The sequence below is a fragment of the Nocardia sp. CY15 genome (genome assembly GCF_009829295.1).
Classification (GTDB): Bacteria; Actinomycetota; Actinomycetes; order Mycobacteriales; family Mycobacteriaceae; genus Nocardia; species Nocardia sputi.
In genome coordinates this window covers 1-86309 of sequence record NZ_VUOT01000018.1, presented here as the reverse complement: position 1 = coordinate 86309, position 86309 = coordinate 1, and the positions used below count along the sequence as shown (strand labels likewise).

The following is an 86309-nucleotide window of genomic DNA, read 5'->3' as shown; positions in this document are numbered from 1 at the left end:
AGCGTTGGCCCGGCGCCTGGTCGACGTGCTGTGGGCACTGCTGCGCGACAACCGCCCCTTCGACACCCAGCCCCCGAGCATCAACGGAATCCGAGCTGCGGCTTGACATGGTCATTGAGATTCCTTCTGCGGGAACTGCCCGAGGGTGATCCAGCCGCCGCCTTGTTCCCACACGGTGATCGGCCCGAACTCGCCCAAGCCGTGGTCGATGTCCTTCAACCACTTGTCGAACCAGATCCGCTGCAACACGTCCAGCCGCGGCGGCGCGCCGGGAACACCGGTCCCCGCACCGGGATTCGCGTGATAGGTGTCGCCGACGATCAGTTGTTTCTTGCCCGCGGGCAGCGGAATCGCGTTGTAGAGCTTGGTCGCGCTGTTGGCGAAGATGTCGTGCCAGCCGCCGTAGACGAAGGTGGGCACCGTGATGCGTTCCGGATGTCCCTGGATGCCGCGCCGGAAGTAACTGTCGGCGTCCAGCGCGTCGGCCAGCGCGGGCGGCACGTGATCGAGCGAAGGGGTGAGCAGCGCCTGGGCCAGCAGGTCGACATTGCTGGCCGGGTCGGACATCCGTTCGTGCAGCCACTGCCAGTCGAACGTGCCGTTCAGCATCGACCGCACGTCGGGAATCAGCTTCAACTGGTTGACGGTGCTGAGCCACATCGGAAGGAACGTCGTCCCCACACCGCCGCCCGGGGCGACGACGTCGCGCATGAGATCGCTGCCCGGTTCCACGGGAAAGATCGCCTTCAGCGGCGCGGGGGCGTTCTCGGCGGCACGGAGCTGGTTGATTCCGGAGTACGAGCCGCCGCTCATCCCGATCCGGCCGTTCGACCACGGCTGCGCGGCAGCCCATTCGATCACCTCACGGGTGTCGAGCTGTTCCCGCTCGCCGAGGGTGTCCCACTCCCCCTGGGAGAAACCGGTACCGCGCACGTCGACGACAACCTGGGTGTATCCGGCACGGATCAGGTTGCGATCGAGACCGAGCACGGTCTGCACGGTGCCGCCGTCGACCGCGTGCAGCAGGTCACCGAAACCACTGACCGGCGTCCGGGACAGGTTCACCCGGTTCACCAGCCGCAGCGTCAGCGGCTGTAATCCGGGCACGGCGAGCGCCGTATCGATCAGATTGGTCATGAGCTTGGTGTACGGCGTGAGGTTCACGATGGTCGGCAGCGGCTGCTGCTCCACCACGCCTGCCTGCTTCACCGGCCGGTAGACGTTGGCCTTCAGCACGACACCGTCGCTCACCCGGATCGGGACGTCCCAGTCGATGTGCACGTCGGCATACGGCTGGGGACCGTCGTGCAACGCGGTCCACCGCACCCGGTGCGCGTCCACCGACGGCTCCGCCACCGCGGGCGCCGTCGCGAGACCCACGGTCGCCAGCACCACGGCCGTGGCCGCCATCCGGACCGCCCTGATCAACGTTCGTCCCACGACACGCCGCGATGCCATCTCGCTCCCTCGACCGGTATCCGGCTCACAGACCGGCCATCGATTGCCCGACTTGGCGCCGAACTTAGCAATCTGCTGGCAAATCTTGTGGGAGGTGCGGTCGGGCCGGTTTGTCGCGGGCGGACAGCGGGTGAACGCCGCCCAGGCGCGGGCGATGCGGATTATGGTGAGGCGCATGACGCCGCTGCAGCGCTACATCGCGGAGGAGATCGCGGCCGATCACGCCGACGGCATACTCACCCGGCGGGAGGCACTGCGAAGGCTGGGGCTGCTCGGGCTGGGCGGCACCACCGCGGCCGCCCTACTGGCCGCCTGCGCGAACAGCGACAACGGAAGCTCCGAGCGGGCGCCGTCCCCTTCGTCCCCTACGCCGCCACCCGGTGCCGCCTCCGCACTCCCCGCCACCCCCGTCACGTTCACCGGCGCCGGCGGGACGTCGTTGCAAGCCGCCTGGGCACCCGCTCCGCAACCACGGGGCGGTGTGCTCGTCGTCCACGAGAACAAAGGTCTCACCGACCACATCCGTTCGGTGGCAGGCAGATTCGCGGGCGCCGGATACTCCGCGCTCGCGATCGACCTCCTCTCCGCGCGCGGCGGCACGGCCGCGTTCACCGATCCGGCCGCGGCCACCGCCGAACTCGGACGTATTCCACCCGAACAGCTCGTCGCCGATTTGCGCGCCGGGCTCGACGAACTCCAGCGCCGGGTCGAGGGTAAGAAGCTCGGCGCCACCGGTTTCTGTTTCGGCGGTGGCCTGACCTGGTTGCTCCTGGCCTCCGGCCCGTCACCGCTGGCCGCGGCGACGCCCTTCTACGGGCCTTTCCCGGACAATGGTGATCTGTCCGCGTCGAAGGCGGCGGTGCTCGGGGTGTACGCGGCGTCCGACGCTCGGGTGAACGCCTCCAGGCCCGCCGCCGAAGCGGCACTGGCCCGCTCGGGCAACCCGAACCAGATCTTCACCGCACCCGACGCCGAGCACGCCTTCTTCAACGACACCGGCCAGCGGTACGACGCCACAGCGGCCACCAAGGCGTGGCGTCGCGTATTGGACTGGTACGGAACGTATCTGGGCTGATGTCGACTGCGGGCCGCTTCCTCGGGATCCGAGCGCCTCTGCGAGGCGCGGGTTCCGGCCGTCGATCGCGATGGGCCGCGCGAGGGCAGCGCATGACCGGAGGCCCCATGGCGAGGGCGGACTCGCAGGCGCCGCGAGCGCGTGCGGTGATCGCCGTGCTCCTGGTGACGGCGGTGGCGGCATGTGGCGAAGAGAACCCGGCCGGACCGAGCAGCCCGCCGCCCGCGAGTGCAGGCACCATCGCACCGAGCGACCCGGCGGGGTGGCCCGACCTCGGTGCCGCCGAGGAAGTCGCGACCGACATCGATGTTCCGTGGGGCCTGGCCTTCCTGCCCGACGGCGCCGCGCTGGTCTCCGAGCGGGACTCCGGACGGATACTGCGCGTCGCCGCGGGCCGTGCGCCGGAGCAGGTGTATCAAGTGCCAGATGTCGCGGCACGCGGCGAAGGCGGACTACTGGGACTCGCCGTCGCGCCGGATTACGCGGAAAATCCCTACGTATACGCCTATTTCACCACCGAGACGGACAACCGCATCGTGCGGTTCCGGCTCGACGGCCGGCCGGAGGTGCTGATCGCCGGAATCGCCGAGGCGGGAAACCACAACGGTGGGCGGATCGCGTTCGGACCGGACGGCATGCTGTACGCCGGGACCGGCGACGCCGGGCAAGCCGGACGATCGCAGGATCCGGCAAGCCCGAACGGGAAGATCCTCCGCTTGACTCCCGAAGGCCGCCCCGCTCCGGGCAATCCGTCTACCGGCTCGCCGGTCTACAGTCTCGGCCACCGCAACGTGCAAGGACTGGCATGGGACCGGGACGGCCGATTGTTCGCGGCGGAGTTCGGCCAGAACCGGTTCGACGAGATCAATCTGATCGAGCCCGGCCGCAACTACGGCTGGCCCGACGTCGAGGGCTCGGGCGGCGCCGACCGGGGCTTCACCGATCCGCTGGTGACCTGGACCACCGCCGAATCCTCCCCCTCGGGCATCGCCATCGCCGGGGACACCTTGTACGCCGCCGCGTTGCGGGGCGAGCGGCTGTGGACCGTGCCGCTCACGGAAGGTCGCACGGGTGGCCCTCGAGCCGAACTCCGTGACCGTTACGGCCGGTTGCGCACCGTGGCGGTCGCACCGGACGGCGCGTTGTGGCTCACCACCTCCAACACCGACGGCCGGGGCGACCCCGCGGACGGTGACGATCGCGTCCTGCGTTTCCCGGCCCGGTGAGCCACCGAGGGAATCGGCACCGAGGTCGGTCGGCCGCACTGCCGTAGCGCCTCGGATGCTGGTGCTGTGACGAGCGTTACCGGTCATTTCTATTGTGCACAACAAAATTGCTCACTACGTTATTGCTCATGACCGATCACCTCACCCTCGACAAGCAGCTGTGCTTCCCGCTCTACGCGGCGTCCCGGGCGATGACGGCGGTCTACCGCCCGAAGCTGGAACGGCTCGGGCTCACCTATCCGCAGTACCTGGTGATGCTGGCGCTGTGGGAACGCGACGAACGCAGCGTCGGCGATGTCTGCCACGCGCTCGACCTGGATTCCGGCACGCTCTCCCCGCTGCTCAAGCGGCTGGAGGCGGCGGGACTGGTCGAGCGGCGGCGGTCGGCCGCCGACGAGCGACGCGTCGACATCCGGCTCACCGAGCGCGGGCGCGCGCTGCGGACCGAGGCGGGCGACATCCCGGCCCAGATGGCCGAGGCCAGTGGCCTGTCGATGGACGACGTCGTCGCGTTGCGCGACATCCTGCACCGACTGACCGACGCGCTGAAGTCACAAGTGAACGAAGGAGACTAGACATGCAGATCCTCTACACCGCCGAGGCCCTGGCCACCGGGGACGGCCGCAACGGCCACGCACGCAGCACCGACGGCAAGATCGATGTCGGCCTGTCGGCTCCCAAGGAAATGGGCGGCAGCGGCGAGGGCACCAACCCCGAGCAGCTGTTCGCGGCGGGCTACGCGGCGTGCTTCCATTCCGCGCTGCGCCTGGTCGGCAAGCAGGCGCAGGCGAACATCGATGACTCGGCGGTCGGCGCGAAGGTCGGCATCGGCACGAACGGCGCCGGCGGCTTCGGCTTGGCGGTTACGCTGGAGGTCTCGCTCCCCCATCTGTCCCGGGAGGACGCGCAGGCGCTCGCCGACAAGGCACACCAGGTGTGCCCGTATTCCAACGCGACCCGCGGCAACATCGACGTCCAGGTCCTTGTCGCCGACGACTGATCGAGAAGGAGCGGATATGCGTGCCGTAGTCATCGAACGATTCGGCGAACCGAAGGACGTGCTGACCACCGCCGAACGCCCGGTACCCGAACCCGGGCCTGGCGAGGTGCGGCTCGCGCTGATCCTGTCGCCGATCCACAATCACGACCTGGCCATCGTGCGCGGCGTGTACGGCTACCGGCCCGAGTTGCCCGCCGTCCCGGGCAGCGAGGCGGTCGCGCGCGTCGACGCGGTGGGCCCCGGGGTCACCCACATGTCGGTCGGCCGGCGAGTGACGGTCTCCGGTGCGCAGAACGTGTGGGCCGAGTACTTCGTCGTCCCGGCTCGTCAGGTCGTTCCACTGCCGGACACGGTGCCCGACGAGACCGCGGCGCAGCTGCTGGCCATGCCGCTGAGCGCGCTGATGCTGATCGAGGATCTCGGTCTGCGTTCCGGCGAGTGGCTGGCGATCAATGCCGCCAATGGCGCGGTCGGCAGGCTCGTCAACGTCTTCGCGCGGCAACGCGGTCTGCGCGTCTTGAATCTGGTTCGCGGCCCAGGCTCGGCCGCGGCGCTGCGTGAACTCGGCTACGAGCCGGTGCTCGACACCGAGAGCGAGGGCTGGCGCGACCAAGTGGAAGCGGCGACGTCGGGCGCTCCGATCCTCCGGGCGGTCGATCAGGTGGGCGGGCGCGCGGCAGCCGATGAAGTGGCGTTGCTCGCACCCGGCGGCCAGCTGATCTCCTTCGGCGCGCTGTCGGGTCAGCCGCTCGCACTCGATCCGGGCCGTCTCATCTTCGGTCAGACCGTGGTCAAGGGCTTCTGGGGCGCCAAGCGGATCGAGGAGATCGACCCCGAGCACCGCGGACAGCTCATCAGCGAATTGGTCGACCTCGCGGCCCGCGGCGTGCTGCGGCTGGACGTCGAAGGCGCGTATCCGCTGGAGGCCGCGGCGGACGCCGCGATCGCCACCGAGACGCCGGGCCGCGCCGCCAAGATCGCGCTGCGCGCTCAGCCCGCCTGATCGGCGTCGAGCACAGCCATCGCGGCATTGTGCCCGGGGATGCCGCTGACGCCGCCGCCGCGGATCGCCCCCGCACCGCACAGGAACACATTGCGGTGGCCGGTCGCGACGCCCCACCGGGCGGCGGGGTCGGCCGGGTCGGCGTCCTCCGGGAAATAGGGGAAGGCCAGATCCCGGTGGAAGATGTGTCCACCGGGCAGGCCGACCTCGCGCTCGAGTTCGATCGGCGTCTTCGCCTCGAAGCAGGGCGCGCCGTCGGCATCCGTCGCCAAGCAGTCCGCGATCGGCTCGGCCAGCACCGAATCCAATTGCGCCAGCGTGGCTTCCACGATCTGGTTCTTCGCCGCCTCGTGATCGGCGGCGAAGAGCTTCCCGCGAGCGTGCAGCCCGAACAGCGTGAGGGTGTGCGCGCCACCCGCGGCCAGTTCGGGCGCCAGGATCGTCGGGTCGGTCAAGGTATGGCAATAGATTTCGGCGGGCGGCGCGGACGGGATACGGCCGATCGCGGCCTCGCCGTAGGCACGGTCGAGCTGAGCGTAGGACTCGCCGATGTGAAAGGTCCCGGCGAATGCCGCGCGCGGATCGACCTCGGCGTCGCACAGCCGCGGAAGACGGCGCAGCAGCATGTTCATCTTCAGCTGCGCGCCTTCGGGTTTCGGCGGCAGTGTGTCACCGAGCAGTCCGGCGAGTGTGTACGGCGCGACGTTCGCCAGCACGTGACGCGCGCCGACCTTTCCGTCCGGATAGCCGACCTCCGCTGTGCGGCCGTCGGTTTCGATGCTCGTCACTTCGCAGCCGGTGACGATCTCCGCGCCTGCCGCACGCGCGGCCTCGGCCAGCGCGTCGGTCAGCGCGCCCATGCCGCCGACCGGCACGTCCCAGTCGCCGGTTCCCCCACCGATCACGTGATAGAGGAAGCAGCGGTTCTGCCGCAGCGACGGATCGTGGGCATGGGTGAATGTGCCGATCAACGCGTCGGTGAGCACCACCCCGCGCACGACGTCGTCGTCGAAGGTCGACTCGATCGTCTCGCCCAGCGGCCGCTCGAACAGCGCCTCCCAGGTGGCCGCGTCGTCCACGATGTGCCGCAGCGCCTCCTTGGACGGAAGCGGCCGGGTCAGCGTCGGGAAGACCCGCCGGGCCAACTGCCCCGTGGACTCGTAGAACCGCCGCCACGCGGCGAACTCTCGATCCGACCCGGTCAGCCGGGCGAAACTCGCCGCCGTCCGCGCCTGCGCCGACGAGACCAGCAGACCCCCGTCACCGACCGGCGTGTAGGACGAGACCGACCGCCGCCGCGTCTCGAACCGCAAGCCCAGATCCTGGACGATCGCCCGGGGCAGCAGACTCACCAGATACGAATACCGTGACAGCCGCGCGTCGACGCCCGCGAACACCCGCGCCGACACCGCGGCGCCACCCGTGTGCGCCTGCCGTTCCAGCACAAGCACCGACCGCCCGGCCCGTGCCGAGTACGCGGCGGCCACCAAACCGTTGTGCCCGCCGCCGACGATCACGACATCGTAGAAGGAGCGCGTCGGCGTCATCCGTTCTCGATAGCACGAATCGGCGCCGGACGACAGCATCCCGGCCGACGACAATAGGAAGCGGGAGCGCTCCGCGAAGACGAAGCCGCTCAGGTGCCGGCGGCGAGCAGGGCCGCAGCGGCGGCGCGAGGCTGCCGGCCGACACCCGCCGTGCCGTGCATCGCCGCCACGACTGTCGCCCCCTCCACCAGCATGAGCAATTGACGACCCAGGACGTCCGGATTCTCCGCTCCGGCACGGGCGGCGATACCGGCGAAGAGGTCGAGATAGCGATGCAGGTGCCGCGCGGTGATCGCCCGCACCTCGCCGTCATAGTGCTGGGCTGCCGCGTTCACCATCGCACAGCCGCGAAAGGCGGGTTGTGCGTACCACTCCTCCAGCACGTCGAAGACCGCGACCAACTGCCCGGCGGGATCGTCACCGGCCGACTCCACGGCCCTCACCAGCCGCGCGCCCACCCTTTCACTGCGCACCTCGAGCACCGCTCGAACCAGCCCGTCTTTGGTGCCGAAGTGCCGATACAAGGTCTCCTTGGACACCCCGAGCCGCGCACACAGTCCGGCCACCCCGATCTCGTCGATGCCACGCGTTGGTTTCGGAGGAAGAACGGCGGTGGTATCTGGACGTGGTCGACACCGGTGACGCCGTCCGGCCGCTGCCCTTCTTCGACCCACGAGCCACGGCGCACCCGCTCGCGTCGGTTCTCCAACCGCTCACGCTCACCGGGGATCTCGCCCATATCCGGCGCAAGGTTTACGTCTACGCCACCGGGTGGGAAACCCCCTCGCCGTTCACCGCCACCTATCAGCGATTGCGGTACGACGCCGGGTGGACGACCCATGCGCTCGACAGCGGGCACAACCTGATGCGAGACGCTCCCGAAGATCTGCTGCGGATACTGCTCGACGTCGCCCGACCGCGCTGAGCCCGGCCGCCCGGAACGCCGAAGACCCCGCCCGGCGGTGATCGGACGGGGTCGGGTGTCCCCCAACGAACGTTTCGTCGGGTCGCCAATATCTACTTCGCCGGGACACAGCCGACGGCCGCGCCGCCCGATGCCGCCGACCAGGGTGCCGATGGTGGCGCCGACGGTGATGGCGCTGGGTCATGCGGGAACAGCCGGGTAGTACTCGGTCCTCCACGGCGCCAGAGCCGCACCGCAAATTCACCATTCCGCGCCCAAGGCAGGGCGTTCACCATCTGCGTGGCGCGCACCGGCGACTGCATCACGATGTTCGCGTTCACGGCGGCCGGCAGCTGCTGATCGCGCTGCTGGCTTCGTGCACGGTCGCGATGTACGCCTTCCCGTTCCAGAAGCTGCTGTACCTACGTGCTGACGATGGGCGTCTGCGCGTCCTCCGGCGGGATTTCCACGCGAATCATCGGCATTCCGGCGAATATCGAGCACTGTCCGATCGGTCTCGCCACAATGCCGCTGCGACCCACAGTCGACTCGTCCCCGATATCCAAGAGTCGAACATGGCCGCATCCACCACGAAGCCCCGGATCAAAGGACCTCGAAAACGCGATAGGCGATGCCGCCCTCGACTGGATATCCCGAGCCCACGCACACGAGGTCGTTGACCCACAGATAATCTCGCGCACCGGTTTCGAACACCGGCGTGGTGCGGAAGTAATAGCGCTCCGGATCGACGAGATGCCGCGTGGCCGGATTCCCGATCTCGGCCCGCACTTCCTCCGGCATGGCCCACCGCCCGCCATAGGTCATCTGCAGCAGGGCGCCGTCGTCGGTCCGCAGGGTGAGCCGGACATCGAGCATCATGCTCCCGTCTTGCCGGAACAGCGCCCAATCACCCCCGCCCGGTTCCACCGCGCCGCGCAGCTTCTGCCCCTCGAACGACCCACCGGCCGCTCCGAACAGCACCCGCCCGTTCCCGATGGGCAGGGGCGGCGCCAGATCCACCACGACATCGAACAGTGGCCGGGTCTCGATTCCGGCGACGTCCTTGACCCGTGCGTCCACGATTCATCTCCCTCCGAACAGCTTCCGCCGTACCGCGTCGGTGGAGACGCCCGACTGGGCGCACAGCTCCGCCAAATCGATGTGGAAGTACTCTTCCGCGATCAGCCGGTCCGCGAACGCGAAGCGGAGGAACACCGGCAGCTCGGCCCGCCGGCCGTTCGGCTCGACTCCGAACCGGTTGTGCGCCATGGTCATTCGCGCCGTGCCCCAGCACACCAGCGTCTCTCCGTCCGCCGCGCGTCCGCCCAGTTCGATGTCATAGTCCGGGAACGAGGCGAAGAAGGTTTGCAGTGCGACCTCGTTGTCCCTCAGTCCGCGCGCCACCGTCCCGAAGGCGGGCGCCTCCAAGATCATCTCCGGATGCATGAGGCGCAATGCCGCCGGCACGTCCTGTCGACTCTTGACCATGGCGAGCTCTGTCGCCAGGGCCATCATCCCGACACTATCCATAATGAAACCATACGGTCGACCGCATTTTTTGTCTAGACCGTCGGTCATCGGTTGTCCAGCGCTCGGCTCCGGCGCGACACAACAGGTGCCGCCGTGGCGAGCTTCGACATGCGGCGCCGGGCCGAGGCGCTAGGTCACCTAGTCGCTGACCTCGACCACACCGTTCTCGTATTCGGGCATGTGCCTGACCTTTTCGATCCACCCGACCGGCAACGGTTCGGTGAAATGCCAGGGCACCCGCAATCCGGTGAACTCGCCGGGCCAAGCCGCGCCGGTGATCTTGCCGTGCGTGCGAATCTCGACCAACCGAGCGAGCGCGCCGTCCACGGCCTTCTCGCTGATTTTGCTGTCGAGCAGGGCCGCGCGCAGCCGATCGAGATCGACCGCTCTCACCTGTGCCATGACCTCCTCGCTCAATTCGACGTCGAGGAATTGTTTGACGAAGCCGGAGCGAATACCGATCCGTGGATCCGGCGACTCGGGAAACGACAGCTGATGGTCGATGGCAACGATCTCGCCGTGCCGCCCGGTGCGGTAGTTTCCGAGATGGCGGTCGGTGTTGCCGATGACGTAATCCAGCACCGCCATCTGTTCGCATTGCACCCGCGGATACCCGGTGATCAGGTGGCGCAGCCCGGCTTTGATTTCGAGCGTGGCCCGTTGTTCCGGAGACAGATCCTCGACCAGCGTGACCGGGTGCGCCGGGCCGGAGTGCACCCAGATCTGGTTCGAGCCGAGGCCATACGGGCCGTCGGCGACCGTTGTGGGCGGGACCCGACCGAATCCGAGAGCTTCGTCGACGCGGTAGGCGGCCTGCTCGCGGTAGGCGAGGTGTCCTGCCCCGAAGGGAATGCCGTACCGCAACGGTATGGGGGCATTCCCGTCCGACATGTCTTCCAGGTATCCCGGCTTGTACACCGAAAAACCTCCGCCGGGAGACCTGGCGCGGTACGTCCAGCCGATGCCTTTGCCCAATCGTACGAGCGGGTCGCTCACCCTGCGCATTGCCAACTCGGCCGCGCTCGGCTCGAATCGGACGTACCCGCGCTGATCGAGGTGCTGGAAGGATTCGACGATATCCGCCAAGGGCCGGACGAATCCCCATCGGTATCCTTCGGCCACACCGCCGCACAACTCTCGGCACGCCTCGACCGATCTGGATCGCAGTGTGTCGATCAGGCCGCGAAACTGATTGCCCATCTCACCTTTCGTCGACCCGTGGTACCCACGGCTGCCCGCCGAGTGCACGGCCCGCACGATCGTTCCCGATGGTAATCGGCTCTGTCGATGTCGCGTGTGAACGCTTCGATAGCGGGTCTTGCCGCGATCAGACCGGAGGGGGGACACCCCGAGCTGACTGCGCACCCGCGCCCGCAGCATCAGGTATTCCGCCCAGCGATGCCGTGTCGATCCCGGCAGCCGCTCCACGATCCGGCCGGCGGAGATCGCCTGACCGCGCCGGAACTCGCGGGTCACCGCTCGGTAGGCGGTTCTACCAGTGATATCCCTCGACTTCGGTGCGCCAAGAGGCTTCGCGAACAACGAGATCGCCACCGAAGATGTCGTCGATGATCAACGCCGTGATGTCGGCTGTGTGCGCGGCTAGGTCAGTGTTGTTCCGCCGCATCGGGTTTGCGGCGCTCGCCGATCAGACTGCCGCCGAGCAGTATCCGCAGTGCTGCGTTGATCATCCAAAGTGTGAAGAAGATCACTCCGATCACCGCTGCGCTGGCGGTGGCCGAGGCCAAGGCGCCGGTTATCGCGCCCACGGCCTGTTCAGGGCCTAGCCGAAGTAGCGGTGGAACCACGCCGTCAAGTCGGCTTCGCTCTTGGGCCCCTCGTCCGGATGATCGGCGCGCAGCGTGCAGAAATGCCCCGCGATCGCGAACTTGTGGTGCACCACGAACAGACAACTGGGTCCGAGTGCGGGATCGGTGTTCGGGTAGCAGAAGAAGCGGCCGAGGACGTCGCCGTCCTGCCGCCACACGTCGTCGCCCGGTTCGCCGCTACCGCACACATGACCCGAGAACTGTGCGCGATTGGCCTCGTACAGGTAGGTCGCGGATTCCTGGTCGGGTAAGCCGTAGAACTCCGCGGACGGAAACCCGGCCTTCGTACCGCAGGCCAGCACCGCGTCCGCCGGACCGGGCGGCGGATCGGCGTGGCGGCAGTTGGCCGGACCGAAATCACCGGCCAGATGGTTGAGCACCGCACGGTCGGCCTGCGTGTAGTAGTCCGGATCCCGGCCCGTACCGGGGGTACGGAAGCCGAAGCCGCTGCGCGCGGCCACATAGTCGCGGTATTGCTGCTCGGCGGGCTCCCAGAGGTACAGCGCCGCCGCCAACGCCTGCTCGTCCGTGATCAGCAGTGCGGGCCGCGGCGCGGCGGGATCGTCCACCTTGCTGAGAAAACACGACTTGCGGCCGACTTCCGCGCCGTCGCGCAGCATGGGTCCGTCCTGCCCCGGCGGATCTCCGGGACAGTTGTGTCCTTGCAGGCTTGCCAGCAACGCCGAGGTGTAGCCGCGCAGTTGGTCGACATCGCCGAATCGCAGGAACCGCGCCGCGGGATCGCTCGCCGCGGGATTCGCGGCACAGAACACGACCGCGACGGTGGGCGGATCGGCGTCCTCGTGCACGCAGTTGGCGCGTTTGTAGCCCGACGGGCCGACCAGCGACAGCAGTTCGACGTCCGGGCCGTTCGGGGCGCTCGCGTCGGGAACGGCGGTGCCGGTGTCCGGCCGGGTCAGCTCCCAGCCGAGGACGCCGAGGGTGGCGGCGAGCAGGACGACGCACAGCAGGGCGAACACCCGGAGCACTCGGCGGCGGCGTGATCGCCGCCCGTCGTGCTCGCGACCCGGCGGCGTTCCGGTCGCCGCCGCACCCGCGACGGGCGAAGGACTCCCGTCCCCCGGTTCGGTCGGCCGTTCCGGAGAATGGCCGGGGCCTGCGGCCTCCACTGTCGCCGCCTGGGCGGCCGCCCCGAGTTCACCCGCCGTGCCGTACCGCGCCTGCGGGTCTTTGGCCATGCCGCGCGCGACCACCGCGTCCAACCGGATGGGGAGATCGGGGCGACGGGAGTGCGGCCGGGGCGGCGGCTCGAACAGGTGCGCCGAGACGATCTGCGCCTCGGTGTCCTTCGGGTACGGCCGCGAACCGGTCAGGCACTCGTACAGCACGCAGGTGAGGGCGTAGATATCGGCGGCGGGGGTGACCGCGCGGGAGTGGAAGCGCTCCGGCGCCATGTAGTGGAACGATCCGATCGCCGAGCCGTCGCCGGTGAGACTTTCGCCGGTGGCCGACTGGGCGATCCCGAAGTCGACCAGATAGGCGAACCCGTCGGGGGTGAGCAGGATGTTGTCCGGCTTGATGTCGCGGTGCACCAAGCCGTCGGCGTGCGCGGCGTCCAGTGCCGCCGCCACCTGCCGGACCATCGCGACCGTCCGCTCCGGCTCCAGCGGCCCCTGCTCGTTCAGCAGCGCGCGGAGGCTGGCGCCGCCGACCAGCCGCATGTCGATGAACAGCCGGCCGTCGATCTCGCCGTAGTCGTGGATCGGGATGATGTGCGGTTCCTGCAGCCGCGCCGCGACATGCGATTCGCGCCGGAACCGCTCCCGGAACACCGGGTCGTCGTGCAGGCGTTCGGGCAGCACCTTCAAGGCGATGGTGCGGTCCTTGACCGTGTCGTATGCCTCGAACACTTCCCCCATGCCGCCACGACCGATCAAACGATCCAGGCGATACGGCCCGAATCGCGAACCCACCTCGAGCGTCTGACCTCGCGTCGTCATCTCGTCGTCCTCCGTGACGGGGACCCGGAGGGTGTCCGGCGCGGACCGAGCCGAACGCCTTCCCGGGGCCATGGCCCGGGTTCTTGCGCTCAACTGTAGAGCGCCGCGGACCCGTTCGGCAGGCATATGGCGCAGCGGTGCCGCCGCCTGGCCCGAGGCGCACGCACCTTACCCGGCGCTGTCCGGTCGCATGGCTTTGAGAAAGATTTCGACGAGGGCGTCGGCGTATTCGGTGGTGAGCGGGCCGGAGCGGAGCAGCCAGCGTTGGTAAAGGGGCGCGTACAGCAGTTCGAGTGCCAGGTCGAGGTCGGCGCCGGCGGCGAGTTGCCCGGCTCGTTGCGCGCTGCGCAGCCGGTGCTTCTTGGCCTCGTCCAGGGGTCCGGCCAGTTTGGCGCGGTATTGGGCGGCCAGGGCGGGGTCGTTGATGATCTCGGTGTTGAGCGCGCGGATCGGGCCCTCGAAGGCAGGGTCGGCGAACTCGGCCACCGTCGCCCGCATTACCACTTTGAGGTCGGCTTCCAGGTCGCCGGTGTCGGGCAGCGCCATGCTCTGCTCCGGGCCGCCTTCGCTGAGCGCCAGGAAGGCGTCCAGGACCACCGCGCCCTTGGAGGGCCACCAGCGGTAGATCGTCTGTTTGCCCACACCGGCCTTGGCCGCGATGGCCTCGATGGAGAGCTTGGCGTATCCCATCTCGGAGACCAACTCTCGGGTCGCGGTGAGGATGGCCTGCCGGGAACGCTCGCTGCGACGGGCGGGATCGGGCTGTTTGACCATGCCCGGATACTAACACGAATGCAAGACGAGACGGACCGTCTTGACAGCGGACCACTCGAGACGTACCGTCTTGTCTCGTCACAACAGACCAAGCAAGAGGAGGTGGAGCCCATGGCCCGGGTGTGGTTCATCACGGGTGCGTCACGAGGACTGGGCCGGGCGTTCGCGGAGGCGGCACTGCGGGCGGGCGACCAGGTGGTCGGGGCCGCGCGTAACGTCGAGCCCCTCGCCGAACTCGCCCGGCGATATCCCGACGACCTGGTACCGCTGCCGGTCGACGTCACCGACCGCGCAGCCGTGTTCGCGGCCGCGGAGCAGGCGTTCGCGGCCTTCGGCAGGCTCGACATCGTGGTCAACAACGCGGGCGCCATGCTCCTGGGCATGGTGGAGGAGGCGACCGAGGCGCAGATCAGAGCTCATTTCGACGTCAACCTGTTCGGCGCGATCTGGGTGACCCAGGCCGTGCTGCCCTACCTGCGCGCGCAGGGCGGCGGGCGCATCCTGCAGGTCACGACGATGGGCACCGGCGGCGGTTTTCCGATGGTCGGCCTGTACGCAGCCGGCAAGTCGGCGCTCGACTCGGTGAGCGAAGCCGTGGCGATGGAGGCCGAGCAGTTCGGCGTCGAACTCACCATCGTCCAGATGGGCGGCTACGACACCGGCTTGTTCACCACGGGCACCACGATGACGACACCCGACCCGCACTACCAGGAGCTGCGCGAGAAGCTGACCGAGATGTGGGGCGACGACGCCGGCCCCGCACCGGATACTGCCGCCCCCGTGATCATGGAACTGGTCGACTTGCCGGACCCGCCGCGGCGTCTCATCGTCGGCGCCGGATCCTTCGACATGGTCCAGCAGGACCTTCAGGCGCGTGTGGCGCAATATCGCGCCTGGGAGCATCTGAGCCGCAAAGCGCCCGGCTGACGTTCGCACCGAGACGAATGCTCATACGCGCCAATCGGTCTGCCGCAACGTCCCGCTGCGGCCGCCCATGGCGAGATCACGGCTTGCCGACGGCATGGGTCTCGCACGCTGAGCGACATCCGACCCAGGGTGGGGGACCCTCACCCCTGGGGTTCCTATTTGCCAAACATTTGCTCTTCGATGATTGGAGTACCAACCCCCAATCGCTCGATCGAGGAAGAACGGCTCTATGTCAATCGCTCTCGACCACGTACTTCGCACCCGAACAGCTAGGCACACGCGCGAGCAGGCAACTTCGTCGGCGCCGCCGACGACCATACCCGTCATCGAAGCAATCGCGACCGGTGCGCCCAACCAAGTCCTCGACCAATCCGTCGCAGCGGACTGGATAGCTGAGCAATTCACCGATCCGGAGCAGCGAACTCGGATCAGACGCATCTTCCGCAAGACCATGATCGACACCCGGCGATTCGCGGTCGACCCGCTGGATCCTCGACATCATGCGCCCAACGGCGAACCGGCGACGATCCAGGATCGCATGAATCTGTTCTACCGCCACGCCGTTCCACTGGCGGTCGATGTGGCGCGGCGCGCGCTCGACGGTGTCGACCCGGCCGACCTCGGACTGGTCGTGTTCGCCACGAGCACCGGCGTCATGGCGCCCGGCGTCGACGTCGCGGTCGTCGAAGACCTCGGACTGCCCCGGTCGGTCGCTCGCCTGGTGGTCAACTTCATGGGCTGCGCGGCCGCGATGAACGGAATTCGCGCCGCCTCGGATTTCGTCCGGGCCAACCCGGACCAGAAGGCGATGGTCCTGTGCATCGAGCTCAACTCGGTGGACGCCGTCCCCGTCGAAGACGTCAGCGACGCGGTGGGGCACAGCCTGTTCGGAGATGGCTGCGGCGCGGTCGTCGTCGGGGCGGACCGAGGCACACGGCAGGCCGCGGCCGGGACGATCGTCATCCGGGACAACTTCACCCACCTGTTCGAGGGCACCGAAGACGGCATCGCGGTCGGCGTCAACCACGACGCCATCACGTGCGAGCTGTCGGAGAACGTACCCCAGTACATCTACAACGGCGTCGCTCCCGTCGTCGAGGAGGTTCTGCGCCGCAATGGATTGCGACAGCCGGACATCGATGAGTGGGCGATCCACCCCGGGGGGCCGAAGATCTTGCTCGAATCCGCTCGATCGCTCGGCCTCCCGCCGGAAGCCTCGTCGCCGAGCTGGGATGTTCTCGCCGAGTACGGAAACATGTCGAGCGTCTCACTGATCTTCGTGCTCGAACGGATCGCCGGTCAGGCCGGGGCGAACAAACCGACCTCGACAGGCGTCGCGTTCTCGTTCGCGCCCGGAGTCACGATCGAGGGGATCGTCTTCGACGTCGTTCGCCGGTGATCATGCCGACTCTCGGCCATCCGGCCCACTCGCGCGTCCTACCTCGGGACAACGGCCGTTCCCGCGAACAGGCTGCCGCGCCTCCCTCATCCACGCAGCCGTTTCCAAGCGATGATCGTGATCGCGGTCATCGCCGCGAAGGCGATCCAGTAGGGCCCGGTCAGTCCGAACCACCGGGCCAGGAAGCCGCCGAGCAGCGTGCCGAGGGCGACGCCCGCGACATCGAGCAACCTGTGCACGCTCGCCACCCGCCCTTGCAGACGATCCGGGACCGCCCGCTGCTTGACGGTCGAGACCACCACGCCCCAGATCGTCGCGTGAATGCTGAACACCGCGAGGGTCACTCCGACCACCCATGCGCTGGCTGTGAGCGCCAGGACTAGGTGGGTGGACGTCTCCATCACCAGACCGAACCGCAACAGTGCGAGCGCGCCGAACCGCCGCTGGAGCCGGGCCGCGAACGCCGAGCCGACCAGCGCCCCCGCGGCATGGGTGGTGAGAAGGATCCCGAATCCGGCGTCCCCCACCCCGAGTCGGATCTTCGCGTATAGCACGAAGGTGGCGAAAGCCGCGCAGAACGGAATCTGCATGACCCCCATCGTCACGATCAAGTCGCGCAGCGTCCTGTGCCGCCGGATCCAGGTGATCCCCTCGCGGATGTCACGGAACAACCCCCCGGATTCGCTCGACGGCGCCGAGTACGGACGCATGCCCGCCACGATCAACGCTGCCAGCAGGAAGGTCGCCGCATTCACCCCGAACGGGGCAGCGGCGGACAACGCGAACAACCAGGCCCCTACCGGTTTGGCCACCCACATATTGATCACCGAGAAGGTCAGTCCGAGTCGGGCGTTCGCGTCGGGCAGCAGCTCGGAGGGAACGATGGCGGGCAGCCGTCCGGCGGCCGCGGTATCGGCGAGAGTCTCGCCGACACCCAAGAGGAACAGAACGCAGTACAACAACCCGATCGAAACCGTGTCCGTGGCGATGGCCACGGCCAGCGCGCCCACGACGAGGGCACGCAGGACATCGACGACGACGATCATCCGCTGACGGTTCAGCCGGTCGGATATCGCGCCACTGAACAGAGAGAAAAGTAGCCAGGGCAGTTGCTGTGCCAGTCCGGCACCGGCGATCAGCACCGGATCGGTGGTCAGCGAAGCGGTGAGCAACGGGCCCGCGACCATGCCGAAGCCGTCGCCGAGATTGGAGACCGCGCTGGCGGTCCAGAGCTTGGTGAAGTCCGCGCCGAGGCGCGCGGACATGAGGGCACGCAAAGGATAGCTCCTTGTGAAGGGCCGGAAAGGGTCCGTATGCCGCTTCGGAGCGTGGTGTCAGTACAGACCTACGCCGAAGCGAGGACCTTGGCCATACACATGAGAACCTCCTTTGCCGCCGCCGAGCATAGGTCGAACCGCCGACGAGATCCATCCATTTGCCCGGGTCACTCCTGCGGTGCGCCAGGATCACAACCCTGTTCGGAGACAATTCTTTCCGAGCAATAGACGACGCCGCTGGGCGATACCGGCAAGCCGAGCACCGAACCGGCGTACCGAGCGCCGTCAGCTCTGCGCGCGTGTGCGGGGACGGCGGTGCAGGGCGAGCTGGATCTCCAGCAGCAGGCGATCGGCGGGGTCGTCGAGATCCATGCCGAGAATGTCCTCGACGCGACGAAGCCGGTAGCGCAACGTGTTCGGATGCACGCGCAGCGCCGCGGCGGCGTTGCGCACGTCGCCGTGTTCGCGCAGATAGGTCTCGACGCTGTCGCGCAGGTTCGCGGAATGCTTGCGGTCGTAGTCGAACAGGGCCCGCAGCCGTGGATCGCGCAGTTCCGCCCGCGACCCGACCAGATCGAGCACCTCACCCAGCAGCACCGCGGTCCGCGCTTCGGCGAGGGTGGTCACCCGGCTCCTGGACGATGTCGCGACCGTGCTGTCGAGGACTCGATCGACCTCGGCGCGTGCCTCGGCCACCCGGCCGAGATCCGGGACGGGGCAGGCGATCGCGGCCAGCAACGACAGCGAGCGCTGAGCTTCGAACTGCTCGAGCAACTGCCGTGTCCAGGCCGCCACAGCCTGCGCGGACCGATAGCCGGGCAGCAGCACGTAGACGCGATCACCGATCGTGGCGGTCACCGAGTCACCGCGAAAAGAGCTGGCGTGCAGACGCAGAACGGTGCCCAGGACGACCGGCTCGGTGACCGCCTGCTCGGCGGCCACCGGCACGAACCCGATCACCGCCGCCGGACCACTCGACGGCAGATTCAGCGCGTGCGCCACCGCCGCCGCGTCGACCGCCGCACCACCCGCACCGAACAACCGCCGGATCAGCAGCGCCTCGGCGGTGGGTGCGTCGAGGCTGCGGGAGATCAGGCGTCCCGCGATGGCCGCCGCGCCGCGCAGGATGTCCGCCGCGTCCGGTTCGAACGGACGATCGCCCTGCTGCAGCCAGATCGCGCCCAGCACCCGCGGCGCGCGGGCATCCGCGTCCGCGGGTCGGCGAATGCCGATCACCAGCCTGCGCTTGATGTTCAGCTCGTCGTGTGCGGGCACATCGACGACCTCGTCGGTGTCGCGCAGACGATCGAACACGCCCCATTGCCGCAGCAGGGTCAGATACTCCCGTGGCCCCTCCCGATTGAGGATCGATCGCACACGCAACTGATCTGCGGTCTCGTCGGACGCCGAGTACGCGAGCACATGCGACTGCGGGTCCTCGATCGACACCATCCCGCCCGCGTTGCGCGCGATCATCTGCGCCAGCCCGAAGAGGTCGACGTCCGCGGCGACCTCGTCACCATCCCCGGCCACGTTCCCGTCCTTCGGCCAACTCGACAACGCGTTTGTCCCATCTTTGTCCGACTGACTCATTCTCCGGGCAGTTTTCCGGTGTTGACTTCCCCTTACCGGAAAATCGTCGAATCTGGAGGTCATATGGATGGCGTCGTATCCCCGCCCCCGCCGGTCAACGAACCGGTGGGCAGCTTCGCGCCCGGCACGGCGGAACGCGAACGCCTGCGGGTGAAGCTGGCCGAACTCACCGCGACGCCGACCGACGTCGCGCACGTCATCGGCGGTGTGCACCGGCACGCTGACGGCGAGCGGATCGAGGTGGTGCAGCCGCACCGGCACGCCGCCGTCCTCGGCACCCTCACCACGGCCGGGGCGGGCGAGGTCCGCGACGCGATCGCGGCGGCGACCGCCGCGGCCCCGGACTGGCGGGCGCTGCCGTTCCCCGAGCGGGCCGCGATCTTCCTGCGGGCGGCGGACCTGCTGGCCGGTCCGTGGCGGGAAACCATCACGGCCGCAACGATGCTGGGCCAGTCCAAAACCGCCTACCAGGCCGAGATCGACACCCCGTGCGAGCTGGTCGACTTCTGGCGGTTCAACGTGCATTTCGCCCGGCGGATTCTGGCGGATCAGCCGATCTCGACGCCCGGAGTGTGGAATCGGGTGGATTACCGGCCACTCGAGGGCTTCGTCTACGCCATTACGCCGTTCAACTTCTCCGCCATCGCGGGCAACCTGCCCACCGCGCCCGCGCTGATGGGGAACACCGTCGTGTGGAAGCCCGCCATCACCCAGTCGGTGGCGGCGTACTGGACGATGAAGCTGCTCGAGGCGGCGGGGTTGCCGCCCGGCGTGATCAACATGGTGCACGGTCGGGGACCCGAGGTATCGGAGGTCGCGCTGGCCGATCACCGGCTCGCGGGCATCCATTTCACCGGCTCCACGGTGACCTTCCGGCACCTGTGGCGCACCGTCGCGGCGAATTTGGACCACTACGATTCCTATCCCCGCCTGGTCGGCGAGACCGGCGGCAAGGATTTCGTCGTGGCACACAGCTCCGCCGATCCCGAGGTGCTGAGCACCGCGCTGATCCGCGGCGCGTTCGACTACCAAGGCCAGAAGTGCTCGGCCGCCTCGCGGGCGTTCATCCCGCGATCGGTGTGGGATCGGATGGGCCGCGATTTCGTCGACCGGGTGGCCGCGCTCAGCTACGGCGACGTCACCGACTTCAGCCACTTCGGCGGAGCGCTCATCGATCAGCGCGCCTTCGTCAAGAACGCGGCCGCTCTCGCACGCGCCAAGGCGACCCCCGGCCTGACCATCGCCACGGGCGGTCACGCCGACGACAGCGTCGGCTACTTCGTCGAGCCCACCGTCCTGCTCGGCGACGACCCCTCCGACGAGGCCTTCCGCACCGAGTACTTCGGCCCGATCCTGGCCGTGCACGTCTACGACGATTCGGCCGCCGGATCCTTCGAGTCCACGCTCGACCTGGTCGACCGCGGCTCGCCCTACGGCCTGACCGGCGCGATCGTCGCCGAGGATCGGGCGGCGATCGGCGCCGCCGCCGACCGGTTGCGCTTCGCGGCCGGCAACTTCTACATCAACGACAAACCCACCGGGGCGGTCGTCGGCCAGCAGCCTTTCGGCGGGTCGCGCGCGTCCGGCACCAACGACAAGGCAGGCTCGGCACAGAACCTCCTGCGCTGGACCTCCGCTCGCACGATCAAGGAGACGTTCGTCCCCGCGACCGACCACCGCTACCCGCACCAGGAGTTGTGATGGCCTTCTCCGGACTGCTGCGGCCCGCCGTCCTGGCGGCCTCCCGTTCCTCGCGCGTGGAGCGCGCGATCACCCGCATGCCGGCCACCAAGAAGCTGGTCGACCGTTTCATCGCGGGCGAGACCGAGCGCGACGCGGTGACTGCGACGTCGGCACTGCTGGGCTCCGGCCGATTCGTGACGATCGATTACCTCGGCGAGGACACCACCGATCTCGACCGCGCACGCGGAACCGTCGCGCACTACCTGCGGCTGCTGTCGGCGCTGGCGGAGCTGCGGGCCGGGAACGAGACGTCGGTACCTCGACTGGAGGTGTCGCTCAAGTTGTCGGCGCTGGGGCAGGCGCTTCCGCAGAACGGGTACGCCATCGCCCGCGAGTACGCCTACGAGATCTGCACGGCGGCCAAGGCCGCCGGAGTCTGGGTGACCGTGGACGCCGAAGATCACACCACCACCGATTCGACACTGGCGATCGTGCGCGAGCTACGCCTGGACTTTCCGTGGCTGGGCACAGTCTTGCAGGCCTATCTCAAACGCACCGAGGAGGATTGCCGGGCCTTCGCCGGGCCCGGATCACGGATCCGCTTGTGCAAGGGCGCCTATCGTGAACCCGCCTCGGTCGCCTTTCAGAGCCGATCCGCGGTGGACGAGTCCTATTTGCGTTGCCTGCGGGTCCTGATGGAGGGCAAAGGCTACCCCATGATAGCCACGCACGACCCGGCGCTGATCGATGCGGCACTGAGCTGCGTACGCGAGAACGACCGGAAATCCGGCGATTTCGAGTTCCAGATGCTGCACGGCATCCGCGACGCCGAGCAGCGGCGCCTGGTCGCGGCGGGCCATTCGCTGCGCGTCTACGTTCCCTACGGAGACCAGTGGTACGGCTACTTCATGCGGCGGCTGGCCGAGCGCCCGGCCAACATCGCGTTCTTCCTGCGTTCCTTCGGCCGCGACCGCTGAGCCGCAGCAAGCACTGAACTTTATTTGTTCAGCTGACGGACCACTACGTCCCTGTGGTCGTATTAGCTGAGCATGCGATTCTGCGTTACCGCCTCGTCACGTAGCGCAGTGGACGAAAGGATGTCCATGTCCCTTGCGCACCTACGCAGCCAGATGACGCGCCGGAAACCACTCGGCGAGATCGAGGAGGAAGGCGCACCCGCCGACGAGCAGCTGTCGCGGTCGCTCGGATTGTGGCAGCTCACCGCGATCGGCGTGGGCGGCATCATCGGCGCGGGCATCTTCACCCTGGCGGGCGCGGTGGCGCACTCCGTCACCGGTCCTTCGGTGCTGATCTCGTTCCTCATCGCGGGTGTGGCCAGTGGCGCCGCCGCGCTGTGTTACGCCGAGTTCGCCGGGATGGTGCCCAAGGCCGGGTCCGCCTACACCTACGGGTACGTGTCGCTCGGCGAGATCGCCGGCTGGTTCATCGGCTGGGATCTGCTCTTGGAGTACATCGCGGTCGCGGCGGTGGTGGCCATCGGCGTGTCCGGCTACTTCAAATTCCTGCTGGAGCAGGTCGACATCACGTTGCCGGATTGGATGATGGGCGCCTCGGGCACCGGCGAAGGCCATGTCGTCGACGTGTTCGCCGTCCTGTTCTGTCTCGGCACGGCCTGGCTGCTCTCGCGCGGCATCCGCAGTGTCGGCCGGTTCGAGACCGTCGCCGTCGGCATCAAGGTCGCTCTCGTCGTGCTGATCGTCGTGCTCGGTGTGTTCCATATCGACAGCTCGAACTACACCCCCTACTTCCCGTTCGGCGCGGGCGCGGTGTGGACGGGCGCGGCCACCGTCTTCTTCGCCGTGTTCGGCTACGACGCGATGAGCACCGCGGCCGAGGAGTCCACCGACGGCAAGAAGCACCTTCCGAAGGCGATCATCTATTCACTGGCCATCGCCATGGTGCTCTACGTACTGGCCACCCTGGTGCTGACCGGCATGCAGAACTACACCGAGATCAGCCCGACCAGCGGGTTCTCCACGGCGTTCGAGTCGGTCGGGCAGCCGGGCGTCGCGAATATCATCGCGGTCGGCGCGATCGTCGGCATCGTCACCGTGGTGCTCACCTTCATGCTGGGCGTCACCCGCGTCTGGTTCGCCATGAGCCGCGACGGGCTGTTGCCGGAATGGTTCGCCAAGACCCATCCGGTACGGAAGGTGCCCACCCGGGTGACGTGGATCGTCGGCATCGGTTCGGCGCTGATGGCCGGGTTGCTGGACATCACCGTGGTCGCCGAACTCACCAATATCGGCATCCTGATGGCGTTCATCGTGGTGTCCGTCGCCGTGATCGTGCTGCGGCGCACCCGCCCCGACGAGCCGCGGGAGTTCCGGCTGCCGTTCATGCCGGTCGTGCCGCTGATCGGCATAGGCTTCTCGCTGTACCTGATCTGGTCGCTGCCGTGGGAGACCTGGGCGCGTTTCGCGATCTGGCTGGTCGCCGGGCTGATCGTCTACTTCGCCTACTCGCGTACCCACTCCAAGCTGGAGCGCTCCGGTTCCGCCACGACGGCGGGCCCGGCGACCTGATCTGCCCGTCGAACCGAACAGACTCGCCGGGCGGTATTCGTTGCGGAACGGTCGCTCCACCGCATACGGTCGGGAATGTCGGCTTCGGCGTCCCGGGAAGGAGCGGTAGCGGATGGATCTGCAGGAGATCGTTTCCTCGGGTGTGCTCGAACAGCGCGAGCTTCTGGCGCAAGGTGCGCTCTCCACGGAGCAACTCGTCGAGGCGACGCTCGACCAGATCGACGCCGCGGCAGATCTCAACGCTTTCACCCACGTCCTGCGCGAGCAGGCGATGGCCGAGGCCGTCGAGCGGGACCGTGAGCGGGCGGCGGGCGGCGCGGTCGGTCCCTTGCACGGGGTCCCGGTCGCGGTGAAGGACGAATTCGACGTCGCGGGTGTGGTGACCACCTTCGGCACCCGGGCGAATTCGGTTCCGGCGGTGTCGGACGCCGAGGCGGTGCGCAGGCTTCGCGCGGCCGGGGCGATCATCGTCGGCAAGACCGCCATGCCGGAATTCGGGCAGTGGCCGTTCACCGAGTCCAGTACCTTCGGTGTGGCCCGCAACCCGTGGGATCCCAGCCGCTCCCCCGGCGGATCGAGCGGCGGCTCGGCCGCCGCGGTGGCGGGCGGGCTGGTGCCCGCCGCACTCGGTGGTGACGGCGGCGGATCGATCCGGATTCCCGCGGCGTGCTGCGGCTTGTTCGGTCTCAAACCGCAACGCGGGCGCGTGCCGATCGCCCCGAACGAGCACCTGTGGTGGGCGCTGGGTGTCGCCGGGCCGCTCACCCGCGGCGTACTGGACTCCGCCGTCGTCTACGACGTCATCCGCGGCAGCACTCCCACCGACCGGTTCCGGGCGCCGGATCCGGCGATCTCCTTCGAAGCGGCGGCGCGCGAACCGGCCCGGCCGTTGCGCATCGGCTACAGCACCAAGTCCCCCACCCCTCTGGTGAAACTCGATCCGCAGCACGTGCGCGCCGTCCGCGACACCGCGAAGCTGCTCGCCGAGCTGGGCCATACGGTGGCGGAGATCGACCCGAGCTACCCGGATTCCACGCACGCCTTCTTCCCGCAGTTCTTCGGCGGCGTGCGCGCCGAACTGGCCGAGGTGGATCACCCGGAACTGCTCGAACGCCGCACCAGGCAGACGGTCATGTTCGGGGCCTGGGCACGCAGGCCGGTGGTCGAATGGGCGATCCGGCGAGGAGAGGTGCTGGCGCGCAAGGTGGATCGGATCTTCACCGAATGCGATCTGTTGCTGACGCCCACCATCGCGATCCGCCCGCCGCTGGTCGGCGTGCTCGACGGAGCGAACACCGTGCGAGCTCAGCTCGCCTCGGTTCCGATGGTCGCCTACACCGCGCTCTGGAACGTCACCGGGCACCCCGCGGCGTCCCTGCCCGCCGGCGTCGGCGACGACGGGCTTCCCCTGGCGGTTCAGCTGATCGGCCCCACCAACGGCGAGACGGCGATTCTGCCGATCGCCGCGCAACTCGAGCAAGCGCGTCCGCACCCCCGTCCGGTGAGCCGCTCCGCCCGATAGCCGAAGAAGCTTCACGCGGACGCGCGGCCTGGCGAATGGGATTCGGTAACGTCGGCCTATGGCCAAACCCGACTCGACGTCGACCGTCGCGATAGACGACATCGACCGGATCCTGCTCGACCAGCTGGCCCGGGACGGACGCATGACGAACAACGCGCTCGCCGCCGCCGCGGGCATCGCGCCCTCGACATGTCTGGGCCGGGTGCGATCGCTGGTGCAGCGCGGCGTGATCCGCGGGTTCCACGCCGACATCGATCCGGCGGCCCTCGGCCGCAGCCTGCAAGCCATGATCGCGGTGCGCCTGCGCGCGACCGCGCGCAGGCAACTGGCCGAGTTCGGCGCGCGTATGTCGGAACTGGACGAAGTGCTCAACGTGTACTTCATCGCGGGCGCCGACGACTACCTCGTACACGTCGCCACCGCGAACACCGACGAGTTGCGCGCTTTCGTGTTGGATCATCTCAGCGCCCACCCCGCGGTCGCCTCGACCGAGACGATCCTCATCTTCGAGCACATGCGTCCGCGGTCCGGGAACGCCTGACCGACCGTCCTGGGCAGGACCTAAGCGGCGAGAGTCCGGGCGGCGTACCCGTGTGCTTGCGCCACCGTCTCCGACAACAGCGCGCCGCGGTGGGTGCTCAATCCCGCGGCCAGCCCGGAATCCGCCTCGACCGCGCCGCGCCATCCCCGCTCGGCGAGCGAGATCACGTGCGGCAGTGTCGCATTGGTGAGGGCGACGGTGGAGGTGTTGGGTACGGCGCCGGGCATGTTGGCCACGCAATAGAACAGCGAGTCGTGCACCTGATAGGTCGGCTCGGCGTGCGTGGTCGGCCGCGAGTCGGCGAAGCAGCCGCCCTGGTCGATCGCGATATCGACCAGCACGGAGCCCGGTTTCATCTGCGCCACGAGATCACCGGGCACCAGGGTCGGCGCTTTGGCGCCCGGCACCAGTACCGCGCCGATCACCAGGTCCGCCTCGCGGACCGCGGTCTGCACCTCGAGCGTGTTGGACATGACGGTGCGGACCCGGCCCGCGTAGCGCGCATCGATCTCGCGCAGCCTTGCGATGTTCAGATCCAGGACGGTGACATCGGCGCGCATACCGTGTGCCACCGCGATCGCGTTGCCACCCGCGACGCCCGCGCCGAGCACGGTGACCTTCGCGGGCCTGGTACCCGGCACCCCGCCCATCAGGACACCGCGTCCGCCCACGCTGCGCATCAGGTGATAGGCCCCAGCCTGCGCCGCCAACCGCCCCGCGACCTCGCTCATCGGCGCGAGCAGCGGCAGCGTGCCGTCGGGGGCGGTCACCGTCTCGTAGGCGATCGCGGTGATACCCGCCGACAGCAACGCGTCGGTGCACTCCTTGGACGCGGCCAGGTGCAGGTAAGTGAACAGCACCTGACCGGCCCGCATGCGGCCGTACTCCGCGGCCACGGGCTCCTTGACCTTCAGCACCAGATCGGCGGTATCCCACACTTCGTCGGCGGTCTCGAGCACGTGTGCGCCCGCCACGGTGTACGCGTCGTCAGGGAAGGCCGAACCGCGTCCGGCGCCCGCCTCGAGATACACCTCGTGGCCACGCGAGACGAGTTCGTGCACGCCGGCCGGCGTGCATGCCACCCGGTACTCGTGGTTCTTGATCTCGCGGGGGATTCCGATTCTCACCTGCACTCCTGTCATCGAGGGACGGCCATTCGACGAACCGCTCCAGTGAGTATGAATTTTATTCTGGCTTAGTGCTATATTTCTGAATATAATTCTCAATATTACGAATCTATCATTCGAATCCACCGATACAGCGGTCCCCGCCGCCGCTTTCTCCGCAACATCTTCGACGCCGAGTCCCGCGTGACACCTGTGGCCGACCGTGTCCGGTGTGCACCAACTGCGACTACGAGGCCGGTGATGACGACACCGATCCGGCACAGCGCCCACGACCCGAACACTCTGTCCGGTGGCGCGGCGTCGCGGCGGCGATGTTCGCGATCGCCCGAGGCGGAAACGAATTCACGCCGCTGCTGCTCCTCGCCGCCGCCGGATCGCTGCTGCTCGCGTTCGGGTCCGCGTCGGTACCGCTGATATCGGCGGGACGGGTGCTGTGTGGCTCGGCCCTCGGATCGGCGATGGCGGTCGGCGGCAGCTGGCTCAGGCGCCGTGGCCGAACACCTTGGCGGACCTGATCAACGTGGGGCTGTGCCTGATCGCGGCCGTGTGGGTCACCCAGGCACCGGAAACCGTTACCCCGCAGAGGAATCCGGGTCGGCTTCGCGATGATCTACGAATTCCGGCTGCGGAACACCGGCGCTTTCGCACCGTCGCGATACCGGCCGCGCTGTGGCTGTTCGCCTCCGGCGCGACCGGCGTACGCGGTGCTGCCCGTGCTGATGGCGCCGCGGGTCGATGCGGCGCCGATCGCGTTCTCCGCTCTGGTGTGCGTCGTCAACCTCGGCTGCGGATTCGCGATCCAGTCCGCCGCGCGCCGGATCGACCGGCCCGGCACCGCGCGGGCGGCCGTGGTGGCGCTGAGCGCGGTGACCGGCGTTGCTTTCGTTCCTGCACAATGCCTTCGGCCTCGGCTATCCGGCGATGTTCGGCGTCGGCGCGCTCGCGGCGGCCGGATGTCTCGGTCTGGCGCTGCGCGACTACCGAGCCCGGCCGGCGCCGATCGTGGGAGAGGGTCTCATTTCTTCGGCGTCAGCAGGACGAGCGGAATCTCCCTGGTGGTCTTCGTCTGATAGTCGGCGTAGGTCGGCTGCGCGGAGGTGATCCGGGGCCATAGCTGCGCCCGTTCCTCGGCGGTGGCCACTCTGGCCGTCATCGGCACCTTGGGTCCGCTCTGCACGGACACGACGACGTCCGGCTTGTCGCGCAGGTTCAGAAACCACGCCGGGTGCACGGGGTCGCCGCCCCGCGAGGCGACGATGACGTAGGTGTCGCCGTCGACGATCGGCGCGGTGAGCATGACCGCGTGCGGGCGACCGGATTTGCGGCCGGTGGTCGTCAGCTCCAGCGACGGCATGCCGGCGAACTCGTTGCCCAGCTTCCCGAAGCTGAGCTTCAGCAGGGCGCGATGCGCCGTATTCATGGCCTTCAACGCGAAATTCGAGGGCATGCGATCCTCACGGTCAGCTCGACAGGTGGCACGGCACGACGCCTCCGCTGGAGGCCCCGGCGAATCGGACTGTACCCGAAACGGCGGTCCCCCCTCAGCGCGCGGACCACCCCGACCAGCGGGCCACATCGATGGCTATCACCGGCCCCGGTGGCGGCTGTCGCTCGTATTGGGGATAGCGCTCGGACAAACGGCGGATCGCCGCTTCCGATTCGGCGGCCTCCGCGATGCGGGCATCCCCGTCGGCGCGTGCCCACCACAGCTGGGCCCAGTCCTCGTCGTAGCGGTCGACGAGCACGGTGACCGCCGGGTTCGCCGCGATATTCGCCAGCCGGCGCAGCGCGGTGGTCGTCTTCGGCTTGGCGTCGACGCTGGTGTAGATCACCTCGCCCGCCACGACGAACACGATGGGGACCAGGTGCGGGCGCAGCTGCGCCGAAACGGTTGCCAACCGCGCGACCGGACCGGTCGCGAATCGCCTGCGCGCCTCCTGTGAACTCAGCCGCACACCCACCTCCTCGAAGTCGTCACACCGGCGAATCGGGTATCGGGTCCGTTCCATCCCCTATGCAACCGGACATTTGCCGTGAAATCACGGCGATCGACAACTCCCACGCTACGGTCGAGGGAATGTTTGACCCGTGAACTGGCGAAATCACCAGAAGGTGGAGGCGGTCGTGGACATCGATATAACTGCCCGGGTGAATCTAGCGTTCGAGATGTGGGAGCGGGCGCACGGGCGACCACTGGCCGACGATACGGTCGAGACGTGGGTGACCGCGGCCGGGTACGACCTGGAGCCGGGGCAGCTGGCGAAGGTTCGGCGCGGACAGCTCACCGCACTCCCGGAGCAGGCTCGGGCCGGTCTGGCCCACGTGTTCGGGCTCGACCCCAATTACTTCGTCTTCGATCCGGGCCCCGATCGGGCCGACGACGCCGAAGTGATCGCCCACCTGGACAATTCGGCGCTGCGCCGCCTCGGCCAAGCCGTGAACGGCGTGTCGCTGCGCACGCTGTTGTACCTGGAGTCCGTCGCCGAAGTACTCCGCGAGGCCGACGGCCTGCCTCCGTGCGAGCAAACCGCGCAACTCTGATCGATCACGTCAGCGGATCGGCTTCGGCCCCGGCTCGACGGCCCGTGGGCCGGCCACACCGCTGATCCCACGGCGGGACCCATCCGCCTTCCCGCACACCTTGCCCGGCGCGCCACGCCGCGGCCGCCGCGCCGAACAGCACATCGCCGTGGCCGACACAGATCGTCTCCACTTCCAGTCCGGCCAGCCGGGCAACGGCGTCCTCCACGGCCGCGCTGTCGGCGTTGAAGACGCCGGGCATGGTGACGCCTCCGACATTCGCCAAGGTGTCGCCGGTGAACAGCAGACGATGTCGCGCCAGGTGCAGGGCGATACTGCCTGCCGTGTGCCCGGGCACGGCGATCACCTCAGCGCCCCCGCCGAAGGCGATGCGATCGGCGTCGTCGAGTTCGCGGTCCACCGGTGACGGAGGTGGCGGGGAGAACGGCGGCAGCGCCTCGGCGATGGGGATCTCCCACTCCCGCAGCACCGGCGGCGGAGCCACCCGAGAACCACGGACGACGCCTGCGTCCGCGCGATGCACCAGCACCTGCGCACCCCAGTCGCGGATCGCCGCGGCGGCGCCGATGTGGTCGGCGTGCGCGTGCGTGATCACCAGCCGGCGCACCTGCTCGCGCTCGAATCCCAGTTCCGCGAGTCCACGCCCGATCTCCTCGGCCGAACCCGGAGGGCCGCTGTCGATCAGGCTCACTTCGGCGTCGTCGTTCCACACGAAGACGTTGAGATCATTCACTTCGGGGAACTGGAGCGCATGCAGCTGGGGGCTGATCTGGAGGATTCTCATCCGAACGACGGTAGAGACCGCGCGCCCGGCGCGCCCGGCGATTCTGCCGCAGGCAGACGAGCTCCGGCGACGTGGACCCGCCCGGCACGGATCGCTTCCGCCAGACGCGACACCGCAACGGAACGCGATAATCGACATTTCAAGCACCGCCGGAAATGCGGTGTCCGGCAAACGCCGGCTATCAATAGTGAATTCTAGGCAAACCGCCATCGAACAATTCTCCAGCCGAACGAGCTGGCGCGGAGCCTTTGTGGGTCGGCGCAGTGACTTCCGAGCATCTGCGCGGCATGCGAAACATTCGGCCGAGCGCGTTCGTATCCGTTTCACTTCGAGTGGCGCCACACCGGCCGGGCGGCTATGCTCGGCCCGCGAGATTCGAAATTGCTTGTCGGTCTGCGTATTTGGGGTGAGGTAGGCACGCAGTAGGGGGTCAGGGATGCCATTTCCCCGCGGTGAGCGCGAGTGCGGAAGTACGGAACTTGTCAGAGTCGTTGGATGTGCCGGCGAGTGAGCCCGGCGAAAGCGCTGTACGGCGCTCGAAAACGCCGTACGCGACATTGTCGGCCTGTGTTATAGCCGGCGCGGCCGTCGTCACGACGGCGGTGTACTACGCACCCGACGAATTCCGCATTTCACTCGCTGCGGGCGGCGCCGTCGCCGCGATCGCCCTGTGCGCCGCGGTGACGGCGGCGGTCCACTTCCACCGGGAAGCCCGGCACGCCCGGCGAGAGGCCGACCGAGCCCTCGCCGACCGCGCGTTCGCCGCCGCCGAGGCGCAAGCCGAGGTCACCGCCGCGAACCAGGCGGTCGCCGAGCACACAGCGCGCGCGAAGAGCAGCGAGAGCCGTCGCGCCGCGGCCATGGCGGCCTTCGCCGGGGCCGCGGGCCGCATGCAGGCGATGACCACCGGCATGCTGGCGGAGCTGCGCGAGATGGAGCATCGGCACGGCGATCCCACCGTGCTCGCCGACCTGCTGCAACTGGATCACCGCACTGCCCAGGCGGGCAGGCTGGCCGACAGCATCGCCGTGCTCAGCGGCGCGCGATCCGGCCGCAGGTGGGCCAAACCGATTGCCATGGAATCGATTCTGCGCGGCGCGATGGGACGCGTCGCCGGTTATCAGCGGGTGCGGTTGCGCGCGATCGCCGATATCGCGATCTCCGGTCACGCAGCGGAAGGCGTCATGCACGCGCTGGCGGAGCTGCTCGACAACGCTTGCAACTTCTCCCCGCCTACCACCGAGGTGCACGTCTACGCCGCCGAGGTCCCCGCGGGCGTCATCATCACCATCGAGGACAGCGGGTTGGTGATGAGCGCCTCGGCCCTGCGCCGCGCCGAGGCGGCGGTGTCGGCCACCGGACCGGACGCACGCGGCTCCGGCGTCGACCTGTCCTCGCTGACCGGGACCCGGCTCGGCCTCGCCGTGGTGGGCCATCTGGCGCGCAAGCACGGACTCACCGTCTCCTACCGGCCGTCGGCCATCGGCGGCACCGCCGTGGTCGTGGTGATCCCGCGAGATCTCACCACTCGCTCGCAACGGCCCCAGCCGTCCACCACCACCGGCACGCTGCCGGTCGCACGGGAGCGGGCCCGCACCAGCGCGCCGCCGGAACACTCGGACGCCGATCCGGAGTTCGTTCGCAGCGCCGCGCATCCACCCGCCCGGCCCGCTCCCGCCGTCGCGAGCCCGGCGCTGCCCAAGCGACGCCGAGGCAGCACGCTGGCCGCCGTCCACCCGGACGGGCTCGCGGCGCCGGAACCTGCCACGCCGGCTCCGCTCCCGGCCGGGCCGGACTCGCTCGGTGCGTTCCAGCGCGCGGTGACCAAGCGCGCGACCGACAGCGCCGCCGCCACTTCCCCCGCACCCTCCGTGGAGAACCAACCATGACAACCTCCGAGACCGCGCACCCGAGCTGGCTGTTGGAACAGCTGCTCACCCGCACCCCGCGCACCAGGCACGCCCTACTGCTGTCGAGCGACGGGCTGAAGATCTGCCACACGCCCGAACTCACCGTGGACAGGGCCGACCAGCTCGCCGCCATCGCGGCGGGCATCCAGAGCCTCTCGCACGGCGCTTCGGTGGAATTCGGCGACGGCCGGGCGGGAGTACGCCAGTCGATGACCGAGTTCTACGGCGGCATCCTGTTCGTCGTCGAAGCCGGGCTCGGCGCGCACATCGCGGTCGTCGCCGCCGAGGACGCGGACGCGGGGCTGGTCGGCCACAACATGCGGGAACTGGTGGAACAGCTCGGCGAACACTTGGCAGCCACGCCGCGCTTCCCCGGAGCGGGCGTGCCGTGACCAGGCCGGGCCGGGACGACGACCCCGATCGGCTCTACACGCTGACCGGGGGGCGGAGCCAGCCGGACTCCGACACCTTCGACCTGGTCACCTTGGTGGTCAGCGAGTGCGCACCGGCGCCGGGCATGCAGTCCGAGCACGTGGCGATCCTCGACATGTGCCACGCCCCGACCTCCGTCGTCGAGATCGCCGCCCAGCTGCGCATTCCGGTCGGCATCGTCACCATCCTGCTGTCGGACCTGCTGCACGCGGGCAAGATCACCGTACGACCGCCGCAGGCCGGCCGGCCCGGCGAGCCATGGCATTCCCTGCCCGACACCACCACGCTCGAGAAGGTGCTCGTTGGACTTCGCAAACTCTGATCCGCGCCCCGCCCGCGCGGACGCACCGCTGCATCGGGCGACCAGGCGGGGACTGAAGATCGTCATCGTCGGCGGTTTCGGCGTCGGCAAGACGACGATGGTCCGCGCGGTGAGCGAGATCCGGCCCCTCGACACCGAGGCGATCATGACCGACGAGGGGCTGGACATCGACGACCCCAGCGGCGCGCCGGACAAATCGACGACGACCGTCGCCTTCGACTTCGGACGGATCACCATCGATGACGAGCACGTGCTGTACCTGTTCGGCGCACCGGGGCAGCAACGGTTCCGGTTCCTCTGGAATCGGCTGTTCACCGGCGCGCTCGGCGCGATCGTGCTGGTCGACCCGCACCGGATAGCGGATTCCTGGTACGCCGTCGACCGGCTGGAACACCAGAAGACGCCGTTCATCGTCGCCTGCAACGACTTCGGCGGCGGACATCGTCCCGACGAGGTCCGCGACGCGCTCGACCTCGATCCGCATGTGCCGGTGATCGACTGCGACGCCCGTTCTCGGGAGTCCGGCAAGGGCGTACTCATCACCCTCGTCGAGCACCTCTACGCCACCGCCCCGCCCCCGGCCGCCCCGCGCCCCTTGTTCCCGACTCCGGAGGCCGCGTCATGACCACGCCCGCGCCGAGTTCCACCGGCAACTGCCCCGTCCACGCCGCCCCGGTCCCGTTGAGCGGGCCACGTTTCCACACCGACCCGCACCAGCTCTATCACGAGATGCGCCGCGAGCACGGACCGGTGGTCGCCGTCGAGTTGCCCGGCGGCGTCCCCGCGTGGCTGGTCATCGGCTACCGCGAACTGCACCAGGTGACCAGCGATCCGGAGTTGTTCCCCCGCGATGTCGGCCGGTGGAACCAGTGGCCGAACATCCCGCCGGACTGGCCGCTGCTGCCGATGGTCGGGCAGCCGATGCCGTCGATCTATTTCACCGCGGGCGCGGAGCACCGCAGGCACGTGGCGATGGTGGAGCCCGCGCTGGAGAGCGTCGACACCTTCGAATTGCGGCGCACCTGCGAGGACCTGGCCGACCGCCTGATCGACGCGTTCTGTGGCCGGGGCGAAGCGGAACTGGTCGCCGATTTCGCCGAGCCGCTGCCGGTGCTGGCCCTGGCGCGGATCCTCGGTTTCCCCGACGAGGACGGACCGCGGCTGGCCTGGACGATGAAGACGCTCGCCGACGGCGGGGCCGACGCCCAGGCCGCGCATCAGCAGTTCGCCGAGCACATACAGCGCCTGCTCGCGACCAAGCAGGCCGCGCCGGGCGCCGACCTCGTGTCCTGGATGCTGGCCCATCCCGGCCCGTTCACCGATCAGGAATACGTCTTGGACCTGATGGCGGTCACCGCCGCGGGGTATCTGCCCACGGCCGACTGGATCGGGAACTCGGTGCGGCTGATGCTCACCGACGACAGGTTCGCCGCCGCGCTCGGCGGCGGGCGCCACAGTGTGGGACAGGCGATGAACGAAGTGCTGTGGGAGGACACGCCGACCCAGATCCTGGCCGGGCGCTGGGCCGCCCGCGACACCCGGCTGGGTGACAAGGTCATCCGAGCCGGGGACATGCTGCTGCTCGGGTTGGCCGCGGCCAACGCCGATCCCCATGTGCGCCAGCATGTCCGCGACGGCGCCGAACCGGCGCACGCAGGCAACAGCGCGCATTTCGCGTTCGGCTACGGCGAATACCGCTGCCCCTTTCCCGCGCAAGAGATCGCCGAGGTCATCGCGCGCACCGGCATCGAGGTCCTGCTCGACCGGCTGCCCGACCTCGACCTGGCGGTGCCCGCCCAGAACCTGGTCCGGCGGCCCTCGGCCTTCCTGCGCGGCATGACATCCCTCCCCGTCCGTTTCACACCCGTTCGTACCGTCGGAGGTGCCCCGTGAGCAGAGAATGCCCATATGCCGCAACCCTTGCCATCGATCCGATGGTCGGTGACCTGGCCGCAGAGACCAGCCTGCTGCGCGCCGCGGGCCCGCTCGCCCGGATCGAACTGCTCGGCGTACCCGCCTGGACCGTCACTCAGCACGCGCTGGCCAGGCAACTGCTCGTCGACACCAGGCTGGTCAAGGACATCGGCGCCTGGTCGCTGTGGCGGTCCGGCGTGGTGACCAGGCAGTGGCCGCTGATCGGCATGATCGACGCGGGCCGTTCCATGTTCACCGTCGACGGCGCCGAACACCGCAGACTGCGGATCAAGACCACCCAGGCGTTGACCAAACGCAGGCTGGACGCGCTACGCCCGGCGATCGACCGCATGACCGCCGAACTGCTTGACGACCTCGCCGAGGCCGGACGCGACGGCGCGGTGGACCTCAAGACGGTGTTCGCCTATCCGCTGCCGATGCGGGTCATCAGTGAGCTGATGGGCGTGGATCGGGCCGACCATCCGATGCTGCTCAGCTGGTACGAAGCGTTCTTCTCCCTGCTGACGCCGCAGGGTGAGCGGCTGCGGGTGATCGACGAGCTGGACGCCTACTTCACCGAACTGGTGCGCAAGAAGGCCGCCGATCCGACCGACGACCTGACCAGCGCTTTCCTCGTCGGCGGCGAGACCGAGCCGCTGACCGAGGAAGAGGTGGTCGGCAACCTGAAAGCGCTGGTGGCCGCCGGGCACGAAACGACGATCGGGCTCATCCTCAACGCGGTGCGCGCCCTGCTGGGACGCCCGGAACAGTTGAGCGCCGTTCGCGCGGGCGATCTGACGTGGGATGCCGCGGTGGAGGAAACCCTGCGCTGGGACAGCCCGGTGACCCATCTGCTGATGCGGTTCGCGACCGAGGACATCGTCGTCGGCGACACCGTCATCGAGAAGGGCGAGGGAGTCGTCATGTCCTACCGCGCGATCGGGCGGGACCTCGCCGTGCACGGCCCGGACGCCGACGAGTTCGACGTCGCCCGCCCCACGGCGAACCGGCACTTGGCATTCGGTTACGGCCCGCACATCTGCCCGGGTGCGGCGCTGGCCCGCTTGGAAGCGGGAATCGCGCTGCCCGCCTTGTTCGCCCGCTTCCCCGGCCTGCGCTTCGCCGTGCCGGTCGAGGAGATCCGCAATCTGCCGGTGCTCACCCAGAACGACCTCGAAGCGTTCCCGGTGTATATCGGGAACTGATCCGAAGCGCCGATTGTTACCGTGGCTATGGCCAGCGAAACCTCGGCGGAGCTGCACCGGCGTGCCCAGCTCCGCGACTTCCTCCGCACCCGTAGAGCCCGGCTGACGCCGCAGGACGTCGGCCTGTCGGCGGTAGGCCGTCGCCGGACGCCCGGCCTGCGGCGGGAGGAGGTCGCGATGCTCGCCGGCGTGGGCGTGTCCTGGTACACGTGGCTGGAGCAGGGACGCGACATCACGGTGTCGGCGGAGGTACTCGACGCGATCGGCGCGGCACTGCGCCTGTCCGGGCCGGAGCGCAGGCATCTGTATCTGCTCGCCGGCCTCAACCCGCCGCCGTCCGGCCGCACGCGCGACACCGAGGTCACCCCGCAGCTGCGTGGGCTGATCGAGGCGTGGGGCTCGCGACCCGCGGTGCTGCGTGACCGCTGCTGGAATCTGCTCACGGTCAACGACGCGGCGCGAGCCGTCTTCGGATTCACCGACGCCGACCACAACTGCTTGATCTCGTTCTTCACCAACGCCAGGTATCGCGGAATGCACGTGGAGTGGGCCGCGATCGCGCCCGCGGTCGTTGCCGCGTTCCGTGCCGACGCGGCGCATGCCCCCGGTGACCCGGAGTTCGGCCGGGTGGTCGGCGAACTCACCGCCGCGAGCCCCGAGTTCGCCCGGTTGTGGGCCCGCCACGACGTGGACGCCGCCGTCCAAGCCGTGAAGGCGGTGCGCCATCCGGAGGCCGGTGACCTGCTGTTCGACACGACCACCCTCGCGGTGGCCGACCACCCGGACTGGTTCCTGGTGCTCTACAACCCGCAACCGGGCACCGAGACCGCGCAGCGAGTCGAAGGGCTGACGCGGATCGGACTCGCCGTCTCGGCATGAGGCATAACCTGGTGGTGCCACACCTAGGTCAACTGGACACTGTTCGGCCCGTGCTCGCTTCGGCACGCTGATTCCCATGACGCACAACATCTCCCGATTCGACGGCAAGGTCGCACTCATCACCGGCGGTTCGAGCGGCATGGGACTGGCCACCGCACGACGGCTGCTCGCCGAAGGCGCGCAGGTGGTCATCACCGGCCGGGACAAGACTCGGCTGGACGCCGCGCTCGAAGAGTTGAACGGCGACGACCGTGTGATCGCGATCCGGGCCGACGTGGGGCGTTTGGCCGACCTCGACGCGCTCACCGCCGCCATCGGCGACCGGCACGGATGCTTGGACGTGGTATTCGCCAACGCGGGGGTCGCGTCGTTCGGGCCGAGCGGCGAGATCACCGAGGACGAGTTCGATCGCGTCGTGGACATCAACTTCAAAGGCGTTTTCTTCACCATCCAGAAGGCCCTGCCGCTGTTGCCCGAGCACGCGGCGATCGTCATCAACGCGTCGTGGACGCTGCACCGCGGTCTGCCCGGCGGCTCCTTGTACGCGGCCACCAAAGCGGCCGTGCACAACCTGGCCCGCACCTTCGCGGCAGAGTTGGGGCCGCGCGGAATCCGGGTCAATTCCGTGAGCCCCGGCTACATCGAGACGCCCATGTTCCATGACAACGTCGGCCCCGAAGCGCACACCGCCGTGCTCGCCGAGGTCGCGGCCCGCCGGTTGGGCACCGCCGAGGATGTCGCCGACGCCGTGGCATTCCTCGCCTCCGCCGAGGCGTCCTACGTCAACGGGCAGGACCTGATCATCGACGGCGGCTTGGTCGCGGCCGTCTCCCGTGAGCTGATCTGACCGGCCGGTGGGCGGCGGCTGGAAATCCGGTCGACGCCCCGTTCGGGCCGCTCAGTACAGTGGGCCGGTGATTCGCACAGCCGCGCTGGCCCATGTCCGGGATCGTCGCCTGTTGCAGGCGCGCTCGGTCGGCAAGGAAGTCTTCTACATGGCCGGCGGCAAGATCGACCCCGGTGAGACGCCCGAGGCGGCGTTGCGCCGCGAGGTGCGCGAAGAACTCGGTGTGGGCGTCGTCTCCTTCGATGAACTCGGAGTGTTCCAGGCCGAGGCGTATGGGCACTCCCCCGGCACCCGGCTGCACATGACCTGCTTCACCGCGGAACTCGACGGCGAACCGCGACCGACGAGCGAGATCGCCGAGCTGCGCTACTTCACCGTCAGCGAGTACGCCGCGATGGACCACGTGGCCCCCGGCTCGATGCTGGTCTTCCGCAGACTCCACGAACTCGGCGCGGTCGACTGGTAGCCCACCGGGATACCGCCCCGTGACGGCGAGCAGCGCCTACCCCTCAGGCCGAGTCCTGCCCGGCCCGAGGTGGCGTACTTCCAGCAGCGCGAGCGGCGCGCCGAAGCAGGCACCATGCGGGGGGTGAGCGCTCCGAAGCTCGCACCGGCGACCGACGCGATCGAATACCGGCCAGCTTCTGCGGCTAGCCGCTGGCCGCCCGCGAGGTCAGCCGCGAGCCGTCCAGCGTCACCGACCGGATGAAGTTCACCTTCAGCTCCAGCGTCGTATACGCCACGCCATCACCGAGTTTCGTGAAGACGGCGCTGCCCATCGCCGTATCCATCAAGGTGGACAGCACACCGCCGTGCACGGTGAACATCGCGTTGATGGTGGCCGGGTTGGGGTCGAGGTAGTACCGGGTGTAACCGTCGCCCGCCGTCTCCGTGGCGAATCCGCCACTTCTCGCATACGGGACGACCGCGCCGGCACCAGCGCAATCACCTCATGCCGCGATGTCGAACAAGGTCAGCTCCCGTGGTTGTCGTGCGGCGGCGGCGCGCAGTTCGGCGCTTTCCCGGACCGCGCAGGTCGGCCCGATGCCTCGAGCCACCGATTCCGGTGACAGCAGCCAGCCGCGGCAACGGCGGCAATGCGCGACAAGTCTCACGGTGGGGGCTTCGCCGGTCTCAGCCATGTCTTCTCCTCCGGCCGGGCAGATCTGTCGACAGCCTGACATAAGGGACCGACATCGAATCGAGAGTCGGGGGTGGTCAACAGGTCCGCGGCTCCAGCACCCGCCGCCGTACGGAGTGCGCCGGTACGAACGCCGGGCGAGGCGGGCCCAGAGGGCCCTCGAAGGAAAAGTCGCGGATAAAACGGACAAAACGGAGCGGGGATTCGTTGCGAAGCTGCGGTAGCTCGAGGATTACTGAATAGGCCGGGCTACGACATCGTCGGCGGCGCACTCTGTTTCAGCTCACATCACCGCCGGAGGGCAGGCCCATGCCTACTATCACGTCGCTTTCACCGGCTTCGGGGCCCGCGTCCGGAGGTAACAGCGTACTGATCACCGGCGCCGGATTCAGCGGTGTCGGCCCCTTGACGGTGTATTTCGGCACGGCCGCAACGACATTCACCATCGAATCCGATACCCGGATCAGGGCTGTCGCCCCACCCGGAGCCGGGACGGTGCACGTGACGGTCTCCGCGATGCTGAACGGCACGAGCAACCCACTGCCCTACACCTATGTGGCGGTTCCGTCTCTGGCCTCGATCAGTCCGGCCCAGGGGCCGACCGGGACCACGGTCACCCTCAACGGATCGCGTCTGTCCGCAGTGACCGGGGTGAATTTCGGTGGCGCCTCCGCCGGCTCGTTCACGATCGTCTCGCCGACCCAGATCACCGCGACTGTTCCGCCGGGGACGGGCATCGTCCCGGTGACCGTCACATCGCCGGTCGGCACGAGCAATCCACTGCCCTAAACCTATACCCCGACTTCGCCTACCATCACCTCGCTCTCGCCGGCTTTCGGACCGGCCTCCGGCGGCAACAGCGTGGTGATCACCGGCACGGGGTTCACCGGTCCCGCCACGGTGCGATTCGGCTCGACCACGACGACGTTCACCATCGATTCCCCGACGCGGATCACGGCGATCGCTCCACCCGGGACGGGCACGGTACAGGTCACCGTTACCACCACGGGCGGTACCAGCAACGGCTTCACCTACGCCTATCTCGCCGTGCCGTCACTGTTCTCGGTCAGCCCCCACTCCGGCCCGGCGGCGGGCGGTAACACCGTCGTCCTCACCGGTACGGGGTTCGCCGGAACCACGGCAGTGAAATTCGGTGCGACCGCGGCGAACTCGTTCACCGTCATCTCCGGCACCCGAATCACGGCCGTGGCGCCGGCCGGAACCGGCACGGTTGCCGTCACCGTCACCAACCCGAACGGCACCAGCAACGGGGTCCCCTACACCTTCGTCGCCGCACCCGCACTCGCCACGGTGGCACCGGATTCCGGTCCTGAGACCGGCGGCAACACCGTCGTCCTCGAGGGCACCGCCCTCACCGGCACCACCGCCGTCCGCTTCGGTGGCGCACCGACGGCCTCCTTCACCGTGATCTCCCCGACCCGGATCAGCGCTGTCGCCCCAACGGGCTCCGGCACGGTCGACATCACCGTCACCACCGCCGGTGGCACCAGCAACCCCGTGACCTACACCTACATCCCGGCACCGGCACTCGCCACAGTGGCACCGGATTCCGGTCCCGAGACCGGCGGCAACACCGTCGTCCTGGAAGGCAACCGATTCACCGGCGCAACCGCCGTCCGTTTCGGCGCGACCCCCGCCGCCTCCTTCACCGTGGTCTCCGCTACCCGGGTCACCGCCGTCGCGCCCGCCGGAACCGGCACAGTCGACCTCACGGTCACCACCGCCGGTGGCACCAGCAATGCCCTGACCTACAGCTACGTCCCGGCACCGGCACTCGCCACAGTGGCACCGGACTCCGGTCCGGAGACCGGCGGCAACACCGTCGTGCTCACCGGCACCGACCTCACCGGGGCCATCGGCGTCCGCTTCGGCGACACACCGGCGGTCGCTTTCGTGGTGGATTCGGACACCCGCATCAGCGCTGTCGCCCCAACGGGCACCGGCACAGTCGACATCACCGTCACCACCGCCGGTGGCGCCACCAACCCGGTGACCTACACCTACGTCCCGGCACCGGCACTGGCCACCGTCGTCCCGGCCTCGGGACCGGAAGCCGGAGGCAACACCGTCACCCTGACCGGGACGAACCTCGCCGACGCCGACGCGGTGCTCTTCGATGGCACACCCGCGAGCTCGTTCACCGTGGTCTCCGACACCGAGATCACCGCCGTGGCGCCCGCCGGGACCGCCGGGCCGGTCGTCGTCACGGTCATCGCCACGGGTGGCACCAGCAACGGCGTCCTCTATACCTTTGTCGCCGCACCGACTCTCGTCTCGGTCGTCCCGGGCTCCGGTCCGGAGAGCGGCGGCAACACCGTCGTTCTGGAAGGCACCGACTTCACCGGCACGACCACGGTCCGCTTCGGCGACACACCGGCGGTCGGCTTTCGTGGTGGATTCGGACACCCGGATCAGCGTTACCGCGCCCGCGGGCACCGGGACCGTCGACGTCACCGTCACCACCGCGGGCGGTACCGGCAACGCGATGGTCTACCGCTATGTTCCGGCGCCCGCGCTCGCCTCGATCGTTCCCGGCTTCGGCCCGGAAACGGGCGGCAACACCGTCATCCTGACCGGCACCCACCTCACCGAAACCACCGCCGTGCGTTTCGGCGCGAATACCGCGATCGCTTTTACGGTCGTCTCCGACACCGAGATCGCCGCCGAGGTGCCCGCGGGGACCGGTTCCGTCGGTGTCACCGTCACCTCCGCGGGTGGCACCAGCGACTCGGTGACCTACACCTACGTCGCGGCCCCGGCACTGGTCTCCATGGAGCCGGGCTCCGGACCCGAGACCGGCGGCAACACCGTCACCCTCACCGGCACCGGCCTCACCGGCACCACCGCCGTCACCTTCGACGGAACACCGGCGCCGACCTTCACCGTGGTCTCGGATGCCCAGATCACCGCCGTCGCGCCCGCCGGATCCAGCACGGTGGATGCCGTCGTGACCACGGCTGGTGGCACCAGCAACCAACTGACCTACACCTATCTCCCCACACCGGCACTGGCCTCGATAGAGCCGGGCTCCGGACCCGAGACCGGCGGCGACACCGTCACCCTCACCGGCACCGGATTCACCAGCGCCACCGCGGTGAACTTCGGCCTCACCCCGGCGACACAGTTCACGGTGGTCTCCGACACGCGGAAAACCGTGATCGCGCCACCGAGGACCGGCGCGGCGGCGGTCACCGTCACCACCACCGGAGGGGACAGCAACGGCATCGTCTACACCTACGTCCCCGCACCCACCCTCGCCTCCATCCATCCCACCGTCGGACCCACAACCGACGGCAACACCGTCACCCTCACCGGCACCGGACTCACCGGCGCCACCGCGGTCACCTTCGGCGCCACACCCGCCCCTTCGTTCACCCTCGTATCGGATACCGAGATCACCGCCGTCGCCCCCGCGGGCACCGGCACTACCTCGGTCACCGTCACCGCCATCGGCGGCACCAGCAACGGCATCGTCTACACCTACGTCCCCGCACCCACCCTCACCTCCATCCATCCCACCGCCGGACCCACAACCGGCGGCAACACCGTCACCCTCACCGGCACGGACCTCACGGCAACCACGGCGGTGCGTTTCGGTGGCGTGCCTGCGGCGTTCAGGGTCATCTCCGGCAGCGAGATCAGCGCCATCGCTCCCCCCGGGGCCGGGACGATAGGCGTCGCCGTCACCACGGCGGGTGGCATGAGCAACCCCGTCCCCTATGCCTACGTCGCGGCGCCGTCCCTCGCATCGGCGATGCCGGATTCGGGTGCGACCACCGGTGGCAACACCGTCGTCCTCACCGGCACGGGGTTCACCGGTGCTACCACGGTCGACTTCGGTGCGACCGCCGCGGTCTCCTTCGTGGTGGTCTCGGATTCCGAGATCAGGGCCGTGGCGCCTGCCGGGGCGACCGGGAATTTCACCGTCACCGTCACCGCGCCCGGCGGGACGAGCAACGGCTTCTCCTACTCCTACGTCCCTGCGCCGGTCGTCGCCTCAGCCGTCCCCAGCTCCGGGCCGGCAACGGGAGGCAACACCCTCCCGCTCGTCGGCAACGGATTCACCGGCGCGACCGCCGTCCGTTTCGGCGCGACCCCGGCATCGTCCTACACCGTGGTCTCCGACACCCAGATCACCGCTGTAGCGCCAGCCGGTGCCGCGGGACCGGTCGCGGTCACCGTCGCCACCGCAGGCGGCACGAGCAACGGCGTCACCTACACCTACGTCGCCGCGCCCACTCTCACTTCGGTCGTCCCGGCTTCGGGGCCCACCACCGGCGGCAACACCGTCGTCCTCACCGGCACCGGCCTCTCCGGCGCTACGGGGGTGCGCTTCGGCGCGAGTGCCGCTGTCTCCGTCACCGTGGTCTCGGGTTCGCAGCTCAACGCCGTTGTGCCTGCGGGTACGGCGGGACCGGTCGCGGTCACCGTCGCCACCGCGGGCGGCACGAGCAACGGCGACACCTACACCTACGTCACCGCGCCCACTCTCACTTCGGTCGTCCCCCCTTCGGGTCCGGCCGCGGGCGCAGACACCGTCATCCTTACCGGCGCGGGCTTCACCACGGCGACCGCCGTCCGCTTCGGAACCACTCCCGCGATCTCCTTCACCGTGATCTCCGACACCCGGATCGCGGCCGTAACCCCTGCTCGCCCCGCCGGGCCGGTGGCTGTCACCGTCACCGGCCCGGGCGGCACCAGTAACGGCGCCGTTTACACCTATCTCTCCGCACCGGCGATCGTGGCGATCCATCCCGACCAGGGGCCTGCCGCCGGGGGCACCACCGTCGTCCTCACCGGCACGGGATTCACCGGCGCGACGGCGGTACGTTTCGGCACGACGGCTTCGCCGTCGCTCACCGTCCTGTCCGACACGCTGGTCCGTGCCACGGTGCCCGCCGGGCTGGGCGTCGTCACCGTCACGGTCACGGCCCCCGGCGGCATCAGCAACGGCGTCCCCTACACCTATCTCGTCGGCTAGTCCCTTGTCAGCCGGACCCCGGCGGCTTCGTCACGCTTCGGCGCCGTTGCGCGCGGTGTCCGGCTCACGACGAGCGTGCTCCGCCACCCAGACGCCGAGGCCGATCGCCCCGGCAACCGGCCACGACACCAGCCCGCCGATCGCGGCCGCGCCGAGGCCGCCGAAGTAGAGCAACGACTCCCGATCCGGCACGCTTTTGCGCACCGCCGTGGTCGCCGAGGAAACACCGGTCGCCACGGTGCGCGGACCGGGCGGAAGCGGGACTCGCGCCATCCGCATGCCGAGCGTGGGAACCGGGACACGCACTGCGGCGCGCCTGGCGGCCGCGGTGTCCGATCGGGTCGGCGATCGGGTTTCGGTGTCCGGCACCGAACGTGCCTTCTCGGGTGACTCGGGGCCGGATTCGCGGACCTTCTGAGTTGCTGTCTTGGACATACCGCTCCTTCCTTCGTCCTGAACCTCGTCGCTGTTCTGCGATCCGGCCGAGCCGCAACCGCGAACAGTGTGAGCCGACGGACCGAACGGGCGTCGTCGGACCCGTTCGCGGCCGACGGCCACGCACGCGGGGGATCGAACCCTCGCCGACCGGCCCGTCGACGCGGCTGAGGGTCTGGAACCCACGCGCGCGCTTGGCAATGGCTATCAGATTGCTGCGCACCATAATACCCAGCTGAAACCGGCAGGGCTCGAAGTTCTACAGCATCTCTATTTGCCTTTCTGGTCCATTCTGGTCTCACTTCGATAGTTCGCTGGTAATTTGCCGACAGACAGAAGACTTCAGCCGGCTGATCGACGAATGCGGCGAACTACCCCTGGAGGTCAAGGTCGTGACTCGTCCATTTCTTCGTGTTCCGGGCAGGAGACGCATCGGTTCGGCCCGCGCCCTCGGTGCGCTCGGCGGTATGGCACTCACGCTGCTGCTGGCGACGACGGCAACCGCGGAACCGGTGTATCCGCTGCCCGATCCAGACCCGTTCTACGCCGCCCCTGCCAATGTGGGGGCGCACCGACCAGGTGACGTGCTCGACGTGCGGCCCTTGCCGCCGCTGGCTTCCTTCCCCGGCGCCACCGTCAGGCTGGTCGAGTTCCGTTCCACCAATTCGCGGGGCGCGCCGATCGCGGCTACCACCACGATCGTCACCCCCGCCTTCCAGCAACCCGGCATGCCGCTGCTTTCCTACCAGCACTTCATCAATTCACTCGGCACCAACTGCGCGGTATCGCGCCTGCTCTACGCGAACGATTTCAATCTGTCGATGGCGACGCCGATGTTGAACGTGTTGCTGCAGCAGGGCTGGAGTCTGGCGCTGCCGGACCATCTCGGACCGCACTTCGCACTCGGAGCCGGGCGTTTGGGCGGCCAGATCACCCTGGACGGCATCCGTGCGGCGAAACAGCTGCCCGAACTAGCCGTTCAGCAGAGCCCGGTGGCGCTGGCGGGCTACTCCGGCGGCGGTCTCGCGACGGCCTGGGCGGCCGCGCTGCAACCGTCCTACGCTCCGGACCTGAAGCTGGCGGGCGCGGCCATCGGCGCCGCCCCGCTGAACCTGGTGGCGATGGCGGAGGGGCTCGGCCTCAACCCGCACCCGGCCTTCGGCTTGGCCATGGCGGCGGCGATCGGCCTGGAGCGGGAGTACCCGGACCGGGTGCCGATGAGCTCGAATCTCAACGAGCGCGGCCGCGCGCTGCGTGACGCCATGGCCAACAGCTGCACCAACGAAATCCTCGCCATCGGCGCAGGCGGCAGCGCACGCGAGTTCGTCGAGAACACCGCGATTTTCGAACAGCCCGGCGCTTGGTCGGTGGCGGAGGAGAACAGCGTGGAGCTCTACAACGGTGCTCCCCAAACGCCGATATTCGAATGGCATTCGCCGACCGACCACCTGATTCCGCTTCATGCCATCGACAACACCGCCCGCCGCTGGTGCGCGGCCGGGGTGCCATTCCAGATGCTGCACGTGCCCGCCTTCGATCACCTGTCCGCGGCCGCCGTGGGCGCCCCCGCGGTGGCGGCGTGGCTCGGAGGCCGTGTTCGTGGAGAGCCCGCCCCTTCCAACTGTTGACGATGCGAGCCCCGCTGCGACCGCGCAGGTGGTGCGCTCCGGACCGCCGGAAGCCATCAGGGCCGGATTGCGTCGAGATCTGCGGGGTAAGCCGTGATTACAGGAGGTGATGACATGCCGAAGGCTTGGACGGACAAGCAGGAACGTCAATACGAGCACATCAAGGATTCGGCGAAAGACCGGGGCGCGAGCACCGGTCGCGCGAAGGAGATGGCCGCTCGCACGGTCAACAAGAATCGTGCCCAGTCCGGGCAGTCCAAGACCGCGAGCAAGACCTCGACCGACGACAAGTCTCCGCAGCAACGCGGAGGGCAGCGTTCGCACAGCGGTGCACAGGGTCCGACGCGGGATCAGCTGTACAACGAGGCCAAGAAGCGCAATGTCGAAGGCCGCTCGAAGATGACGAAGAAGGAACTGGCGCACGCGCTCGGACGGGATTGAGCCCCACGCGCCGTCGAGGATCGAGAAGCGAGAGGAGTGAAAATGGCCGAGCAGCAGGAAACCGGCACCGTCACCGGCACCAGGGACAAGGATTACAACCTGATCTGGTTCGTCGAGGCGTCGCTGGAGAACGCGTTGCGTCTGGACACGTTCATCCGGGACGCGGAGCGGGACGGAGACACCGAACTGGTGGAGTTCTTCCGCAAGGCGCAAGCCGACAGCCGCAAAGGCGGTCGGCTGGGTAAAGAGCTTCTGGCCCAGCGTCTGGCCAAATCCGATATCTGACGATAGACAACCACCGACGGCGGAGGGTGCAGCCCATGGGGCCACCCTCCCCGCGTGTTTCTCCACGTCGTTACGCCGGTCCGCTGCGCAACGCGCCATGTCCTGCCAGTTCGCGGACCGGGCACGCTGTTTGCCGTTCCCCGCCGACCCGCCGCTCGGATGATTCGCCGCCGGGATGCTGGGTACCTCGCTCACGAATCTCGCCGCCGAGCCAAGGAGCAGACATGCGCGTCGTTGTGGTCGGTGCCACCGGAAACGTCGGGACCAGCGTGCTGGAGACGCTGTCGGGCGAGGCAGCGGTCAGCTCGATCGTCGGGATCGCGCGGCGCGTGCCGGGCAAGCTGCGCGACGGCGTCGAATGGGTCCGCGCGGACGTGCGGACCGACGACCTGGAATCCCACTTCCACGGGGCCGACGTCGTGGTGCATCTGGCCTGGTTGTTCCAGCCCACTCATCAGCCCTTGGTCACGTGGCGCGCGAATGTCGGCGGCACCGAACGCGTGCTGCGCGCCGTGGCCGCGGCACAGGTCCCCGCTCTGATCTACGCCTCGTCCGTCGGCGCCTACTCCCCGTGTCACGACGACGAGCCGGTGCCGGAGAGTTGGCCGACCGACGGATGGCCACCGGCCGCGTACACGCGTGAGAAGGCTTACGTCGAAAGACTTCTGGATCGGTTCGAGGCCGAGAACCCGGACCGCCGGGTGGTTCGCATGCGCCCGGGATTCATCTTCCGACGGGAGACCGCCAGCCAGCAACGGCGCCTGTTCGCTGGTCCGCTGCTGCCGAATCGCCTGATCCGGCCCGGACTGCCGCCGGTCCTGCCGATTCCGCGGGGGCTGCGATTCCAGGCGGTACACAGTGACGATGCCGGCCGCGCCTACACGCTCGCGATCACCACCGACGCCCGTGGACCGTTCAACCTGGCCGCGGAACCGGTGATCGACCGCGACCGGTTGGCCGAGTTGTTCGATGCGCGTGTGGTGACCGTGCCGCCCGCGCTGGTGCGCGCGGCGCTGGCGGTGGGATGGCACGCCAGGGCGCTGCCCGCGGCGCCGGACCTGTTCGACGCGGTGATGCGGCTGCCGCTGCTGGATACCGGCCGCGCGCGGGCAGAGCTGGGTTGGACGCCGCGGTTCACGGCCGTCGACACCCTCCGGCAGTTGCTCGCCGGGTTGCGCGCGGGCGCAGGAGAGGACACTCCGCCCCTGGCTCGCGACGCGGGTGGCCCCTGGCGATGGCGCGAGTTCACCTCCGGGGTCGGTGGTCGAGAGCTGGGCGTCGGCTGAGGTCCGGTCGGCGTCCGGAATTCCGCTCGCCGCCGAAGCCGCGGATCGGCCCACCGAGGCTGTTTTCCCCTATGCGCGGATGGCGACGGTTCGAATGGACCACGCGCTCGGAGAGGAAGCGTCGGGCCCGGACGTGGTGAGACGTCACGGACCCGACTACCGCTGAGACACCGGGGAATCGGGCAACCCGACCCCGTTCTCCGGCACATCCGCCCCTTCCGACCGGGCGGCATCCTCCGTTGCCGAGCGAATGGCGGTGAACGGGTTACTTCGCCGGGTAGGGCGCGTTGATCGTGGTGAAGTACTGGATCGCCGCGCCGATGGCCACCGGTGCGGTGACCAGGATCTGGCCCGCGACGGTACCCAGCGCGCCGACCGCGGCGACGCCGACGAGGCAGCCCACAGCCGCGGCCGGGATGAACGGACCGAACAAACCGGCGATGGTGCCCGCGGCGATGGTCGCGCCCGCGATGCCGCCGAGGACACAACCGACGGCCGCGCCGCCGATGCCGCCGACCAGAGTGCCGATGGTGGCGCCCATGCTGATGGTGCTGGTCATACGGGACCAAGCGGCCTGCTCACGGTCGTACTCGGTCTTCCACGGCGCCTTGTCCTCGAACGGCAGCGCGACCGGCTCGTAGACCGCACGGTCCAGCGACAGGTCCGGCGTGAGTGTCGCGGTGCGGCCGGAGATCTCGGCGATGATCGGGAACTCGAACTCGTCGAGGGTGAACGTCAGCGGCGTGCCCGCGACGGTGACGCCGTCTCGGGACTTGACTTTCAGCGTCGCATCCTCGACAACCAATGCGCCCGAGTCGATTTCGATGATCGAGGCCGTGTCGGTGGCGTGCGCGGTGAAGGAGATGGACCGGTCGTCACCCGGGTCGGCGTGCGCGGTGGCCGTCACGGCGGTCAGGGCGGCGAGCGCGGGCACGGCAAGTGTCCTCAGCAACATGGGGGTTTCCTCATCGTGAAATCGGTCGGGCTGAAGTGCCCAACTCGACCATTATTGATAATGATTGTCGTTATCAACAACTTCTTCACGGCAGTTGTTGCAGCACAGACCTTTCACCCTTTTCGACCAGCGACCGCCCTTGCGCACTTAGTGGAAATGGTTATCATTATTTGCTGCTCGACACTTGGAGGGTTTGTGGGACATCTGCTGAGGGTGGAGACCTGGGCCGGCTCGATGAGCACGCTGCTTCCGGCCGGAATACGCGACGGAGGACATACGAGACGGTCACCGTGCGCGGCCACGCCACCGTGGTCGGCGTGACCGACAAGCGGCTCACCGGAGTGCCCGCGTTAAACGAGGCAGGCTCATGTTCCCGGCCGCGCTGAACGCCGACGAGCAGGCAGCGGTCAGCGCGGTGGCCCGTGCCGCGATCGCGGCGCTCGGCCTCGACGACACCGTCGCGCCGGACTGGACCGTGCCGTCGCGACGCGCCGCGGACGTGGTGAGCCGATGATCACGGTGGACGACGTAGCCTTCTCCTATGACGGTCGGATCGTGCTCGACGGCGTCGGGCTGGTCGCCGAGCCCGGCACGACCGTCGGCTTGATCGGTCCCAACGGGTCGGGCAAATCCACACTGTTGCGCCTGCTCTACCGTGCGCTGCGGCCGCGGTCGGGTGTGGTGGCCATCAACGGCACTCCCGTCGAGGCGCTGCGCGGGCGCGAGCTGGCGGCGCGCCTGGCCGTGGTAGCCCAGGAGTCGCCCGCCGAGACGCCCATCACCGTCGCCGAGACCGTGCTGCTCGGCCGCGCTCCGTGGGCCGGTGCGCTGCAGGGTTACTCGCGTGCCGACCGGATCGCCGCCGCTACGGCGCTTGCTCGCGTCGGCGCCCGTCACCTGGCCGATCGCCCCTACACCGCGCTTTCCGGCGGGGAGCGCCAACGGGTCCTCATCGCACGCGCGCTGGCGCAGCAGGCCGACCACCTGCTGCTCGACGAACCGACGAATCATCTCGACATCGGCTACCAGCACGAATTACTCGGTCTGATCCGCGATCTGACGACCACGACCACGCTGGTGGTGCTGCACGACCTGAATCTTGCCGCCCGCTACTGCGACCGCTTGGTGCTGCTGCACCAAGGCCGGGTGGCCGCCGCGGGGCCGGTCGAGGAAGTGCTCACGCCCGGCATCCTCGAACCCGTCTACGGCGTCTCGGTCCACATGTCGGCCGCGTTCGGCGCGATTCAACTGCTGTTCGGCCCGCGCGAGGTGGCATCGCCCGCCGAGGCGCTCGATACCGGGAAGGCTGCCGTCCGATGACAACGACCCGGTCGCACACCGAGGACGCCGACGATCTGGAATACGCGCGACACCGCGCGACGACCCTGCTGTGGCTCGGCGGGCTCGGCGCCACGCTGGCAGTGGCGCTGATCGTGGCCACCGGGTTGGGCCCGGTGTGGGTGCCGCCCGGCACCGTCGCGCGCATCGTCGGCCACCACACCTTCGGGACGCCCGTGGTCGCGGACTGGACACCGGCCCAGGATTCCATCGTCTGGCTGGTGCGCGTGCCGCGCGTGCTGCTCGGCGCGATGGTCGGCGCGGCGCTGGCCGTCGCGGGCGCGGTGCTGCAAACCATGGTGCGCAACGTGCTCGCCGACCCGCACATCCTCGGCGTCACCTCCGGCGCGTCGACCGGCGCGGCGGTGTCACTGCTGTTCGGCGTCACCGCGGCCACCGCGGGCGCGCTGGCGGCCAGCGCGTTCGCCGGTGCGCTGGCCGCGACGGTCCTGCTGTTCGCCATCGCCAGGATCAACGGGCAGATGACCTCGCTGCGGCTGCTGCTGGGCGGGGTCACCATCGGTTACCTGTTCTCCGCGGCCACCAGTTTCCTGATCTTCGCCTCCGACAATCAGGAAGGCGCCCGGACCGTGCTGTTCTGGCTGCTCGGTTCGCTGAGTTCGGCAGGCTGGTCGTCGGTGACCACCACGGCGCTGGTCACCGTAGCCGCGGTCGGTTCCTTGCTGCTGCTGGCCACGCGGTTGGACGTGCTCGCCGCAGGTGACGACACCGCCCGCGCGCTGGGCCAATCGCCGGTGCGGCTCCGGATGCTCGCGCTGGGCATCGTCGCGCTCGCCATCGGCGCGGTCGTCGCGGTCGCGGGCGCGATCGGCTTCGTCGGCCTGATCGTGCCGCATGTCGCCCGCCTCTGCGGCGGCGGCACGCATCGCAGGCTGATCCCGCTCTCGGCGGTGCTGGGCGCCCTGTTCCTGGTCGTCGCGGACGTCGCGGCCCGCGTCGTCTTCGCGCCCCGCGAGCTGCCGCTGGGCATCGTCACCGCCGTCGTCGGCGCGCCGCTGCTGCTGATGCTGATCCGCCGGTTCCGGCAGTCACCCGCCTGAAACCGAGCCCGTACGGAAGGAACATCGATCATCGTGTCCATTGGTCTCACCCGGGCCGCCCGGCTCGCGCCGTTACCCGTCGCGCTGCTCGCCGCGGCGCTGCTCACCGGCTGCGGCAGCCCCGCTCCCGCCCCCGTCCAAGCGTCGGAGGGCTTTCCGATGACGATCTCGAGCTGTGGCCGCGACGTGGCCTTCACCGCCGCGCCCCGGCGCGTGGTGACGGTCGGCTCCGTCGCGGCACCACTCATCGCGGCCGCGGGCGCCGCCGACCGCATCGTCACCCGCACCTTCGAAACCGCGCCGTTTCCCGGCCGGTACGCCGACGCGCTGAAGGACGTCGAAGTCACCGCTCCCACCGGCGAACTCGCGCGCGAGGAGATCATCAACCGCACGCCCGATCTGGTGGTGAGTTTCGAGGGCGCCGCGGTCACGCCCGATGATCTGGCACGGGTGAACATCCCGCTGCTGGTGAGCCGCGGCTACTGCCGCGATGCCGCGGGAAGCTTCGACGACATCTTCGCCGACATCGAGTTGTACGGCCGGTTGTTCGGCACGTCCGCGGCGGCGAACGCCGAGGTCGCCGCTCTGCGGCAGCGAGTGGCCGCGATCGCCGACCGCCACCGCGCCGATCAGGTGACCCGGCCCGCCGCGGCGCTGATCATCTCGCGTGACGGCGCCGAGCTGAGCGCCTACGGCAGCACGAGCACCGTCGCCACCCAGATGGGAATCCTCCGCCTCGACAACGTGTTCGGCGACCTCGCCGAACGCAACGTCGAAGTCAACACCGAAACGCTGATCCAGCGCGATCCCGAGGTGATCATCCTGCTCACCCAAGGCGCCCAGACCCCAGAATCGGCGCGCGAGGCGCTGCGCGGCCGCCCCGAACTGGCGGAGCTGCGCGCGATCCGCGCCAACCGGATCGTCGCCGTCCCGTTCGGCTACACCGGCCCGGGACCGGTCGCCGTCGAGGGCCTGGAAGTACTGGATCGTGAAATCGGAGCGCAACGGTGAGCGCGCCCGCGGCCACCGGTTACCGACTGCGCGTGGCCTGCCCCGAGGATATTCCCGGCGCCCGCAGCGTCATGCTCGACACCTTCTACGAGGTGTTCGGCATCGGTTATCTGCCCGAGCACCATCACGATGTGATCGACCCGGAAACGGCGTATCTGCGCCACCCGCTCAACCGGCTCTGGGTCGCCGAGCACGAAGGCCGCGTCGTCGCCACCACCGCGATCCGCGCCCAGGGTCCGCGTCATCCACCACACCCCCAGTGGCTGGCCGAACAATTCCCCGACCAGAGCACCGCGCAGCTGTTCCGGGTCTACGTTCGCCCTGAGCACCACCGGCGTGGTCTGGCCACACAATTGGTCGGCGCGGCGATCGACTACGTCTCCGCAGCACCGGAATTCGAGCGGCTGTATCTGCACACCGACGCCAGGACTCCCGGAGCCTTGGACTTCTGGCTCACTTTCGGCGAGATCATCCACGACGCCCGCGGGCCCGGTCCCGGGTTCCAGACCGTTCACCTGGAGATCCCGCTGACTCGCACGTAACGCTGTGCCACAGTTGGGCGCATGACGACCCGCGCCCAACTACGCAAGGCCGCGCTGGCGCTGCCCGAGACCGTCGAACAGAGCACCCGATCCGGTGTGGTCGCGTTCGCCGTGCGCGACAAACAGTTCGCGGCGGTAGGCGAGGACGGGCGAGCCCAGCTTCATCTGTCCGGACCGGACGCCGACGAAGTCCTGTCGGCGCACCCGACCGCCGAGCGGCTGACCCGTGGCGCCGTGCCGATCGGCGTCCGCATCTCGCTGTCGGATATCAACGGCCAGCAGCTCAACCACTGGGTGCGGCGCGCCTGGCTCGCGCGAGCGCCGAAACGGCTCGCGGCACAGGTGTCCGCCGGGGACGACGTGGACGCCGTCGTGAGCGACTTGCCCATGGCCATCGGCAGACCGGCCCGCCAAGCGCTGGTCGCCGCCGGGATCACCACGCTCGCGCAGGTCGCCGCGTCTACGCAGACGCAACTGCTGGCGCTGCACGGCGTCGGCCCGAAAGCCGTTCGCCTGCTGCGCGAAGCGCTCGAAACGACCGGACGTTCGCTCGAGGAGTGAACCGCTATGCGCGGACCGTGGTCAGCACCTGCTCGATGCGGGCGCGCAACGACCGGCCCGCCGCGTGCAAGGGTTCGGTGGAGCGCAGAGTGCGGCTGAGGACGAAAGCGCCCTCGAGGGCGGTGAGGACGGCGAGGATGAGGTCGCGCGCATCCGTGACCGGCAGGCCACGCCGGACGAAATAGTCGGCGCCCTCCTCGATCCACGTGGCGATGACCTCGGCCGCGACTTCGCGCAGCGCGGGTTCGCTGTCGGCGACCTCCCCCGCGACGGTGCCGACCGGGCACATGTTGATCCAACCGGTCTGCTCGATCTGCTCGGCGGCGGCCGCGAAAGCGGCGGGCACCGCTTCGCGCAGGTCGTCATGGGGATCGAGCAGCAGGGGCAGCAACTGGATGTACGCGGCTCCGGACACGCGCAGCGCGGCGGCGGCGATCTGGGGTTTGCCGCCCGGGAAGTGGTGATAGAGGGAGCCCATCGGGGCTTCGGCGGCGACAGTGATCTGTTTGACGCTGGTTCCCGCGTAGCCCTGGGTGCGCATCAGCTCGGCCGTCACGGTCACGAGGCGTTCCCGGGTGCTGGTTGACATCTTCTCGGTCACCATTCCAGACTAGAGCAAATACTCTAGAGCGATCGCTCGAATGGAGGCGGACATGCCTGTCGTCGAACTCCCCGCGGGCCGGGTGCACTATGTCGAGCGCGGTGACGGACCTCCGGTCGTCCTGCTACACGGCCTGCTGATGAACCACACGCTGTGGGACGACGTACTCGACGCCCTTCCCAGCGGCTTCCGCTATGTGCTGCCGGACCTGCCGCTCGGCGCCCATCCTCTCCCGCTGCGCCCCGATGTCGACCTGAGCCTGCGCGGCTTGAATCGGCTGGTCGCCGATTTCCTCGAAGCCTTGGACCTGCGCGAGGTGACGCTCGTGCACAGCGATTGGGGCGGAGCGCTGTTCCTCACCGCCTACGGGCTCGACCGACGCGTCGGCAGGCTGATCGTGCTGCCGTGCGAGGCATTCGACAATTTCCCACCCGGTTTGCCGGGCAAGATGGCCACCGTCGCCACCTATCTCCCCGGTGGGATCTCGCTGGCGCTACGGCAATTGCGTGTGCCGTGGCTGCGCCGCTCGCCGCTGCTGTTCGGCTGGATGGCGCGGCGCCCGCTGCCCGACGCGCTGGTGCGCGGCTGGACCGAGCCGGGGTTGCGGGACGCCCGGATCCGGCGGGACCTGCTGGCCTATACCAAGTCGGGCTTCCGCAAACCGGAGTTGATCGCGAATACCGGAGCGCTGCGCGACTTCCAGGGGGACGCGCTGATCCTGTGGTCGTCGGCGGGCAAGGTGATGCCCCGCGAGCACGGACGCAGGCTCGCCGAACTCATCCCGAAGGCGAAGCTGGTCGAAATCGACGACGCCTACGTCCTTTCCATGCTCGACCAGCCCGCGGCGGTCGCCGAGGCGATGACGGCGTTCCTGGTCCAGAGCCACCGCGCACCGGAGCCGAACACGCGCTAGACGCGCAGGCGCTCAGGCGTCCACGGTCACCAGTTCAGGTGCGGCCACGGGGGTCTGCGCAGCCTCGGACGGTTGCTCGGTCATGCGGCGACGCGTCCGGTGGTACGCCCACTGCAAAAGGCCGAGTCCGACGAGCCCGGCCGCGGTGGTCGCGATCCCGATCCGGCTGCCGGGCGGACTCCAGTCCACAATCAATTCCGCGCCCGAGGTGCCCGCCGGGATGTCGACCGCGAGGAACACGCCGCCGATCGTGCCCGCCGCCAGCTCGCGCCCGTTCAGGGTGACGCGGTGGCCCGGCCAGGCGAGCCGGGAGAACACGACGCGCCCGCCGCTCGCGGAGCTGACCACGGAACGGATGGTGATGTCGTCGAGCGCGTTCTTCGTCTCGGCGGCCACCCCCGCGGTGTGGGCGATCGGCCCGTTGCGGGTGGACACGGGCCCGGCGGCGCGCTCCAGCACCCAGATGTGGCGCTCGTGGCCCGGGTAGTCCGCCCACCGCCAGCCCGGGGGCGCGGGACGGTCGCGGGCGTCCGGGTATTGCGTGCGATGCAGGACCACCCGGTCGACCTTCATCAAGTCGACGATGCTCGCCCCCGTGACGGTTTCGGTCGCGAAGGCGCGGCGGAACGCGTCCGGGCAGGTGCTGCCGTCCCAGGCCATGCACAGCATGCCGGCGAAGGCGGCGTGCCCGATCGGCGTATAGGCGTTGACGTAGTCGAGGCCGAGCGCCTTCGCGTAGTTGCCGATGGCCAGCGAACCGTAGGCGCCGGCCAGGTTCCGGTCTCGCGGGTGGACGGCGGCGCGGTCGGCCAGTTGCAAGGTGAGGCCGTCGAAGTCGGGGAACGCGGCGCGCATCGCCGAGCGCCGTTCCGGGAAGTTGTAGGACATCGGCGTGCTCGGCGCACCGGCCACCTGCGCGTAGGCGATGGGGAACATGGCGAGGACGGCCAGTGCGCACGCCGCAGCCGCGCCGCGATGGCGCACCACCCACAGGGCGGCCGCGCCCAGCGCGCCCACCGCGAGCGCCCCCGCCACATGCCGCAGCACCAGTTCCGGAGCGGCCGAGACCGACCGCACGAACAACAGGCCGATCAGTACGGCGGCGGCTGTGGCGCGTCGGCGCGAGGCGGCGAAGGTGCCGTGGCGGCTCAGCAAGACGCAGACCAGCACGAGCAGCACGATGGCGAGCATCGGCAGCACGCGGGCCGGCCAGCGCAGCGGACCGATGGCGCCGGGGCCCGCCGTCCACATCAGCACCGCGACCGCCAAGAAGACCGGTCCGCTGAGGTCCCTGGCGGCGGAGCGCGCCGCACGCCAGCCGATGAACGCCAGCGCCGGGATGAGGAACCACGCGATGTAGACCATGGGCAGCGGCTGGACGTGCCCCCACCAGGCGGTGAACGCGGGCGTGGTGCTCGGCAGGCTCGCGTTCAGCGACTCCGACCACGGCACCGTCAGAAACGGGTCGTTGTGGATCTGCACGCTGCCGCGCCAGGTCACCTGCGAGGACAGGATGCCGGACAGATTCGCGATCGCCGCGGTGAGCGCCGCGCACCCCGCCGCGAGGCAGAGCCGGACCGTCGGCGCCCAACGGCGTTGATACACCACCTCACCGGCCGCGACCGCGGCGATGATCAGCGCCGATTGCACCGCGGTGAACGCGTATTGAACCGTGAGCGTCAGGTACAGGAAGACGAATACCGGCAGCGGTCCACTCCGGCCGCGGGCATACTGCACCGCCGACGCCCAGGCGTGCACCATCCAGGCGGTCGCCACGTGCGGGGTGAACCAGCTGGCCTGGTCGAAGAACAGGAACCAGCCGCTCAGCGGGAACGCGACGCCCGCGACAGCGGCCCACCGGGGGCGAGCGCCGTAGGCGAGGCAGATGCGGAACACGCCGAGCGCGGCGATGATCGAGAAGACCAGCTTCACCGCGGTCGCGTAGGCGGCGAGATCGTCCATCGAGGGCGCGAGGAGATAGACCAGCAGCTGCGGCGGATTGAACAGCGCCGCCTCTTCCAGGGTGTAGTTGCCCGCCATCCACTCGTGCGGGACGAGCGCGGGAAAGCGGCCGTCGCGCAGCAACTCGCCGAGCATCACCCACATGGGGGCGTACTGCGCCTCGGTGTCGTCGGTGTAGTAATGCCTGGCGTCGGCCAGCAGCACCGACACATACCCGGCGATCACACCGACGATGGTGGCCGCGCCCCAGACGTAACGTTCTTTTCGGGGCCCGGTTGCCGCGGCAGTACTCACAAGGCGCGGAGTGTAGCCGCAAGGAGTAAACGAGTCACGACCTGTTCGCGTGATATGTCCGGATTCTCGGCGGCTGCGGTCTTCGATCGACTCCTGCGATTCACGCCCCGTCCGGCACGCCCAGGACTTCCCTGCCGATCACACCGGCGATCACCTCGGTCGAATACGCCATGAGCTGGCCCGCCTGGGCATCGCGCAAGTGGCGCTGGATCGGGGACCGCTTGAGATACCCGGAGGCGCCGCCGACCCGGACGCCCAGTTGCGCCACCTCGACCGCGACCTTGTTCGCCAGGTATTTCGCCCGGGCGAGGTTGTCGAAGAACGACGCGATCCCGTTGTCGGCCTGCCACAACGCCTGTTCATAGAGCGTGTGCGCCGCCGCGAGCCGGGTCTGGACGTCCGCGACGTCGTATTGCACCCACTGCTGGTGCGCCAAGGGCTTACCCAGTATCTCCCTGGCCCGAGCGTGCTCGACCAGCGCGTCCAGCGCCGCATCGGCGATACCCAGCGAGATCGCGGGCAGACCGGCGGGGATCACCGCGAAATCTTCGGGCCGAGGCCCCCGCCCTCGGTAATCGGCGCGCAACAGGGTGTTGTCGAACGCCAGCAGCTGACTGCGGGTAGCGCGTAAGCCGAGAGTGTCCCAGATCGGGATGACCGACACCGTCTCGTCGGGGACCACGCCGAAGAAGGCGGGCTCCCCCGCCACGAGCGCGTTGACCAGCAGATAATCGGCGATCTCGCTTCCCGACACGAACCGCTTCGCCCCGCTGAGCGACCATCCGCCCTCGGTCGGCATGGCGACCTGCTGTGGTTGGAGGAAACGGTTGCCGCTGGCGGGTTCGGACAGCGCGTTCGCGAAGCGCTTGCCCGCACGGAACTCCTCGGCGAAGAACGAACCCAATGTCTCCCGGGTGAATTCGGCCAGGGCGACACCGGCCCCCGCGTGCATCGTCCAGATCGTCGCGGTGGACGGATCGGCCTTGGCGAGAATCCGGATCAGGCGGCCGAGCCCCGAGTAGCTCAACCCCGCGCCGCCTGCCGATTCGGGTAGGACCGCCTGATTCACTCCCGCCGTGTGCAACGCGTCGAGATGCGCGACGGCGATCTCGGCGCGCTCGTCGTAATCCGCTGCCTCGGCGGCGAATCCGATCGCCAGGTCCGAGACCCGATCGAGCAGTTCCCGTTCGTCGTCTCGGATCGGAAGGAAGAAATGGGCACTCGTCACGAATCGCTCTCTGGTCGGGAGGAAATCGGCGGGCACGACCGCCGGACGGCTCACCCGAGAATAGGCAGACGCTTGCCTTGACGTCGACGAGAAGGTTTAGCGTTGCGGTGACCTGGGCGAAGGAGGACGGATGCGCATCGGCGAATTGGCGCGGCGGGCCGGCACGAGCACGCGCGCCCTGCGCTACTACGAAGAGCACGGTTTGGTGCGGCCACGCCGCGCGGCCAATGGGTACCGGTTCTACGACGACACCGAGTTGCTCATCGTGGGGAAGATCCGCGAACTGCTCGGCGCCGGCTTCGACCTCGACGACGTCCGTCCCTTCGTGGCCTGCCTGCGGGCAGGTCACGGCTCCGCGGACGTCTGCCCGGATTCGGTGTCCACCTTGCGGCGCAAGCTGGCCGAGGTCGATTCCTACCTGGACCGCCTGGAGGACGTGCGCAGACAGTTGCGCGGCCGCCTGGCCGCGGCGTGCGAGTTCGACCGGGTGCGGGAGCAGCGGTGAAGTTCGCGGTCAGCTACAGCACGCCGATCTTCGGCGTCGACCCCGACCGGCTTATCGGCTACGCACAGCACGCCGAGCGCTGCGGATTCGAGGCCATTTACCTGCCCGAGCACATCGCCCTGTATCCGGGCGCGACCGTCGGGCCGATGGAGATCACGCCGTCGGTGCCGTTCGCCGATCCGCTCGACGCGCTGAGTTTCGTGGCCGCGGCGACGGACCGGATCCTGCTCGGCACCGCGGTGCTGCTGCTGCCCTATCACCATCCGGTGGTGCTCGCCAAACGCCTGGCGACGATCGATGTGCTGTCCAAGGGCCGGATGCGCCTGCTCACGGTGGGACTGGGCAGCCTGCCCGGTGAGGCGCGAGCGATGGGCGTGGATTTCGCCACCCGCGGCCGTCGCGCCGACGAGGCCATCGACGTGCTGCGACTGCTGTGGTCCGGCGACGCGAACGGCGTTAGCTTCGACGGTGAGTTCTTCCGATTCGAGAACCTGTGCAGTTACCCGAAGCCCGCTGGGGGCGAGCCCTTGCCGATCCATGTCGGTGGATCGAGCCGGGCAGCCGCCCGCCGCGCCGGAGCGCGCGGCGACGGATACTTCCCGGGCGGCATGCTCGGACCGGCCGAACGCGCCCGCCAGCTCCAGGAGGTCCGCGCGGCGGCCGACGCGGAGGGGCGCGGCGCTCACGCGTTCGAGTACACGCGCTGGGGATCGATCGACATGCCGGCCGAACGAGTCGAAGGCCTCGCCGAGCAGGGCGTTACGCGCGTAGTGGTGAGCGCGAGTACGGGCGACCCGGCAATCGCGCGCGACGAGCTGTCCACCTTCGCCGAACGCTTCGGCCTTGCGAACACGCCGCGCTGACAGCCGGATCGCGACGTGACCACCTCAGACAGTATGCCCGGCAACCAGATCCGCGACCGAGTGATAATGCAATGTCTCCGCCGCGTGGCGCAGCACGGCGCCGTCCTCGGGTTCCAGTAGCACTCCGACGTGATCGCCGAAGTCGTACCGCTCGCGGATGTGGGCGCTGAACCAGCAGGGCACCGTGCTGAGCACGGGAATGCCGCCGGGGCCGGAGTGCCAGCCGCAATGCATGAACTTGTCGATGTCGTCGCCGGTCTCACCGCCGAAAAGCCGGGCAAGCGAGCGCTGTTCGCTGCCCAGCAAATGCACCGCGAGCCGGTCGGCCCGCTGGGCGACCCGATAGGTGTGGTTCTTCTTGGACAGGCCGATCAGGAACCGGCGCGGCTCGATGCTGACCTGCGTCGCGAAACCGACCAGGCAGCCCGCGCGCCGGCCTTCGGCCTGCACTGTGACCAGCAGCACGGGGTAGTCCGCCGCCGCGACCACCGCGTCGAACACTGCGGTCCGGTCTTCGGTAGCCATCGGTCCTCCCAGCGTGATGCGACGTTCTCCGGATGCCCGCGCGATCGTCGCGCAAACATGCCGGGCCGAGCGGCGCAAACCTTCGACCGCGGCGGCAGATTCGTCTGAGACGCCGACGCCGACAAGGGTGGGTCGCCCGTGCGACGGCTGCGTAGACCAGCTTTCCGATCTACATCCCGTGGATGATAGTCCACCACAACGGCTTCCGCGCCGACACTGAAAATGCAGAGTGGCGATCGCCACATTGCGAGCCACCTGCGTTCACGTCCACACAGCGGCGTCGATCACGCGCCCCCGGTGCACGCGCCCCCGCCCGCGACCGGGGGCGCGTTCCTGCTCCTAGTCCACCGGTGCCAGGTACACGGGAAGCCTGGCATGTCCGTTGGAGATGAAGCTGGACACTGCGCCGAGTTCGGCGGGGCTCGCCGCCAGACGCAGCTTCGGGAAGCGCTGGAAGAGGGCAGGCAGGGCGATCTCGGCTTCCAGCCGGGCCAGCGGCGCGCCCAAGCAGTGATGCGCCCCGTAGCCGAAAGCCAGATGCTCCTTGGTCGGTCGCCGCACGTCGAACTCGTCGGCGGTGGCGCCGTGCAATTTCGGATCGCGGTTGGCCCCGGCGTAGGAGGCGAGAATCGGGTCGCCCTTGGCGATGCGCCGGCCGCCGATCTCGATGTCGTCGACGGCGAAGCGCAGCGGCAGGTGCGCCACCGGCGCCTCGTAGCGCAGCGCCTCTTCGATCAGATCGCTCCAAGCCGCACGCCCCTCGGTCACCTCCGCCCACTGCTCTTGATGGGTCAGCAGCGCGAAAACGGCTTGATCGAGCAGGTTCACCGTGGTCTCGTGCCCGGCGCTGATGACGAGCAGCAACGTGTCGATCAGCTCCTGATCGGTCAGCTGCGAGCCGTCCTCCTCGTCGCGATGCGCGATCAGCAGGCTGGTCATGTCATCACCGGGCGTCTCGCGCCGGTAGGCGACGAGTTCACCGAGGATCCGGTACATCTCCAGGTAATTCGTCTGTGACGCCTCGGGTCCGAGCGAAGTGTCGAAGATCCCGTCGACGCAGGTGCGCAAACCGGCGTTCAGGGATTCCGGTACGCCCATCAGCGCGCTGATGACCTGGATCGGCAGCGGGTAGGCGAAACGCTCCCTGAGGTCGACCGCCTCGCCCGCCGGGATCGCGGCGAGCTCGGCCAACAGGTCCGCGGTGATCTGCTCGATCAACGGGCGCATCGCCTGGGTACGGCGGTGGGTGAACGCGGGGGCGACCAGCTTGCGCAGCCTGCGGTGATCGGCGCCGTACGCGGTGAACATGTTGTTCACGGCGACCCACAGGAACAGCGGCCAATCCTGGGGTATCTCCCCGTTGATGAACGCGGGCCAGTGCTGCCTGGCGTCTTTCGACACCCTCGGGTCGGCCAGCAACTGCTTGAGCACCGCGGTGTCGGTGACCGACCATGCCCGCACGCCGCCCGGCAATTCGACGAGGGCCACCGGCCCGCGCTCCCGGATTCGTGCGGACTCGCCCTGGATGTCGGCGCCGGCCGGGTCGAGGACTAGGGGTTGTGTGTCCATCGGGACTCCTCAGAAAACAGTCAATGGAGGGGATTTGGGAAACACGACGGGTAGGGACACCAGGGCGCGATGGAATGGACCGGGCCGCCAGCTCAATTGGCCGGGCTCGACCGCCAGCTTCAATTCGGGCAGTGCGTCGAGGATCTGATCGATGGCGTCCTGGGCCAGCAGATACGCGGCCGACCGTGCGGGGCACGCGTGCGGCCCCACGCTCCACGCCAGGTGCGCACGGCTGTCGATACGTTGACCGACGCCGATCGCGGGATCGTTGTTGCAGCCCGCCATACTGATCAGGACCGGCTGGTGCGCGGGCAGCCAGACGCCGTCGATGAGGATCGGCTGCTTCGGATAGCTGACGCAGTAGTTGGCCATCGGGGGGTCGTTGAACAACACCTCGTCCAGGGCATCGCGCGTCGAGAGGCTGCCGCCGAGAAAGTCTCCCGCGAAGCGTTCGTCGGTGAGCATCAGCAGCAGCGTGTTGACGATGAGGTTCTGCTGTGGCTCGATGCCCGCGCCGTAGAGCGTCGCCAACTGGTGGATCATCTCCACGTCGTCCAGGCCCGCGGAGTGCCGCAGCAACCTGGAGGAGATGTCGTCGCCCGGTTCCTTCCGCTTCAACTGCACCAGTTCGAACAGCGCGTCGGTGAGCATCGCGTTGCCCTTGTCGGCGTTGACGCCCTCGAAGATGGCGGCCATACCGGTCGCGACCTGCTGTCCGATGTCCGGCGGGCAGCCGATCATCGCGTTGAGCACCGCAAAGCTGAGTGGAAACGCGTACTGGCTGATCATGTCCGCCGCGCCGTCCTCGCAGAACGCGTTGATCAGCGGAATGGCGATCTGCTCGATGGTTCCGTGCAGCGCGTGCAGATCGATCCCGGCGACGGCGGCGACGTTGGCCCGGCGATAGCGCAGATGTTCCAGGCCCGCGCTGCGCAGCGCGTTCGGCCGCCATTCCAGCATCGGCAAGACCGGGCACTCACCTGGAATGTCCTTCTGCCAGGTGCGGGGATCCGCCGGGAAGTGATCGGGATCGTTGAGGATGCGCAGCGCGGTGTGGTAGCCGATCACCAAAGTGGCGGGCACATTCGGCGATAACTCGACCGGAACGAGCGGACCGTACATGCGGCGCATTTCGCGGTAGGCCTTGTGCGGGTCCTGCGCGTATTCCTCCGAATACAGCGAATAGCGAGGACCGTCGGTGTCGATCGGCGAGCTGTGTCGAACGGGGCACCCGTTCGCAGCGGCGGACGGCGGGAAGTGTGGCGTGGTCAAAAGACAGAGCTCCAGAGAACAAGCAGTCGACGAACGCGTTCGCCGCGCACGTGCGCGCGCGACGCGGTGGGTCGACTCGATGCGTGGTTATCGGCGACAGGCCGGCGCGCACCCTCGTCGGCATGTGCGCAGGCGGCCTCTGAGCGGCTGCCTCCCTTCTGAATCGCGATCCCGCGTTCCTACCATCGCCGGACGGCTCGCGGCTAGGCCGGTTCGCTCCCCTGCTGGTCCGGGAAGACAGGCAATGGAGGGGATTCGGGGAAGACAATCGGCAGCGCGGTGAGCGAACGGTGAAACGGGCCCGGCCGCCAGGCCAGTTCTTCGGCGGGAACGGCCAGCCGCATCTCGGGCAACGCGTCGAGCAGCTGATCAATCGCGTCCTGGGCGATCAGATAGGCCACCGATCGGGCCGGGCAGGCATGCGGCCCGACGCTCCATGCGAGATGAGACCGGTTGTCGGTGTATACGCCCGTGTTGATCGCGGGATCGTTGTTGCATCCGGCCATGCTGATGACCACCGGCTGGTGCGCCGGTAGCCAGACACCGTCGATCAGGATCGGCTGACGTGGAAACGTGACGCAATAGTTCGACAGCGGCGGATCGGTGAACAACACCTCGTCCAACGCGTCCCGCGTCGACAGGCTGCCACCGATGATGCCGCCGGCGAACCGCTGGTCGGTGAGCATCAGCCGCAGGGTGTTGATGATCAGGTTCTGCTGCGGCTCGATGCCCGCGCCGTAGAGCATCAGCACCTGCTGGACCATCTCCGTGTCGTCGAAATCGACGGGGTGCTGCAATATGCGGGAGACGATGTCGTCGCCGGGCTGGGATCGTTTCAGCGCCACCAGTTCCGACATCGCGTCATTGAACATCGCGTTGCCCTGCTCGGCATCCACGCCCTCGAACATCGCGGCCAGTCCCATCGCCGCCCGCTGTCCGATGTCGGGTGGGCAACCGAGCATGGCGTTGATCACCGCGAACGACAGCGGGAACGCGTACTGCGCGATCAGGTCGGCCGAGCCGTCGCCGCAGAAGCTGTTGATCAGCGGAACGGCGATCCGCTCCACCGTGGCCTGCAGTGCGAATTGGTCGATCTCATCGATGCCCGCGACCGTGGCCTGCCGGTAACGGGTGTGCTCCGGGCCGGAGTTGCGGATCGCCGCCGGACGCCATTCCAGCAGCGGCAAGACCGGGCAGTCGCTGGGGACGTTCTTCTGCCAGGTCCGCGAATCGGCCGGGAAATGGTCGGGATCGTTCAGGATGCGCAAGGCGGTGTGGTAACCGATCACCAGCGTGGCCGGCACGCCGGGCGCCAGTTCCACCGGCACCAGCGAACCGTACCGGCGGCGCATCTCTCGATAGACACTATGGGGATCCGCGGCGAATTCATCCGAGTACAGCGCGACCCGGGGACCATCGGGGCCGACCGGTGAGCCGTGCCGGACGGGGCAGCCGCCCGACGACAGCGCGGACGATGACGAGGACTGTGGGGTGGTCAAAACGTGACTCCAAAGACGGAACGTTCGACGAGCAGGGTAGGCGCATGACACGTGCCCAGCCGGAGGCCGGGTCGTCGTGCGGACGTGGCTGGATCCGACTCTACGCCGTAATCCACTGGGGCACAGCATATCTCGTGCGCGAAATCGAGGCGATCGGGTGTCGGCGGACACCCTCTCCACCCGCGGCGGAACACCGCGTATCCGCGAGGGATACGCGGGTGATCGAGTCCTGCACGGGACGAACGAACTCCGCTGCCGACAGGTGTGATCGCAAAGCCCGTACGGGCCGGACTACTCCGCAGCCTCCAGGAACACCGGCAGCTCGGAGTGACCGTTGGAGATGAAGCTGGGCACGGGGCGCAGCTCGGACGGGTCGGCCGCCAGGCGCATGTCCGGGAAGCGACGGAAGAGCGCCGGGAGGGCGATCTCCGCTTCCAGCCGGGCCAGCGGCGCGCCCAGGCAGTGGTGCGCTCCGTAGCCGAAAGCCAAATGCTCCTTGACCGACCGACGCACGTCGAACTCGCCCGCGGTGGCGCCGTGCACCTTCGGATCGCGGTTGGCCGCCACGTAGGAGGCCAGGATCGCCTCACCCTTGGGAATCCGGACGCCCGCGATGTCGATGTCCTCGACGGCGTAGCGCAGCGGCAGGTGCGCGACCGGCGCCTCGAAGCGCAGCGACTCCTCCACCACATCCGACCAGGGGGTCCGGCCCTCCACCACGTCGGCTCGCTGATCCGGGCGAGTGAGCAACGCGTAGATGGCCTGATCGAGCAGGTTCACCGTCGTCTCGTGCCCGGCGTTGATGACCAGCATCAGCGTGTCGACGAGTTCCTTCTCGGCCAGCCGCGAGCCGTCCTCCTCGTCCCGGCTGGCGATCAGCACGCTCGTGATGTCGTCGCCGGGCGTCTCCCGACGGTATGCCACGAGTTCGCTGATCAGCCGGAACATCTCGAGATAGTTGGCCTGGGCCGCCTCCGGCCCGAACGAGGTGTCGAAGAACCCGTCGACGCATTTCCGCACGCCGGGGCCCAGATGTTCGGGCACACCCATCAGTTCGGTGATGACCTGGATGGGCACCGGGTAGGCGTAGCCCTCACGCAGGTCGACCGCCGTGCCACGCGGGGTCGCCGCGAGGCGGTCGAGCAGCTCGGCGGTGATTGCTTCGATGCGCGGTCGAAGCGCCACGGTGCGACGGTGCGTGAACGCGGGCGCGACCAGCTTGCGCAGCCGCCGATGTTCGGCGCCGTAGGCGGTGAACATATTGTCGACCGCCACCCAGGGGTGCAGCGGCCACTCCTCGGTGATCTCGCCGTTCATGAACGCCGCCCAGTGCTGCCGGGGATCCTTCGACACGCGGGGGTCGGCCAGCAGGCTCTTCAGCACGACGGCATCGGTGATGGACCACGCGGGCACCCCGCCGGGCAGTTCCACCAGGGCCACCGGCCCACGCTCGCGCAGCCGCGCAGCCTCGCCTTGGATATCGGAACCGGTCAGGTCCAAGACAATCGGCTCTTGCGACATCGGACGCTCTCCTTACACCAGGTTCAACGGAGGGGACTTGGGGAAGACGACCGGCAGGGCCGCCAACGCCCGGTGGAAAGGGCCGGGACGCCAGACCACTTCGTCCGCGGGTATGGCCAGCCGCATTTCGGGGAGAGCGTCGAGGAGCTGGTCGATGGCTTCTTGGACGACCACGGACGCCACCGACTTCGCGGGGCAGGCGTGCGGTCCGACCGCCCACGCCAGATGCGAGCGGTTGCCTGCGCGGTCACCGCCGCGGATGGCCGGGTCGTTGTTGCAGGCGGCGAGACTCACCAGCACCGGCTGGTGCGCGGGCAACCAGGTGTTGTCGACCAGGATGGGTTGCCGCGGATAGGTGATGCAGAAGTTCGCCATCGGCGGGTCGTTGAACAGCACCTCGTCCAGCGCGTCGCGCGTCGACAGGCTGCCGCCCAGAACGTCACCGCCGAAACGGTCGTCGGTGAGCATCAACAGCAGCGTGTTGGTGATCAGGTTCTGCTGTGGCTCGATCCCCGCACCGTAGAGGCTGATCAGGTTCGAGAGCATTTCCTCGTCGTCGAGCTTGGCCGGGTGATGGGCCAACCGGGACGTGACGTCGTCGCCGGGCTCCGCGCGGCGCTGGTGGATCAGCTCCATCAATGCCTCGGAGAGCATCTGCATGCCCTTGGCCGCCTCGACGGTGTCGAACAGCATGGCCATACCGGTCGCGACCCGCTGCCCCAGTTCGGTGGAGCAGCCGACGATCCGGTTGAGCACCTCGAAGACGAGCGGGAACGCGTACTGCGTCACCAGATCGGCGGAGCCCTTCGCGCAGAAGGTGTTGATCAGCGGAATGGCGATACGCTCGACCATCGAGTGCACCTCGTGCAGGTCGATGGCGTCGATGCTGGCGGTGTAAGCGCCCCGGTAGCGGGCATGCGCGGCGCCGCTGTTGCGGAGGGCGTTCGGGTACCACTCCATCATCGGCCGGATGGGCGAGTCCTCGGGAATGTTCTTCTGCCAGATGCGGGGATCGGCGGGAAAGTGCTCAGGATCGTTCAGGATCCGCAGGGCTTCCTGGTATCCGATCACCAGGGTGGCGGGGACTCCGGGCGACAATTCGATCGGGACCAGCGAACCGTGGCGCCTGCGCATCTCCCGGTAGACCCCGTGCGGGTCGGCCGCGAATCCCTCCGCGTACAGCGGGATCCGGGGGCCGTCGGTGTCGATCGGCGATCCGTGCGCGACCGGGCAGGCGCCACTGGATAGGTGCGCGGGGTAGGTCGAGGACTGCGGCGTGGTCAAATGCGCGACTCCAAACGGTGGAACAAGAATTCGACTAGCGTGATCAGTGAGCGCAGGCAAGTGCCCCGGTCACGCGCGTCCAGCGTCGTCAGCGGTGTGCCGGGTTCCAGATCGAGGGCATCGCGCACCTCGTCGAGCGGGTAGGGGCGCGCTCCTTCGAACTGGTTGACTGCCACCGAATACGGGACGCCGCGCTCCTCGAGCACCGACAGCACCTCGTCGGACTTCTCGATGCGACGGGTGTCGACAAGCACGAGCGCGCCGAGCGCACCGCGAGCCAGCTCCTCCCACAAAGGGACGAAACGCTGCTGCCCCGGCGTGCCGAACAGGTAGAGGGCGAGTTTGGGACTGAGCGTGATGCGGCCGAAGTCCATCGCGACCGTGGTCTGCGACTTGCCGGGCAGCCCGGCCATATCGTCCACGCCGACGCTGGCCTCGGTGATGGTCTCCTCGGTGCGCAGCGGCTTGATCTCCGAGACGCTGCTCACGAACGTGGTCTTGCCGACACCGAAGTTGCCGGCCACCAGCAGTTTCACCGAGCGGGTCACGGTCTCCGGCACGTAGTCGACGGCGCGATCAGACGGCGAGAGCACGGAGCCCATTGAGTACCTCCTCCAGCAGAGCGATCTCCGGCAGGGACTCGGCCGGGGTGGGGGTGACCAGGTGCCCGCCGTCCATCAGATCGGACGTGACGATCTTGACGACGGACGGCGGCAGGTCGAGGTACGCCGCGATCTCGGCGATCGACAGCGCACCCCGACGGCTGCACAGGGCCATGACCCGGCGCGCATCGGGCGACGCGCCGGGGAGTGGATCTTTGGCGGTCAGGACCAAAGTGACCAGGTCCAGCTCGCGAGTGGGACGCGTACGCCCTCCGGTGCGCACATAAGCCCGGACGAGGTCCGGGTCGCGCCGCGGCTTGCTCATGACGGCACCTCGCGCTTGCTCGGCTCCGTGATGCCCAGCGGCGCAGTACCTTTGACTCGCTCGCTGCGCTCGATCATGGCATTTCGCTGCCGTCTACGCGCCTGCGCGGCTGGCTGCCGAGCTCGCGCCCGACCCGGCCTGCGAGCTCGTTCATCCGGTGTGCGACGAGGCCCACATCGATGTCGTTGGTGGTCGCGACGCCCAGTAGCGCGCCCTCCCCCGCCGCGGTGATGAGGATCATGCCCTGGTCGTACTCGGTCATGTTCTGCCGCACGCCGTTGGTGGAGTCGCCGCAGAACTCACCGAGCGCCTTGCCGAGTGAGCGCAGGCCGGAGGCCGCCGCGGAGAAGCGTTCCGCCTCGTCGCGAGCGATCCCCGCGGAGTGCGCGATCCGCAGGCCGTCGTCGGACAGCAACACCGCGAACCGCACACCCGGGATACTGAGATCTTCGAGTAGCCAGCCCAGTTTGTTGCTGCTGTCGGTCACGGGTGTGGCCATCAGGATGTCATCCCTTCCGTGTCATCAGATGCGGCGGCGCGGCCGCTCTTGGAGCCGGTATGCCAAGCTGCGGCGACCTCGGGGCGAGCCAGCCCCGGTTCGGTGCGCGGCCCCACCGGGGCTAGCGCGACCGTCCTGCGTCGCCGCTTGGGTAACCCCCCGCTGGTGATCTCGCTCACCGTCAGCGAATGCTCGTCGTCGCCGGGCTGCTCGCTCGGCGCGGCGGGCGCGGGAACCGTTGCCGGCTCCGGTTTTGCCTCGGTCACGGGCGCGACCTCCTGGACGTTCTGCGGTGTGACCAGCAGCGACTCCGGGATGTAGACCATCGCGCGCATGCCGCCGTAGACGTTCGGGCCATCGATGTAGACGGTGAAACCGTAGCGGCGGGCCAGCGCGGCGATACCCGGGAAGCCGACCTTCGGCGAAGGGCCGAGCTGGTGGATGTCGACGGGCCGCTCGTGCGCGAGCACTTGGCGAGCCTCCTCCATCTGCTCGGCGTTCATCCGCACGCCCGCGTCATCGATGATGACGGTGTCGCCGTGATGGCCCTCCTGGAAGTTGACGTCCACGTAGGAAGTCGGCGGGGAGTACCGCAACGCGTTGTCCAGCAGGGTCGCCAGCGTGTGCACGAGCGGTTCCACCGCGCGGCTGATCACGACGCGGTCGAGCTGGTTGGGTCGCACCCGCAGGTATTCGCGGACGCGGCCGATGGCGCCGCCGACCACGTCGGTCAGCGTCTGAGCGGGCCAGCGACGGCCGGGCAGGCCACCGCAGACGATCACGTAGGACTGCGCCTGGCGGATCATCTGCTGCACGGTGTGGTCGATACGGGTGAGCGTTTCGTACACCTGGTCGTCGCGATGCTCACGCAGCGCGGCGCTCACCACCTGGCTGACGTCCGCGCCGAGGCTGACCACGGAGGTGCCGAAGGAACGGACGGCGGCGCTGGTCGCCTGGCGCGACGCCGAGGCCACCTCGTTGCGCGCGGCCTCTTCGGCGGCCTTGATCGCCTGCTGCGCTTCGTTGTTGGTCAGGTCCCTGGTCTCCGAGCGGATGAGGCTCAGATCGTCGGCGTACCGCTCGGAGATCCACCGCAGGATCTGCGCGAGCCGCGAATTCTCCATGCCCGCCTGGACTTCGACCGGGGGAACCTGCGACTCGAACCGGCGGATCGATTCGGCCACCGCGGGTAGCGTGGTGGCGGCGAACCGCTCGAGCGTGTCCTCTGTCGCGCGCTGTTCCCTGGTCAGGGCCTCGACCTTGGCTCGCTGAGCCTTGGCATACTGCACTGCGTACAACGCCCCCGCTACGGCGATCACCAAAGCGGCGGCGAGGATCCATGAAAGCACCACGGCGATATCTTGATTCATCAGTTCTTTCGTCGTTGACTGGTCTCGAGGAATCGGCCCACTGCCATCCTGCTTCGCTCGCCTTCCCTCGCCTGCCGACCATGAACGGACCGGTCGGTGGGGTCCGCGTCGGAGTACCGGAAACCCCGCGGCGGCACCGGCACTCGCCGAGAGTGCCTACCGCACAGTGCCCGCAGGACAGGCGATTACATGTCAATCGCCGACCGCCCGGATCGTATCCGAACGGTAACCAGAACCCGACCATTCGCACATTAGCAGCATTCCGGAGAAGTCTCTGCCGATCCCACCGACACTTTCGGTTTCCCGGAGCTGGGACGATACGTGCCGCCGATCGCGACATTGCTGCGCAATACTGTTGGGCTGCCATACAAGCCGTACCCCGTTTGCGCTGCATACGGAACCGCAGGTCAGGTGGACTTCGGCGGAGGCGGGCCACCGCTGTCGACGGCGGCGGCTCCCGGCGGCCGGAACCGCCCAGTGGAATGGACGCTCACTGACACATCAACAAAAGTATTGCCGGGCTCTGGAATTCGACTACGAAGGGTTGTGTTCACCTCGGGGCCGAGCGTCCGCGCCCTCACAACGGGGCGGACCAGCGGTACCGGATACCATGCGCCCATGGCAAAGCTGAAGGTCTCGGTCGACGTCCCGATCTCGCCGGAGGAGGCCTGGGCGCACACCTCCGACCTCGCCGAACTCGACAAATGGCTGACCATGCACGAAGCCTGGCGCGGCGAGGTGCCCACCGAGCTGACCGTCGGCACCCAACTGGTCGGCATCGCCTCGGTGAAGGGGCTGCGCAATCGGGTCACCTGGACGGTTCGGGCCGCCGAGCCGCCGAGCCGCCTGCATCTGACCGGCGCGGGCAAGGGCGGCACCAAGCTGGGCCTGCAACTGCTCGTCGCCCCGAAGGGCTCGGGCTCGGAGGTCACCGTCGACATCGAACTCGGCGGCGCGCCGCTGTTCGGCCCGATCGGCGCCGGGGTGGCCCGGGCGGTCAAGGGCGATATCGAACGCTCCCTCGACCGCTTCATCGCACTTTACGGCTGACCCCGGCCGTCATCCGCCCAAGGCATCGAAGACTTCTTCGGCCCGGTCGCGGGTGCGATACATCTGCCACGCCGTCTCGGCCAGCTCGTCCGGATCGAGGGTGTGACCTTCCGGGCTGCCGAAACGCGCCGGGTCGGCCGTGACCATGGTGTGGATGTCGCCGCGTTCGACGAGTCCGCCGATGGTGAGGGTGCCCACGTAGACGTTGCGTCCCGTCAGCGCCGCGTTGAGGGTGAGGGCGTAGTTGCGCAGCGCGGCGGTCGCGAGGGCGAGGTGGCCGAGCATGGGCATGGGGCGGACGCTGGACAAGCCGCCGGCGAAGAACAGAGCGCCGTTCCCGCGATCGAGCATGCCGGGCAGCATTTCAGCCACCACGTCCACCGCGGGCCACACCCACTCGAAGGCCGTTCGCGCCGTGGCGGAATCGATGTCGGTGATCGGCACGGGCTGCTGCGTCGGCCCCGGCCCGTAGTAGACCGATCCGATCGGACCTTCGCGGCGGATGTCGCCGAGTACCGCGGCGAGCCGCGAGCGGTCGGTGACATCGGCGACGTGGGCGGTGGCGTCGATGCCGCGCGCCGCCAGGTCCGCGAGGTATCCGGCGTGCCGCGCATCGCTGCGCGAGATCAGCGCCACGCGGAACCCTTCCCGGCCGAAGCGGCGGGCCATCGACATCCCGAGGCCGGGGCCGACGCCGACGATCACCGCTGTTCCATGGTCCGACATGTTCTCTCCTTAATCTGAGGCCCCCCTCGATTTCTCACCGTAGCATGAAATCGAGGGCGCCCTCAGATTTTGTAGGATGGCAGCGTGACCAAACCGCTGCGCCGGGACGCCGCCCGCAACCGGGAGAAGTTGTTGCGGGAGGCGGCCGACGTTTTCACCGAGCAGGGCCTCGAGGGTTCCCTGGAGGAGATCGCGCGGCGCGCGGGCGTCAGCATCGGGACGCTGTACAACCATTTCCCGACCCGCGACACCCTGATCGAGGCCCTCCTGCCGCCGCGACTGGCGGCGGTGGACGAGATCGCCGCCCGCGCTGCGGCCGAGCCGGACGCGTGGACGGCGTTCACCGGGTTCGTCGAAGACCTGCTCGGCAGGCTGACCGGCGATCGCGGGCTGCTCGAGGCGTTCACCGGAGACCATCCCGCGGCCGCTCGGCTGGCGGAGGCGTGCCATCGCGGAATGTCGCATCTGTCGACGGTTCTCGCACGCGTCCGGGAAGCAGGCGAGCTGCGCGCCGACGCGACCGACGAAGACGTCGTCAACTTGTTGTGGGCGCTGTCGCTGCTCGGGGAGACCACAGGCTCGCCGTCGTGGCGACGCGCTGCGGAGATCGTGTTCGACGGCCTCCGAAGCCGACGGTGAACACGCTCGGCGGTCCGGCTATGCCCGCTCGATGCCATGGTCCCGGGATCGCCTGGCAGAAGGGCGATCCCGGGACACCTACAGCTACGCGTGGACCACGGTCACCGCGTCGGCCGCCTCCGGGTTCTTCGGCTTGGTGCGCGGCAGGAAGAACGCCGGGACCAAGGTCAGCACGATCAACACCAGCGCCACCACATAGGTCTGGCTGAACGCATGCGCGGCCTGCTGCAGGCCGGTTTCCACTGTGCCCGGCGGAAGCTGGCTCGCCAGCGCCGGATCGAAGTTCGCCGCGATCGCCGGACGGGCGAGCGGCTCGTTGTTCAGCAGGTTCGTCAGCACCACCGACATGGTGGCCGTGCCGATGGAGCCCGCGGTCTGGTTGACGATGTTCATCAGGGTCGACCCCCGGGCCACCTGCTGGTGGGTCAGCGTCTGGATCGCCGCGGTCATGATCGGCATCATCGTGCAGCCCATGCCGAGGCCCATGACGAACAGGGCGCCGATCATGGGGAGATACGAGCTGTCCGCGTCGAGCTGGACGAAGTAGGCCGTCCCGATCGAGATCAGCGCGATACCGATGAGCACGATCTTGCCGGGGCCGATCTTGTCCACGAAACGGCCCGCGACCGGCATGCTGAGCATCGCGCCGATGCCCTGCGGCGCGAGCAGCAGACCCGCCTGCAGCGCCGACTCACCGCGCACCTGCTGCAAGTAGGTCGGCAGCAGCAGGCCCGCCCCGAAGAACGCGACGGCGAACAGCACCATCGTGAGCACCGCGAAGGTGAGCGCGCGGTTGCCGAACAGGTGCAAATCGATCAGCGGGTGCTCGGTGCGCAGCGCGTGGAACACGAACGCCGTCATCAGCAGCACGCCGATAGCGGCCGGGATCAGCACTTTCCCCGCGATCACCGTCCCCTCCTCCGGGATGGAGGAGACGCCGAACAGGAACAGCGCGAGGCCGGGCGAGGCCAGCAGCATGCCGATGAAGTCGAACGACTCCGACGGCTCCGGCTTGTCACCCGGCAGCACGACGACCGCGAGCACCAGGGCGACCACGCCGATCGGCAGGTTGATCAGGAAGATCCAGTGCCAGCTGAAGTTCTCGATCAGCCAACCGCCCAGGATCGGGCCGCCGATCGGGCCGAGCAGCATCGGCACGCCGAGTACCGCCATCACCCGGCCGACCCGATGCGGGCCCGAGGCGTGGGTCATGATCGTCATGCCCAGCGGCATCAGCATGCCGCCGCCGAGACCCTGGATCACGCGGAACGCGATCAGCGACTCGATGTTCCACGCCGTGCTGCACAGCAGCGAGCCGAGCACGAAGAAGACGAGGGCCATGATGTAGAGCCGCTTGGTGCCGAAGCGGTCGGCCGCCCACCCGGTCAGCGGGATCACGGTGGCCAGCGCGAGTGTGTAGCCGGTCATCGTCCACGCCGCGATGGCGTAGCTGGTGTCGAACTCCCGCTGGAAGGTCGGGATCGCGACGCTGACGACGGTGATGTCGAGAATCGACATGATCGCGCCGAGCACGACGACGCCCGCGATCTTGAAGACGGCCGCGTCGAGTTTGTCGGTCGTCGGGTCGGGCCCAGCCGCCTGGGTATCCGGAGGTTGTGTCACCGCTTGAGCGTGGCATCTCCGGGGCCACAACACCAGTCGATGGCGGTTCCTTGTGCCGAGAATTCGGCGAGCGCGGTCAACGCGGCCCGCGTCGCGCCCTCGCTCGCAGGTAGCAGAGGCAATCGGACCGCAGGGCTCGGTATGCGACCCTGCGCCGCGAGCACCGCTTTGATCACCGCGGGATTGGGTTCGGCGAACAGCGCGGCCGACAGCGTCGCGAGCCGGTGGCCCAGCGATCGAGCCGCGTCGAGCGGACCGGTGCGCCACGCGCCGACCAGCGCGGCGAACGACGAGGTGTGCACGGCTGCCGAAGCCGCGATCGCGCCGTCCGCGCCGAGGGCCAGCATCGGTGCGGCGAACAGGTCGTCACCGGCCAGCACCGCGAAGTCCGCGGGCCGGGCGCTCATGAACGCAATGGTGACGTCATCGATGGCCCCGACCGCGTGCTTCACCCCGATGACCCCGGGTATTTCGGCGAGCGCGAGCAAGGTGTCGAACCCGAGGGACAGGCCGGTCCGGTACGGGATGTGGTAGACGACCAGCGGCACGGGACCGGCTGCGGCGAGTTCGCGAAAATGCGCGAGCACCCCCGCCTCGGACGGACGCGTGTAGTACGGGACCACGGTGAGCGCCGCGGTGCAGTGGGGGTCGAGGCCGGCGAGCGCTTCGACGGAAGCCGCCGTCGAGTTCGATCCCACTCCCACGATCAGCGGCGCGTCGCGTTCCCGGCAGACGCGCCCGCAGACGGCGACCACCTGCGCGCGTTCCGCGGCCGTCAGGGTCGCGGGTTCACCGGTGGTGCCGAGCGCGACTATGCCGGTCGCGCCGTCGTCGAGGACCTCGCGGGCGAGCCGCTCCAGCGCGTCGGCGGCCAGCGCGCCGTCGGCGGAGAACGGCGTGACCAAGGGGACGAAGAGACCTGCGAGCGTCATAGGGACAAGCCTGAACGGACCGAACCATCAGATCCAGTTCACATTTCTGTCGCAGACCATAAGGTGAACTGATGCTTGATGTCCGCAAGCTGAGCTTGCTGCGCGAACTGGCGCGTCGCGAAACCATCGCCGCGGTCGCGGAAGCCCTCGCTTACACCCCCTCGGCGGTCTCCCAGCAACTCACCGCGCTGGAACGGGAGGCCGGTGTGCCGTTGCTGGCGCGAACCGGGCGGCGCGTCCGGCTCACCCCGGCGGCCGTGGTTCTCGTCCAGCACACCGAGCGAATCCTCGCGGTGCTCGAGCAGGCCACCGCCGATCTGGCCGCGACTCGCGCCGAACTGACCGGGACGCTGCGCATCGGCGCGTTCCCCACCGCCGTGCGGACCATCCTCTCTCCCGCGCTCGTCACGCTGAGCAGCGCGCATCCCAGACTGGAACTGCGGGTCACCGAACTGGATCCGGCGCTGGCGCCCGACGCGCTGCGTGCGGGGACACTGGATGTCGCGCTGATCCAGGAGTACGACTACGTGCCGGTTTCCGCCGATCCGGCCCTGCACAGCGAGCCGCTGTTCGAGGAGATCGTCTACCTCGCGGCACGTTCCACCGACTCGCTGTCGGCGCACCGTGAAAGCCCCTGGATCGCGAGCACTCCCGGCACGCTGTGCCACACGATGACCGTACGCGCCTGCGAAGCGGCCGGCTTCACACCCAGGATCCGGCACCACGCCGACGACTTCGGCACGGTCCTCGCGCTCGTGGCCGCGAGTCAGGGCGTCGCCTTGGTGCCGGAATTCGGCACCCGGGAATGTCCCGCGGGCGTCGTACTCGGCGCCCTGCCGACGCGACGGCGCACGCATCTGGCCTATCGCCGCGGCGCGGGCGATCATCCCGCGGTGCGCGCCGCACTAGCGGCGCTGCGCGAATCGGCGGGACGCTCCCCCGGCCGCTGAACCACTCAGCGCAACCGGTATCGACTGGTGGGCACCACATCCAGGTTCCGGTCGCCGCCGAAAGTCGCGACGCTGGCCATCAGGCGGTCGACTCGGCGGGCCAGCTCCGCCGCGTCGCCGCCGCTGCCATAGAAGGCGTGCGGATCGGTGAGGGCCTCGATCGGGAACAGCTCCTCCACGATCCCGGCGATCTCCGGCGCACCGGCCGTGGCGGGCCCCGTCACCAGATTCTGCACGTAGCCGAACGTCGCCTGGGTCTCGATGGCGATCGCGGTGTGATGGTTACGCCAGCGATCCAGCCATTCGGTGTGTGACAGGTCATCCGGTTCGCGCAGGAAAGCGATGTTCGACAATCCCGGCGCCCGCTCGTGTAATGCGGTGACCGGCGGCGGAATCGGCGTCGCCTCCTCGACGTGCCAGCCGGCTACCCGCTCCGCCACGGCGCCGAGCGCCCGCTCGGCCGCCTCCGGCTGCGGTGTTCCCGCCCACCAGACGCTGACGACGGCCTGCACCGGCGCGTCGAACGTCGTGATCCGCAGCATCGCCATCTCGACCGCCGCGTCCGAGATGTTCGCCTGCACCGCGCCTGCACCGGACAGGCGAGACACCGGATCGGCGGTCAGCAGGTCGCCAACGCCCCACAGCGCATAGATCGTCTTCATCGGCGGGCCACTTTCTAGAACATGTTTCAGTCGCTGTGCGAGCCTAGCCGACCACGGCGGTTGGTCGCGGCGGCTCGGGGTAAACGAACCTCAGTCTTCTGAAGGTGGTGATCCGTGCGGACCATATCAACCGACATCCCCGCCCGGCTGGACCGCTTGACGTGGTCGAAGTGGCACTGGATGGTCGTGATCGGGCTGGGATCGGTCTGGATCCTCGACGGGCTCGAGGTGACCGTCGTCGGCAGTGTGGCCAGTAGATTGTCGGAACCGGACAGTGGCCTGAACATCACGGCCGCACAGGTTTCCGGCCTCGCCGCGGCCCTGTACGTCGCGGGCGCCGGCTCCGGCGCGCTCTTCTTCGGTTGGCTGACCGACCGATTCGGCCGGAAGAAGCTGTTCCTGATCACCCTCGCGGTGTACCTTTTCGCGACCGCGATGACAGCCCTGTCGTTCTCGATGTGGTGGTTCGTCTTCTTCCGCTTCCTCACCGGTTTCGGCATCGGCGGCGAATACGCGGCGATCAATTCCGCCGTCGACGAGTTGATCCCGAAGAAATACCGCGGACGCATCGACATCGTCATCAACGGCACCTACTGGCTCGGTGCCGTCGGCGGCGCGTTGCTGTCCATCATCGCGCTCAACACCGATCTGTTCCCGCCGAATGTGGGCTGGCGGTTGACCTTCGCGCTCGGCGCCGTGTTCGGTCTGGTCATCCTGCTGGTGCGCAGGCATGTCCCGGAGAGCCCCCGCTGGATGTTCATCCACGGACGCGAGGACCGAGCCGAACAAACCGTCGCCGCGATCGAGGAGGAGGTCCGGGCCGACACCGGCACGGCGCTCGCGGATGTCTCCGATCAACAGATCCGGATCAAGCAGCGGCGCACCATCTCCTTCCGGGAGATCGCGGCAGTGATGGTGCGGCACTATCCACGGCGCAGTGTCCTCGGGTTGTCGCTGTTCATCGGGCAGGCATTCCTCTACAACGCCATCACGTTCAACTACGCGCTCATCCTGTCCAGATCGTTCGGCATTCCGGACGATCGGGTCGGCTACTACTTCGCGGTCCTCTGTTTCGGCAACTTCCTCGGTCCGCTGCTGCTGGGCAAGCTGTTCGACACGATCGGGCGCAAGCCGATGATCGCGGGCAGCTACCTCGGATCGGCGGTGCTGTTGCTGGGCACCGCATGGCTTTTCGCGGGCGGCCACCTGACCGCGACGACCCTCACCGCCTGCTGGACCGCCGTGCTGTTCGTCGCCTCGTGCGGCGCCAGCGCCGCCTACTTGACCGTCAGCGAGATCTTCCCGATGGAGACTCGCGCCATGGCCATCGCCTTCTTCTATGCGATCGGGACCGTCGCGGGCGGCGTCGCGGGACCGTTGGTGTTCGCCGAATTGTCCTCCGACGGAGACCTCGGGAAGACCGCCTTGGCGTTCACCATCGGCGCGCTCGCCATGTTCGCGGCGGGTTTGGTCGAACTGGCCTACGGCGTACGGGCGGAAGGGCGGTCGCTCGAGGAGCTGGCCGAGCCGCTGAGCGCTATGCGGGAGCCGGACGCGGCGCAGGCCGCTCAGCCGCCGCCGAGGGGGTAGGGACGACACCGCGCCGTGTCCTCGGCGCTCGCCCGGCCGCAGCCGTAGATCATCACGGGTTCGGCGTTGGTCGAGGGATCCCAGATCTGCTCCACGCTGAGCATGCCCACCCACTTGTCGTGCGCCACCCGGCCGGCGTGGGCGCCCTGACTGACCGAGAAGTCCAGCACGCCACTGCTGGACTCGATCACCGGATGCCGGGGCAGGTCACGCAGGGCGGCCCACACCGCGGCCGCGCTGATCGGGATCGGCTCGGTCCAGACCCCGGACACGGCCGGGGCCAGTGCTTGTACTGCCCGTACGAACAACCCGACCGCGTCGTAGGCCAACGCGACCCGCTCCCCCAGCGGATGCAGCTGGACACGCTCGCCTAGCGGCTTGTCCGCCTCGGCGCAGGCGTTCCAGCTCGGGATGTCCGGGTCCACGGTGGTGGCGAGGTGGTAGAACTCGACCCGGCTGCGGAATCCCTGGCCTTTGTTCCGGCAGGTCACCAGGCTCGCTTTGGCCACGTAGACCAGCGGGCGCGCACTGTTGGCCGCCCTGCGCCGGTCCACGCTGGCCATGAACCGGTTGACCGAGTCGTCCGCGATCAGCATCACCCGCTGGTCGCCGCACGCTTTGTTGAGGCTCTGCAGGAAGTCGGGGAACTCCGAATCCCGGCCCGCGAAGAACAGCACCTCGTCGCATGCGTCGGTGTTGTCCGACCCGGTGAAGGCATCACGCTGGTCCCAGGAGCCGTCCCAGATCGCCCGGCCGTCGGCCGCGAGGATGTGCAGGTCCGCAGCCATGTTCTCGGTGTAGAGATCGGTCGGGTCGGGCCGATGGTAGATCCGGACGCCGCGCCCGGCCAGCCCGGGAAGGGAGTTCAGGTACTGCTTGATCATGTCGGCGATCGCGTGGTTCGGCGGGGCGATCTGGAAGTACAGCGGCGAGGACAGCACCATCTCGTCGGCCGACAAACTGGGCGCCACCATCGGAATGCCGAGGCCGGTCAGCGAGTTGATCATCCCCAGCGTCGCGATCCGGCTCTGATCGAGCCCGATCGCGCCGACGATGCTCGGCTCCGCCTCGATGAGCGGCGTCAGCAGCTCGACGACTTGGAGACCCTGCAGATTGGCCGGACCGGTATTCGCGAGCAGCAGCCGGATCAGCGGGACCGTGTCGGGCGTGACGGCGTCGGACAACGCGACCGATTCGAGCGCGTTGTACTGAGCCAGCGCCAAGCCCTCGATGTCCTCGCTCTGCGCGGGGTAATCGCCCGGAACGCCGGTCAACTGACCGAAATAGACGAGGGTGAACAGCGGCCGCGCCGGCTGCTGTTCGGCCAGCCGCTCGGCCAGCAGGTTCTGCTTGTACACCCGCCGCTGTGCTTCCACCAGGCGGCGACTGCCCGGTTCGTCGCGCGCGAACAGGAAGCCCCGCCCGCCGGAGTCGGGATCGTCCGGGTCGTATGCGCTGAAACCGACGCAGTTGCCGTCCGTACCGGGGACGACGCGCACCCACTCGACGGCCGTTCCGGTGGCGCACACGGGTTCCCCCGCGTGCCACGGCCGCCAGGTCGCGAACCCGCCCGCCGCCACCGCCAGCACCGCCACCAGGAACACCACGCTCGCCGACAACGCCCGTCGTGCCCACCACGGCGGCGCCGGGACCTCGATCCGGCGGAACGGGTCCGCCTCGTCGTCGTCGGAGCCGGTCGCGGGCACGGCGAACCACAACTGCCAGGCCCGCGGGCGCTGCCGCTGCCGCGCGACGGGCAACTCCTCCACCCAGATCTCGTACAACCGCCGCACCCGGTATGCGGGTCGCGCGGTGACGCCCGACGGCGCTGTCCGCGTGCCTGCCACCACCAGCAGCGGGTCGTCCTTGCCGGTCTCGTTGCGGATGTCGTTGATCAGATCCAGCAGCCGTGGACCGGCTTCGCCGTCGAGAGCGCGCAGGATCACGACCGGATAGGTGGTGCGCCGTGCGGCGCCGATGCTCCACCATCGACGGCGGTAGGCGACCCGCAGGTCTTCGAGAAAGGCATGCACCAGCAGCTTGGCCAGATGCTCGGCGTGCTCTTGGCGGCGGGCGCCCTCGGTGAGACGGTGGGCGAATCCGACGAACTGGCTGGACTGTTCCGGCGCGAGATACTGCTGGCGCATGAACCACCGGAACTCACGTCCCACGCCGGGAATCCGCCCGCCCGTGCGCGCCCGGAACACCGCCGTGGGCAGAACGATACGCAAAACGCCCAACAGGATTCGTTGTACCGTGCCCACCGTGGCCTGGGCTTCGCCCAGCAATTCCTCGCCCCAACGGCCGAAGTCCTTGCGCAACAGCGACGCCAGTTCGTCGAGTTCGTTGTCGGAACTCAGTTTGCGCGCCATCAACCATTCGGCCAACCGGTAGCGCCGGAAAGGCAATGGGCGCAGACGCCCGAAGCGGTCCGCCGACAACCCCTTGCACATGTTGTAGAGCAGTTGCCGCAAAACGGTCAGGCCCGGCGTGGTGTCCTCGACCAGCGAGCTGCCCTCCGGCAAGGGGTCGAGGACGTCCACGTCTACGGCCACGTGCACCGCGCCGCCGAGTGCCGAGCCGAACATGTCCAGGCATGCCTCGACATTGGTGAGGTCACCACAGAGACCCACCATCGGCAGCATCCGCTCCCCGCGCGGCGGTCGCCGCACCAACCAGCGCAGCAGGTCTTCGAGCACATCGACTCCTCGGAAGGAGACAGCTCTGGTGCCGGACATGACGCCCCCGTGTCCTCGGCCGATTCTGACCACCCATTGAAGCAGACGCCAAACCTGTTGGGGCTCCGAGACACGAGCGCCGACGGTTCGGCGGGAAGGCAGTAGGCAACCACGTGGACGGCACACCGAACGAGCCCCGCAATTCGCGAGACTCGTTCGGGGCGGGCGTCTTCGACGATTCGGCGGAACTCGACCGAACCTTCCATTTCGAACGGCTCGAAGATGTATGTCGCAGAGGCGCTCAGCGAATTTTGTGGCCCTCGTGCTGTCGTGCGCATGCCACGACAAGCGATTTACGTCACCGGCACGTCGGCGCGGCGTTTCCGGCCCTGCGGCGCAAACACTTTCACGGGCGGTATTCGGACTACGGCGCTATAGAGCAGCGCACAGCCCGCAAATACGCGCCGATGCCGCGGCCGCCGATGCCGGCCCGCACACGGCGTTCGTCGCGTACCCTCCGCACGTCGCGAAAGGTGGACGAACCCGCCGGTTCGGGTCAGTTGTGCCGCGGGTCCGCGGCGGAGGTGTGTGGCCGGGTGATCCGGCGATGGGCCATGACTTCGGCCCACCAGCCGCTGAGCGGGCTCGGGTCGGGCCATACGATCCGATCTCGTTCTTCGTCGTCCGCGGCGACGGGCGCTTCGGGCTTCTCGATCACGATGACGTTCCTCTGCGCTGGTGCACGTAGTCGTACACATTCTTGCGGAGAGCCCTCGTGTTCGTGCGCCGCCGGTAATCAGCGACAGAGCGCTTCGAATCGGCTGAACGTCGAGCAGCGCGGGTTCCTCGCCCCGTTTATCGGACGACCGCGCTGTCGATCCGATACCTCCACATTTACCACAGCCCACCTGAAACAAACCGATCTTTTCGGTTTACGATCCGGACACCAAGCGGTTGCTTGGGTGATTGCGGCCCGCTGAACAGTAAAAACGGACATTAGAACAGCTTTATTACACGAAACCGAAAAAGAGCAGGACGCCGAAAATCGCTCACCGCGCCGGGCTCGAGGCGCCCGCCCTCCGACCGCGTTGAACTCCTCGATCCCCGGCTTCGTGGCGGCCGACCGCCCTCCTCGCGGTCGGCCGCGTTCGGATCGGCGAAGTTCGCCGGCGCCCGCGGCCTGCGGCGCCGGCCCCACCTTTCGCAGGTGGCCGCTCCTCAATGGCCGAACGATTGCCGAACCGGGCAGCGTCGCGGGGCCAACTCTCGCGGATTGATCCCGAGTGGTGACCACCCATCGGCGAGCGGCGCTCATCAACCATCCCCCGAACCTCACCCACCGGCGCTCCGAGCCGATGGAAAGTTGGCCGAAACCACTTCGCGCACAACGAAACAGCAGAATGATCACGATTCCGTACACCGTGCCCGCAGATCCGGGTGCCCTGATTCGGCACGACACGCCGGGGTACTCACCCACTGTGGTTCGCCGAATCGAAGCCTTCGGGACACACGACGAAGTCACTCGAGCGCGAATTTCCCGGGCCGAGCGAACGCTAGACGTTTGCCGAAGCTCCCGAGCGAGAGCGTCCATGGCCAGGGAAACCAGGTGATACCGATGGCGGACCTCCGGCGGATACTCTCGAAGCACGGCCCCTTCGCATCGGTCTGTTTCGACACTTCCCACGACACCGAGGGCGCGGGCGGTCCGTCCGAGCTGCATTGGCGCTCGATCGACGCCGAGCTGGACCGCAGCGGGGCCCGGCCACGGATCCGGCGGCTGCTGGCCCAGGCGATCACCCTGCACCCAGCGGCGCGAGGGCGCTACGGCAGGCTGCTCATCGCCGACGAGACCGAGGTGCTCGCCGACGAACGCTTGCCTTGGCCACCGGACACCGAGACCGTCCGGGTTTCGCCCCTTCCCTACCTGCTACCCCTCATCGAGATGCAGGCCGAGAAGGTCCCGCATGTCGTCGCACTCGTGGACCGGGTGGGCTCGGAACTCTATTCGCTCGACGGTCATGGCAGCGAACTGGAGGAATCCCTCCGGTGCCTGGACCAGCCGGTGCCCGAGCTCCGGCGCGACGACCGGTCTCGTCGTACGATTCGCCACCGCGTCGAGGACACCGCGCATCGCGACATTCGCCAGTTCGCGCATGAACTGGACCGGCTGGCCGACACCGTGCACGCGGAAGTGGTCGTGCTCGCCGGAGAAGCTCGGGCTCGCGCGCAGCTGCGCGCGGCGTTCGACGCGAAGGGCCGGGACGTCATCGAGGCCCGATCCGGCACGCTGACACCGGCTTCGGACCCGAAGGCCCTCGACGCGGAGGTTCGCGACATCCTGCACCGCGTGGTGGCGCAGCGACGCCGTCGGGTGCTCGAGCGCTTCACCGCCGAGATCGAGCGCCCGGACGGCCTGGCGGTGGCCGGGCTGGCCGCGACCACGACCGCGTTGCGCGCCGCCACCGTGGAGCGACTACTGCTGGACCGCACGGCGCTGGGCGACCGCTTGGTGCTCGCCGGTGCCGCGCCGAACTTCGTGATCGGCTCGGCCACGAACGGCTCGACCGGTGAGATGCGCCGCGCCGACGAAGCCCTGCCGGTGGCCGCGTTGGCCATCGGGGCCGAGATCACGCTGGTCGACGCCGTGGCCGGCCTGCGCGACGGGGTCGGCGCCGTGCTGCGCGGCCACTAGGCCGGAATCGCGTCGTGCCGACGATCCGACATCACGACTTCGGGACGCGCTCGTGCAGAGTCAGCAGCATGTGGTCGAAGGCGGTCTGCACCGATGGCGGAGCCGGGGGCAAGTCGTCGATCTCGGCGATGAGCTGGGCGGCCAAGTCGCGCAACTTGACGTTGGTCTCCTGCGAACGCCACTGCAAGACGTGGAAGGCCTGGTCGGCGTTGATCCGGTAGATCCGCATCAGCACCCCCTTGGCCTGCTCGATCAGTGCGCGTGCCTCGAACAGTTTCGGCAGGGTGCCGTCGAGGAGATCCTGCCGCTCCTCGGCGATCGTGGCCGTCAGGTCCACGTAGTAACCCGCGGTGCCGACTACGGTGCCGTCCTTGTCGGTCATCGTGTCGCCCAGCACGATGACGTGGTGCGGCGCACCGGCGGTGTCGATGATGCGGTGGCGGCTGCAGAACGGTTCGGCGTTGCGAACCGACTTCTCGATCGCCTCGGCGACGTGATCCCGGTCCTCGGGGTGTTTGTGCGCGAGCAGCAACTCCGTCGTCGGCGTCACCGTGTCGGGCGCGTAGCCGTGCATCGCGGCGACTTCGTCCGACCACTCCCACCGCTGATCGGCGAACCAGAACCGGAAGCTTCCCGTCGTCTGGGGCGTCCCCGCCCCGACCACCCGGGCTACCGCTCCTTCAGCCGTGTCCACGATTCGGTCGCCCGATTCGTTCATCGCGTCAGTATGCTCCTACCTGCAGCGTCTCACCGTGAATCCCGCCGATCGAAGCGCAACGTCCCGACCGCTCACCTCCCGAGGTGACAACATCATCTTATTCTGCGGTGGACGCGGTTCACGCCGAGTAACACCAGAACTCGGCTATTGCCCGAGCGGGGTCTCCGCACCCGGATCGCGGCACCGACGACGACAGTGGCGACCGGCCCCTCGCATCGGTACGCGGCGCGCCGGATGCCCGCGCACGTGCTGCCGGGTAACTCATGACGACCCCGACGTGGTGGTCGGGCCGGAGTCGGGAGTCCCGCGCCGAGCCGCACCATGCGCCGTACGCCCGGCCGCGATGGTGATGGCGGCGGTTCTCACGACGCGGCGGTTCTCACGACGCGGAACAAAGGCCGCGTGCGTCGATCTCGTTGACAGCCGCCGCGGCTCGTGCCGCCGCACCCCGGGTATGCCACCACCGCCAGCGATCCGTATCCAGCGCCCGCGCCCGCTCCACGAGCGCGGGCCAGCCGTCGAGGTCCGGCCGGCGGTCGAGGGTGAGCGCCATGCCCGCGGCGGCCAGAGCGCGACCGGTCGCGTGCTGCTCACCGAACGGGCGCTCCGCCGGGATCAGGATGGCCGGTTTGCCCGCGGCGGCGATGTCGGCGACAGCGCTCTGACCGGCGTGCGAGACGATCACGTCGGCCTCGCACAGCTGCGGCCACGGGTCGTCGACCCAGTCACCCGATCCGAGAGTGCGCCACCGGTATCGGCGGTGGCGCTGCGCGCACGCGCGAACCATCGCTGCGGTGAACGGTGCGCCACCTGCTCCCGCCAGTACCAGGACCACAGGGCGCTCGTCCCCGCGGACCGACCGGGCCGGCACGCGCTCGGCGAAGCGGGTGATGCCGCCGACGTAGTGGGTCTTGTCGGCATACGGGTGCAGCCACGACGGGTCGTAGAGCCCGCGCGGCCACGCCGCGATCAATCGTTCGGCGATGCGGTGCAGCATCTGATGTGCCGGGTCCGTCCGGGTACCCGGCAGCGCCATCGCCACGACCGGCACACCGTGCAACCTGGCCAGCAGCGCGACCTCCACCGACACGTCCACCACCAGGGCGTCGGGGCGGGTGTCGGCGATCCAGGCGGCGACCGCCGCCATCCGATCGGCGAGGCCGGGATCACGGCGTGGCACCCAGTGCAGCATCCCGCCCGCGGTCGGGTCGTCGGCTCCCGCGGCCCGGTCGCCTGCGGGCAACTCCACCGTGTCGTCGAAGCCTTGGTGGCTTGCCGGCGACAACGAGGACAGCGCGACGACCGGTTGATCGATGTGCGCGCGAATACACTGCGCTCGCAGCAGGTGCCCGCAGCCGTGGTGATGGATGTAGTAGCCGATCATGCCGCCCCCGGATTCGCCGACGGTGACCGCGCGCCGATCAGCGCGCGGAAGCGGCGGGGGTCGAGCCTGACAACCATGGCATCGGGCCTTCCGGGACTGAGGGCTGACGTGTGCCGGTTCTACCCAGGCAAATGTCTAGCAAACATTCATGAGTGCCGACGCGGCATGGAAGGCACGAGGTCGACCGCCCAGCATCGGCGGACCTGGGCACAGGCCCGCGAACCAGCCGAGATGCGCGGGCGTGGCCACCGCGACACCTCCGCTCGAGCCGCCACGAGAGTGAGCCTTCACCCGAGGGCGGATAGGCTTACGGACGTGGCGGGGGCGGGGGGGTGTGGCCCCGCCCACCCGCGGGGGACGGTATTCATGGTGGGGCCGGGCCCCCAGCGGC

Annotated in this window: 83 protein-coding genes and 2 pseudogenes; 45 read left to right on the top strand and 40 right to left on the bottom strand. The window is 68.7% G+C overall.

What is annotated here, in order from left to right:
* Positions 1–111: 111 nt before the first annotated feature.
* Positions 112–1458 (bottom strand): CocE/NonD family hydrolase, encoded by a 1347-nt coding sequence (locus tag GVY39_RS20335; RefSeq protein WP_236565564.1) that lies wholly within the window; start codon positions 1456–1458, stop codon positions 112–114.
* Positions 1459–1633: 175 nt separating this feature from the next.
* On the opposite strand from GVY39_RS20335, the gene GVY39_RS20330 reads away from it, so the two are divergent.
* The 5 genes from GVY39_RS20330 to GVY39_RS20310 all read left to right on the top strand — a co-directional run bounded on the left by GVY39_RS20330 (position 1634) and on the right by GVY39_RS20310 (position 5762).
* Positions 1634–2533: a dienelactone hydrolase family protein gene (locus GVY39_RS20330; protein WP_159926876.1), complete on the top strand. Its 900-nt coding sequence runs from the start codon at positions 1634–1636 to the stop codon at positions 2531–2533.
* Between the two features lie 107 nt (positions 2534–2640).
* A complete protein-coding gene (locus tag GVY39_RS20325) occupies positions 2641–3759 on the top strand; it encodes a sorbosone dehydrogenase family protein (protein WP_159926874.1) in 1119 nt (372 codons plus the stop codon).
* 128 nt (positions 3760–3887) lie between these two features.
* The gene (locus GVY39_RS20320) at positions 3888–4334 is read left to right on the top strand and encodes a MarR family winged helix-turn-helix transcriptional regulator (protein ID WP_159926872.1); all 447 of its coding nucleotides are present in this window, start codon (positions 3888–3890) and stop codon (positions 4332–4334) included.
* 2 nt (positions 4335–4336) lie between these two features.
* Entirely contained in the window at positions 4337–4759 is a 423-nt protein-coding gene (locus GVY39_RS20315) for an organic hydroperoxide resistance protein (protein ID WP_159926870.1), read from the top strand.
* Positions 4760–4775: 16 nt separating this feature from the next.
* Positions 4776–5762, top strand: a complete 987-nt coding sequence (locus GVY39_RS20310; RefSeq protein ID WP_159926868.1) for a zinc-binding dehydrogenase — start codon at positions 4776–4778, stop codon at positions 5760–5762.
* Here GVY39_RS20310 and GVY39_RS20305 read toward each other — a convergent pair.
* The gene (locus tag GVY39_RS20305) at positions 5750–7309 is read right to left on the bottom strand and encodes an NAD(P)/FAD-dependent oxidoreductase (RefSeq protein WP_159926866.1); all 1560 of its coding nucleotides are present in this window, start codon (positions 7307–7309) and stop codon (positions 5750–5752) included. The two genes, GVY39_RS20310 and GVY39_RS20305, sit on opposite strands and share 13 nt — an antisense overlap.
* Before the next feature lie 89 nt (positions 7310–7398).
* A complete protein-coding gene (locus tag GVY39_RS20300) occupies positions 7399–7983 on the bottom strand; it encodes a TetR/AcrR family transcriptional regulator (RefSeq protein ID WP_159926864.1) in 585 nt (194 codons plus the stop codon).
* Between GVY39_RS20300 and GVY39_RS20295 the strand changes: the two genes are divergently transcribed.
* The gene (locus tag GVY39_RS20295) at positions 7899–8234 is read left to right on the top strand and encodes a hypothetical protein (protein ID WP_201295283.1); all 336 of its coding nucleotides are present in this window, start codon (positions 7899–7901) and stop codon (positions 8232–8234) included. The genes GVY39_RS20300 and GVY39_RS20295 overlap by 85 nt on opposite strands.
* A 582-nt stretch (positions 8235–8816) precedes the next feature.
* Here GVY39_RS20295 and GVY39_RS20290 read toward each other — a convergent pair.
* The 6 genes from GVY39_RS20290 to GVY39_RS20265 form a co-directional block, all read right to left on the bottom strand.
* Positions 8817–9293 carry a DUF3237 domain-containing protein gene (locus GVY39_RS20290; RefSeq protein WP_201295282.1) on the bottom strand — a complete coding sequence of 159 codons (477 nt, stop codon included), beginning with the start codon at positions 9291–9293 and terminating at the stop codon, positions 8817–8819.
* 3 nt (positions 9294–9296) lie between these two features.
* Positions 9297–9743, bottom strand: coding sequence for an ester cyclase (locus tag GVY39_RS20285; protein WP_201295281.1), 447 nt, complete (start codon positions 9741–9743; stop codon positions 9297–9299).
* Positions 9744–9881: 138 nt separating this feature from the next.
* The gene (locus GVY39_RS20280) at positions 9882–10943 is read right to left on the bottom strand and encodes a hypothetical protein (protein WP_159926862.1); all 1062 of its coding nucleotides are present in this window, start codon (positions 10941–10943) and stop codon (positions 9882–9884) included.
* Between the two features lie 407 nt (positions 10944–11350).
* Complete coding sequence (locus tag GVY39_RS20275; protein ID WP_159926860.1) at positions 11351–11491, bottom strand: hypothetical protein; 141 nt, start codon at positions 11489–11491, stop codon at positions 11351–11353.
* A 35-nt stretch (positions 11492–11526) separates the two neighbouring features.
* Positions 11527–13533 carry a serine/threonine-protein kinase gene (locus tag GVY39_RS33965; RefSeq protein ID WP_201295280.1) on the bottom strand — a complete coding sequence of 669 codons (2007 nt, stop codon included), beginning with the start codon at positions 13531–13533 and terminating at the stop codon, positions 11527–11529.
* Between the two features lie 168 nt (positions 13534–13701).
* Positions 13702–14307 (bottom strand): TetR/AcrR family transcriptional regulator, encoded by a 606-nt coding sequence (locus tag GVY39_RS20265; RefSeq protein WP_159926858.1) that lies wholly within the window; start codon positions 14305–14307, stop codon positions 13702–13704.
* Positions 14308–14418: 111 nt separating this feature from the next.
* Here GVY39_RS20265 and GVY39_RS20260 point away from each other — a divergent pair, with 111 nt between their 5' ends.
* Together GVY39_RS20260 and GVY39_RS20255 are read left to right on the top strand one after the other, a co-directional pair.
* Positions 14419–15234, top strand: coding sequence for an SDR family NAD(P)-dependent oxidoreductase (locus GVY39_RS20260; protein WP_159926856.1), 816 nt, complete (start codon positions 14419–14421; stop codon positions 15232–15234).
* A gap of 229 nt (positions 15235–15463) precedes the next feature.
* On the top strand, positions 15464–16633 hold the full coding sequence (locus GVY39_RS20255; RefSeq protein ID WP_159926854.1) for a type III polyketide synthase: 1170 nt from the start codon (positions 15464–15466) through the stop codon (positions 16631–16633).
* Between the two features lie 86 nt (positions 16634–16719).
* Here GVY39_RS20255 and GVY39_RS20250 read toward each other — a convergent pair whose 3' ends face one another.
* Both GVY39_RS20250 and GVY39_RS20245 read right to left on the bottom strand, forming a co-directional pair.
* Entirely contained in the window at positions 16720–17910 is a 1191-nt protein-coding gene (locus GVY39_RS20250; RefSeq protein ID WP_159926852.1) for an MFS transporter, read from the bottom strand.
* Positions 17911–18195: 285 nt separating this feature from the next.
* Complete coding sequence (locus tag GVY39_RS20245) at positions 18196–19443, bottom strand: helix-turn-helix domain-containing protein (RefSeq protein ID WP_308221191.1); 1248 nt, start codon at positions 19441–19443, stop codon at positions 18196–18198.
* Between the two features lie 123 nt (positions 19444–19566).
* Between GVY39_RS20245 and pruA the strand changes: the two genes are divergently transcribed.
* The 5 genes from pruA (at position 19567) to GVY39_RS20220 (ending at position 25795) form a co-directional block, all read left to right on the top strand.
* Positions 19567–21204 carry an L-glutamate gamma-semialdehyde dehydrogenase gene (gene pruA, locus GVY39_RS20240; RefSeq protein ID WP_159926848.1) on the top strand — a complete coding sequence of 546 codons (1638 nt, stop codon included), beginning with the start codon at positions 19567–19569 and terminating at the stop codon, positions 21202–21204.
* Positions 21204–22163: a proline dehydrogenase family protein gene (locus GVY39_RS20235; protein ID WP_159926846.1), complete on the top strand. Its 960-nt coding sequence runs from the start codon at positions 21204–21206 to the stop codon at positions 22161–22163. The genes pruA and GVY39_RS20235 overlap by 1 nt, the downstream gene beginning before the upstream one ends.
* A gap of 126 nt (positions 22164–22289) precedes the next feature.
* Positions 22290–23732 (top strand): amino acid permease, encoded by a 1443-nt coding sequence (locus tag GVY39_RS20230; protein WP_195070660.1) that lies wholly within the window; start codon positions 22290–22292, stop codon positions 23730–23732.
* 112 nt (positions 23733–23844) lie between these two features.
* Positions 23845–25254: an amidase gene (locus GVY39_RS20225; protein ID WP_159926842.1), complete on the top strand. Its 1410-nt coding sequence runs from the start codon at positions 23845–23847 to the stop codon at positions 25252–25254.
* Positions 25255–25312: 58 nt separating this feature from the next.
* Positions 25313–25795, top strand: a complete 483-nt coding sequence (locus GVY39_RS20220) for an Lrp/AsnC family transcriptional regulator (protein WP_159926840.1) — start codon at positions 25313–25315, stop codon at positions 25793–25795.
* A gap of 20 nt (positions 25796–25815) precedes the next feature.
* On the opposite strand, the gene ald is transcribed toward GVY39_RS20220, so the two are convergent.
* Complete coding sequence (gene ald / locus GVY39_RS20215; protein WP_159926838.1) at positions 25816–26922, bottom strand: alanine dehydrogenase; 1107 nt, start codon at positions 26920–26922, stop codon at positions 25816–25818.
* 209 nt (positions 26923–27131) lie between these two features.
* On the opposite strand from ald, the gene GVY39_RS34490 reads away from it, so the two are divergent.
* On the top strand, positions 27132–27437 hold the full coding sequence (locus GVY39_RS34490; RefSeq protein WP_236565563.1) for a hypothetical protein: 306 nt from the start codon (positions 27132–27134) through the stop codon (positions 27435–27437).
* A gap of 500 nt (positions 27438–27937) precedes the next feature.
* Here the strand turns inward: GVY39_RS34490 and GVY39_RS20205 are convergent, their stop codons facing one another.
* Together GVY39_RS20205 and GVY39_RS20200 are read right to left on the bottom strand one after the other, a co-directional pair.
* Complete coding sequence (locus tag GVY39_RS20205) at positions 27938–28369, bottom strand: nitroreductase family deazaflavin-dependent oxidoreductase (protein WP_159926836.1); 432 nt, start codon at positions 28367–28369, stop codon at positions 27938–27940.
* 94 nt (positions 28370–28463) lie between these two features.
* The gene (locus GVY39_RS20200) at positions 28464–28877 is read right to left on the bottom strand and encodes a TIGR03668 family PPOX class F420-dependent oxidoreductase (protein WP_195070749.1); all 414 of its coding nucleotides are present in this window, start codon (positions 28875–28877) and stop codon (positions 28464–28466) included.
* Between the two features lie 133 nt (positions 28878–29010).
* Between GVY39_RS20200 and GVY39_RS20195 the strand changes: the two genes are divergently transcribed.
* A complete protein-coding gene (locus GVY39_RS20195; protein ID WP_159926834.1) occupies positions 29011–29463 on the top strand; it encodes a hypothetical protein in 453 nt (150 codons plus the stop codon).
* A 4-nt stretch (positions 29464–29467) separates the two neighbouring features.
* Here GVY39_RS20195 and GVY39_RS20190 read toward each other — a convergent pair whose 3' ends face one another.
* The gene (locus tag GVY39_RS20190) at positions 29468–30247 is read right to left on the bottom strand and encodes an MBL fold metallo-hydrolase (protein WP_159926832.1); all 780 of its coding nucleotides are present in this window, start codon (positions 30245–30247) and stop codon (positions 29468–29470) included.
* A 602-nt stretch (positions 30248–30849) separates the two neighbouring features.
* On the opposite strand from GVY39_RS20190, the gene GVY39_RS20185 reads away from it, so the two are divergent.
* The 9 genes from GVY39_RS20185 to GVY39_RS20145 all read left to right on the top strand — a co-directional run bounded on the left by GVY39_RS20185 (position 30850) and on the right by GVY39_RS20145 (position 38222).
* Complete coding sequence (locus GVY39_RS20185) at positions 30850–32136, top strand: sensor histidine kinase KdpD (protein WP_236565562.1); 1287 nt, start codon at positions 30850–30852, stop codon at positions 32134–32136.
* Positions 32133–32549 carry a roadblock/LC7 domain-containing protein gene (locus GVY39_RS20180; protein WP_159926830.1) on the top strand — a complete coding sequence of 139 codons (417 nt, stop codon included), beginning with the start codon at positions 32133–32135 and terminating at the stop codon, positions 32547–32549. Before GVY39_RS20185 ends, GVY39_RS20180 begins: the two co-directional genes overlap by 4 nt.
* Positions 32546–32911, top strand: coding sequence for a DUF742 domain-containing protein (locus tag GVY39_RS20175; RefSeq protein WP_159926828.1), 366 nt, complete (start codon positions 32546–32548; stop codon positions 32909–32911). Before GVY39_RS20180 ends, GVY39_RS20175 begins: the two co-directional genes overlap by 4 nt.
* Positions 32892–33536: an ATP/GTP-binding protein gene (locus tag GVY39_RS20170; RefSeq protein WP_159926826.1), complete on the top strand. Its 645-nt coding sequence runs from the start codon at positions 32892–32894 to the stop codon at positions 33534–33536. Before GVY39_RS20175 ends, GVY39_RS20170 begins: the two co-directional genes overlap by 20 nt.
* Complete coding sequence (locus tag GVY39_RS20165) at positions 33533–34804, top strand: cytochrome P450 (RefSeq protein WP_159926824.1); 1272 nt, start codon at positions 33533–33535, stop codon at positions 34802–34804. Before GVY39_RS20170 ends, GVY39_RS20165 begins: the two co-directional genes overlap by 4 nt.
* Positions 34801–36030, top strand: coding sequence for a cytochrome P450 (locus GVY39_RS20160; protein WP_236565561.1), 1230 nt, complete (start codon positions 34801–34803; stop codon positions 36028–36030). Before GVY39_RS20165 ends, GVY39_RS20160 begins: the two co-directional genes overlap by 4 nt.
* A 27-nt stretch (positions 36031–36057) precedes the next feature.
* Positions 36058–36909, top strand: a complete 852-nt coding sequence (locus GVY39_RS20155) for a helix-turn-helix transcriptional regulator (protein WP_159926822.1) — start codon at positions 36058–36060, stop codon at positions 36907–36909.
* Positions 36910–36985: 76 nt separating this feature from the next.
* Positions 36986–37756, top strand: a complete 771-nt coding sequence (locus tag GVY39_RS20150; RefSeq protein ID WP_159926820.1) for an SDR family NAD(P)-dependent oxidoreductase — start codon at positions 36986–36988, stop codon at positions 37754–37756.
* A 67-nt stretch (positions 37757–37823) separates the two neighbouring features.
* On the top strand, positions 37824–38222 hold the full coding sequence (locus GVY39_RS20145; RefSeq protein ID WP_159926818.1) for an NUDIX domain-containing protein: 399 nt from the start codon (positions 37824–37826) through the stop codon (positions 38220–38222).
* Between the two features lie 184 nt (positions 38223–38406).
* On the opposite strand, the pseudogene GVY39_RS20140 reads toward GVY39_RS20145, so the two are convergent.
* Positions 38407–38646: pseudogene (locus tag GVY39_RS20140) on the bottom strand (PaaI family thioesterase); the annotation flags it as partial.
* A gap of 60 nt (positions 38647–38706) precedes the next feature.
* Positions 38707–38898: a DUF6011 domain-containing protein gene (locus tag GVY39_RS20135; RefSeq protein WP_159926816.1), complete on the bottom strand. Its 192-nt coding sequence runs from the start codon at positions 38896–38898 to the stop codon at positions 38707–38709.
* A gap of 308 nt (positions 38899–39206) precedes the next feature.
* Between GVY39_RS20135 and GVY39_RS33960 the strand changes: the two genes are divergently transcribed.
* From GVY39_RS33960 to GVY39_RS20125, 3 genes and pseudogenes are all read left to right on the top strand, one after another.
* On the top strand, positions 39207–39686 hold the full coding sequence (locus GVY39_RS33960) for an IPT/TIG domain-containing protein (protein WP_201295279.1): 480 nt from the start codon (positions 39207–39209) through the stop codon (positions 39684–39686).
* Positions 39687–39758: 72 nt separating this feature from the next.
* Positions 39759–41111 (top strand): annotated as a pseudogene (locus GVY39_RS35300) (IPT/TIG domain-containing protein); the annotation flags it as partial.
* Between the two features lie 199 nt (positions 41112–41310).
* A complete protein-coding gene (locus GVY39_RS20125; protein ID WP_159926814.1) occupies positions 41311–43899 on the top strand; it encodes an S-layer family protein in 2589 nt (862 codons plus the stop codon).
* A 30-nt stretch (positions 43900–43929) separates the two neighbouring features.
* Here the strand turns inward: GVY39_RS20125 and GVY39_RS20120 are convergent, their stop codons facing one another.
* Positions 43930–44334 (bottom strand): hypothetical protein, encoded by a 405-nt coding sequence (locus GVY39_RS20120; protein WP_159926812.1) that lies wholly within the window; start codon positions 44332–44334, stop codon positions 43930–43932.
* A gap of 467 nt (positions 44335–44801) precedes the next feature.
* Here GVY39_RS20120 and GVY39_RS20115 point away from each other — a divergent pair, with 467 nt between their 5' ends.
* The 4 genes from GVY39_RS20115 (at position 44802) to GVY39_RS20100 (ending at position 47974) form a co-directional block, all read left to right on the top strand.
* Complete coding sequence (locus GVY39_RS20115) at positions 44802–45962, top strand: lipase family protein (protein ID WP_159926810.1); 1161 nt, start codon at positions 44802–44804, stop codon at positions 45960–45962.
* A 114-nt stretch (positions 45963–46076) separates the two neighbouring features.
* Entirely contained in the window at positions 46077–46403 is a 327-nt protein-coding gene (locus tag GVY39_RS20110; RefSeq protein WP_159926808.1) for a plasmid stabilization protein, read from the top strand.
* 42 nt (positions 46404–46445) lie between these two features.
* On the top strand, positions 46446–46688 hold the full coding sequence (locus GVY39_RS20105; RefSeq protein WP_159926806.1) for a hypothetical protein: 243 nt from the start codon (positions 46446–46448) through the stop codon (positions 46686–46688).
* A gap of 224 nt (positions 46689–46912) precedes the next feature.
* Positions 46913–47974 (top strand): NAD-dependent epimerase/dehydratase family protein, encoded by a 1062-nt coding sequence (locus GVY39_RS20100; protein ID WP_159926804.1) that lies wholly within the window; start codon positions 46913–46915, stop codon positions 47972–47974.
* Between the two features lie 265 nt (positions 47975–48239).
* Here GVY39_RS20100 and GVY39_RS20095 read toward each other — a convergent pair whose 3' ends face one another.
* The gene (locus GVY39_RS20095) at positions 48240–48929 is read right to left on the bottom strand and encodes a hypothetical protein (RefSeq protein ID WP_159926802.1); all 690 of its coding nucleotides are present in this window, start codon (positions 48927–48929) and stop codon (positions 48240–48242) included.
* Between the two features lie 367 nt (positions 48930–49296).
* On the opposite strand from GVY39_RS20095, the gene GVY39_RS20090 reads away from it, so the two are divergent.
* Genes GVY39_RS20090 through GVY39_RS20065 form a run of 6 tightly spaced genes read left to right on the top strand, consistent with a single transcriptional unit; the run spans position 49297 to position 53442 of the window.
* Positions 49297–49443: a hypothetical protein gene (locus tag GVY39_RS20090; RefSeq protein ID WP_159926800.1), complete on the top strand. Its 147-nt coding sequence runs from the start codon at positions 49297–49299 to the stop codon at positions 49441–49443.
* Complete coding sequence (locus tag GVY39_RS20085; RefSeq protein ID WP_159926798.1) at positions 49440–50249, top strand: ABC transporter ATP-binding protein; 810 nt, start codon at positions 49440–49442, stop codon at positions 50247–50249. The genes GVY39_RS20090 and GVY39_RS20085 overlap by 4 nt, the downstream gene beginning before the upstream one ends.
* Entirely contained in the window at positions 50246–51328 is a 1083-nt protein-coding gene (locus GVY39_RS20080) for an iron ABC transporter permease (RefSeq protein ID WP_159926796.1), read from the top strand. Before GVY39_RS20085 ends, GVY39_RS20080 begins: the two co-directional genes overlap by 4 nt.
* 33 nt (positions 51329–51361) lie before the next feature.
* Positions 51362–52339 carry an ABC transporter substrate-binding protein gene (locus GVY39_RS20075; RefSeq protein WP_159926794.1) on the top strand — a complete coding sequence of 326 codons (978 nt, stop codon included), beginning with the start codon at positions 51362–51364 and terminating at the stop codon, positions 52337–52339.
* The gene (locus GVY39_RS20070; protein WP_236565557.1) at positions 52336–52881 is read left to right on the top strand and encodes a GNAT family N-acetyltransferase; all 546 of its coding nucleotides are present in this window, start codon (positions 52336–52338) and stop codon (positions 52879–52881) included. Before GVY39_RS20075 ends, GVY39_RS20070 begins: the two co-directional genes overlap by 4 nt.
* Positions 52882–52902: 21 nt before the next feature.
* On the top strand, positions 52903–53442 hold the full coding sequence (locus GVY39_RS20065) for a helix-hairpin-helix domain-containing protein (protein ID WP_159926792.1): 540 nt from the start codon (positions 52903–52905) through the stop codon (positions 53440–53442).
* Positions 53443–53446: 4 nt separating this feature from the next.
* On the opposite strand, the gene GVY39_RS20060 is transcribed toward GVY39_RS20065, so the two are convergent.
* Entirely contained in the window at positions 53447–54031 is a 585-nt protein-coding gene (locus GVY39_RS20060; protein WP_236565556.1) for a TetR/AcrR family transcriptional regulator, read from the bottom strand.
* Between the two features lie 64 nt (positions 54032–54095).
* Here GVY39_RS20060 and GVY39_RS20055 point away from each other — a divergent pair, with 64 nt between their 5' ends.
* Positions 54096–54956: an alpha/beta fold hydrolase gene (locus GVY39_RS20055; protein WP_159926788.1), complete on the top strand. Its 861-nt coding sequence runs from the start codon at positions 54096–54098 to the stop codon at positions 54954–54956.
* Positions 54957–54968: 12 nt separating this feature from the next.
* Here the strand turns inward: GVY39_RS20055 and GVY39_RS20050 are convergent, their stop codons facing one another.
* Together GVY39_RS20050 and GVY39_RS20045 are read right to left on the bottom strand one after the other, a co-directional pair.
* Positions 54969–57212, bottom strand: a complete 2244-nt coding sequence (locus GVY39_RS20050) for a hypothetical protein (protein WP_236565555.1) — start codon at positions 57210–57212, stop codon at positions 54969–54971.
* Positions 57213–57312: 100 nt separating this feature from the next.
* Entirely contained in the window at positions 57313–58440 is a 1128-nt protein-coding gene (locus tag GVY39_RS20045) for an acyl-CoA dehydrogenase family protein (protein WP_159926786.1), read from the bottom strand.
* A 130-nt stretch (positions 58441–58570) separates the two neighbouring features.
* Here GVY39_RS20045 and GVY39_RS20040 point away from each other — a divergent pair, with 130 nt between their 5' ends.
* Entirely contained in the window at positions 58571–58945 is a 375-nt protein-coding gene (locus GVY39_RS20040; RefSeq protein ID WP_159926784.1) for a MerR family transcriptional regulator, read from the top strand.
* The gene (locus GVY39_RS20035; RefSeq protein WP_159926782.1) at positions 58942–59808 is read left to right on the top strand and encodes a TIGR03619 family F420-dependent LLM class oxidoreductase; all 867 of its coding nucleotides are present in this window, start codon (positions 58942–58944) and stop codon (positions 59806–59808) included. Before GVY39_RS20040 ends, GVY39_RS20035 begins: the two co-directional genes overlap by 4 nt.
* Positions 59809–59832: 24 nt before the next feature.
* On the opposite strand, the gene GVY39_RS20030 is transcribed toward GVY39_RS20035, so the two are convergent.
* The 10 genes from GVY39_RS20030 to GVY39_RS19985 all read right to left on the bottom strand — a co-directional run bounded on the left by GVY39_RS20030 (position 59833) and on the right by GVY39_RS19985 (position 70274).
* Complete coding sequence (locus GVY39_RS20030) at positions 59833–60333, bottom strand: flavin reductase family protein (RefSeq protein WP_159926780.1); 501 nt, start codon at positions 60331–60333, stop codon at positions 59833–59835.
* Positions 60334–60672: 339 nt separating this feature from the next.
* Positions 60673–61902 carry a cytochrome P450 gene (locus tag GVY39_RS20025; protein WP_159926778.1) on the bottom strand — a complete coding sequence of 410 codons (1230 nt, stop codon included), beginning with the start codon at positions 61900–61902 and terminating at the stop codon, positions 60673–60675.
* A gap of 9 nt (positions 61903–61911) precedes the next feature.
* Positions 61912–63174: a cytochrome P450 gene (locus tag GVY39_RS20020; protein WP_159926768.1), complete on the bottom strand. Its 1263-nt coding sequence runs from the start codon at positions 63172–63174 to the stop codon at positions 61912–61914.
* A 203-nt stretch (positions 63175–63377) separates the two neighbouring features.
* Complete coding sequence (locus GVY39_RS20015) at positions 63378–64673, bottom strand: cytochrome P450 (RefSeq protein WP_370523807.1); 1296 nt, start codon at positions 64671–64673, stop codon at positions 63378–63380.
* A 291-nt stretch (positions 64674–64964) separates the two neighbouring features.
* Positions 64965–66194 (bottom strand): cytochrome P450, encoded by a 1230-nt coding sequence (locus GVY39_RS20010; protein ID WP_159926766.1) that lies wholly within the window; start codon positions 66192–66194, stop codon positions 64965–64967.
* A gap of 12 nt (positions 66195–66206) precedes the next feature.
* Positions 66207–67478 carry a cytochrome P450 gene (locus GVY39_RS20005; protein ID WP_159926756.1) on the bottom strand — a complete coding sequence of 424 codons (1272 nt, stop codon included), beginning with the start codon at positions 67476–67478 and terminating at the stop codon, positions 66207–66209.
* Positions 67475–68080 carry an ATP/GTP-binding protein gene (locus tag GVY39_RS20000; RefSeq protein ID WP_159926754.1) on the bottom strand — a complete coding sequence of 202 codons (606 nt, stop codon included), beginning with the start codon at positions 68078–68080 and terminating at the stop codon, positions 67475–67477. Before GVY39_RS20000 ends, GVY39_RS20005 begins: the two co-directional genes overlap by 4 nt.
* The gene (locus tag GVY39_RS19995) at positions 68055–68405 is read right to left on the bottom strand and encodes a DUF742 domain-containing protein (protein ID WP_159926752.1); all 351 of its coding nucleotides are present in this window, start codon (positions 68403–68405) and stop codon (positions 68055–68057) included. Before GVY39_RS19995 ends, GVY39_RS20000 begins: the two co-directional genes overlap by 26 nt.
* Before the next feature lie 73 nt (positions 68406–68478).
* On the bottom strand, positions 68479–68904 hold the full coding sequence (locus GVY39_RS19990; protein ID WP_159926750.1) for a roadblock/LC7 domain-containing protein: 426 nt from the start codon (positions 68902–68904) through the stop codon (positions 68479–68481).
* Entirely contained in the window at positions 68904–70274 is a 1371-nt protein-coding gene (locus GVY39_RS19985) for a sensor histidine kinase (protein ID WP_159926748.1), read from the bottom strand. The genes GVY39_RS19990 and GVY39_RS19985 overlap by 1 nt, the downstream gene beginning before the upstream one ends.
* A 618-nt stretch (positions 70275–70892) precedes the next feature.
* Between GVY39_RS19985 and GVY39_RS19980 the strand changes: the two genes are divergently transcribed.
* On the top strand, positions 70893–71324 hold the full coding sequence (locus GVY39_RS19980) for an SRPBCC family protein (protein ID WP_159926746.1): 432 nt from the start codon (positions 70893–70895) through the stop codon (positions 71322–71324).
* A gap of 9 nt (positions 71325–71333) precedes the next feature.
* On the opposite strand, the gene GVY39_RS19975 is transcribed toward GVY39_RS19980, so the two are convergent.
* Positions 71334–72050, bottom strand: coding sequence for an SDR family NAD(P)-dependent oxidoreductase (locus GVY39_RS19975; RefSeq protein ID WP_159926744.1), 717 nt, complete (start codon positions 72048–72050; stop codon positions 71334–71336).
* Positions 72051–72134: 84 nt separating this feature from the next.
* Between GVY39_RS19975 and GVY39_RS19970 the strand changes: the two genes are divergently transcribed.
* Positions 72135–72689: a TetR/AcrR family transcriptional regulator gene (locus tag GVY39_RS19970; protein ID WP_159926742.1), complete on the top strand. Its 555-nt coding sequence runs from the start codon at positions 72135–72137 to the stop codon at positions 72687–72689.
* Between the two features lie 84 nt (positions 72690–72773).
* Here GVY39_RS19970 and GVY39_RS19965 read toward each other — a convergent pair whose 3' ends face one another.
* A complete protein-coding gene (locus GVY39_RS19965; protein WP_159926740.1) occupies positions 72774–74312 on the bottom strand; it encodes a DHA2 family efflux MFS transporter permease subunit in 1539 nt (512 codons plus the stop codon).
* Complete coding sequence (gene dapA / locus GVY39_RS19960; RefSeq protein WP_159926738.1) at positions 74309–75244, bottom strand: 4-hydroxy-tetrahydrodipicolinate synthase; 936 nt, start codon at positions 75242–75244, stop codon at positions 74309–74311. Before dapA ends, GVY39_RS19965 begins: the two co-directional genes overlap by 4 nt.
* A 71-nt stretch (positions 75245–75315) precedes the next feature.
* Here dapA and GVY39_RS19955 point away from each other — a divergent pair, with 71 nt between their 5' ends.
* Complete coding sequence (locus GVY39_RS19955) at positions 75316–76194, top strand: LysR family transcriptional regulator (protein WP_159926736.1); 879 nt, start codon at positions 75316–75318, stop codon at positions 76192–76194.
* 5 nt (positions 76195–76199) lie between these two features.
* Here the strand turns inward: GVY39_RS19955 and GVY39_RS19950 are convergent, their stop codons facing one another.
* Positions 76200–76856: an EthD domain-containing protein gene (locus GVY39_RS19950; RefSeq protein ID WP_159926734.1), complete on the bottom strand. Its 657-nt coding sequence runs from the start codon at positions 76854–76856 to the stop codon at positions 76200–76202.
* A 114-nt stretch (positions 76857–76970) separates the two neighbouring features.
* Between GVY39_RS19950 and GVY39_RS19945 the strand changes: the two genes are divergently transcribed.
* A complete protein-coding gene (locus GVY39_RS19945) occupies positions 76971–78446 on the top strand; it encodes an MFS transporter (protein ID WP_201295276.1) in 1476 nt (491 codons plus the stop codon).
* Here the strand turns inward: GVY39_RS19945 and GVY39_RS19940 are convergent.
* Positions 78425–81184, bottom strand: a complete 2760-nt coding sequence (locus tag GVY39_RS19940) for a hypothetical protein (RefSeq protein ID WP_159926732.1) — start codon at positions 81182–81184, stop codon at positions 78425–78427. The two genes, GVY39_RS19945 and GVY39_RS19940, sit on opposite strands and share 22 nt — an antisense overlap.
* Positions 81185–81680: 496 nt before the next feature.
* A complete protein-coding gene (locus GVY39_RS19935) occupies positions 81681–81842 on the bottom strand; it encodes a hypothetical protein (RefSeq protein ID WP_159926730.1) in 162 nt (53 codons plus the stop codon).
* An 897-nt stretch (positions 81843–82739) separates the two neighbouring features.
* Here GVY39_RS19935 and GVY39_RS19930 point away from each other — a divergent pair.
* A complete protein-coding gene (locus GVY39_RS19930; protein ID WP_159926728.1) occupies positions 82740–83816 on the top strand; it encodes a hypothetical protein in 1077 nt (358 codons plus the stop codon).
* 31 nt (positions 83817–83847) lie between these two features.
* Here the strand turns inward: GVY39_RS19930 and GVY39_RS19925 are convergent, their stop codons facing one another.
* Positions 83848–84534 (bottom strand): PAS and ANTAR domain-containing protein, encoded by a 687-nt coding sequence (locus GVY39_RS19925; protein ID WP_159926726.1) that lies wholly within the window; start codon positions 84532–84534, stop codon positions 83848–83850.
* Positions 84535–84913: 379 nt separating this feature from the next.
* On the bottom strand, positions 84914–85918 hold the full coding sequence (locus GVY39_RS19920) for a glycosyltransferase (RefSeq protein WP_159926724.1): 1005 nt from the start codon (positions 85916–85918) through the stop codon (positions 84914–84916).
* Positions 85919–86309: the final 391 nt, after the last annotated feature.

What these genes read in the sequence shown, in the direction of transcription:
- GVY39_RS20090 (WP_159926800.1), top strand. Translation starts at nt 49,297, where the DNA reads ATGTTCCCGGCCGCGCTGAACGCCGACGAGCAGGCAGCGGTCAGCGCG.
- GVY39_RS20280 (WP_159926862.1), bottom strand. Translation starts at nt 10,943, where the DNA reads ATGGGCAATCAGTTTCGCGGCCTGATCGACACACTGCGATCCAGATCG.
- GVY39_RS20095 (WP_159926802.1), bottom strand. Translation starts at nt 48,929, where the DNA reads ATGTTGCTGAGGACACTTGCCGTGCCCGCGCTCGCCGCCCTGACCGCC.
- GVY39_RS20235 (WP_159926846.1), top strand. Translation starts at nt 21,204, where the DNA reads ATGGCCTTCTCCGGACTGCTGCGGCCCGCCGTCCTGGCGGCCTCCCGT.
- GVY39_RS19930 (WP_159926728.1), top strand. Translation starts at nt 82,740, where the DNA reads ATGGCGGACCTCCGGCGGATACTCTCGAAGCACGGCCCCTTCGCATCG.
- GVY39_RS20100 (WP_159926804.1), top strand. Translation starts at nt 46,913, where the DNA reads ATGCGCGTCGTTGTGGTCGGTGCCACCGGAAACGTCGGGACCAGCGTG.
- GVY39_RS19950 (WP_159926734.1), bottom strand. Translation starts at nt 76,856, where the DNA reads ATGAAGACGATCTATGCGCTGTGGGGCGTTGGCGACCTGCTGACCGCC.
- GVY39_RS20190 (WP_159926832.1), bottom strand. Translation starts at nt 30,247, where the DNA reads ATGAGAATCCTCCAGATCAGCCCCCAGCTGCATGCGCTCCAGTTCCCC.
- GVY39_RS20110 (WP_159926808.1), top strand. Translation starts at nt 46,077, where the DNA reads ATGCCGAAGGCTTGGACGGACAAGCAGGAACGTCAATACGAGCACATC.
- GVY39_RS20055 (WP_159926788.1), top strand. Translation starts at nt 54,096, where the DNA reads ATGCCTGTCGTCGAACTCCCCGCGGGCCGGGTGCACTATGTCGAGCGC.
- dapA (WP_159926738.1), bottom strand. Translation starts at nt 75,244, where the DNA reads ATGACGCTCGCAGGTCTCTTCGTCCCCTTGGTCACGCCGTTCTCCGCC.
- GVY39_RS20255 (WP_159926854.1), top strand. Translation starts at nt 15,464, where the DNA reads ATGTCAATCGCTCTCGACCACGTACTTCGCACCCGAACAGCTAGGCAC.
- GVY39_RS20180 (WP_159926830.1), top strand. Translation starts at nt 32,133, where the DNA reads ATGACAACCTCCGAGACCGCGCACCCGAGCTGGCTGTTGGAACAGCTG.
- GVY39_RS20000 (WP_159926754.1), bottom strand. Translation starts at nt 68,080, where the DNA reads ATGGGCTCCGTGCTCTCGCCGTCTGATCGCGCCGTCGACTACGTGCCG.
- GVY39_RS19925 (WP_159926726.1), bottom strand. Translation starts at nt 84,534, where the DNA reads ATGAACGAATCGGGCGACCGAATCGTGGACACGGCTGAAGGAGCGGTA.
- GVY39_RS20155 (WP_159926822.1), top strand. Translation starts at nt 36,058, where the DNA reads ATGGCCAGCGAAACCTCGGCGGAGCTGCACCGGCGTGCCCAGCTCCGC.
- GVY39_RS20335 (WP_236565564.1), bottom strand. Translation starts at nt 1,458, where the DNA reads ATGGCATCGCGGCGTGTCGTGGGACGAACGTTGATCAGGGCGGTCCGG.
- GVY39_RS20265 (WP_159926858.1), bottom strand. Translation starts at nt 14,307, where the DNA reads ATGGTCAAACAGCCCGATCCCGCCCGTCGCAGCGAGCGTTCCCGGCAG.
- GVY39_RS33960 (WP_201295279.1), top strand. Translation starts at nt 39,207, where the DNA reads ATGCCTACTATCACGTCGCTTTCACCGGCTTCGGGGCCCGCGTCCGGA.
- GVY39_RS20065 (WP_159926792.1), top strand. Translation starts at nt 52,903, where the DNA reads ATGACGACCCGCGCCCAACTACGCAAGGCCGCGCTGGCGCTGCCCGAG.
- GVY39_RS20305 (WP_159926866.1), bottom strand. Translation starts at nt 7,309, where the DNA reads ATGACGCCGACGCGCTCCTTCTACGATGTCGTGATCGTCGGCGGCGGG.
- GVY39_RS20010 (WP_159926766.1), bottom strand. Translation starts at nt 66,194, where the DNA reads ATGTCGCAAGAGCCGATTGTCTTGGACCTGACCGGTTCCGATATCCAA.
- GVY39_RS20285 (WP_201295281.1), bottom strand. Translation starts at nt 9,743, where the DNA reads ATGGATAGTGTCGGGATGATGGCCCTGGCGACAGAGCTCGCCATGGTC.
- GVY39_RS20120 (WP_159926812.1), bottom strand. Translation starts at nt 44,334, where the DNA reads ATGTCCAAGACAGCAACTCAGAAGGTCCGCGAATCCGGCCCCGAGTCA.
- GVY39_RS19920 (WP_159926724.1), bottom strand. Translation starts at nt 85,918, where the DNA reads ATGATCGGCTACTACATCCATCACCACGGCTGCGGGCACCTGCTGCGA.
- GVY39_RS20330 (WP_159926876.1), top strand. Translation starts at nt 1,634, where the DNA reads ATGACGCCGCTGCAGCGCTACATCGCGGAGGAGATCGCGGCCGATCAC.
- GVY39_RS20205 (WP_159926836.1), bottom strand. Translation starts at nt 28,369, where the DNA reads ATGCCCTCGAATTTCGCGTTGAAGGCCATGAATACGGCGCATCGCGCC.
- GVY39_RS20105 (WP_159926806.1), top strand. Translation starts at nt 46,446, where the DNA reads ATGGCCGAGCAGCAGGAAACCGGCACCGTCACCGGCACCAGGGACAAG.
- GVY39_RS20315 (WP_159926870.1), top strand. Translation starts at nt 4,337, where the DNA reads ATGCAGATCCTCTACACCGCCGAGGCCCTGGCCACCGGGGACGGCCGC.
- GVY39_RS20080 (WP_159926796.1), top strand. Translation starts at nt 50,246, where the DNA reads ATGACAACGACCCGGTCGCACACCGAGGACGCCGACGATCTGGAATAC.
- GVY39_RS20320 (WP_159926872.1), top strand. Translation starts at nt 3,888, where the DNA reads ATGACCGATCACCTCACCCTCGACAAGCAGCTGTGCTTCCCGCTCTAC.
- GVY39_RS19995 (WP_159926752.1), bottom strand. Translation starts at nt 68,405, where the DNA reads ATGAGCAAGCCGCGGCGCGACCCGGACCTCGTCCGGGCTTATGTGCGC.
- GVY39_RS20325 (WP_159926874.1), top strand. Translation starts at nt 2,641, where the DNA reads ATGGCGAGGGCGGACTCGCAGGCGCCGCGAGCGCGTGCGGTGATCGCC.
- GVY39_RS20310 (WP_159926868.1), top strand. Translation starts at nt 4,776, where the DNA reads ATGCGTGCCGTAGTCATCGAACGATTCGGCGAACCGAAGGACGTGCTG.
- GVY39_RS20135 (WP_159926816.1), bottom strand. Translation starts at nt 38,898, where the DNA reads ATGGCTGAGACCGGCGAAGCCCCCACCGTGAGACTTGTCGCGCATTGC.
- GVY39_RS20025 (WP_159926778.1), bottom strand. Translation starts at nt 61,902, where the DNA reads ATGGACACACAACCCCTAGTCCTCGACCCGGCCGGCGCCGACATCCAG.
- GVY39_RS20060 (WP_236565556.1), bottom strand. Translation starts at nt 54,031, where the DNA reads ATGTCAACCAGCACCCGGGAACGCCTCGTGACCGTGACGGCCGAGCTG.
- GVY39_RS19940 (WP_159926732.1), bottom strand. Translation starts at nt 81,184, where the DNA reads ATGTCCGGCACCAGAGCTGTCTCCTTCCGAGGAGTCGATGTGCTCGAA.
- GVY39_RS19985 (WP_159926748.1), bottom strand. Translation starts at nt 70,274, where the DNA reads ATGAATCAAGATATCGCCGTGGTGCTTTCATGGATCCTCGCCGCCGCT.
- GVY39_RS20230 (WP_195070660.1), top strand. Translation starts at nt 22,290, where the DNA reads ATGTCCCTTGCGCACCTACGCAGCCAGATGACGCGCCGGAAACCACTC.
- pruA (WP_159926848.1), top strand. Translation starts at nt 19,567, where the DNA reads ATGGATGGCGTCGTATCCCCGCCCCCGCCGGTCAACGAACCGGTGGGC.
- GVY39_RS20085 (WP_159926798.1), top strand. Translation starts at nt 49,440, where the DNA reads ATGATCACGGTGGACGACGTAGCCTTCTCCTATGACGGTCGGATCGTG.
- GVY39_RS20030 (WP_159926780.1), bottom strand. Translation starts at nt 60,333, where the DNA reads ATGGCTACCGAAGACCGGACCGCAGTGTTCGACGCGGTGGTCGCGGCG.
- GVY39_RS19980 (WP_159926746.1), top strand. Translation starts at nt 70,893, where the DNA reads ATGGCAAAGCTGAAGGTCTCGGTCGACGTCCCGATCTCGCCGGAGGAG.
- GVY39_RS19990 (WP_159926750.1), bottom strand. Translation starts at nt 68,904, where the DNA reads ATGGCCACACCCGTGACCGACAGCAGCAACAAACTGGGCTGGCTACTC.
- GVY39_RS19975 (WP_159926744.1), bottom strand. Translation starts at nt 72,050, where the DNA reads ATGTCGGACCATGGAACAGCGGTGATCGTCGGCGTCGGCCCCGGCCTC.
- GVY39_RS20165 (WP_159926824.1), top strand. Translation starts at nt 33,533, where the DNA reads ATGACCACGCCCGCGCCGAGTTCCACCGGCAACTGCCCCGTCCACGCC.
- GVY39_RS20225 (WP_159926842.1), top strand. Translation starts at nt 23,845, where the DNA reads ATGGATCTGCAGGAGATCGTTTCCTCGGGTGTGCTCGAACAGCGCGAG.
- GVY39_RS20040 (WP_159926784.1), top strand. Translation starts at nt 58,571, where the DNA reads ATGCGCATCGGCGAATTGGCGCGGCGGGCCGGCACGAGCACGCGCGCC.
- GVY39_RS19955 (WP_159926736.1), top strand. Translation starts at nt 75,316, where the DNA reads ATGCTTGATGTCCGCAAGCTGAGCTTGCTGCGCGAACTGGCGCGTCGC.
- GVY39_RS20115 (WP_159926810.1), top strand. Translation starts at nt 44,802, where the DNA reads ATGGCACTCACGCTGCTGCTGGCGACGACGGCAACCGCGGAACCGGTG.
- GVY39_RS20260 (WP_159926856.1), top strand. Translation starts at nt 14,419, where the DNA reads ATGGCCCGGGTGTGGTTCATCACGGGTGCGTCACGAGGACTGGGCCGG.
- GVY39_RS33965 (WP_201295280.1), bottom strand. Translation starts at nt 13,533, where the DNA reads ATGACGACGCGAGGTCAGACGCTCGAGGTGGGTTCGCGATTCGGGCCG.
- GVY39_RS20150 (WP_159926820.1), top strand. Translation starts at nt 36,986, where the DNA reads ATGACGCACAACATCTCCCGATTCGACGGCAAGGTCGCACTCATCACC.
- GVY39_RS20220 (WP_159926840.1), top strand. Translation starts at nt 25,313, where the DNA reads ATGGCCAAACCCGACTCGACGTCGACCGTCGCGATAGACGACATCGAC.